The sequence below is a fragment of the Brevibacillus jepli genome, from assembly GCF_047229145.1.
In the GTDB taxonomy this organism is placed as follows: Bacteria; Bacillota; Bacilli; order Brevibacillales; family Brevibacillaceae; genus Brevibacillus.
In genome coordinates, this window is sequence record NZ_JBFEFW010000010.1 from 56,842 (window position 1) to 172,184 (window position 115,343).

The window sequence follows — 115,343 nt, forward strand, 5'->3', positions numbered from 1 at the left end:
ATGTACAAGCCTGGTTGACATCTTCCGACCAGAGCGTTGGATGAGCAGACCGCAAGTTCAGTATCAACAAACACAGCATTTCAATAGTCTTTTGGACTATGTGTGGCACGTAGAAATTGATGTGTCGGATCTTCGCGGTGATCGTGTAGCGGAGTGGGGCAATCAAGGCTACACCTCGTTTCATGTCACGATTAGAAGCCCAGAAGAAATTTCCACGATAAAATGGGAAACGCTTTTGCAACTTCATACGTCTAAACATACGATTCTCCACATGCAGGTGCAAAATGATCCTTTCATGAAAAAAGAACAGCGTGAACAAATTCGTCAGCTATGGATGGACGCTACCCGATATTGGGGGGTGCGTACTGTCATTACTGATTCTCAAGCGGCCTTTCATTTTGAAGAAAATGATCCTTTCCTGCATATCTTTCGTTTGCCTGCTGAAGAGACGGATCAAGGTCTACGTCAATTATATCGGCAATGGTTTGGAAACTGGCAAGTAGCGTCTCCCATTCAGGATGTACGCATTGATTCAAGGAAGAGTTGGTGTACGCCAGAAGAGTTGCTCAGCCTGCTAGTCAGGCTCACTTCGACAAATGTTGCAAAAGCAATTGGGTTATACCCGCGAAAAGGAAGCTTGACAACTGGCGCAGACGCTGATATCGTTTTCCTGAAAAAGGAAAACTGGTTGACAAAGATTGATCTTTCCACTATTCTCAATTTTAGTGAAATGCATCTTCCAACATCTGTTATGTCGAACGGTAAATGGATATATCGAGATTTGCGATTTATCCCTTTGATTGGTATGGGTAAGTGCTTATTCGACACGAAGCCCTACGCTTATGTCATATAACCCCAAGTTGGGGGTTTTTTCGTGAATGGTTTCCAGCAGACAGACGAGAAAAAGAATCGTAAGGTCGCGCAACTTTTTACATCCCCAGCAGTCTAATTATGCAAAAGGCCGCTGAGGGATCGGAATCGCAAGGAGGTAATCCTGATCATGACCGATTCCCAGCTTATCCGAGAGATTAAAGAAGGTAATCTGGAATGCTATGCTGAACTGATTCGTCGATATGAAAAAAAGATCCTCTCATTTGTCACTCATCTTTTGCGTCAGGCACATTTAGAGCATATAGCGGAGGATATATGTCAGGAGACGTTTTACAAGGCGTATAAGAGCATTCATTCTTTCCGTGATGTAGAAGCTACTTTCTCCACCTGGCTCTATACGATTGCACGCAACTCCGTACTCAGTGAATTGCGCAAAAGCCGCAATTCTGACGTGTATCTGGATGATACGTTGCAAGTGCCTATGGCATCTCCCAAGTCTCTGCCTGAGCAAGTATTGCTTCGGAATGAAAGGGAGAGCATGGTAAGGCTGGCGATCAACAGCTTGCCAGAGAAGCAACGATCAGCGCTGATATTACGCGAGTACGAACAAATGGATTACACAGAGATCGCCACGATTTTGGATCTAACGGTCAGCTCTGTGAAGTCACTCTTGTTTAGAGCGCGGCAAAGTATTCGTGGACAGTTGGAAACCTACATCCTGGACCCTCATTTGGATGAAGCTGAAGGGATGAATCGATGATGAGATGTGAAGAAGTTCAGGAAATACTGCCCGAATACGCCGAAAATCTGTTGTCTGAGGTGACTCAACGCCGTGTTGATCACCATATGGCAGCATGCTATGCCTGTCGTTCCGACTATGAGATTTGGTCGGACAGTGGTGAGTGGATGGAGATGGATAAAGAAGAATATCATTCTGTAACTCCATCACGTTCCATTGTAGATGCGGTAATGGCTCGTATTTTATCCGAAGAGCAATGGGCGATCCCGATTGGCAGAAAAATTTTCAGCGTAACAGCGAGAATGCGACGCATGGCTGCGAGTGTAGCTGTTTTGTTGCTCATGGTCTTCTCGTTCACTCTATATGTGAATACAAGTACCACGGAGCACGCGAATTCTCTCGTTATTAACGGAGAAGTCATGGAAATTAACACGCCAAAAGCACAAGTCATTTCTTCTTCCATGCAAACAGACGACGGTACATACGTGGTAGAAGCACAGCCATTTTCGTCACAGGGAGATTCCCTTGAGCATGCTACTGCTTCAATCGTACCACTCGATGGGAAGCCGAGTACACCTGAATTAACCAAGCCGAACTACAGTATCGTGCTTAGTATTTTTGGAATCCTCATCACTGTTCTTACAATGAGCTGGCTAACGCGAGCGTAATGGTATATGATCAAGAGTAAAAGAAAAGACCGTCTTCGGACGGTCTTTTGTGGCTATTTTATTATAATAGTTGTTCAACCTGTACGTAGAGCAACAAGGCCACGCAAAATACATATGAGGTGAAAGAAATGCCGAAAAAGTGGCTGTATGTCATAGACGAAGCGATCAAGAGAATCGAAAACGATGAAGTGGAGTTGGGATTGACCGCTTTGCAAAAGGTTCAGGAGCATGGGAAAGACTTGCCGGATGTCATGATGTATTTGGCGGAGGTCTGGTATCGGCTCGGACATTTGGAAGAGGCGAGCCAATTGCTGACTGATGTCATGGCCAAAAATCCACAAATGGAGACTTCATTGCGTAGAGAATGCCAGCTATTGTTGGCAGAGATTGCTTTGGATTCAAGTGATTTCGAGACAGCGCAGCACCTTCTATACGAATGCAAGGAATCCGGCTTTGAAAGTATCCAGCTTGACTTGTTGCTGGCTGATTTATATTCACTCCAAGACCTGGATGAGGTAGCGGTCAAGTACTTGGAGCAAGCGAGACTAAAGGAACCAGACAATCAGGATATCATGGCGGCCTTGGGTAACTTGTATTTCCGCATTGGGGAAGACGAGAAGGCCATGCAGCTCTTGGAACAGGCAGGAGACGAGAGTCTTTCCATGCTGTTGACTAAGGGGCGTTCTTACGCACAAAGCGGACAGTTCGAACAGGCATACCAAGTATTCCGTCAGGCATTGGTGATGGATCGCTCGCCAGAAGTACTATATGGATGTGCCTTGATGGCCTTCCACGTGGGACGTCTGGATGAGGCGGCTGAACTGGTAACGAGTCTACAAGCGGTCGACGAGGAGTATGTAGCTGCCTACCCATTAGCGGCAGATGTGTTTCTGTCGATGGGGAAAACAGAAGCGGCAATTGATTCATTGAAGCAATACGTTTCTCTGTCAGGGTTTGATTTGGATCAAATCCGTAGACTGATTGCACTGTTAACGCAAGCGGGACGCTATGACGAAGCGAAGGAATACCAGCAGCTTCACGATCAGTGGGATCATGAATCCGACGAGGAGCAATAAAAATATGACAAACAGGAAGTCACTTCGGTGGCTTCCTGTTTATTTTTCCGCATATTGGCAAGAATGAGAGATACAAGTAAGCCATCGTAAAGAAGGGATGCAAAGATGAACTTGGCTGAGATTTTGGTGTATACCGATATCCGGCAGCTCCATCAGATTGCCAACCATTACGGATGCGAATGCAACCCTCATTCCAAAAACGAATTGATTACGTCACTGTTGTCTAGCTTGAGACACAGATTGACAATCTCTCAAGAAGTTGAGCAGCTGAGCAGTGCGGAAACACATTTTTTGCTCCAATTATTCTTGGACAAACGCACAGTCATGTCACTTGAAGATTTGTTGGCGAAGGCCGGGGTAGCACTGGATTGCGAAAAGGAAAAGAAGCAGGAGGAAGGGCGTAAGTTCGTCGCATCAGCGATGAAAAGGGGTTGGATATTTCCTGCGAAAAGTAAAACGGTAGGGCAGTATCAAATCCCGCTGGACATCCGTGAGCCATACCTGCAAGCGTGGTTGACGAAATGGCGTGAGGCTAACACATTAGTAAATCCCGGTCCAGAGGCCTATAGGGACGAGGGGACGGCTCTTTGCGATGATATCATGCAATTTTTACAATTTCTTCAGCAAGAGCCAGTGCCGCTTACAGCAGAAGGCGGCATGTACAAGCGTCACCAGCAGCAGCTTTTTCAATTTTTGTATGTAAAAGAAGAGCCGCTATTGCCGCAAAAATGGCGATTTGGCTACGGTCTGCACTTTGATTTATACCCTGATCGATTTTCCTTACTCTACGATTTCTGCTACTACCAACGCTGGATTATAGAAGAAGAGGGGAAGGTAGCGTTAACGGAAGCGGGGAGGGAACGATTGGAGCAGCCGTATAACGATCACCTGTACCATGACGTCATACGCTTCTGGATGAGGCTGTATAAGCGGGCAATCCCGAATTTACCGATGCTCGTTCAACTCATTCCATTGATCGCCTCTGGTGGATGGGTTAGTCAACAGTCGCTGATGGACACACTACTCAGTTGGTTAAAAGAGTTTTATTACGACGCGCCTACAGATATTTTGGTGAATCGCGTTTGTAAAATGATGGTGCATCTCGGTTTGTTGCGTGTCGGTCAAGACGAACAGGGGCAGTGGTTATACACCGCTACATATGCGAGCCAGACTTGGCTTCGAAAATACAATGGTTTTACCGAAACGACTATTTTATTGAAGTGAGGGATGGGTATGGAGTGGCCGAATTTCTATTCCAACGCGTACGGAACGAACAATCAAATGGTATCCGGTTTACTATCTGAGATGGTGATCGACGAGCAGATGCGTCAATATCGCAAGCGGACATTAATCCAGGAGATTGATGAAGCGCTTGCTACGAAAAACAAAGAGCTGTTCTTACGCTTAACGGACGAACTAAAGGAAATCATGGCTTACGAGCAAGCGTAAATACATACAAGCAAGCGTTATTGCGAGTCTCCAGCCTTTCATGGTACGCTAGTTTCCGACTAATGAACACGGAAATGAGGAGACGGCTCTATGCAGTGGAACCTGAACGATTTTGAAAACTGGGAGGAGTTGCGGTCCTTTGTGGATACCGCACTGCTCCCTCTTTATTTGTACAGCGATGACAGGAAGGTAGAAGAGCATGTCGTGCGCATGAACTACTTACTGAATGTAGCGGCAGGCATTGAGCAACGTCTGAAGGGACGCGTGCTGCTGTTCCCGTTAAGCTATCAATTTACTGAAGAACAGCTGGAACAGAAAACTCCGGGCGAATTCTCCTATAAGGTGATGATTCATTTTCGCGGAGAGCGGATTCAATTGAAGGATCGAGTGGAGGAAGGGATATTGACGCTGTTGGTTGGGGATGAAGACCTGGAATCTTCTTTGCGCTTTGAAGTTACCGTCGATGTGCTATATAAAGAAGTAATTAAGTTGTGGCAATCGGCGCAATAGAGAAAGCGTTTTCCGGTAATACTACAGAAAAATGGGAGGGGCAAGGTGCTAAATTTGACAATCTGGCAACAATATCCTGTCACACATCGATTGGGTAAAGACATGTCCACTGGACATTCTTGACATCTTTATAGGCGTTAGCTATGATTGGGATTGACCTAGTGTATATGTATGAAAATGCCATCGTAGCGCTATTTTACAGGATAAGGAGGGAAAAAAGAGATGGGAGACAAACGCGAAATTTCCAGGCGTACATTTTTGAACTACGCCCTGATGGGAACTGGCGGGTTCCTTGCTGCGGGAATGATTACCCCAATGATTCGCTTTGCGGTAGACCCCCTTCTGCAAGGACATGCAGGTGGAGATAAAGTAGCTGTCGGCAGTCCGGATGAGTTTAGTGCCGTGCCAAAACGCGTTGAATTCAAGGTCCATACCAAGGACGGTTGGTATGAATCAGAATCCACACTCACTGCATGGGTAACCAAGAACGACAAGGGTGAGATTCTTGCTCTGTCCCCAATCTGTAAGCACTTAGGGTGTACGGTTGACTGGGGAACTGGCCCAGGTCAACCAAATGAGTACTTCTGTCCTTGCCACATGGGTCGTTACACGATCAATGGCGAACACATTTTGGGAACGCCGCCGACGGCATCTCTTGATGAGTATGAGACAGAAGTCAAAGAAGGTAAATTGTATTTGGGTAAAGTAAAAGCAAATCCTCGTCCGGGGGTGAACGGCTAAAATGATGCAAAAAATGTATGATTGGGTCGACGAACGCTTAAACATCACTCCGATGTGGCGTGACTTGGCTGACCACGAAGTACCTGAGCACGTGAACCCGGCACATCATTTTTCCGCTTTTGTTTACTGCTTTGGTGGACTTACGTTCTTTATTACCGTTATTCAAATCTTGTCTGGTATGTTCTTGACGATGTACTATGTACCGGACGTTATCAATGCTTACGAATCCGTTAAATACCTGCAGAACGAAGTAGCGTTCGGGGTAATCGTGCGCGGTATGCATCACTGGGGTGCCAGCTTGGTAATCGTGATGATGTTCCTACATACTCTGCGTGTATTCTTTACAGGTGCATACAAAAAGCCTCGTGAATTGAACTGGGTAGTCGGCGTACTGATTTTCTTCGTTATGCTGGGTCTTGGTTTCACAGGCTATCTCTTGCCATGGGATAACACCGCTTACTTTGCGACCAAGGTAGGTGTACAGATCGCAGACTCTGTACCATTTATTGGTCCTTACGTAAAAACGTTACTCACAGGCGGAGATATTCTAGGGGCGCAAACCCTTACCCGTTTCTTCGCGATTCACGTGTTCTTCCTGCCAGGCGCACTGCTTGGTCTATTAGGAGCTCACTTTGTTATGATTCGTTCGCAAGGTATCTCGGGTCCACTATAATCGGTCTTCGAAAAAAGGAGGAAATAGCATGGCAAAACAAGATAAAGATGCTACCTTCGTCGGAGATTCCCGAGTATCGGCGAAGCGTATCCCGAACATTTCTCCATCCTACTCGGACTTTCCAGGTAAGAACGAGCCATTTTGGCCGAACTTCCTGTTGAAAGAGTGGATGGTGGCAGCGGTTTGCTTGGTTGGCTTCCTCGTGTTGACGGTTTCTCATCCGTCACCGTTGACTGACAAGGCAAATCCGAATGATACTTCTTTCATTCCGTTGCCAGACTGGTACTTCTTGTTCCTGTATCAAATGCTGAAATATCCTTGGGCTGCAGGGGATTGGGTCGTACTCGGTACCGTTGTCGTTCCAGGTATCGCATTTGGTGCACTGATGCTGGCGCCTTGGCTGGATACCAGCAAAGAGCGTCGTCCTAGCAAGCGTCCAGTAGCTACAGGCTTGATGCTGACTGCACTCGTTGGTATTTTCTACCTGACTTGGGCAGCAGACCATGAATACAAATTGGCTCACCCAGATAAAGGTAAAGGAACTGGTGGCAAAGAGGGCTCTAGTGCAACAGCACCTGCTCCTGCTGACACCAGCTTTACAGCAGATGCACTTTGGAAAGCGCAAACAAGCTGTATGGGATGCCATGGTAAAAACATGGAGGGTGGCATGGGTCCTAACCTCCAAAAAATCGGTGCAACTTTGGATGCAGCGAAGATTACTGATGTCATCAAGAACGGTAAAGGCGGAATGCCAGGCGGTTTGATCAAAGATGATGCAGAAATCGCAAAGCTGGCTGAATACATGGCTGGCTTGAAATAAGCTAATAGGGAAAAAGCTGGCTGGTAATGCGGTCAGCTTTTTCTTTAGCGGCGTACACAGCGGGAGACGATTATACATGATCTGGATATGGGAGTGGTTTCGGCAATCTTTGGGCAAAAGGTGGTTTCTTTGGACGTTGTTCTTCGTCAACTTTTTGGGAACCATATATGGATTCATTTGGTATGGTAACCAATTGGCTGAGACTCCGGCGTATTTAATACCTTTTGTTCCGGACAGCCCGACAGGTAGCGGACTTTTTTCGCTTGTACTCCTTACCTATTTGTTGGGTCGCCACATTCCTGTACTGGAAGCTTTGGCTGGCATTACCAATTTTAAGTATGGTGTCTGGGCCGTCTGCATTATCTTGGCTGGTTGGATGATGGGCAATGAAGTGCGTTGGACTGACATAATGCTTATCATCTCTCACACAGGCATGGCTGTAGAGTCTGTCTTATATGCACGCTTTTTTAAGCTAAGTCTCCTGCCGGTGGGAATCGCTGCGCTGTGGACATTAAACAACGATTTTCTCGATTACGTCATGGACATCCATCCGTGGCTGCCGAGTGTACTAGATCCGTATGAGGGCTTCGTAGGTTTGTTTACGGTGCTGCTCAGTCTGATCTCGATCTCGGTAATCTGGTGGGTGAATATGAAGTATACGACAAACAAGGTCTAATCTTGTCCTCCTTTCCATAGGCTGTACTAGGGAAGGAGGTTTTTTGCGTTGAAGAAAAACATCCGGTTTTTACTGTTCTTTCTCATGATCGGGTTATTTCTGTCGTGGCCCATCCATAATTTGTACTCGAAGCTGAACCAACCGATAGAAGAAAAGCAGCTGGCAGCGTTGGATCAAATTGCGCATGAGTTACTGACGTATGCAAAAAAGGGAGATATCGAAGGGGCAGAGCAGCGTATCGTTCAGCTAGCGGAACGATTTCCGAACCAGCATTTACCCAATCCGATACGCATCGAGAGTCTAAATGCAGTGACACAGTCTATCCTTGCAGCCAAACAAAGCTTTGCTTCTGCAAACGCAAGTGAACAGCAATTACTATGGCATGCAACACGGGTACGAATCGCCATTGATGCACTGACGCATGATCACCAGCCGATGTGGCGCAGTTATTATCCATCTCTCGTAACACAAGTCCAAAATCTTCAGCTATCAGCTGTGGAGCGGAATTTCAGCCAGTTTCGTGAACAGTTCGATGAGAATTACCGATTGTTTTTGGCTATTAAGCCGGGGATGAGTATTCAGCTTCCAGAGGGGCAAATGTCCTCGATTACGGTTGCTTACGATATCATATCCAAAGAAATGAGAAACACCCAGGTAGATTGGCAGCTGGTACGTGAGGCGTTACGAGAACTGAACAGCTCTTTTCAAGTGGCTTTTGTAGGAGAAGAGAAGAGTGCGTTTGCTCGTTTAATGATGCGGCCGGATTCTCCTATCGTCATACTTGCATCGATCTCGATTGCCTTGATTATGGCCTTGTCATACGTGGCGTGGAAGAAATACGTGGGAGAAATCCACTCTACTTGAACGAAGTCAAAAAAACCTTGCCTGTTGGAAAGGGCAAGGTTTTTTGCTGTGCTGTGCCGTACTAATCGTGAAGCGGCTTCTTGTTTTCATCGAGGGTAAAGCCTTCTCCGAGAACCTCATGCACGTCGTTGACGATGACAAAGGCATGCGGATCAATTTCTTGCACAATGGTTTTAAAGCGCATGACTTCGTTTCGGCTGACTACAACATAGATTACTTTCTTTTCATCGCCAGAGTAAGCACCTTTTCCTGCTAAGAGGGTAACACCACGACCCAAATCAAGAATTTGCTTGGCAATGCTATCTGCTTCGTTGGAAATGATCGTCAATGCTTTTCCTGCATAGGCGCCATCCTGGAAAAAGTCGATGACACGTGCTGCGATAAAGACCACGACGAGGGTATACATCGCACTATCTAGGCTCAAATAGATAAGTGAGGCTCCGATAACGAGAACATCACCCATAAATAGGGTTCGCCCCATACTGACGCCCATGTATTTTTGCAGCAGTCGGGCGATGATATCCACGCCGCCAGTCGTTCCTCCGTATCGGAAAATGATGCCTTGTCCGAGACCAACCACTACCCCAGCGTACAAGGAAGCGAGTAAGCGATCTTCCATCGGCAACGGAAGCACTCCGTCAAATATCGATAGAAAAAAGGAAAGGGATACCGTTCCCAAGATCGTGTAGAAAAAGGAAGTTCGCCCAAGGATTTTCCACCCTAGCAGGAACAGGGGTACGTTCAGTACAAAGAAGAAGATACCCTGATCGATCGAAGGAACCAACAGCTTAACCAAAATACTGATACCCGTAATGCCGCCCTCAGCCAAATGGTTTGGAATGTTAAACGCGTTGATACTAAAACCCATAATGGCAGAACCGATGATAATGGCAAGGATACTATCCAAACGAATTTTCATATTTCCTCCTGTTCGCCGGATCAGGAATAGGCTTCCCCCGGACATGTTGTGCAGGTAATACTTGTGTTACCTGAGGGCTATCCGAAAGCCATTATAAATGAACGCTCGTTTGATTGTCCATATGCTGGAAAGACGAAGTATTGTGATTTGGCAAACGAAGCCTTTTTTAGTACGATAGGTGAAAGAGAGAAGTATGAGAAAAAGGAGTGGGCGGATGGAACGGCAAAAGACCATGCAAGAAATGCAGCAGGAAGTTGACCAATACATATCTCAATTTAAAGAAGGGTATTTTTCCCCGCTGTCGATGCTGGCTAGGATGACGGAAGAAGTAGGGGAATTAGCCAGAGAAATCAACCATTTCTATGGGGAAAAGCCAAAGAAAAAAGACGAGGGCGAAAAAACAGTAGAAGAAGAGCTGGGTGACGTTCTCTTCATCGTGATTTGTTTCGCGAACTCACTAGGAATAGATTTGCAGGAAGCGTTTGATCGTATTATGCACAAGTTTAATACACGCGATAAAGATCGCTGGACGAGAATAGAGGAGAACGAGCAGCATGACTAAACAAATTCGTGTAGCAGTTGCAGGTGCGAATGGTCGAATGGGGCAAGAAGTAGTGAAAATGCTGGCGCAGGATACCACGCTGATGTTTACAGGCAATTTGGATACGCGTGTGGGCGAAGAAGAAATCAATCAACAACTGGATGAAATGAAGCCGGATGTGCTTGTTGACTTTACGACACCGCATACGGTGTATCGCCACATGGAAATCTGTCTGGAGCGTGGTGTGAGACCTGTCGTTGGAACAACCGGGCTTACAACAGAGCAGCTGCAGGAGATGACAGATCGTTATAAGGAAGCGGGACTGGGTGCAATCATTGCCCCGAACTTTGCGATTGGAGCTATTCTATGTATGAAGTTTTCCGCAATGGCAGCAAAATATATGCCACATGTGGAGATCATCGAGCTGCATCATGACCGTAAGCTGGATGCTCCAAGCGGGACTGCTCTGAAGACAGCGGAAATGATCGCAGCTGTGCGGGAAGAGCTGAAGCAAGGACACCCGGAAGAAGTAGAAACGATTCCAGGCGCTCGCGGAGCTGACTACGAAGGCTTCCGGATTCATAGTGTTCGTCTGCCGGGTATGGTTGCTCATCAGGAAGTATTGTTTGGAGCAACCGGACAAACACTGTCGATTCGTCACGATTCTATTAACCGGGAGTCATTCATGCCAGGTGTAAATATGGCGATTAAAGCCGTGATGAATATGAACGGATTGATTTACGGTTTGGAACATTTAATTGATTAAACGTTTGATTAACACATATGATTACCAGCCATAAAGGGAGAGGTTTTCTTGAAAATTGCATTGATTGCTCATGACCGAATGAAAGAACAGATTGTGCAACTCGCGATGGCCTACGAATCCATTTTGGCAAAACACGACCTGTATGCTACAGGAACGACTGGGTTGCGAATTATGGAAGCAACATCGCTGTCCTTAACCCGCTTTCTGTCAGGTCCGTTAGGTGGCGATCAACAAATCGGTGCGATGATCGCCCGTAATGAGATGGACTTGATTATCTTTTTGCGTGATCCGCTTACCTCTCAGCCGCATGAGCCTGATATTATCGCGCTGCTTCGGCTGTGTGATGTGCACAAGATTCCGTTTGCCACAAACCTCGGCTCGGCAGAAATCATGCTGAAGGCTCTGGAGCTAGGACAACTGGATTGGCGCGAAGTGGTACATGAGGAGAATGAAGCATGAGTTCACTCGATATTTTGGCAATTGGAGCCCATCCTGACGATGTAGAGATCGGTGCAGCAGGTAGTCTGATAGTGGCAGCGAAAGCGGGCAAGCGCGTGGGGATTCTTGACTTGACCTACGCCGAGCTGTCTTCTAATGGGACGGTGGAACGAAGACAACAAGAAGCGAATGCGGCAGATCATGTAATGGGGGTCACTTCTCGTTACAATTTTGGTCTGCCTGACCGCGGTCTGGAAGCCGTCAGGGAAAGTGCGATTGAACGTGTCGTTACATTGATTCGTGAAACCCGCCCAACGATCGTGCTTGCGCCTTATTATTCGGATCGTCATCCTGATCATGAAAGCGTGAGCCGGATTGTTAGAGAGGCGGTTTTCAATGCGGGCATTCGCAAATATTTGCCGGAGCCTTCTTTGCCTGCCTATCGGCCTTCGCAATTCCTCTACTATTTTATAAATTCGACAGTCACACCTCAGGTTGTTGTGGATGTCACCGCTGTCTATTCGCAAAAAATGGAGGCGTTGCGGTGTTACCGTAGTCAGTTCGAGCTGGAAGAGGGAAGCGTTCAAACACCGTTAACCAACGGGTACTTGGAGTCTGTCGAGTATCGAGAGCGATTGTTTGGTCAACAGGCAGGTGTAGCCTACGCAGAAGGATTTGTCAGTGCAGCTCCGTATGTATTGAAGAGCTTGTGAGAAGGAGTGACACTGTGTCATGAAGATCGGGATAACTTGTTATCCGTCATTAGGCGGATCGGGGGTAGTGGCCACTGAGCTAGGCAAGCTGTTGGCCGAGCGTGGACATCAAGTCCATTTCATTACGGGTGGAATGCCATTTCGCTTAGGCGCTTTTCACCCGAACATTTTTTATCATGAAGTAGAAGTGAACCACTATGATGTTTTCAAATATCCGCCCTATGATTTGACATTGGCGAACCGTATGGCGCAAGTGGCCAAAAATGAGAAATTGGACTTATTACATGTGCATTATGCCGTGCCACATGCGCTGTGCGCGTTTTTAGCCAAGCAAATGGTAGGAGATCATTTGAAAATTGTGACCACCTTGCATGGGACGGACATTACAGTCTTGGGCTACGATTCGAATTTGAGTGATATGATTCGTTTCGGTATTGAGCGCAGTGATTTGGTGACAGCCGTGTCCAATGATTTGATCCGGCAAACGAACGAGCTATTGCACGTCGAAAAAGAAATCGTTCCTGTATACAACTTCGTAGACAAGCGTCGTTATTACCCGAAAGAGGTCTCGAAGCTGAAAAAAGTATTTGCACCGAATGGTGAAAAAATACTTATGCACATCTCTAATTTCCGTCCGGTGAAACGAGTGCCGGATGTGATTGAAATATTTTCAAGAGTACGCAAAGAAGTACCATCCAGGCTCATCCTCATTGGTGAAGGGCCAGAAATGGGGCTGGTACGCAAGATGATTGCCGAGCTCGAATTGAATGACGATGTATGCTTCCTCGGCAAGCAGGAAGACGTCGCAGAGGTGCTATCAATGGCGGATATCATGCTGCTCCCTTCCGAAAAGGAGAGCTTCGGCCTCGTCGCATTAGAAGCGATGGCATGTGGTGTACCTGTTGTCGCTACAGTGGCAGGCGGCTTGCCTGAAGTCGTACTGGATGGTGTAAACGGCTACTTGCGCCCGATTGGGGACGTAGAAGGAATGGCAAACGAGACCATTCGTCTCCTGCAAAATGAAGAGCTGTACCGTGAATTTTCGGCAAATAGCATTGAGCGTTCCTGCAAGACATTTTGTCATGAAACGATTGCTTCACAGTATGAAGCACTCTACGCCAATTTGCTTGGAATTGATTCTTTGAAAGACTAAGCTTTTGACCGAGATACCGTGCTTTTGGCAAGCTGATGCACCTTGGATATGAAAATGAACAATCCATACAAGACTCTCATAATAAAACGCCTCCTTATGTAGATCAGGCGGGCAAAACGAGAAAGGGGGGATTGGATTGGCGATTGAATTGGCAAAGCGTGTTCTCGACAGATTGGAGGAACACGGCTTCGAAGCTTACTATGTGGGTGGTTGCGTCCGCGATTGGCTTTTACATCGACCTGTTCATGATATAGATATATGTACGAATGCCCATCCCAGCGACGTCATCCGATTGTTTCCCGATCATGTCCCGACTGGTCTTAAGCACGGCACCGTGTCTGTTAAAATCGAGGGGCAGCTGTTTGAAGTAACCACGTATCGGACGGAAGGAAAATATGAAGATTACCGTCGACCTGTGGATGTACAGTTCGTTTCGGAGCTTCGGCTTGATCTGGAGCGCCGCGATTTTACGATGAACGCAATGGCAATGGATCGGAATCAAGAATTGCAAGACCCGTTCGATGGTCGATTGGATATGGAGCAACAGCTGGTACGGGCTGTAGGCATTCCTCTGGAACGATTTCAGGAAGATGCCCTTCGGCTTTTACGAGGAGTTCGATTTGCTTCCCAGTTAGGTTTTGCGATCGAAGAACAGACGATGCTTGCCATGAAAAAAACAGCGCCATTATTGGCTCATATTGCGGTCGAGCGAGTACGGGAAGAGCTGAATAAGACAATCGACAGCAAAGCTCCGGAAGTAGGCTGTCGGTTGTTAAATGAAACGAAGCTGATGGCTTATGCGCCAGCTGTAGAAATGCTGTTCCAGCTCTCAAGTGAGCATGTATGGCGGCTCAAACATTTGCAAACGGTAATCCAAAAATGGTCGCTGCTTCTGTTTGCGGCGAATTATACAACGGCCCAATCACGCGAAGTATGTCAGTTCCTCAAAATGTCCAAACGCGATTCGGAAGCCATCTGCTGCTATGTTGATCTACTGACGCGGCTACGGCCACAATGGGATGTACCAGAATCCGTCGAGTGGGGGCCATTGTTGTTAGAAGTCGGCTGGGATATGTGCAGCGAGCTTACGATATTACTACAAGCGTGTTGGTGGAAAGAGAAGCAATCTTACTTATCGCAAGCGCTTGTCGATCAATACGAGAAAATGCCCGTCAAAACGATAAAGGATTTGGCAATCACGGGTCTTGATCTGCAGGTTGCCATTCAGAAAAAGCCAGGCGAGTGGATCATGCGTGTCTTGGAATCCTTGCTAAGACAAACGGCTCTGCACGGTTTACCGAATACACCAGAAGCTCTACTCGATGTTGCAAAGAAAGAGGTTGCACAAGATGAACATTAAACAAGTCATCCTTCAAGCGTTCCGTGACCAGCCTGGCAGTTTTATCTCTGGCGAAGAATTAAGCCAAACATGTGGTTGCTCGAGAACAGCAGTTTGGAAGCATATCGAAGAGCTGCGCCGGGATGGTTACGAGGTGGAGGCGGTTCGCAAATCAGGGTATCGCCTGCTGGTTGCGCCTGATCGCTTGTCAGCAGCAGAAATCATGGCGGGGCTGGAAACGAAACGGATTGGGCAAAATGTCATCGCCTATGACGAGGTGGTATCTACACAACCGCTGGCACACGAAGCAGCAGCAAAAGGGGCTGTTGAAGGTACGATTGTGTTGGCAGAGCTGCAAACAGGCGGAAAAGGCAGACTAGGTCGACCATGGCATTCTCCCAAAGGAACGGGGATCTGGATGAGCTTGATTATCCGCCCTGCGATTCCGTTGCCGAAGACACCGCAGATGACGTTGCTTACGGCCGTTTCCGTAGCGAAAACAATCCGGGAAGAGACCGGATTGCCAGTCAAAATAAAATGGCCGAACGATATTTTTATCGGAGACAAGAAAGTTTGCGGGATTTTGACAGAACTGAATGCAGAGTCAGACCGCGTCAATTATTTGGTAATCGGAATTGGGCTGAATGCCAACAGTGTCGAGGCTGATTTTCCATCCGAGCTGTCACGTATTGCAACTTCGCTTCGAATTGAATCAGGTGAGCCACTCAAGCGTGTTTCGTTTATCCAGCGGCTATGTCGCAATTTTGAAGAAGAGTATGAGCACTACCTTCAGACTGGCTTCGAGCGTGTAAAAAAAGAATGGGAGGATCATTCTTACACGATCGGCAAATGGGTGACACTCCAGACGATTTCACAACAGCTGGAAGGTCGTGCGGTTGGCCTAGATGAAGAAGGCGTACTCAAGGTAGAGGATCAGGCAGGACAGATTCACAAAGTTTACTCAGCTGATGTCAATTATCGTGCAAATGATTAAATCATTTGCTATACTCCAAAGGTGGAGGCTGTATCACGTACGTGAACGGTACTCCCGGAGTAGTTTTGCATGTATCGTGTAATCTTAAAGGCAATATGTATATGGACAAAAATCTGCTCAGAGCCTGTGTGGACCGAGACAGAAGGAATCCGCTAAATGCAAGATGTCTCTTTGACATGGACAACCTTCTCCCGATTGACGCGAGAAGGTTTTTTTATTCCTCACGATCCACGGGCTTGATGCGAAAGAGGAGAAATGAAAATGGCAGCTAACGAAAGACCAGTAACGACTTCGAGTATCCGCAACAAAAAAGAAGCGGGAAAACCGATCACGATGGTGACCGCCTATGATTATCCGTCTGCCAAATTGGTGGATGAGGCTGGAGCCGATATGATCCTGGTTGGTGACTCTTTGGGAATGGTCGTACTCGGTTATGACTCCACTATTCCTGTTACCATGGAGGATATGCTTCACCATACAAAAGCAGTAACGAGAGGAGCCAAGCGTGCGTTTGTCGTAACGGACCTGCCATTTCTCAGCTATCACGGAACAGTTGAGGAAGCGGTGAAAAACGCGGGCAGACTAATGCAAGAAGGTCTCGCCAAGGCGGTCAAAATGGAGGGGGGCCGTGAATTAACCCCAATCATTACGCGCTGTGTACAAGCAGGTATCCCTGTCGTTGGACATATAGGGCTCACCCCGCAATCCGTCCATCAATTAGGCGGTTACAAAGTACAGGGACGGGATCTAGAGGCAGCCAAAAAACTGTTGGAGGAAGCACTAGCTATTCAAGAAGCAGGTGCATTCGCCATTGTTTTGGAATGTGTTCCAGAAGAAGTCGCGGGCATGATCGCCTCCAAGCTGGACATCGCGGTTATTGGAATCGGAGCGGGCGCGACTTGTGATGGACAAGTATTGGTATTTCATGATCTGGTCGGCTACGCGTCTGATATCACACCGAAATTCGTCAAGCGCTACGCGAACATTGGTGAAACGATCCGTGAAGCCATTGTTACGTATAACAAAGAGGTCGAAGCGAGAAGCTTCCCGGGACCTGAACATGTCTTCCATGCCTCAGAAGAAACCATTAAGGAATTGTACGGGGAAGGAGTGAAGCAGTCATGATGCAAACGATAATGCAGCAAGTCGCTACAATCGAAGAGATGCGCGTTCATATAAAGGAAGCACGTCGTCAAGGAAAAACGATCGGAATGGTACCAACCATGGGGTTTCTGCATGAAGGTCATCTTAGTCTAGTGAAAGCAGCTCGGGAAGTATGCGATTTGGTCGTCATGAGCATTTTCGTGAACCCGCTTCAATTTGGCCCGAATGAGGACTTCGAACGTTATCCGCGTGATATTGAACGGGATAGCAAAATGGCCGAAGAAGCTGGAGTGGACCTCCTGTTTACTCCAGAAGTCAGCGAAATGTATCCAAAGCCGATGCTGACGAATATTTCCGTGGCAAATGTGACGACTCCATTATGCGGAGCTTCTCGTCCAGGTCATTTTGATGGTGTATCGACAGTCGTCAATAAATTGTTTCAAATTGTTCAGCCCGATTACGCCTTTTTCGGACAAAAGGATGCCCAGCAGGTAGCGGTTGTATCCCAAATGGTTTACGACTTGTCGATGCCAGTACAAATCGTCCCATGCCCAATTGTGCGAGAAGCGGATGGACTGGCGATGAGCTCCCGGAATGTCTACCTGTCAGCTGATGAGCGAGCACAAGCATTAGTGCTATCACAGAGCCTGAAGCAAGCAGAAGAATGGTTGAAAGAAGGCAGGGCTCTCTCTGAAATCCAAGATCGTATGAAGCAAATGATTTCCGAGAAGCCGCTGGCTGATATTGATTATGTAGAAATTTTGAGCTATCCAGCGCTTACACCAGTTGAGCAGGAAACGGCAGGTCAGACGATCATCATCGCGTTAGCTGTTCGTTTTGGCAAAACACGCCTGATCGACAATACGATTACATCAATCAAGTAGAGAAAAGGGAGGAATTCTTTGTGTTCCGCATCATGATGAAAGCAAAAATCCATCGCGCAACCGTAACAGAAGCAAATCTGAACTATGTGGGCAGCATTACCATCGACAAAAACTTGTTGGATGCACTGGATATTTTGCCAAACGAAAAAGTACAAATCGTCAATAACAACAATGGCGCACGCCTGGAAACATACGTCATCGAAGGCGCGCCAGGCAGTGGCGTGATTTGCTTGAACGGAGCAGCTGCTCGTCTTGTTCAAGAGGGGGACATCGTCATCATTATTGCCTATGCGATGATGTCAGATGAAGAGGCGAGAACCTACAAGCCGCGTGTCGCCATTATGGATGAAAAAAATCAGATCAAGGAATTGATTGCAGAAGAAGTACACGCGACTATTCTGTAAGCGATCTGTCAATCCTGCATAGAGCCACCTGCCTTGTGAGACAATGAAAGTACTCATGCCTCATAGGGGGTGGCTTTTCTTGTGAAAATCGAGGACTGGTTTCATACACTACGCAATAAAGCACAGACGATCGAAGAGAAGTGGCAGGGAGCCTCTGAACAAGAGCGACTCCAGCTCGCTGACCAATTGTTTCATTTGCGTCAAGTAAGTGATACCGTTGTTGACTTGTGGCTTCAGTTCGAGGAAAAATTATCGAATGCGATTCGGCGCATCAAGGAAATGGAAGGGCAGCTTCCGGCTGAAACATCAAACGCTGAGGAGCCGAATAAAACAGAAAACGGAAAAAAGAAAGAGCTAGCCGCTGAAACGAATCCGTACGAGCCGATTTTTCGCCGTGGTGAGGGCTTTTATCATTTGCGGATGTTCCAGGACGCCAAAAGGTGCTTTGCAGAATTAGTCCAAAAATCACCAGACTGGGAAAGTGGACGCTTGTACTACGCCTACAGTCTGTTGTTATGTGGAGAGACAGAATTAGCCTTTCGTGAGTTCCGGCTTCTCGGCAGGACAGCGAGCTCACCAAAGATTGTAGCCATCAGCTTCAATGCGGTCGGCTGTATATTAGCAGAAGAGGAACAATGGCTGGAAGCGGCGCAGGCTTTTAAGACATCTCTCGAAATAAAGCCAGAACAGGAAGAAGCAAAATACAACCTTGCGCTGTGCTATTTGAAGGATGGCGATGCGCAGGAAGCATTGGACGAATTGGAACCATATCTGGAAAAAAACGAGCACGATTGGGAAGCTCAAATGCTTTGGCTGCGTGCTGCCAAATTATTGCATACGATGGACGAAACAGTGGAATGGAGCCCGCCGAAAAACTTGCAGCTGCCAACACGCGATTTAGACAGCGATACCCTTCAAGAAATGGCCTCTTTATACGAAACTGTGGGCAATTACCACCGGGCTCAGATTTGCTATCACTTTTTAACGGAACGTTCTCCAAAAGAAGGCTGGACGTGGCATGGCTTAGCCTGGAATACATGGCTGATTGCTGGGACCAAGCGTGCACTGACGCTCGTAAAAAAAGCGGTCAGTCTCGCTCCGGAAAATGACGATTTCATCTTTAGCTACGGTTGGATGCTGCTCTTTGACGGAAAAGTGGACGATGCCATCGGTGCATTTCGCAGCATACTGGAGAAAAACCGAGACAATCGCCTCGGACAGTCTGGGATGATTTCCGCCTATGAAAAGCTAGGGGATACGCAAGAGGCAAAACGTTTGGCAAAGTATTTCCTGGAGGACGCTGAGCCATATGTGCGATCATTAGGGTATTATCATTTGGGCAGAATCGCAGTTATAGAAGAAAATTGGCGCCTGGCTGAGCAATATTTTCAACGGGCATTGCCATTCGCAGATCAGTTATGGGAAATCCCCATCTATCTACAATTGTGTGCAAGCAAGCTCGGTGATTCAGAAATTCACAGTGAGCTCGTAAAGCCTTAAGTGTACAAGAGAGCAGGAATATTTCCCATCGTTGCCGAATGTGAATGGGTGCGGATTGAAGTTTCCGCCCAGGTTACGAGGTGACAACGTTTGAATCGATTACTAGTTGTAGATTTTGAGACGACGGGAAGCCATCCACGCCAGGGAGACAGCATCATTCAGATTGGTGCCGTCGCAATCGATGACGGGCAGATTACCGAGAGCTTCTCAACCCTGATTCACCCGGGGCAGGATATTCCCCCTTTTATTACCCAATTAACAGGGATTACCAATGAAATGGTGGCAGACGCTCCTTCGTTAGAAGAAGTGTTTCCAGATTTCTTGCGTTTATTGGATGGACGAGCTTTTGTTGCACATAATGCAAGCTTTGATCTCCAATTTTTACAAGAAGCCCTGCTGAGCCAGGGCTATTATGCGTTTGACGGTTACGTGTTCGATACCGTGGAGCTATCCCGGGTTCTTTTGCCGATGCAAAATAGCTACAGACTTGGAGAACTGGCATCTGAGCTGGAAATTGAGCACGATAATCCCCATCAGGCAGACAGCGATGCACTGGCCACTGCGCAGCTGTTTCTTCACTTGCTGGACATTTTGAAGAAAATGCCGCTCGTAACAGTCCAGAGGCTGCAAATGCTCGTTTCTTCGTTTCGCTCTGACATCGAGGTTCTTTTGCGCCAGATTGAAATGGAAAAGCTCATGGAGCTACCTGAACTGGATGGAAGTCCAACAACCCCTGATTCATCTGACATGTGGGATATATATCGCCAGTTGGCCCTTCGAAAGCACGAAGAAAAATTAACAGCGTCTCTTAAACGTTCGCATGTCGATGCTGCTGTGACCAAAGCTTTTGCTGATCAGCTCGAGGATGTTTTGGGTGAGGATGGACACATCCAGGCGAAAATGCCGGGGTATCAGCGTCGGGATGCGCAGGAAGCCATGATGCATGCTGTTTTTGAGGCGATGGAGGATGGCGCTCATTTACTCGTAGAGGCAGGGACAGGTACGGGAAAATCGTTGGCCTATCTCTTGCCGGGTATTATATGGGCTCATCACAACCAGCAGCAGCTAGTGGTCAGTACCAATACCATTCAATTGCAGGAGCAGCTGTTTCAGAAGGAAATCGCTACGTTGCAGGAGTCACTGCCCTTTTCCTTTACTGCTTCCACCTTAAAAGGCAGAGGGAACTACTTATGCTTGCGTAAATTCGAACAAGCCTTGGACGAGCCTGTAGAGGGCAGCAGCCAAGAAATGCGTTTGGTTAAAGGGCAGATGCTGACGTGGCTCACACAAACCGTCACAGGTGATGTGGAAGAGCTGAGTATGCCTCCAAGCGGTCAGCTGCTGTGGCAGCAGGTGAAAAGTGATACGAGCTCCTGTTTGAATCGGGCTTGTCCCTGGTTTAGTCGCTGCTACTATTTTCAGGCGAAGGAGCGGGCAAGAGATGTTGACGTACTTATTGTCAATCACGCTCTTTTCATTAGCGACTTGCAAGCGGAAAACAGAATTCTTCCTTCGTATGAAGTAGCGATCGTCGATGAGGCCCATCATTTGGAGGATGCTGCGACACAGCATTTGGGCAAACGATTTTCTACCACTCAGCTTCTTTTCTTGCTAGACAGAGCTTCTGTTGATGAAGGTGGAGCCATTGCCCGCTTCACAGAGGAATTGCAAAGCTGGATGCCTGCTGTACAAGAGGATGTTGCAGCCAAGCTTCTTGAGCTGAGAAAACAGTCCGCTACCTTGCGAGATAAAGCACAGCAATGGACGCAGCTCTTGTATGTATGGGCATCAGAGCGAGCAGAGGAAACGACGGATGCGGGACGTGAGACAGTTCGTTATCGGATCGAATCGTTTGTAGGCAAACAAGAGAGAATCCGCAAAGTGACCAAAAAGCTGATTGAGGGTATGACGGTGTACGCCGCGAGCCTAGAGCAGCTGTTGCGAACGGCTCCACAAGAAGAAAAGCCTCCTTTTTCCGTACGAAGTCTGCTGACAGATTTATTCGGGCTCGTAAAGGATTGTCAAAACGCCATGGAGCTGCTCCACTTCTTTTTGCTGGAACAAGATGCGGAGTATGTGTATTGGATGGAAGTTGAGTCCCGCACAGCGCGTAAGCAGGTTCATTTGTCAGCAGCGCTCTTGAAGGTTGCCGACTCATTGGCAGATCCACTATTCGGCCAGAAGCGGAGCTTGATATTAACGTCAGCCACATTGACGGTTAAAAACAGCTTCTCCTATATCAAGAATCTGTTCGGTCTCGATCAATTACCGGAGGAACGAGTGCGAACCTTGTCTCTCCCTTCACCGTTTCATTACGAAGAGCAGGGGCTGCTGTTGATTCCTTCTGATTTTCCAGCACCGGGCAAAGAAGGTGATCACACCTATCTGGAGGCGGTTATTCAGGGGTGCGTAGATGTTGTACTGGCCTCGAAAGGACGGACGCTCATCCTGTTTACGTCTCACTCGATGCTTAGGCTCGTTTACCAAGCAATGAAGGAGCGGCTAGCAGAGGCACCTGATCCGTATACGTTGTTCGGTCACGGAATCGATAGCAACAATCGGAGCAAGCTGGTGAGGTTGTTCCGGAGCATGGAGAGAAGTGTCCTGCTGGGGACGAGCAGCTTCTGGGAGGGTGTTGATATTCAAGGAGAATGGCTGAGTAGTTTAGTCATTGTACGCCTTCCGTTTACACCACCGAATCATCCTGTGTACCAAGGTCGAGCTGATCTCTTGAAGGCTGAAGGGAAAAACGCATTTATGTCCTTGTCTCTTCCGCAGGCAGTCCTGCAATTCAAGCAAGGTGTGGGACGATTAATTCGTCATCATTTGGATCGTGGGGTAGTGGTCGTTCTCGACACACGTGTCGTCGAATCCCGATATGGGCGATCGTTCCTTCAATCCCTACCGCCTTTTCAGATCGAAAGTGGTCCGTGGCCTACGCTGCGAGAGCGCATAGAGCCATTCCTTAGTATGCAATCCCTGTCAGATTCATAAAATGAAAGCAATAGTCTCATAGGGATTAAGGTGATAAAATAAATGTTATGGAAAAAAGCGTGGCGTTGGTGGCTCGTGGTGTTAAGCGCCGTTTTCCTTTGCGCATGCTCGATTGACAGCCATTTGCAAGAGGCAGCAGTGAAGATAGATGACCCGTTTGAAACGGAGACAGAACAGGAATTTTCGGGTCTCATTATCACCTACTTGGCACTTCCGCATGGGGAGAGCACGCTCTTGAGAATGCCAGGTGGCAGAACGATGCTGATTGATACGGGTACAGTAGAAGATTGGCCCGTTCTCTTAGCTCGTTTGGCAGAGTTCAAGATTACGCGACTCGATTATGTGGTGTTGACGAACGATCAGCCGGAGCACATGGGAGGTTACGCTTCTTTAAGCCAGCAAGTATACGTGGATACCGTTATTGTGCCCAAGCTGATCGCACCATCGATACGCCATGTCGTGTTGCTTCGTCCCAATCAAAAGCAGATGGAAGCAGAGCAAGGACAAGTACTCACTCTTGACCACGGGGTCTCGATGGAAGTTTTGCTACCGGATGAGCCGTTATTTTTGTCGCCCCAGAACAATTCCCTCGTGTTTCGTCTGATGCACGGTGAGCTACGGTTTTTATTTACGAGCGCCGTGAACGAAAAGGCAGAAGAGCGGCTGCTGGAACGCCAAAAAGACAAGCTGAAGGCTGAAGTGCTAAAGGTAGGTGGCCAGGGGAGTAATCAAGGCTCTTCACAACCCTTTCTCACTGGAGTTGATCCACAGGTCGCCATTATCCAGACAGGCAGATCGCGGGATAAAATGAAAGACGGACAGACGGAAGTCATGGAGCGCTTGGGTGAGTCATGGGCCGAGACATACGTTACCAGTCACGACGGTTCCATTACCATTTTGTCTAATGGAAAAGAATATCGGATTTTGAAGCAAAAGAATTAGGGGGGAAGACCGAACGTGGCTAAACACGAAAAGATTTCAGAAGCGGTCGTCCGTCGTTTGCCAATTTATTTGCGTTACCTCAGTTATTTGCAGCAAGTAGAGGTGACCACCGTTTCCTCCCAACAGATGGGCAAGAATCTTGATGTGAATCCTGCCCAAATCAGAAAAGATCTTGCAGCATTCGGTGATTTTGGAAAAAAAGGAATTGGCTATGATGTCGATTACCTGGTGGAAAAAATACGTCAAATCCTTAAATTAACGGATGAAATCCGTGTAGCTTTGGTCGGAGCTGGACATTTGGGCCATGCCATTAGTAACTACAACGCTTATTTGAAAGATAACATGCGGATTGCGGCCATCTTTGACAGTAATCCTGAGAAACAGGGCAAAGAGGTTGCGGGTATCCCGATCCAGCCCTTATCAGAGCTGGAAGAAACGGTCGTCAAGCAGCAAATCAAGCTGGCGATTATCACCGTACCTGCACCAGCAGCGCAATCCGTATGTGATCAGTTGACTCAAGCGGGTATCAAGGGAATCCTGAATTTTGCCCCTACGACTATTCGCGCAGGCAAAGATGTTCGCATTCATTATGCGGATGTGACGTCCAACCTGCAAAGCTTGGCCTACTACTTGACGTAAAGAACGGAGTGTATTCAATGAAAAAGACGATCCTTATTCACGCAACAGTCATTACCGTTAACGATACGAATGAAGTCATTTACGATGGTGCCGTAGCATTCGAAGGCAACAAGATTACGTACGTAGGACCAACTCCAGAGGACCTGTCGGAAGCAGGCTACGATGAAGTCATCGATCAAAAAGGGGACTACATTCTTCCAGGATTAATTAATACGCATGGCCATGCGGGGATGTCCCTCCTACGCGGATATGCAGATGATTTGCCGCTGCAGCAATGGCTCGAAGACAAAATGTGGCCATTGGAGGCACAGTTTACGGGTGACACAGTAAAATGGGGAACGCAACTGTCTCTCATTGAAATGATTCGTACGGGTACCACGACGTTTGTGGATATGTATGATCATATGGATGTCGTGGCGAAGGAAGTAGATGCAGCTGGCATGCGCGCTCGTCTTTGCCGAGGCATGATCGGACTGTGCTCCGAAGAAGAGCGCCAAACAAAGCTGAAAGACGCGACACTTTTTGCAAAAGAATGGCACAATCAGGCAGACGGCCGCATTACGGTAATGATGGCACCACATGCTCCGTACACATGCTCGCCTGAATTCATTACCCAAATTATCGAAAAAGCGGACGAGCTGTCCTTGCCACTGCATATTCATATGTCTGAAACGGCTTGGGAAGTAGGACAAAACGAAAAAGACTACGGGCTGCGTCCAGTCGCTCATTTGGAAAAGCTGGGGATGTTCAACCGCCCAACCCTTGTCGCACACGCTGTTCACCTAACGGATGAAGAAATCGACATTTTGGCAAAATACAATGTGAGAGTTTCTCATAACGTTGTGAGTAACCTGAAGCTGGCAAGCGGAGTTGCACCGGTTCCGAAAATGTTGGCAAAAGGCGTAAGCGTATCGCTGGGTACCGATAGCTCCGCAAGTAACAACAATTTGAATTTGTTTGAGGAATTAAAGCTGGCTGCCATTCTGCACAAAGGCGTGAACAACGATCCAGTAGCGGTACCAGCAGAAGAAGCGCTTCGCATGGCTACACGCTATGGTGCAGAAGGGGTTTTCCAAGAGAACAGCCTCGGAAGCATTGAAGTAGGCAAGCAGGCAGACCTGATTGTTTTGGATAGCCACCAGGCACATTTCCACCCAGCTCACCAGCCGGTTTCGCACGTGGTGTATGCAGCCAATGGACGCGATGTGAAAGACACGATTGTAGCGGGTAAATTCCTGATGCGTAATCATAAATTGTTGACCATCGATGAAGAACGCGCGATTTACGAAGCGAACCGCGTATTCCAAACGTTAAAACGGTAAAAGGCTCCTGTCAGGTGGGGGACAGGAGTAAGGCAGTGTAAGTGTAGGTAGGGGAATTGGATACTACGACGTTCCGTTGTTCATTTTTGCCACAGCTTTTGTCAGGAGATGATGGCGAAAATGAAGAGTGGGTGTGTGCGACCATTGACGCAAGGGAGACGATAATCCTGCCCAGGAGACGCGGTATTCCTGTAGCAGAAACCCAAGTATGTCAGGAGATGTGGTTTGTTGCGGAGATTTCACGCGCTCACCTCCTCGGGGTGTATATGTAGTATGACCGCCCGACCTTAAGCTATGATTAGCAACTTTTCCGTGTCGTTCTAAAACCTTCCCGTATAGCATAGGCTAAAGACAAAAATGGGACAGGGGGGACGACATGTACATCCGGCCCAAAATGCTGTGGTGGCTCATTCCTATCCTACTCGGTCTATTCCTGATCGGGATATTACTGGGGACAGTAAGTAGATCAGCCAATACAGACAGCAAAAATACTGCGTCTGCTGTAAAACAAGAAGCTGGTACGGAGCCGACATCGATTACCGTAGAGGAGCTTCTCGAGCAGATCACAAAAGACGAGGAACGCTCATTTCTTGTTTATATGCAGGACCAAACTCTTCATGGGAAATATCGGAATGAACAGTTTGCGCTCGAAGGTGAGATCGGTGGCCACCAGCTTGAGATAACAAGACAAGATGGGCAGCCAGTAACGGTACGTATTGATGGGCAGGTACAGGATCATGCTGCGCTGCCGTACGCGATGTTCACACCGCATGAACACGCTGCATTGCTTAAGGGAGTTATGCAATCTGTGGAGCCTGAGCGCCTCGAAGAGACTGCAGAAAAAGGATGGACTGGATATCGCATAGCGGTACCGCCGCAAGAAGTCACTTCGCTTTTATCAATGTGGCTGGGTCCTTCCTTCCCCATTGATGATTTGACTTCGAACGTAACGAATGGAATCGCAGTCAATTACCAACTATGGTACGAGTCAACTACGGGGCAGCTTCGCCAACTGGAGCTTGAATTGCAAATACAAACGGCAGATGGAGTGAAGAGAGACCAGCTTCGATTCCGATTGTAATGTCAGCCACGTAAAGGAGTTACTTTGCTGTGTTAGTACGAATTATCCTATCCGTCGTAGCCGTAATCTTGCTTACTGGAGCAGGATTCGCCTATCATTTGACGGCATCTGTAGCAGGAGAGCGTGAGCAATTTGAGGAGACCGTTCGTCAGTGGGTCCAAGACCGCACGACGATCACGGAGATTGAATCCATTGACGAGTACCGAGGCAAGGAAAGCTACGCTGTCGTCATTGGTAAAAACAAGGCGGGAACACCGGTTGTCGCTTGGATGACGGATCAAAAAGTAAGCTTTGACCGAATGGATCTCGCCGTCCCGAAAAAGAATGTAGAAGATGCCGTGTACAAGTCTTTCCCGCAATCAGAGATCACGCATTTGGTTCCAGGTCTCGAAAATGATAAGAAATTTTGGGAAGTAACTGTCAAAGACAAAGACGGCCGTTTTCACTATATTCATTATGATTTATTTACTGGTGCTTTGTTAACCTCTTACGTGCTCGCACCTATCTGATACGTCTGCTTGATAACAGGCCTTTTCCTTATAGGAGAAGGCCTGTTTGGTATTCCACCCAACATCTGTATAAGAAAATGATATACTCATATGATATACTGGGTTCGTTGCAAAGAGAGAGACGAGAACGATATATATGGGGGGAGTAGCCGTGCAGTTGAAAAAGAGCGCAATTGGATTATCTTTGCTGGCAACGTTGGCACTCCTGTTCGGAGGATGGTTCTTGTACCAAAAGATGGAGATAGAGGAGCCAATCCGTACAGAAATTGGACAGATGGAGTCTGCTACATTAGGAAACCTGGAGATCAGCAAAGATAAAATTCAAATAGATGTAACTGTTACCAAGCCTGAAGCTTTCCCAGCAGAGTATCGCAATCTGTTGACCGAAACACAAAAGCTCGCAGGTGAAAAAGAAGTAGTCATTGACATAGACAATCAGTCTACAGCGTTGAATGATATATGGCAGAGCGGTCAATTTGTATTTACAGAAGCTGTGGAGCTCCATGAGTATAGTCGCATCCCGGCCATGGTGGAACAGTGGAAGAAGGGCAATCAGCTCGATGAAGCGTCTACGTTGATGGATGACGAGAATATATACGTGTACTTGAAAAAAGGAACGGAGGATTTTTACACCATCATCCCCCGTGTGAACGAAAAAGAGGTGACGGCACGTGCGTAAGGAAATTCTGATCGGCGTCGTACCTGCCCTGTTGATTTTTCTTGTGTTTCTAGGTGTAAACATTACGCCATTCCTGGTGTTCGGAGCCGTACTGGGTGCGATCTACTTCCTGGTGATTCGGCAGCAAAACGGACAAGGGGGCAATGTCGCTCTTGGCGGGAAAAGAAAACAAAACAAGCATGAGCTGCCGAAATCCGACGTTCAGTTTGCCGATATTGGTGGGCAGCAACGTGCGAAAAAAGAACTGAAGGAATCCCTTGATTTTCTTGTGTACAAGGACAAAATCGAGCAATACGGGATTCGGCCAATCAAAGGTGTGCTTTTGACAGGCCCTCCTGGTACGGGTAAGACACTGATGGCAAAGGCGGCAGCGAACTATACGAATTCTGCCTTTGTGGCTGCCTCAGGCTCGCAGTTTGTGGAAATGTACGTCGGTGTCGGTGCCCAACGCGTTCGTGAATTGTTTCAAGAAGCGAAGACGTTGGCAGAGAAAAATGGTCAGGACAGCGCGATTATTTTTATCGATGAAATTGATGTTGTGGGTGGAAAAAGGGACGGTCAACAGCAGCGTGAATACGATCAAACCTTGAACCAGCTGCTGACCGAGATGGATGGAGTAGCTACTAGCGACAAACCGCGGATTTTGGTGATGGCGGCTACCAACCGAAAAGACATGCTGGATGCAGCGTTGTTACGCCCTGGACGTTTTGACCGCCATATTACCGTAGATCTACCTGACAAGCCAGCCCGTGAACAGATTTTGACCATTCATACGGCGAACAAACCGCTCGGCGAAGATGTCGTATTGGAAAAAGTGGCACAAGAAACATTCGGCTTCTCAGGCGCACAGCTAGAAAGTGTAGCAAATGAAGCGGCCATTTATGCCATGCGTGACCGTAATGAAAAGATCGGGGCGAAGCATTTTGCTTATGCAGTAGACAAGGTGATGCTAGGGGAGAAGGTCGACCGTCAAGCATCAGAGGAAGAGAAGAAGCGTGTCGCTTTGCATGAGCTGGGGCATGCCATTGTCAGTGAGATGGTCCGTCCAGGATCTGTCTCTCAAGTAACTTTGAGCCCACGGGGCAAAGCACTCGGGTACGTCCGCCAAAATCCAATGGAAGATCGCTATCTGTACACGAAGGAAGCGCTGGAAAAACAAATCATGGTTAGCCTTGGTGGAGCAGTAGCGGAAGAAATATACTACGGCGGGCGCAGTACAGGCTCGAAAAATGATTTCGAACAAGCACTGGGAATGGCCCAGGAAATTGTACAAAGTGGAATGTCTGAGCTGGGTATTGTGCATTTGCAATACATGGATAAGACCCGTATCCATGACGAAGTAGAGCGTTTGCTGGAAGGATTGTTAGCGGAAACTCGCAATCTGTTGAAACAGTATGATTCCGTATTCCAAACAGGCTTATATACCTTGATGGAGGCGGAAGTCCTGCAAGGAGAAGAGTTCAGGTCACTCCTGTCACAGACGAAGGAAGAAGTTGCCGTGTAAAAATAGAAAACCTGCTAGCCAATGAAAGAGTTGGCGAAGCAGGTTTTTTTGTTTTCTGGCGACTTGAGGAGCCGATGCTGAAACAATTTTGTAGTCGGGGTGCCAAATAAGGCGAATGTTGAATATCCTACAGAGTGATACGGGAAAGACATCAGGAGGCAAGGAGACCCTATGGCCAATGCGAACCGGCGAAAAGCAAACAAAAGTCTGAGCAAAACCTTTAGGCAGACCATGCATGAAATGCCGCTCAGCTATACATCTTCAACCGATCGGGAGTGGATAGAAGACCTAGAATTAAATCTGCTCGAAAGTGACTTTGAGAGTAGCCAGAGAACCGCTCCTCCCACCGCTCCCCCCTCTGCTGCCAATCCAAAAGAGCAAAAGACATCTCCAAAAAAACCTAAACAGGACCCTCCTACGAATCAGAACGTTTATTCGAAGGTACTCAAAGACCGAAGTGACGATCGGGCTCAATCGTTTGTGTATACAGATGACTTAACAGATCAATCCGTGACGACAGAAAAGATTGCCAACCGAGCGATTGATTCGTCGAAAATTAAGCAGGGAGCCGTTGATAATTCGATTTTAAAGGATTATGCGGTAGATAGCAGCAAGCTAGCGGACAAAAGCGTGACCTCCATCAAAATTGCTCCGCACTCGGTCCAGCGGGAGCATTTGGGGCAGGGGATCGTAAGCAGTGAACATTTGCAGGATTATTCAATTTCCACACAAAAATTAATTAACAATAGTATTACATCGGAAAAGCTGGCTGATAAGACGATCGACTCCATAAAATTCGCAGACGAATCCATCCAGAGCAAGCATATTCAGGAACAAGCGATTACGACTGAGTTGATTCAAGATCAAGCGATTACCTCTGAGAAAATTAAGATGGGGAGCATTCAAACCAGAAACCTCGCTAATTATGCAGTTAATTCTGTAAAGCTGGAGGATGGAGCGGTCACTGGCGATAAATTGCGCGATGGAGCGGTGACCTCAACCAAGATAGACGAAGACGCGATTGAGGCACAACATATTCGTGCGGGCTCCATTTATCATCATCATCTTACAGAAGAAGTAGTGGATGGCAGTAACATTAGCCCAGGCAGTATCACTGATAATCACATTGCTTTTCAGGCCATTTATAGCCAGCATTTGCATCCTGAAGCGGTGACCAGTGAGAAAGTGGGGCCATATGCCATTTTGACGGAGCATTTGGACAACAACAGTGTCACGTCCGAAAAGATCGCCAGAGAATCGATCAGTAGTGCACACCTACAAGTTGGTAGCGTACTATCAGGTCATTTGCAAGACGGTATTCTGACGTCCCGGAAAATCGGCGATCAGCAGATTACGACTGCTAAACTCGCTGACAAGGCTGTCACTACCGACAAGCTGGCAAACAGGAGTGTAGGAGAGCAACATTTGCTCGACGAGAGCGTGAATTCGCGACACCTGGTTGATGGGACCATTCGTGCGGAAAAGCTGGCAAGAAAGTCTATAGAAGAACAGCATTTGACGGACAGACTCATTGGGGGCAATCATCTGCGCGAATATATCATTCAGACGCAGCATTTGCATGATCACTTGGTGACCACCTCGAAACTGGCACCGGAATCTGTTTCCACAGACAAAATTTCAGAGCTTAGCATTACGACAAGCAAACTTGGTGATGCCATCATTACAGCTCCCAAAATATCAAAAGATGCGATAAAGACGCGCCATTTGGGTAAATCAGCTGTGACAGGGGAAAAGATCGCCGAAAAAGCAATATCGTCCATACATCTCGGGAATCAAATCGTGCATAATGAACATCTCCAGCCCAACTCCGTTTCTAAGGAAAAAATTCAAGATGGCAGTATCACCCGTGAGAAAATAGCCGACCAGAGCATAGATACGAGCAAGCTGGAAATGCAATCCATTAGTGGATGTCATGTCATTAAAGGCAGCTTGGACGGAAGCCACATTATGGAAGGGACCATCAGAGGCGATCACCTTGTCACCAAGAGTATTACAGGACAGCATTTGCAAAATCGGATCATTACGGAGGAAAAATTGGTTGATGTATCCGTGACCGGTTCTAAAATTGCGGCGAAAGCTGTCAATACTCATCACATTGCGGATCAGTCAATTACGCATGATAAGCTGACCTTCCCATCTATTGAGACACATAATCAGCTAGGAGTGACCTTGCAGCAATACGGTTTTGCCCCATTCAGACTGTCTGCAACGAGCAAGTCTATGGATGTTACGGTTCGATTGCCGATGCCATATGCGGATACTCATTTTTGTATGGTAGCGATGACGAATCAGGCGGGTCTTTATACGTCGCTCAAATATACGAAGAGGACTTCAGCGGTTATCACAGTGTTTCGCCATCAAGACGGCCAGGAAGCGAATGGAGTGATACACTGGATCGCGATTGGTGAAAAAGGAGAAGCGTTACCGTATGATGTCTTAGAATGGTCTACGGATAAGGAGAACTCCGAGGCAGAAGAAGTCGAGGAAGAACAAGAAGATACGGGTCAAAGTGATACAGAGCTAGAGAGTAGTGAAGAAGTCGATAGCGATGATGACGACAATGATGATAATAATGATGACGATGACGATGACTACGACTACGACGATTACGACAATGACAATGATGACGACAACGACGATTACGACAACGACGATGATGATAATGATAATGACGATGATGACCATGACAGTGATGAAGATAGTGACAGTGATCATGATAACGAAAACGAATTATAACCGGTAGGAAACAACAATGGGGCGAGTGGATCATTCAGAAGCAGGGAGGCCGAAGTTGAGCTAAGGTCTCCCAATGCACATTTGTTTACATAAGTATTTTATGGTTAACAATAGACGAGGATACTTTCATTGAATTTGCAGGCCCCCAATAGTATAATTGTTTAGGTATACTTAGTCTGTATTTGCGTGGCATGGTAAATGGAGGGAATCATTCAATGTTGACGACGATTGCCCAAATCGGGCAGCATGTTGGACAAGAAGTACGCATGGGGTGCTGGTTATACAACAAACGCAGCAGCGGTAAGATTCAATTTTTGCAGCTCCGTGACGGCTCCGGATTCATTCAAGGCGTAGTAGTGAAAGCAGAAGTAGCGGAAGAAGTGTGGGAGAATGCTTCACAGCTCACGCAGGAAAGCTCTCTATACATAACGGGTCTAGTTCGTGCTGATGACCGCGCACCTAGCGGATTCGAACTGACAGTAACAGGTGTGGAAATTATTCAAATCGCACAGGAGTATCCGATTTCCTTGAAGGAGCACGGTGTTGACTTCCTCATGGATCATCGTCATCTGTGGCTGCGTTCTCCACGTCAGCGTGCGGTTATGGCTGTACGCTCCGAAGTTATTCGTGCCATGTATGAGTTCTTCCAAGAGAACGGATTTGTAAAAGTAGATCCACCGATCCTGACACCGACCTCTGCGGAAGGGACAACGAATCTGTTCCATACCAAATATTTTGAGGAGGATGCGTATCTGTCGCAGTCCGGCCAGCTTTATATGGAAGCTGCCGCAATGGCGCTAGGTCGCGTGTTCTCTTTCGGTCCAACTTTCCGTGCCGAGAAATCCAAGACTCGCCGTCACTTGATCGAGTTCTGGATGATCGAGCCGGAGATGGCTTTCGTTGATCATGAAGAAAACCTGCGCATTCAGGAAGCATTTGTTTCTCACGTCGTACAATCCGTACTGAAAAACTGTGCGCGCGAACTGAAAACGCTGGAACGCGACACAACCAAGCTGCAAAATGTAACGGGTTCGTTCCCACGCATCTCTTATGATGATGCGATTAAGCTCCTGCAGGAAAAAGGTAGCGAAATCAAATGGGGAGACGACTTCGGGGCGCCGGATGAGACGATGATTGCGGATCACTTCGACAAGCCTGTATTCATCACCCACTATCCTACCGAAATTAAGGCATTCTATATGAAGCCACATCCTGAACGCCCGGAAGTGGTTCTGTGTGCGGACATGATCGCACCGGAAGGATACGGTGAAATCATCGGCGGTAGCCAACGGATTGATGATCCTGAGCTGTTGGAGAAACGTTTTGCTGAGCATGAGCTGTCTGAAGAGGCTTATCGCTGGTATTTGGATCTGCGTAAATACGGTACGGTTCCTCACTCCGGCTTTGGTTTGGGCCTGGAGCGGACAATTGCCTGGATTTGCGGACTGGACCATGTACGTGAAACGATCCCATTCCCACGCATGCTGAATCGTCTCTACCCGTAGGCGAGCGTTCATTTTTGATTGACTATCTACACCCTGTTGCGAGAGGGCAGCAGGGTGTTCCTATTGTTTGACAGCGCGTTTTACGCACTCCCTTGTTATTCCAACCCAGAGGTGAATATGCGTTATGGACTCCCATATATTGCAATTGTTGCAAGAAGGTGCAACATCTGTCTCCAACCTTCTTTTGAAAATGTATAAACGAATGTCATTGACTGATGATGAGATGATGCTTCTGATTCATCTGCTATCCTTTCAGCAGGAAGGGAATCGTTTCCCGACCTTGACGGAGCTGGAGGAACGCATGTCCATGACGAGCCGGAGATTGATTCAATCTCTGCAAAAGCTCTTAAAAGAAGACTGGATTACGATAGATGAGTTTATCGACCCACAGACGGGAATGCGGCATGAGCAATACAACTTGACCCCGTTGTACAAAAAGCTGTACCAGACTTGGCGAGAGCAGCAAGCAGACCCTAGAATCATGGAGCCGTATATAGAGGTAGCTGTTTCTTTGGATACGGAGCCTGTTGCGATATATGCCCGTTTTGAGCAGGCATTTGGTCGCCCCTTATCGCCATTTGAATTAGAGAGTATTCATATGTGGACCGAACAGGACGGCTATCAGGAAGAATTGATTTTGACCGCGTTGCGTGAAGCAGCAACCGTCGGTAAGCTGCATATACGCTACATCGACAGAATCTTGCTCGAATGGCAAAAGCAACAGATTACAACAGTAGAACAAGCACGTCTTTACAGCTTGAACTTCCGTAGACAAGCAAATGTGAGAGACCATGGGCAACCGCTTTGATTTCACCAAAATCAAGCGGTTTTTTCTATGCCACCGTACACGTACCCATTTTCCTTGTCTGTCATAACATATTACGTAGATGCATGCTTCAGGAGGCGATGATTTGTGGAAAAACGGAAAAAATGGGATCTGTCGCATTGGGTAACACCAGGTGTCTTTTCAGGAAATTATGTCGTAGATGAAGCAGTTCAACGCATTTCAATCGTAAAACCCAATGAAAAGCAGGAAGAAGAAGAAACAGAAAATGTCCAGGAGCTTGTCGTGAACACGAGTGAAGAACAGCAGAAGGAACTCGTTTTGGAGCCTACCTTCGGAATCATTATGAGAGAGCCCGACGAGGCAGTCGGGGATCAAGTTCAAAAGCTTGAACAAGAAGTAAGGGAGCTGAGAGAGGCACTTGCTGCATGGGAGGAGAGATGGAAGAAGCTAGAAGAAAACCATATGAAAGAAATACAGTACTTGTATCGTGTAGTTCTTTCCCTGAAAAAGGAGTGGGAGATCGAGCGAAATGAACATCGCGATCATTAGTCCAGGGCCATTCTCAGTGCCACCCGTCAAAGGAAGTTCGGTCGAACACGATATTGACGAGGTAACAAAGATGATCGATCCATCGCACAAAGTCACGATCTACACCCGTCAATGTGCGACCTATCCATCCTCATCCGTGGAGGACAACCGACAGTTCATACGCGTTCGTTATCAAGGTCCAAAGCCATATTTGCGACGGATTATTAAACAGATAAAAAAGAACAAGCCAGATGTCATTCTCGTAGAAAACAGACCAATTTATGTCTTATCACTGAAACGCCATTTTCCGAAGATTCCAATCTTTGTAAACATGCATTCCCACGTTTACGGTTCCCAGCCGATCATTAGCAAGGAAAATATGCGGCGTGCGGTTCGACAGGCAGCTGGATTTATTACGAATAGCGAATTTTTGCGGCAGCATTTTATAAAGACGTGCAAGATTCCTGCTGCAAAAATTCATGCGGTTCACCTGGGAGTTGATGTCACCCCTTATCAGGTAGCAAAAACCTCGATTAAAAAAATGCGCGAAGAAATCGGATTACTACCTGATGATCGCGTCCTGTTTTACGCGGGAAGACTCATGCGTGGGAAAGGGGTACATGTATTGATCAAAGCCTTTCGCCAAGTGAGCAAGCAAGACCCGAAGGCTAAACTCGTCATTGTGGGAGGGACAGGATACGGTAGCAATCGTTTGAATCCGTATGTGCGCGAGCTCAAACGACTTGCAAAACCGTTGGGCGATAAGGTTCGTTTCGTCAATTTTGTACCTTCCGCAAAGATGCCACTGTACTACCAGATTGGTGATGTAGTGGCGACACCTTCAGTTTGGAAGGAAGCCTTTTGCCGCGTCAATTTAGAGGCAATGGCATCAGGCAAACCTGTGATATCCACTCCGCGTGGTGGTATTCGTGAAGTTGTTACCCACCAAACTAATGGGTTTATCATACCACCAAAAGAGTGGAATAAAGGCTTGCCTGCTGTCTGGGAGCTATTGTGGAGCTCACCTGTGGTCCGGAATGAAATGGGCAAACAGGCCCTGCAGCGAGCAAAGTTTTTTTCCTGGTACGCGACTGCACAAGGCTATCTGAAAGTGTTTGAAAAAGCTGTTCCACAGCGCGAACAAGAGAAACAACAGCTATTAAAAACCGGTTAATTCATCAGGGATTTTGGTAGGTGGTTGCCTTTTCTTTTGCCAATGTGGACGTCTGCCCTGTCCAGCATTCCAGATACGCATACCTTATAAGTATCGCAGAGCACAACTGGGGAGTGATACTTGTGAAAGGGTTAATCTTGTGTGCTGGACGTGGTACGCGACTGCACCCCTTCTCCTATTCGCAACCAAAAACCCTCCTCCCTGTGGCCAACCATCCAGTCCTACACTATTGCATTCGCAAGCTACGGGAAGTGGGCATTCAGGACATTGGCATCGTGATACATCCTTCTCAAGTGCAGATTCCTCCCATGGTGGGCGATGGTAGTCAATTCGGGGCTACCATTACGTTTATCAAACAGGAGGTGCCGTTGGGAATTGCCCATGCAGTCCAACTAGCGCAACCGTTCTTGCAAGACGAACCATTTATTCTGCTGCTAGGTGATAATTTATTGATGGATTCACTTCACGGACTTACACGCGCATTTACCAACAAAAAGTCTGACGGTGTTGTGATGCTAAGCGAAGTAGAGAGACCACAGGATTATGGGATTGCAGAAGTAAACAAAGGAAGACTCATTTCAGTAGAGGAGAAGCCTCGTCAGCCGAAGAGCAATCTGGCGGTTATTGGCGCATACTTGTTTACCACACCAATATTTGAGTCGATTGCAACCCTACAGCCATCTCCTCGGGGCGAACTGGAAATAACGGATGCGATTCAGGCCTTTATTGATCGCGGCTTTAAAATGGCTCATTCCGTCACCAACGGAAAATATTCGGATGTGGGAACCATCGAACGCTGGCTGGAAGCCAATCAATGGATGCTCACGAGGGAGCTCGGCAATCGACATCAAACTGGCAAAGGAAGCATCGTGAAAAACTCGAAGATTACAGGTCCAGTTTTAATCGGAGAGGGCTGTCATATTGAAAATTGCCATATAGGACCGTATGTCTCGATCCAAAATGGCGTGAGCTTGAAAAATTGCGCGCATATCGAAAACAGTATCTTATTGGAAAACAGCTCGTTGCAAGACATTGCATGGAAAATAACAGACAGCGTGTTTGGGCGCTCATCGATGATGATTGGTCAATCTTCGAACAGTTCAGGCGTCTTCATTGTAAGCGACAAATCATCTATTTGTATTCCAGCTGTTAAAAGGGAGGACGTATGAATCCGACCTTTACTGTAGTCATTCCAACGTACAATCGAGCGAAATTTATTCGTAAAGCAATCAGTAGCGTCTTGAAGCAAACATCGAAAGATTGGAAGCTGTTAATCATTGATGATGCGTCTACCGATAAGACGAGGAAAAAAGTCGAAAAATATTTGTTTCATCCCAACATTGAGTATTATCGGATGGAAAAAAACGCAGGGATCGGCAAAGTGATGAATCAAGCGTTGTCGATGGTCGATACCCCTTATCTCCTACAACTAGATTCAGATGATTGGTTACCCAAGCGGACGCTGGCCACGATTAATAAGTACATCAATAAAAGCAGGAAAAGCACGGCTCTTTTCTATGGCAACATCAAAATCTGGAGAGTACGTAAAGGGAGATACTACAATCCATTTCTGGTGAAGCACAAGCATTTCCGTAACAAATATCAGTTTCTCAAGTACAATCGCTGGATGGTAGCTCCTCGTTGCTATCGTGTTGAGGCGCTACGCCAAGTGGGGGGCTGGGATACCTCCGATAAGTTCGGAGGCAGAATCATGGAAGATCGGCGGATCATTTTGCGATTGATCGAAAAATTTCCGGTTCGATTCATCAATCAAAAACTCTACCACAGGACGAAGCACAGAGGGCAACTCACCGATAACAAAATGAAGCGTAGGCGTAATCTCTTGAGGAAAAAAACATTTAAATACTACCTGAAACGATGGGGCAAAAAGTACAGAGCAGTCTACGGCTATCGTGATGGGTATCTCATTATAAGAAGGCTGAAGAAAGTGAGGCGGCGGAGACGATGACAAAAGCGCTGGTCACCGGTTGTGCCGGTTTTATTGGATCTCATTTGACTCAGCGATTATTAAATGACGGCGTGACAGTCGTCGGAATAGACGGGTTTATTGATAATTACGATGTAGCTGCAAAATTGCGCAATCTGGCCGAAATTGGAAATCACCCTACTTTTACCTTCCATTCTACTTCCTTGCATGCCCAGCGTTGGGACGATTGGCTCGATGGAGTAGATGTAGTCTACCATCTGGCGGCCTTGCCAGGGGTGAGGAATAGTTGGGGGAAAGCTTTTATCGATTATGTGAATCATAATGTTTTAGCAACCCAATTTTTGCTGGAGGCTTGCCTGGAAAGAGCGAAGCCGCCTGTCATCGTTGCCTCCTCCTCGTCTTCGGTATATGGAACGATGCAAGGAACGTTAACGAATGAAACCGCACCGCTCCGACCAGTTTCGCCTTATGGTGTCACCAAGGAAGCGATGGAACAAATCTGTTCGGTATACGCCAAAGCATATGGACTCCCGGTTTCGATGCTGCGTTACTTTACGGTATACGGTCCCAGACAACGACCTGATATGGCTTTCCACCGTTTTTTCCGTCAAATGATGAAAGGTGATCCGGTGGTCGTCTATAGTGACGGACAAAAATCAAGAGACTTTACGTTTGTGACGGATGCTGTAGAGGCGAACCTCTTGGCAGCACAACATGCTTCTCCTGGCGAGATTTTCAATGTTGGAGGCGATCGGGAAATCAAGCTGATCGACGTGCTGTCCATCATGAGCGGACTTATGAATGTCACACCGCAAATCTCCTTTCAAAAGGGCCCAGTGGGAGACTCGCTCCGCACATGTGCAGATATCCAATTGGCGAGACAACGCTTGGGATACAATCCACAGGTTACTTTAGAAGAAGGGCTTCGCCGTCAATTAGAGGATATGCGTTTGCAGGCGAAGGGATAATTCACGAATACAGGAGGCCAGTTGCATGCATCGGGTCCTCGTTTATCGCAGAAAGTTTCTTCCCAAGAGTGAAACGTTTATATATGAGCAATTGCTAGGTCATCGAGTGGTCAAACCAGTTGTGTTGACAAGACAGCGAGCCTTTAATCGAAAGCAATTCCCATATTCGCCGGTCTATGTGCGCAAGCGTATGGCCGGCCTCTCCACTTGGATAAGGCGCAAAAAAATTAAATGCTTGCATGCCCGGTTTGGTCCTGCTGGATTAGAATTGCTTCCCTATGCAAAGATAACCAAGCTGCCTCTGATCACTTCCTTCCACGGTTTTGATGCGACCAAGCGCGTCAAAGAAAATCCAAGCTACAGACGGTCCCTCAAGCGTCTATTTCGACAGGGCAAGGCGTTTACTGTCGTGAGTAATCACATGAAAAAGCGATTGATTCGCCTGGGCTGTTCTCCTTCCAAAATTACACTCATCCGTTCAGGAATTGATCTGCGCAAGTTTCCCATGCTGCCATCACAGCCGGTGGAAAATGGGGAGTACCGATTGTTAAGCGTAGGGCGACTGACAGAGAAAAAGGGCATGGATACGCTTATCAAAGCGTTTACCCATGTGCATCAAAAGTATCCGAAGGCCAAGTTAATCATTATTGGCGATGGAGAGGAAAAGAAGAAGCTCAAAAGGCTTATCAAGAAAAACAGGTTAGGCACACAAGTCGTGCTCAAAGGCGCTTTACCACATCGTGAAGTCCAGCGTGAACTGGCCAAGTGTCATTTGTTCGTTATTGCATGCAAGACGGCGAGAAATGGCAATCAGGAGGGAATTCCCAATGTCATCATGGAAGCGATGGCAAGCGGACGTCCTGTCATCTCCACCTATCACGCGGGGATTCCTGAGCTGGTTGAAAACAAGGTGACCGGATATCTTGTCCCAGAAAAGTCACCAACTGAGCTCGGGAAAATGATAAACCGTGTACTAAAGGACAGTCATGAGTGGGCACAGATCACGACAGAGGCTCGCATAAAAGTAGAGAAAAACCACGATATCCATAAGCAACGGATGAAGCTGGAAGAGCTATATTTACGTGTGTCAAAAAAATGATGAGGTGAAGGAATGAAAGTTGCCGTTATCGGGACCGGCTACGTAGGATTGACGACTGCTGTGTCCCTTGCCATGAACGGTCATCAAGTAATTGGAATCGATCTCATTGAATCCAAGGTAGAAAAATTGCGCCAAGGAATCTCGCCGATTTACGAGCCAGGCTTAGAAGAGGCACTGAAAAAAGTATTGGACGAAGGCACCCTTGCATTTTTCACTGATTTGGTAGCGGCGAAAGATTCAGAGATTTTGTTCATCTGTGTGGGGACACCTGAAGCAGCAGATGGTACAGCGGATTTAACGTATTTGCTGGGAGCTGTTTCTGACATCGAAAAGGTCCATTCTCTCGCACCTCAAGAACGCATCATTGTGATTAAGAGTACGGTCCCAGTTGGCACAGGTGAAAAAGTCTCGGCGATGCTGGCAGGCTGCAAAGGGGTGTCTGTTGCATCCAACCCGGAATTTTTACGGGAGGGAAGTGCCCTGTTAGACGCTTTGGAGCCATCACGAATCGTTATCGGCGTAGATAATTCACAGGCAGCTGCTCGCATGGAGGAGCTGTATAAAGGTGTGGAGGCACCACGAGTAATTACAACCAGAGCAAACGCAGAGCTGATCAAATACGCCTCGAATGCGTTTTTGGCAACGCGGATCTCCTTCATGAACGAGCTCGCCCGATTGAGTACGGCACTCGGGACGGATATCGTCACGATTGCAAGAGGGATGGGACTCGATAGTCGAATCGGTCCACAATTTCTACGGGCTGGTGTAGGCTATGGCGGCTCCTGCTTTCCGAAGGATACCATTGCGCTTCTGCAACTCGCAGCAGAGCACCAGATTCGTTTAAGCATTCTCGATAAGGTGCGAGAGGTGAATGCTACACAGCCCCTATGGTTTTTGGACCAGTTGTGTGTGCAACTCCCAGATGTGAAAGGCAAACAGATAGCTGTTCTGGGGTTGACGTTTAAACCAGATACAGATGACATCCGCGAAGCGCCTTCTCTCAAACTAATAGAAGCACTCTTGCAAAAAGGCGCCTTCGTTAAAGCATACGATCCGATTGGAGCCCCTTTTGTGAGCAAGCACTATCCGCAGATCACGTACACACAATCCGCGGAGGAGGCTTTTAATGGAGCGCATGCCGCATTATTGGTCACAGAATGGGAAGAGTGTCTTCAAGTGGATTGGAAACAAATATACCAAAGCATGGCGCAGCCACTCTTGGTAGACGGACGTAATGCATGGCCGATCCAAGATGTAAAGGACGCAGGCTTTCACTATATCGGTGTAGGGAGAAGCTGACTTTTCCATCTTGGGAAAGCTCGGCTTTTTTTCTTTGGGAACGTAGAAGTTCTTGAATGATTTGAACCCGCAGGCATAATACGATAGGATAAACATATGGATGATTTGACCATTTCATCTTACATGGATAACGAGGGAGTGATCACGGTGAATAAAAGCAAAACACTGCCGAAACGCAGTGATGTCCCAGCTGAATTCAAATGGCGCCTAGAGGACATTTATCCAACTGATAATGATTGGGAAGCGGACGTACAAAAAGCGAAGGAACTCACAGGCAAAATCGCAGAAATGAAAGGCACACTGGCTACTTCCGGTAAACAGTTGCTGGCCGTGTTGACTCTGCAAGATGAATTATTGAAGACGCTTGACCAAGTGTACGTCTATGCACGCATGCGCCGTGACGAGGATAATGCGAATAGCAAGTACCAAGGATTGACTGACAAAGCGACCAGCCTAAGCACGCAGGTATACGGTTCGATTTCGTACATACAGCCAGAGATTTTGGCGATCCCGACAGAAGACTTGCAAACGTGGCTAAAAGAAGTAGAAGGCCTCGAGCACTACCGCATTCTTTTGGAAGAGATTACCCGCTTCAAGCCACATACGCTATCCGCTGAGGAAGAAGCATTGCTGGCCAACATGAGCGAGATTGCGTCCTCTCCTTCCAAAATATTTGGCATGCTCAACAACGCTGACATGAAATTCCCGATGATTACGGATGAAAACGGGGAAGAAGTAGAGCTAACCAAGGGACGCTATACGCAGTTCATGGAAAGCAAAGACAGACGGGTGCGCAAGGAAGCATTCGAGGCGTTGTATGGCACGTATGGCAAGTTCCGTAACACGATTGCGGCTTCGTTGACATCCGCCATCAAAGGGGATGTTTTCTACGCACGTACGCGAAAATACCCGTCTGCTCTGTATGCAGCCTTGTTTGCTGATAATGTAGAGCTCCCGGTATACGATAACCTGATTGCAACGATTCACGAGCATCTCCCGCTTATGCACCGCTACATTGCTTTGCGCAAAAAATTGTTGGGTGTAGATGAGCTGCACATGTACGATTTGTACGTGCCAATCGTTCCAGAGACGGACATGAAAATCCCGTATGATCAGGCCGTAACGACCATTAAAGAGGCGCTCCATCCACTGGGTGAGGAATATGGGCGTATTCTGGAAGAGGGCTTCTCGAATGGTTGGATCGACGTGCATGAAAACGAAGGGAAAACGAGCGGAGCGTATTCCTGGGGTGCCTACACGACACACCCGTTTGTGCTCATGAACTATCAGGACAATGTGAACAACATGTTTACGCTTGCGCATGAGATGGGGCATGCTTTGCACAGCTACTATTCCAATCACGCGCAGCCGTATACGTATGCCGATTACAAGATTTTCGTAGCAGAAGTGGCATCCACACTGAACGAAGCACTCCTGATGAATCATTTGCTCGAAACGACGACGGACAAGAAGCAGCGCATGTACCTGATTAACCACTATCTCGAGCAGTTCCGTGGCACGGTATTCCGTCAAACGATGTTTGCTGAATTCGAGAAGCTTATCCACGCAAAAGAAGAGCAAGGGGAACCGCTGACTGCAGATTCACTCAGTGAGATGTACCGTGAGCTTAATGTGGCCTACCACGGCCCAGACATGGTGGTAGACAGCGAGGTAGATTTAGAATGGGCACGCATCCCTCATTTCTATCGCGGCTTCTATGTGTATAAGTACGCTACGGGCTTCTCGGCGGCGACGTCTCTCTCCAAGCAGATTTTGGAGGAAGGCCAGCCAGCCGTGGATCGCTATTTGCAGTTCCTCAAGGGTGGCAGCTCCGATTACCCACTCAATCTGCTTAAGGGCGCAGGCGTAGATATGACTTCTCCAACACCGATCGCGGAAGCCTTGAGTGTCTTCAAGGAATTGCTCGAAGAACTGGAACAGCTAGTCGAACAGAAATAAGAAATGGTATCCGAAAGGCAGTTCAAGTCCAAGACTTGGCTGCCTTTTTTCAGTTTCTATGGAAAACGCCTCCTAAAATGTACATTTTGTAAAATTTTTCTTATAACTCGTCCAAAATAAGGTAACTTTCCCATTTTCCTTGCGTATCTATTTATGCGCTAGGAGGTGCTGGTCTCCGTCTAGAGGCGGATATGAATTTCCACCCGCTGACTGTTTTGCAGTAAAGGTAAAAACTGGCACAATTACGCCATGAGGAATGATTGTGAAAATTTGGAGGAATTCTTGTGAAAAAACGGGCATCGATTATTTTGGCTTCACTCATGCTGATCACAGCAGGTTGTTCTGGTGGTGCTGCACCGGAAGCTGCACCGCCAGTTGAGGCGAAAGCAAAGGCAGTAGAGGTAGTTAAGGTTCAAAAGGCAACAAAGCCAGTGATGCTCTCAGTCACAGGGATGGTAGAAGCCAAACGGGACGCGGTGCTGTCGTTTGGTACAGGCGGAACGATCTCAGCGATCTCCGCCACCAAAGGAGCAAAAATCGCCCAAGGTCAGTTATTGGCCACATTGGATACGCGATACCAGCAAAAAGAAATTGCAGCGGCACAGGGGCAGGTGGAGGAAGCAGCAGCACGTAAAATCAAGACGTTAAAGGGAGCGACACAAGAAGCACTCGAACAGAAGCGCCTGCAGGTAAAAAGTGCGCAAGACAGCTTGGATAAAGCAAAGCAGGATCTCGCAACAAGCGAAAAGCTGTTTGCTGGCGGAGCCATTTCGCAAAACGAAATAAATGCGAATAAACGGGCCGTTACGCAAGCAGAGATTACACTGCGTGATGCTCAGCTGTCTCTGAATGAACTGCAAAAAGGAGCGGAGCCAGAAGATGTCATGGTCGCCAACGCTTCGATTAAAGCTGCAGCAGGCGGTGTAGACCGTGCAAGGAAGACCTTGGATGATGCGAAAATTCAAGCGCCATTCGCAGGAACAGTCGTCGATGTGAACTTGCAAATTGGTGAGCAGGTTTCACCCGGTCAGGAAATCATTCGACTCGTTGACCTGTCCGAAGTGAAGGTAGCCTTGGATGTTTCCAATGATTTGATCAGCCAGTTCCGTGAGAAAACGAAGGTGCATGCTTTGTCGGACGACGGAAAGAAAAGTGAAGGAACCATTGCCTTTATTTCACCAGTTGTAAACAAGAATACAGGTAAGTACCGCGTCGAGATCGCCATTCCGAATGCAGATGGTTACTGGCGTGGGGGAATGGCAGCGACAATTGAGTTGCCACGTCAAGTGAATGGCTTCCTGGTGCCGCTGGAAAGTGTCGGTGTGAGTCAAACCGATCATTACGTGATGGCAGTAGAGAATGGACTGATCGTTAAAAAAGCAGTGAAGACCGGTCAAATGGTCGGAGACTCCATCGAAATCGTATCTGGAGTAAAAGAAGGCGACCAGCTCCTGCGTAGTGGAATTACATTCTACGTCGAAGGGCAAAAAGTAGAGGCGAAGGGAGAATAAGCATGAACAAGATCATTCTCTTTTTGCTCAAAAGACAGCTCATCGTCTACTTATTTACATTCTTGCTCGTCATTGCAGGCTTGGGGTCCTTATTCAGCTTTAATATCGAACTCGTTCCAAAGACGAACTTCCCTAACATTAACGTAAGAATTTCCGGTGGTGCACTGCCTCCAGAAGAGATGGAAGAAAAAGTAACGAAGAAAGTAGAACAAGAGCTAAAATCGATTAGTGATATTAATAAATACTCTTCTTCAACAAGTGCTGGCTTTGTCAGAATCAATATTACTGCAAATGAAGGCAAAGGTGAGCAGGTTAAGCAAGATGTACAAAATGCTATCAACCGTCTCCGAAACGGTTTTCCGAAAGCCGTTGACTCTGTAGACATCTACCAGGACAATCTGGGTAGCGATCAAATGATTGATTTTGCCATCGTGGGAGCAGATCCGAAGACCATGCTGAGTTTGGCAAAAACCTCGATCAAGGACCGCATTGAAGAAGTCGAGGGAGTCAAGGAAGTATTCATAGAAGAGAAAAGCTTCGAGAACAAAATTGCGATAACCCTTTTACCGGATCGATTGAATGCGTATCAAACGACCCCAGCGAATGTTATCTCACAGCTTCAGGACACGAATTGGAAGCAAGGGATTGGTACATTGGAGAACGTAGGGTTTGATACGGTTGTCATGATTGACAATACTTATCAGACTCCGCAGGAAATACAGGCACTGCCAATCGACACGCCAAAAGGAACCATCTCACTGGATCAACTGGCACAGATTGAAGACATGCGTGGAAAAGTAAAAGACTACGTCGCCCTGACAAACAGTGCCGTGTTTATTCAAATCAGCGTGTCGCGGGCTGAGGGCTATGACTTGATCACGACCCAAAAGCAAGTAGAAGATGTCGTTCGCGAGATAAACGCAGAAGCAAGCGGCAAATACAACATCAAGGTCATGTTCGAAGGAGCTTCCTTTGTCGAGCATGCCGTGAGCAACCTCAGCCGGGATGTCATGATTGGTGGAGCGCTTGCGATCATTATCTTGTTCGTCTTCCTTCGCAACTGGAGGGTCACACTCGTCATCGCTACGACATTGCCACTCTCTGCGTTCATGACGTTCATCGCGATGAAGCTCGCAGGCTACAACATAGATATGATCAGCTTGCTGTCGCTGAGCTTGTCAGTCGGCTTGATCGTCGATGCCGCAATCGTCGTATTGGAAAGTATTTATCACTACCGGGAAAAGGGCGAAGAGCTGAAGCAGGCAATCATTAAAGGAACGAAAGAAGTTTTGACGCCTGTGTTCACCTCGCAGCTCACGATCATTATCGTCTTTTTGCCACTTGTTTTTGCGGATTTTGAAGACTGGCTGAAACCGATTTTGGCCACCATCGCCTTTACGGTATCCGCTGCCATTATTGCATCAACAATTGCTGCTTTCTTCTTCGTCCCTGTGTTTTCCAATCGCTTCTTGCAGAATGATAAGCATGTGTCGCTAGAAGGAGAAGGCAAGGAACACTTTATTATTCGCGTATTCAGCGGCATTTTGAATGTAGCGATCAACCACAGGATTAAAACGATCTTACTCGCAGTAACTTTGCTGGTTGGTTCCGTGTTCCTCACTCCGTTTATGAAAATGGGTCAAGGGCTCAATCCAAACGAAAATATCATCTTTGCCAGTATGAAGATGCCAACTGGTGCAACACTCGAAACAGCTCAAAAAGCAGCCATCACCGCGGAAGCATCGCTGCGCGAGCTCCCGGAAATCAAGGATGTATTCTTCTTTGCTTCCAAGGAAGACGCAACACTATTCCTCTCCCTGATTCCGAAGTCGGAAAGAACGCGGGATAAGGACGCTCTGAGCGAAGATATTAACAATCGACTGAATGCTGCCCCAGGAATCGAATCTGTCTCCATGTCTTTTGGACAACAAGGCGGAAGTGGCCCGATCCAACTGGAAGTTTTCGGGGAAGATATGGAAGTCATGCAGAAGGTCGCAACCGATCTGGAAGCGATGCTCGGCACGATTAACGGGGTAACCAACATTAGCAACGATTTTAAAGAAGGAAAAGAAAAAGTTACGCTCGTCCCAAAACAAGAAGCACTTACCAGACTGAATGTAGATCACCGTTCGCTTTTGCAACAACTGAGTGTGTTAATCGGCAGCCAACAAATTACGTCCATCACACAAGATGGAATTGAAGTAGACGTCGTTGCCAAGATGCCGGACAACTGGCTGAAGCATCCGGATCAGCTCAAAACGATTATGGTGACTGCAAAAGACGGAGCAGCAGTGCCTTTGTCAGACCTGGTAGAGGTAGAGTACAGCAAGTCTCCGATCACGATCGTGCGACAAGAAGGCGAACGCATCGTGACAGTTTCTGCCGAGATGGTGGGAACTGAATTAGGGGAAGTAGGCCGTGCGCTTGATGAAAAATTGCCAACCGTACCTGTACCAGCAGGATATAGTGTGGAAATCGCCGGTCAACTGAAAGCGCAAAGCACGAACATGAACCAAGGGATCTTCGTATTCTTAGGTGTTCTGGCTCTGATTTACGTCATCATGGTTGCCCAGTTCGGGCGGATGTCCCAACCATTTATCATCATGCTGACGATTCCGATGGCCTTGGTCGGCGTTGTGCTTGGATTCGTCCTTACGCAGCGGACATTCGGTGAAATGGCGATGATCGGAATCATCATGCTTGTCGGTATCGTCGTATCCAATGCGATTCTTTTGATCGACAGGATCAACCTGCTGCGCAAGCGTGGAATGGAAACCGCAGAGGCGATTATCCAAGGGACCAAGGAACGTATTCGTCCCGTCATCATGACGAAGCTGACCGCAATTTTGGGAATGCTGCCGATGGGTCTAGCAATGGCGGAAGGCTCCGATTTGGAAGCGCCGCTTGCCACAGCCGTTATTTCCGGCTTGATCTTCCATACCATCGTCACACTGGTGCTCGTTCCTGTCCTGTACTCCCTGTTTGAAGGGGCAAAGGCAAGAAGACTGGCACGCAAGGCAGCTCGTCAGGCGAAACGCGAAGCAAAACGAGAGGCGAAACAAAACAAAGATAAGGACGTACCTCCGACAGAGGTATAGTGATCGGAAGAGAAGGGGAGCATGTGCTGGCCCCCTTCTCTTTTGCTTTTCCTTCGTCTGAAAGTTCTGTAGAATAGAGAGATCAAGATACATACATGAGTGAACCATGAAAGGAGCATGCATATGGATCTATTTTTGCAAGGAAAAACCGCTCTGGTACTCGCGTCATCAAAAGGATTGGGAAAGGCAACAGCGCAATGCCTTGCCGAAGAGGGAGCGAATGTCACGATATGCGGTAGAGATGAAGCTGCTCTGGAAATCGTTCGTGCCGAGATCGAACAGGCTACTGGCAAATCTCCTCTTGCAGTAGCAGTGGATGTGACGAAAGAAGAAGATATCAAGCGAGTTGTCGAAGCAACGGTCCAGCATTTTGGCAGCGTCGATATATTAATTAACAATTCAGGTGGTCCTGCGACAGGCAGATTCGAACAGCTGACGGATGAACAGTGGATGCAAGCCTTCCAGTTAAATTTGCTTAGCTATGTTCGAGCTATTCGTGCTGTTTTGCCTCATATGCGAGCGAACCAATTTGGAAGAATCATCAACTTCGCTTCCTCGTCCTTTAAACAGCCGATTGAGAATTTGCTTTTGTCCAATACGTTTCGTACAGGGGTATTGGGCCTTTCCAAGACGCTTTCTTCAGAACTCGGGCCAGACGGAATTCTCATTAACACCATCGGACCTGGCAGAATCGCGACGGATCGAGTGGCACAGCTAGATGGGATGACAGCAGAAGCAAAAAGTATGAGTACTGATGAAGTAAGACAAAATTGGGAAAAACAAATCCCATTGGGCAGATACGGTCAGCCTGACGAGTTCGCACGGATGGTGACATTCTTGGCTTCCCCGGCAAACAGCTACGTGACAGGTCAATCGTTCCTCGTCGATGGTGGCTTGATTCGTGCGATCTAATAAAAGAGAGGAGAATTCCTTTGAGTAAAGAGAGTTCATTTGATATCGTGTCCAAGGTTGAATTGTCCGAAGTAAACAACGCGATTCAGACCGCATTAAAGGAAATAGAAAATCGCTTTGACTTCAAAGGGAGCAAGAGCAGCATCTCCTTGGAAAAGGAAGAGCTCGTCCTTGTCTCCGATGACGATTTCAAGCTCAGTCAGGTAAAAGACATTTTGCTTGGCAAGCTCGTCAAACGGGACGTACCCATCAAGAACCTTGACTACGGCAAAATTGAACCGGCAGCGGGCGGCACTGTCCGTCAACGAGTGAAGCTGGTGCAGGGAATCGACAAAGACAATGCGAAAAAGATCAATAGCATTATCAAAGATACAGGGGTCAAAGTGAAAACACAGATTCAAGATGACCAAATTCGCGTGACGGGCAAAAGTAAAGACGAATTGCAGCAAATCATCAGTGCGATTCGCAAGGCTGATCTGCCATTGGAAGTACAATTTATTAACTACCGCTAACTACTAGAGGTTGCTCAAAAAAGTGTCTTTTACCTACTAGAAAAAGTTTTTGCTTCTAACTCTCTTCACTCTCGCATATGCATGTACAAATAAGTGACAAGCACTTGCGAAAGGGAGAGTAGAGACATGAAAGTCTTTATTATCAGTATGCGCAATCTCATTTTGGGCGGAATCGTTTTTCTTGTAGTGCTGGTGGCGGGAATCGTGCTTTTGGTCAAAGACCCGCTAAACGTCTCTGACTCTTATCGTCCGTCAGAACCGACCGCGCCTGTTACAGCGACTGCACCCTTGAATCAGCCAGCAGGCACTGAAAAGCCGGCGCTGAATATGGAGGTTCAGGTGGATGGTACGACGGCAGAAGTATCCTTGCTCACAGAGAACTTCACGTTTGTTCAGGAAAATGGCGAATTGGCCGACACTCCAGTCTTTGGAGAAGGGCACGCTCATTTATACCTGAATGGGGAACCCAAAGGGATGATTTATCAGCCTGAGTTTTTACTGAAAAAGCTGCCAAAGGGAGAGCATGAGATTCGGGTAGAGCTCAACTACAGCAACCACCTGCCATACAAGGTAGAAGCTACGAAAAAAATCGTCGTGCAGTAATATAGATGGCGTTCCACAACAGGGACGCTTTCTTTTTTCGTCTAAAGAAAGGGGCGATCATGATATGTCAAAATCGTCATCGTCGAGGGAAGAATTATTAGCGGGCGGAAACGTAACGAACGTTTACCGTTCTGGCAATACAGTTAGAAGGGAAGTAAAGCCAGGAAGCAAGAACATCCATGAATTATTGAAGCACTTGGAAAGAAAAGGCTATCCGTATGCGCCAAAATTTTTAGGTATGGATGAAAAGGGGAGAGAAATCCTGTCCTTTATTGAAGGAGAGGCTGGTCATTATCCCTGGAAGGAATATATGAAGGCAGACGAAGCGTTACAAGAAATAGCGAAAATGCTTCGGCTATATCATGATTGTGTGAGTGATTTTCCATTCGATGATCAGTGGCAGTCGTTGGATCACACTCCTGGCCCGCGTGAAGTTATCTGTCATAACGACTTTGCTATGTACAATATCATTTTCCATCAACAATTCCCGATTGGCATTATTGATTTTGATTTAGCGGCTCCGGGTCCAAGACATTGGGATGTCGCCTATACGCTCTATACCTGCGTGCCTTTAAGTAGATTTTCTTTTACTGAATCTGGAGAAAAAATCCATTACCAACCACTGCTGCATGCCAATCAGCGAAAACAGCGAGTGGCCTTGTTTTTTGAATCGTACGGGATGGAAATGAAGGAAGGTACGCTAGAAATGGTCTTGCTTCGTTTAGAAGGACTATGCAAAACCATTGCCAGAAAAGCCAGTGAAGGCGATGCTGCTTTTCAAAAGATGGTCGAAGAAGGACATATTCTACACTATCAAGAAGACATCGCATTTATCAAGGAACACAAGAACGAATGGTTATAGGACGATAACGGAAAAAGAAGGGATTGCGGCGTAAAAGAAGAATCCTATGCACGATAGGCAGAAAAGTCTGAATGTTTTGGGGGTGCTTGTATGATACATATGACCACAATCGGCAACATGTTAGACGACACAGCCAGTAAGTATGATGAGAAGGAAGCGCTCGTTTATCACGAGAGAGCGCTTCGCTATACGTTTGGGCAATTTCAAGCAATATGCAATCAGGCTGCACGGGGATTTATGTCACTTGGCATTCAAAAAGGGGAAAATATCGCGATCTGGGCAACGAATGTGCCAGAGTGGGTGATCTCCCAATTTGCCACAGCGAAAATGGGCGGAGTGCTGGTGACCGTCAATACGAGCTACCGTGTACATGAGCTGGAATATTTACTGCGCCAATCAGAATCGACGACGCTTTTATTAATGAATTCCTATCGCGATGCGGATTATCTTGCCATGATTCAAGAGATTTGCCCGGAGCTTTCGACATGTGAGCCTGGAGCCCTTCAGTCCAAAAGACTCCCGCATCTAAAAAACGTGATCTATTTGGGAAATGAACGGCAGGCCGGAATGTTCCTGTGGAGTGACTTGCTCGAACGTGCGGCATTGGTCTCGGAAGAAGAACGTATGGCGCGTCAGGCGTCGCTTACTCCTGATGATGTCATCAACATGCAGTACACATCCGGGACAACCGGTTTTCCAAAGGGAGTCATGCTGTCGCATGTCAATATCGTCAACAATGCCATCAAGGTAGCAGAATGTCAGCGGCTCGGTTTAGAGGATAAGGTGTGTATTCCTGTACCGTTTTTTCACTGCTTCGGTTGTGTAATGGGGACCTTGGCATGTGTGGCGACAGGAGCGACGATGGTTCCTGTCATTGCATTTGATCCCGGAGTGGTCCTTGAGGTTGTGGAAGCTGAACGCTGCACCGCGCTTTATGGCGTACCCACCATGTTTATTGCCGAGCTGAATCATTCGACTTTTGCAGAGCGTGATGTGAGCTCGCTGCGTACAGGCATTATGGCTGGCTCTTTATGCCCGATTGAGGTCATGAAGAAGGTCGTCGATCAAATGGGAATCCGTGACATTACGATTGCGTACGGACAAACCGAGGCATCTCCAGTCATCACTCAGACGATACCAGAGGATTCTCTCGAGCGAAAAGTAGCAACAGTCGGTCGTCTGCATGCAGGGGTAGAAGCAAAGATCATCGATCCGGCAACAGGTGAGATTTTGCCGCCCGGCGTACAAGGTGAGCTGTGCACCCGTGGTTATTTGGTCATGAAAGGCTATTACAACATGCCTGAGGAGACAGCAAAAGCGATCGATCGCGAAGGCTGGCTGCATACCGGAGATTTGGCAACCGTCGATGAAGAAGGCTACTACCGAATTACTGGCAGACTTAAAGACATGATCATTCGTGGTGGCGAAAATATTTATCCACGTGAGGTGGAGGAATTCCTCTATACGCATCCAAAAGTACTAGACGTTCAAATTGTGGGTGTCCCTGATGCCAAATACGGAGAGCAGGTATTGGCGTGCATTCGAGTAAAACCACACGAGACAATGACGGAGGACGAGGTGCGGGCATATTGTGAAGGGAAAATCGCTCATTACAAGATTCCTCGCTACATCCAGTTTGTTGACGAGTATCCGATGACGGCTTCCGGCAAAATTCAAAAGTTCAAGCTGCGGGAACAAGCGTTGGAGCTGTTTGGTCAGAATCATCCTAATCAAACAGGAACAGCATAGGAGATGAAAAACGTCAGGGAGAGGTTCCTGGCGTTTTTTTAGATAGTTCTTTACTTTCTAGCAACTCTTCACTAAGATAAGTGAAAATAAAAAGGGGAGAGGTGCAGCTTAACATGGAAGTTCGATTTTTGGGACCAGACGATGCAGAAGAGTTGGTAAAGATTAGACTAGAAGGGCTGCAAACAGACCCGGATGCATTTGGCTCTACCTATGAAGAGGCAATATCCGTGCCGATGGAAGAATGGGTAAGAAGACTCTCTCAAGGAGAATCAGGGAATAGCGGTTACTTTGGAGCTTTTGTGGAAGGAAAGCTGGCTGGCATTATCGGTTTTTTCCGTCACAGTGGGCAAAAAGCATGTCATAAGGCCTCTATTATCTCCATGTACGTACGTGAAGGACATCGCGGAACAGGGATCGCACAAGCACTCATGGAGGCCGAGCTGGCATACTTGAAGAAGCGGGGAGATATCGACACGGTCCAGCTCGCTGTCGTAACGAGTAATCCTGCAGCGATTCGACTCTATGAAAAAATGGGCTTTATCCCATATGGTTTGGAAAAACGGGCGCTGAAAGTCGGAGATCAATACTTTGATGAGAGCCACATGTACATTCTAGTATAGGGAAAACAGGAAAAAGCGAAGGCACATGATAGCTGTTGCCTTCGCTTCTATTTGTAGCACGAGGAAAAGTAGATTAACGAGTTGCTTCGTACGCAGCGATCTTATCTTCATACTGCAAGGTGATTCCGATATCATCGAGGCCATTCAGCAGGCAGTAACGACGATAGGAGTCTACCTCGAACGGGTAGGAGAGACCTTCACTGTCTCGGACGACTTGTTCCTGCAGATCAACGGTCAGCTCGTAATTCGGCTTGCTTTGGGCACGATTGAATAGCTCATCTACCTGTTCTTCGCTCAGCTTGATCGGCAGGATGCCGTTTTTAAAGCAGTTGTTGTAAAAAATGTCCGCAAAGGATGGCGCAATGACACAACGGAAGCCGTAGTCAAGGAGAGCCCAAGGCGCATGCTCACGGGAGGAGCCGCAGCCAAAATTGTTGCGGGCAAGAAGGACAGTAGACTCCTTGTATTCAGGCGTGTTCAGAATAAACGAATCGATTGGCGAACCATCGACGGTAAAGCGCCATTCATAGAACAGGAATTGGCCAAACCCACTGCGCTCAATACGCTTCAAGAATTGCTTCGGGATAATTGCGTCTGTATCTACGTTTACACGATCGAGTGGAGCTACCACTCCGGTGTGGATGACAAATGGATTCATTGGAATACCTCCTTGCTAGCGTTCTCGCTTTTCCATTCACGCACGTCTACGAAGTGACCTGCAATAGCAGCAGCAGCAGCCATTTCCGGGCTAACCAGATGCGTGCGACCGCCGCGTCCTTGACGTCCTTCGAAGTTCCGGTTGGAGGTAGAAGCACAACGCTCACCCTCAGAGAGGATATCCGGGTTCATCGCCAGACACATAGAGCAACCCGATTCGCGCCAGTCGAAGCCAGCTTCCTGGAAGACGAGGTGCAAGCCTTCTTGTTCAGCGAGCTGTTTGACGGCTTGAGAGCCTGGAACCACCATTGCGTGTACGGAAGGGGAGACTTTGCGGCCTTTTGCCACTTCCGCCGCTTTGCGCAAGTCTTCGATCCGACCGTTCGTACAGGAGCCGATAAACACACGATCGATTTTAATTTCATTCATTGGGGTACCTGGTGCCAGGTCCATATACGCCAGCGCATCTTGTGCCGCTTTGCGTTGTGCTGTTGTCTCGAAAGATTCAGGGTCTGGAACGGTACTCGTAATGTTTGTCCCCATGCCAGGGCTCGTTCCCCACGTGACTTGTGGAGCGATTTGGGTCGCGTCGATTTCTACACAGGTATCATACGCAGCGCCTTCGTCCGTGCACAGCTCTTTCCATGCCTCGACAGCTGCAAGGAAATCTTCGCCTTGTGGGACGTAGCGCTTACCTTTTAAGTAGTCAAAAGTGGTCTGGTCAGGAGCGATCAAGCCAGCACGAGCGCCGCCCTCAATCGTCATATTGCACACAGTCATGCGCTCTTCCATGGTCAGATTACGTATAGCAGCGCCTGTGTACTCTACTACATAGCCAGTTGCAAAGTCAGTTCCGTATTTTGCGATAATCGCCAAAATTAAATCTTTTGCACTGACACCGAAGGGCAGGTCACCGTTCACGCGTACTTCCATCGTTTTTGGCTTCTGTTGTTGCAAGCATTGGGTTGCCAGTACATGTTCCACTTCACTGGTACCAATACCGAATGCCAGGGCACCGAATGCACCGTGAGTGGACGTATGGCTGTCACCACAAACGATTGTTTTTCCAGGATGCGTGAGACCGAGCTCTGGACCGATTACGTGAACAATCCCTTGATCAGGGCTGTTCAGGTCAGCGAGTGTAATCCCGAATTCTTGACAGTTTTCAGTCAAGGTCTCCATCTGCTGGCGAGAAATCGGGTCTTTCACGTTAAAGCGGTCAGCAGTCGGTACGTTGTGATCCATAGTAGCGAAGGTCAGCTCTGGACGGCGTACTTTGCGACCAGCCAAGCGGAGTCCTTCGAACGCTTGCGGTGAAGTCACCTCGTGAACCAGGTGAAGGTCGATATACAAAAGGCTCGGCTTGCCAGCCTCTTCGTGAATCGCGTGATTGTCCCAAATCTTTTCAAACATCGTACGGGCTTTCATCATGATTTCCTCCTTCGTACAAAAAAAACTCTTAACAAGGTTGTAACATGGCAAAGAGAATAGTTCAAAGATATAATAATTATAAGAAGGATAGTTTTTGCCTATCGGGAGGTTATTATGGAGTTACGACAAATTCGTTATGTGCTCGCTGTTGCAGAGGAACGCAGTTTCTCCCGGGCAGCCAATCGATTACATTTGGCCCAACCGTCATTAAGCCAACAAATTGCGAAGCTGGAGAAAATACTGGGTGTGAGCTTGTTTCATCGCTTGCCGCAGCACGTAGAGCTGACAGATGCGGGCCAGCGCTTCGTACAGGTGGCGCAAACGCTCGTCGATATGTCAGAAGGACTAGAGAGGGAAATGCGCGCGTACGCCGTAGGAGAAAGCGGCAAATTGCTAGTAGGTAGCCTACCGATTACAGGAGCGTATGTGCTGCCACGGGTGTTGCCTACGTTTACGCAACAATTTCCCGGCGTCGAGCTGCAATTGATGGAGGAAACGTCGAGTCATTTGGAGCAGCTGCTCGTTCGAGGAAAAATTGATGTGAGCCTGTTAACCATGCCCATCAGCGAACCGACACTTACCATTATTCCCGCGATCAATGAAGAAATCTTTTTGGCTGTACCATCCAATCATCCGCTCGCCAAACGAAAGGAAGTAGATCTCGCAGAGGTAGCCGATCAGCCTTTTATTCTATTAAAAGAAGGGCAAGGCTTCCGTACAATATCGCTTCGGCTCTGTGAGCAGGCAGGGTTCCGGCCCCGAATCGTTTTCGAGAGCACCAACATCCAGACAGTTCAGTCTCTTGTTGCTGCAGGGATGGGGCTGTCATTTGCTCCGAAAATGATTACACTTGCACCTGGAACGATTGAGCCGCCAACTTATGTGCGGATCAAAACAAAACCGTCTCGAACACTCGTCGTGGCGTATCGAAAGGACAAACCACTGTCACGCCCGGCAGAGGCGTTTGTTCAATGTTTGATCGAGCAGGGTGGAAAAATATAGAGTGATTTCCCACGCCTGTGGTACACTATTTCCAAATCATTCTGGGAGGAAGATAACATGAGAGAAATTAAGACAGAAGCAGAATTCGAGCAAGTGATTGCAGCAACCAAGCCAGTCATCGTTAAATTCTTTACCGATTGGTGCCCAGATTGCCACCGCATCGATCCTTTCATGCCTGCAGTGGAGGAAAAGTACAAAGATCAGCTCGATATGGTAGCTGTCAATCGTGATACACTCCCGGATCTGTCCCAAAAGTATGATGTCTTCGGGATTCCGAGCTTTATTGCGTTCCATAATGGAAAAGAACTGATTCGCTTTGTCAGCAAGCTGGGAAAAAGTCGTGAGGAGATCGAGCATTTCCTAGACCGTGCCATTCAAGTGAGTAAAGGACTCGAGCAAGCGTAATTGCGCGAACATATAACAGGGAGATAGACAGAAATGTTATTCATGAAAAAAGAAGGCGAATGGCTCGTCGCTCTCTTGCGAGACAAAGACGATGCCATTCCGATTGGGAACCTGCTGCGAGAAGAGTGGAAGCTGCCTCGCAAGCAGGTCCATCTTTTATTTCAATACAAGGAAGTACTGCTTGATGGTGCACCTGTCGCGCAGCACACTCTCGGAAAAGCAGGACAGGAAATTCGCCTGCGGATGTGCAAGCCTGAACCATTGGGACTCGATCCAGTGAGTGAAGCCCCGGATATTTTATATGAGGATGATCATTTGCTCATCGTGAATAAGCCGGTGGGTCTTCTGCTGCATCCGACTGAACGATATCATCATGTGACATTGGATCATCTTGTTTCGGGACATTTTTTCCGAACGGGCTTGGAAGCAAAAGTTCGCCATGTACATCGACTGGATCAGGATACCTCAGGAGTCGTGTTGTACGCGAAGCATGCCTGGGCTTCTGCCCTTTTAGATGAAATGCTGCGCGAGCGTACAATTAAACGTACATATGTCGCGTTTGTTTCGGGACAAATGTCCAAGGATCGTGGGAAAATCAATGAGCCCATTGGTAAAGATCGGAATCATGGGACGCGCAGAAGGGTCTCACCAAACGGAGATCCAGCGATTACCCATTACCAGGTCAAAGAGCGCTATCCGACAGCTACGAAAGTAGAATGCCAATTGGAGACGGGGAGAACGCATCAAATTCGCGTTCACTTTAGTCATATAGGGCACCCGCTCTTGGGGGACGAGCTGTATGGCGGCAAGCGCGAACTCATCAAGAGACAAGCGCTCCACGCTGAAGTACTGAAGTTCGAGCATCCATTCGGGGGAGAAGTCATTGAGGTGACGGCCCCGTTGCCACTCGATTTGTTTCACTTGGAAAAAAAGCTGCGGTAAGCGCCATTTGACTACGGGCTGAATAAACTGCCAAGGAGGAAACGAGAGAGGGTGGTCCTAGTGAAACGACCCATCATCGGCATCTTGACTTGGCGGGAAGGCAAAAGATTTGCCGAGCCGACCTATTTTCGGCGATTACTCAAGGCTGGACAAGAACTGGGCTGTACCGTTTTCCTATTTTCACCAAGCGATGTGCTGGGATCAGGCAAGCAGGTAAGAGGGTATGTACGGGGGAGCAATGGAGGGTGGCAAGCACGGATTTTTGACCGTCCAGACGCTGTATTTGACCGATACCGTTATACACCTACGCAGGCGTTTAAGAATTACGTGGCATTCCGGCGTACGAGCAATTTTTTGTACGCCAACAACCGACTGGCTAATAAATGGCGCGTGCATGAGGTGCTGCATCGCGACCCCAGAATGCATCGCTGGCTACCAGAGACCCATCTGTATAATCGGCAAAGCCTGGTCAAAATGCTGGGCAAACATCCATTACTGTACGTGAAGCCACTAAATGGGACGGGCGGACGAAACATCTTGTCCATTGAAAAACGTGGTGAAGAGCTTCGGCTGCTCGGCCGTGACAAGCAAAGGGCGAAGGTCCAGGCGGTATTGAAGGAAATATCCTCGGCGCAGCGTTGGGTAGATCGTTGGACGAGACGGGAGAAGTACATCGTACAGCAAGGTCTGCGTCTTCAGCTGGTTCCCTCGCGTGCAGTAGACATGCGTCTTTTGATTCAGAAGAACGGGGAAGGCGAGTGGAGCATTACGGGTCATGGTATCCGCGTAGGTCCAGAGCGTAGTGCAACCTCCAATCTGCATGGCGGCGGTAAGGCTATCCCTGTTGCTGTGTTTCTTCGACCGAGATTTGGGGAAGATCGAACTGCGCAGATCGTGCGCGACTGTGAACAGCTTGCTTATCAAACAGCGGAAACGCTAGAGGATCATTTTGGGCGCATGGTTGAATTTGGGCTGGATATTGGAATCGATGTAGAAGGGCGTGCTTGGCTGATTGAAGTGAATCCCAAACCGGCAAGGGAAATATTCCGGGAAATGGGAGCAACCGAGCAGTACAAGAACGCCGTAACTCGCCCGCTTGAATACGCCATCTACCTTGCCAAAACACAAGGACGCGAAGGACGGGAGCCACTGTTGAAAAGGAAGGTCGCTAGAGGATAATGCAGAAGGTGAACAGCGGCAGTCAGGGACATCGTCTGAGTCCTCGACTGCCGCTGTTTTTGCTAAGACTGAATGGAAAGCGGTAATTGCAATTGGCTCGGAATGTCAGGGGAGAAGTCGGGGGTGTGGACGACAGAAAAAGAGTATCCCTCCCGGACAAACGTAAGCTCATGGTCATCCGAATGAAATAAGACATTGCTCTTTTCAAAGCGCCTCCGCATTTTTTGCAGAAATGTTTTATCCGATGTTCCAAATGTGACATGCATTTTCGGTGGCAACGCTTTCATTGCGATGGGAATCCAGGGTCTATTTTTCCAGGTGGCTACGATATGTGCCGTTCCACCCATGACGAAGTTAAAAATGTCACCATCCTCGATTGTTTTCAAGCCGATATTCGATTTGAGCCATTGCGTAAAAACAGGTACACTTTCAACTGGGCAGCCAACTTCTCGTAAATACATAATGTGAAGAGGAGTGGACGGCTCCATGACATTTTCTAACACATAATCATGGGCAATGATCTCAAGCAGATTCCCGTCTCCATCTCGGAAATATAAGTTCAACCGCTGTTTCTCCTGATCTATGTCATGACCATCTTCCCATTGAACGATTAGAAGACCAGATTCCTTGATCTTTTTTGCCGATTCATAAAATAAAGTATACGGCACCTGAAATGCAATATGAGCGGGGGAGATGGGCTCATAGGCTTCTTCAAAGGCTAATTGAAAATGCGGTGTGACCTGGAAGGTGATTTGTTTGTTGGATTGAAACGAAATGGGAAAGCCAAGCCGATCAGCATAAACCTGCTGTACTCCTTGGATGGAAACAGTTTGTAAGGTCAATTTGGAAAAATGTGTAATCATCTGGCATCACCTTTCCTCAAAAATGGTGAACCTTAAAAAGGTAACATAATATAAATTATGTATACTCAAATGGATAGCACTGTTTCTAGACCATATTCTCAAATATCTTGAGAGAGTCGAACCATATCTATGACCTGAATGCCGTTTTCGTAAATCTCTTCCTCGTAGTGCCGCAAGAAAAAATCACGATCAATCCAAGTCATGCGAAAGCCACACTTTTGATAAAGGGCGAGCTGACCCACACTAGAGTTCCCCGTGCCGACCTCGATCGTTTTGTAACCGAGAGATTTGGCTATCTCAATAGCGTGCAGCACGAGCTTTTTGCCGAAGCCCTTCCCTTGGTGTGCTTCATCAACTGCGACATTGACCAGTTCAATCGTATCTGGTCGAGTAGGGATCAAGACATAGACGCCTACGATGCTCTCCTCCAAAACAGCAACAAAGCAGCGACCTCTTTGTAAATACTCTTCCACTAATCTTACGGAAGGGTCTGCTGCTAACAATAATTCCATAGGTGGCTGTTCTTGTTCTGCGAGCTTGCGAATTTCCATTGCTGTTTCTCCTCCGATACATGAGTGTTTATTAGCGAGTGGTTACCGGTTTTGGCAGGGGTTCTGTGTCATAGCGGACAATCCGGTTATTTTCGTAGGTGAATAAATGCTGACAAGGCTCTTCTTTTTCCAGCATGTATGGCAAAAACATCGGAAGATTTTCTGGTACGCCAGCATTTTCCGGGTCCAAGATCCATGCTAGCTCTTTCCAGTCGAGTATGCCTTCTTCCACTACCTGAGGAGTGAGTGAACGTTCCCAGTCATCTGGAAGATAAGTAAGAAATGCATATATACCGCCAGTGTGATTACCATCGACTACCCAAGAGACAATTCCTTTGTAGCAAGCGGTTTCCAGGCGAATCCCGGTTTCTTCCCGAATCTCGCGAAGGACGCTGGCCAGAGGCGTCTCATTTGGCTCTAGCTTTCCACCTACGCCATTCCATAGCCCCATCAACGGTGATTTATTGCGATTCAGCATGAGCATTCCATTTCTATGTTTGAGAAAGCATATGGTATAGCGAAACATGTTATCACATTCCTTTTTTGGTACGGTGGTCTTTTTCAACATGATCATTGTATCAAATGCGTTCCTGCTACAGTTATTTTTGTTTGTTTTTAAATCGAAGTTTCGTAATATTTCGTTATAATGATAGGGATGAGTGGAACTAAGAAGAGGGGGTCTCGTTCAAGATGGTACACAATGAAAAAGTGGAAGGGTTACGAATCGAGGAATGGAAAACAAGATATCCACTCCTGCACAAAATGATGGAGATGGATGAAGTGTTCTGGACGAACCCCAGCTATGACGAGATCGCAAAAGTTACCTTTTCAGTTACGCCGGAGGAGGTCAAGGATGCAGAAGAACGCTTGCGGCGTTTTGGCTCCTTTATTCAAGAGGCTTTTCCCGAGACGAGAGAAGCGGGTGGCTTGATCGAGTCACCAATTGTTCTGATCAATAAGATGAAAAACTACATGGGGTCTCGCTATGAGCTGGATATTCCGGGCGATCTATGGCTAAAGTGCGACAGCCACTTGCCTATCGCTGGTTCCATCAAAGCAAGGGGTGGTATCTACGAGGTGCTGGCGCATGCAGAAGAATTGGCCCGAAAGCATCACATGCTGCAGCCGGACAGTGATTATTCGCTCTTTGCTTCAGACGAGTTTCGGGAGCTGTTTTCCCGTTATTCCATTGCGGTAGGCTCAACAGGCAATCTCGGCTTGAGCATCGGGATTATTAGCGCGAAGCTCGGTTTTCAAGTCACTGTCCACATGTCAGCGGACGCCAAAGCGTGGAAAAAGGACTTGTTACGGGAAAAAGGGGTCCAAGTTGTTGAATACTTATCGGATTACGGAAAAGCAGTGGAAGAGGGCAGGAAGCAGGCAGAAGCAGATCCGAACTGCTATTTCATCGATGATGAGAACTCCAAGCGTTTATTCCTCGGCTATGCTGTAGCAGCCAAGCGATTGAAAAAACAGCTAGAAGAACAGCAAATTACCGTTGATGAAGACCACCCTCTGTTTGTCTATCTTCCATGCGGCGTTGGTGGAGGACCTGGCGGAGTTGCGTATGGCTTGAAGCTCGTCTACGGTGACAATGTCCATTGCTTTTTTGCGGAACCAACGCATTCTCCGTGCATGCTGCTCGGCTTAATGACTGGGCTGCATGATCGGGTATCCGTTCAAGATTTCGGCATCGACAACAAGACAGAGGCGGATGGTCTGGCAGTTGGTCGTCCTTCCCGTTTTGTAGGAAAACGGATGGAGGACCTGCTGAGTGGCGTGTTTACAGTGGCTGACGAGGAGCTATACGCCTTGTTGCGTGCGCTGCGTGATCACGAATCCATTCGATTGGAGCCATCTGCATTGGCTGGCATGCCAGGACCTGTTCGATTGTTTCAGCAAGAGGCAGGACGTTACTATTTGGAAAAGCAAGGTCTAACGGAAAAAATGCAAAAGGCAACCCACATTGTATGGGCGACTGGTGGAAGTATGGTGCCGGAGAACATCCAGGAAGTGTACTATGCGAAAGGTCTGGAAACCCAAGGAAAATAAAGAGGTGCAACCTCTCTCAATACGACTGAGTCAGATTTTATGATGTGGATGGAAAACTTGAAAGCATCAGTCATTTGCAAACAAGAGACGCTTCAGCTTTTGTTTGCATACCCAACGCTGACCAAAAAGTTTGCTCTCTTGTATTTGGTTCCCGTTTTCAGGATACATAATAAAAGTTATGTAAACAAATAAAGGTTTAGTTGTCCTACTTAGCAACCGGAGCGGGGAGGAGAACGATGGGCAAGGGAAGCATCTATAAAAGCGAAGAAGGAAAAAGAAAGATCGCACAGCACTATGAGGCTTACATCGATTTATTAAACTTCGAAGTGGAACGAAACTATGTCGAGACAAGCTTTGGAAAAACCCACGTACTTGTCGCGGGGCCAGTAGTGGGCAAGCCATTGATTATATTTCAAGGTGGAAATTGCATCAATCCGATGACACTATCGTGGTTCTCATCATTGTTGGAAAAGTATCGCGTGTATGCACCGGATACGCTCGGGCATCCTGGATTCAGTGATGAGACCAGGATGTCAGGGCAGGATGATAGTTTCGCTCGCTGGACCCTGGAACTGATGGATCATTTCGGTATTCAACGATGTGCGTTTGTCGGTCCATCCTTTGGTGGAGGTATCATTCTAAGGCTCGCTTCGTATATGCCGCAAAAGATTGACTGTTCGATATTGGTATCCCCAGCGGGAATGCGGCTTGGTTCGAAGGTAAAGATGATCAAGGAAATATTGCTTCCTCTATTGTTGTTCAATGCCACTTCGAAAGAAAAACATGTAGATTACATTACGGGCATCATGTCTGATCATCACATGAAAAAAGTAGACCAACAGATTATAGCCGATATCTTTAGGCATGTTAAACTTGAACACGATATGCCAAAATTGACCGAGAAGAAGGAATTGATGCAATACCATGCGCCAACCCTCGTTATCGCTGGAAAAAAGGATGTTTTTTTCCCTGAAAGCCGCTTGAGGGAAGCTGTGAAAGAACTACTCTCTAACCAAACTTTCACAGCCTTTGATATGGGACATTTTCCCGATGAGGAACATCTACGACTCATAAACGTTGAGATGAAACAATTTCTAGAAGCTCATTACGATTAAGCTCAAGTATTCATCGCAACTACGAAAAGCCCGATTTATTCACCGGGCTTTTCGTAGCTGGAATCCATGTTCTTCTTTAAATAATAGTGGGTAAATCCACCGGCGTTTTGAATCTCACCGCAACTCTAACCAGTTCCAGCAAATTTCTCCTACGATTCCACCAAAGATTTGCCCTTCAGCGTTCTTCAAATACAGATTTACTTCTTGGTACCTGCCTTTTAAGTGATCAGGAAAATGCATGTAATTAAACGCAATCATCTTCTCTTTTACATAGGCTTTATCAGCCAGGTTTGCTTGGGCACATATGGACAGATTCATGGTTAGTTCCCTTCCTTTAAGAAAGAGTCTTCTGTGTCTTGAAAATAATAAACGTCGGCCTTCTTACTTCAGAAATTTGATGGGGCTGCAAAAGTAATCCTTCTGGTGTGCAGGTTGGCTCGATGATCTCTTGTAAGGTAAGCCCTGCTTGAATTAACGTGTTGACGGCAGTAGACATGGAACGATGATAAAAAAGTGCCTTTCTCCCGTTGACCATGTTCATTTCTCGTTCTCCATCCTCCAAGTAATTATCCAAAGGCCAAAAATGCTTATTGCCTGCCTTATCACGCACCCAGCCTTCAACCTCTTTGCGGGCGGTGATATGCGGATGCAGCGTGGAGTATACGAAATGCCCTCCGTTGCGCAGGGCACGACTTATCTTTTTGACCACATGCTCATAGTCACGTACATAGTCCATGACGAGGGAGCTGGTAATGAGGTCGTATTCGTTGTCCGCAAGCTCAATGTCCTCCAATGAACCTTGGAGGTATTGAATGTTCTCATGGCTGTTATTGGTCTGCGCATACGCAAGCATGTTGTGGGAGAGGTCGACTCCCGTCACTTCACACGCTCCTTGTTCTACACAGTACCTGGCAAATTGTCCGCCGCCACATCCCAGGTCGAGAACACGCAAGCCTTTTAGAGAGGGGAGGCACGCACGAAAAGCAGGCTGTTCGATAATGTCATTCTCGGATTCACCGGACAGACGGATTTTTTGATAGTCCTTGTAAAAATCCGTTTGATCATATAGATTTTGTTTCATCGAGTACCACCCGTTTCCATTATTTTGTCGGATTCCTATTATGGATAAAAAATGAATATTATGTCAAGATTCGTTTAAAAGGATTGAAAATGAGAGCAGGAGTTTGCCTTTTGAACGAGAATAAGTGAGAGACCACCCATTTCCGCGATTCCGTCCGCTTTGCTGTGACGGTTTTTTGCTGTAAGAAGATTAGGTTTCGGTATTTTTTGGCGAGACTGAAATCGAAGGAGGGATAAACGTGGACCAAATACTTCAACTGATCAAAGACTACTGGCCGATTGCGCTAGGTATCATAGTCGTTATCATTGCAGCCCAATGGATGGTACGAAGCATCATTCGGATCATCTCGCTTGTTGCTATTATCGGTGTTGTGCTCGTGTTGTTTTTCCAATTCAGCCCTGAAGAAGTGATCCAGATGGGACGTCAAGCAGCCGTGGCTACTCAGGAAGTAATCGACAAGACGATTACGCCGGTACTAGACAAAGAGCTAAAGGATGCCGATATTTCGTTTCAGCCGGATGGCACCTATGAAGTGAAGACGACTAGCATTCGTATCGTGGGCAAAAAGGGAGAGACCAAAGCAACGGTCTATTACAAGGATAATGAATGGGAAGTCGATATCGGTCAAATGAGCAAGCTGTTCCAGGACCGACTCGGCAAAGCGGAGCAAGAAACCAATACAATGTAAGCAGAGAAAAACGCATGGGCCAAAATGGTCTCATGCGTTTTTTGCTGGGTAGGCGAGGACTTCTCTTACCCATGTATCAAGCAGATGCTGATATTCTTCTCTCGTTTTAATTCCCGGAGCAGAGGCAACCTGTTTTTCGAGGGGGAGGGTGAGTAGCTTATCAGCGAATCTCCCGTCTATTTCTTCTTCATATTCGAATGTCAGGTATACGACATCTTCTAAAGAGCGGTAGGACGTAACGCGATACTCGATACCATCAAGCGTCGTTTCCAAGTGACCGTGACGATAGTGACATAGGATGAACGTGAAGTTTAACCTGCTTATGATCTCTAAAAATCTGTTCAAATACGCGGGTTCTACCATGACACCTGTCATCTGCATCGAGTAAGGGAGTGGATCATAAAACCGACGGATGTGGTATTCTGGGACAATTTCTACAAACTGCTGCTGTCTTTCTGGACTGGCTCTTTCATAGTAATTGTTGAATTTGCGAACGATTTTGTTTAGGTGTTTGTAGGGGATAGCTGTTCCAAGAAGCAGAAAGTAGTATCGATCCATCATTTGGTTCCTTTCTTCCTACGCTATCGGCATATTCGGTGGAACACGCAGACGACTGGCTTGCTCATATGCATAGGCCAAGCGAATGAGAGTCGGTTCCTGGAAAGCGAGTCCGGTTAGCATGATGCCAAATGGCTTGCCAGTTGATGTATAGCCAGCAGGGACGGTTATCGATGGGTACCCAGCTTTTGCTGGAATCGAGTAGCCAGTGCTGCCGGGGAACAACAGGGCATCAAGCTCGTGTTCCTTCATGACAGCATCAAGGCCTTGTTTCTGTGACATTTCCAAATCGAACAGGCGATTAGCCAGATACTCCGGCTCTGTCAGCGTACCACTTGTTTGCTCGGATTCTTCCAGCAACTCTTGCCCATAGAGAAGGGCTTGTTCCTCATTTGCCCGATTAAAAGCAATGACATCCTGTAAGGAGCGGATCGGGTAGGAGGCTGGTAAGGTTTTTAAGTACGCATTTACACCAACCTTGAATTCATGCACCAGAACATGTCTGTCCCACTCGGCATTTTCTGTGGGAATGGTGACGGAATCTATCACAGTTGCGCCAGCCTCTTTGAGCTTTTCAATAGCTGCTTCATACAAGGAGATTTCTTCGCCTACACACTCAGCCAAAAAACTGGAGCGTACAACGCCGATGCGCGCATCCCTCAATCCATTTACATCGAGGAAGGGGAGGTAATCAGTATGTGCCAGACCCTCGCTTTTCCCGGTGACGGGATCATTCGTATCTACACCAGTAAGGGCTCCAAGTAAAATAGCGGCATCTGTCACGGTACGCGTCATCGGTCCAGCTGTGTCTTGGCTGTGAGAAATCGGGATGATGCCCGAGCGGCTGATTAAGCCTACAGTAGGCTTGATCCCGACGAGCGAGTTCTGTTCCGCTGGATGGAGAATGGACCCGGAAGTCTCTGTACCGACAGCGACGACGGCAAATCCCGCGGCAATCGCTGCAGCTGATCCAGAACTAGAACCGCCTACATCGAATACACCAGGACCGTATGGGTTCAATACTTGTCCACCGCGCGAGCTGTAGCCATCGGGCATGTCATTGGAGACGAAGTTTGCCCATTCGGTTAGATTCGTTTTCCCTAAAATGACAGCACCAGCTTCTCGAAGTCTTGTCGCGATGAATGAATCCGCAGAGGCAAACGAATCCGCTAAGGCAAGAGCACCGGCAGACGTGTGCATTTTGTCTGATGTGGCAATGTTATCCTTGATCAGTACGGGAATACCGTGGAGAGGCCCGCGACTGCCTGACACAGCTCGCTCCCGATCCAGCGACTCTGCAATCGCTATCGCATCTGGATTCAGCTCACAAATGGCATTGATTCGAATTCCTTGTTTATCGTAGGTGGCAATCCGCTGTAAAAAGGCGAGAGTCAGTTCACGTGAGGTCGTAGTTCCATTCGTCATTGCAGCTTGCCATTCGAGAATGCTCGTTTCATGAATCAAAGACATAAGTAATCTCCTTTTTTGAATGATTTGATTTTTATTATATTACCAAATTCAGGGAGAGGAGAGAAGGAGGGTATGCTCTTGACTAATAAAAACAAGCTGACTCTACGAGAGAATCAGCTTGTTAGTCCTGTATAAGGTTATGCGTTCGATCCAGCAGCCTGCAGCTTCGCTTTTTCTTCCGCTTCTACGTAACGGTTGCGAGGATGCTCGCGGCATTCATCGGAGCAAGAACGCTTGAATTTTGTTTCGCATTCTGGGCAGCAGAAGTGCTGCTTGTTGCAGAATGGGTTTGCGCAGTTGAGATAGCGGTCCTCAACAGTACCGCAGTAATGGCAGCGTCCAATCACGACATCTTCTTCTGTATGGTTGATCGGCACGGAGATGCGCTCGTCAAACACGTAGCATTTTCCATCCCACAGGCGACCTTTGACTTCCGGATCTTTTCCATAGGTCACAATTCCGCCCTCAAGATGGTAAACATTTTCAAAGCCTTGTTGCAGCAGTATACCTGTCAGCTTTTCGCAACGAATACCGCCCGTGCAGTAGGTGAGGACTTTTTTATCCTTGAACTGGCTCATGTTTTCACGAATCCACTCTGGGAACTCACGGGATGAATCCACTTCAGGGCGAATCGCACCACGGAAATGTCCCAAATCGTATTCGTAGTAGTTGCGACCGTCGAGGATCACGACGTCTTCTTCCTGCATCATTTCGTACCATTCTTTTGGTTTCAGATAGGTACCGACTAGTTCGTTCGGATTCACATCTTCTTCCAAACGCCAGGTTACGAGCTCCTGTTTCGGGCGCACAAACATTTTTTTGAACGCATGCTCTTCCGACTCATCTATTTTAAACCACATATCACTAAAACGTGGATCTTTTCGCATATATTCCATGTAGGCGTCGGTTTGTTCAATCGTACCGGATACGGTTCCATTAATGCCTTCCGGAGCTACGATAATTCGCCCTTTCAGCCCGTTATCCTTGCAAAATTGCAAGTGCTCGGCTGCGTACTCCTCATAATTTTCAATAGGAGTATACTTGTAATACAACAAAATGCGATATGGTTTTTGTACTTGCAAGGTACAATTCCACCTTTCTTTTCAATTGTGATTTTAGATGCAACGGTGATTATATCACATTCCAATGTTAAAAGCGCTGAAAAAGAAAGGGATTTGTGAGGTTTCTATGAAAAATGGTGCTTCTTGCTGGATGTAGTCGCATCCTGTACACTATGATAGGAATTCAGTTGACAGGCTATAGAGGAGAGACATCTACATGAACATGACAAATGAACGCCTGGTTACACAGGTGAAAATTAAAAAGCTCCACCAAGACGCAGTGATCCCAGCGTACGCGAGAGCAATGGACGCGGGCTTCGACCTGGTAGCGGTAGAGGATACTTTGATTGCACCTGGACAATCTGCAAAAGTTCCAACGGGCTTGGCTTTCGCGCTTCCAGAGGGATTCGAATTGCAAGTACGCCCACGCTCTGGGATTAGTGCAAAAACGAAGCTGCGTTTGTCCAATGCACCCGGAACAGTTGATGCAGGTTACCGCGGAGAAGTATGTGTACTGATCGACAACATTCGTACGGCTTCCGGAAAAAGCGGCAAGGTTTGTCTGGGCGCAAGCGAAAACGAGGTTGCTGTTGAACAAGAGGTTGATGCACACAGCTACCTGATCAAAAAAGGGGACCGAATTGCACAAGGCGTGATTGCAATCGTTCCTGTCGCACAATTTGAGGTTGTAGATGAGCTCGATGAAACAGAAAGAGGAGCAGGCGGCTTCGGAAGCAGCGGTATTAAGAGCTAATTTTTCGTGATCGAATAGGCAAGACCCCTGACAAGTCAGGGGTCATTGTTTTGTGTACTTCCTTATCCTTTCGTGGATAAAAACTGGTCAATGCGGGAAAGGTCTTCATCCGTAAGCGATCGTCCATCAGCTTTGACAAATACGCAAGGTCCATAGACCCAGTCTAAATAACCGTCTGATGTTATGGGAAAATTGTTAGCTTGTACCCCGCGAGCATCTTCATTTACCACAAGGGAGATACCCTCCAGGTGGTCATCTTCCACTACTTCATAATCACCACCCACCAGCTCATGTAATTCATCCGTCTCGGCAATTTCTCGAACAACTGCATGTTCATGCGGCAGCTTTACGTATACAGTAGTCAAGCGCAATCACTCCTTCTGTCACCCATCATAACGTATAACCGATGAATTGTGCGATAGGGGAACGGATGCTTGCAGGAGTGTTGGTTATCCTATGGTTGAGAATGTAAGTTAGGGCCCACTTTTTGATACTTTCAGCCTGAGGGGACATGCTGATGAATTTCGTGAACGGAAAACTGTATTGGCCAGAAACATTGCCAGCCCCACCTCGATACCCCTCTCTAACGGAGGACGTAAAGTGCGATGTCGTGATCATTGGCGGCGGTGAGGCGGGTGCACTCGTATCCTATTATCTGAAGCAGCATGATGTGGATGTTATCCTTGTAGAAAAAGGCCGGGTGAGTGGCGGCAGCAGCAGCGCCAACACTGGTTTGCTGCAAATATTCAACGATAAAACGTTGACCGGTTGTATTCATTCATTTGGTGAGCAAAAAGGGGTTCGCTTTTACGAGTTGACTAGGCAAGCTGTTGACGAATTGGAAAAAATCTCTGGTGCATTAGAGCTATCCCCGGATTACATAAGGCGTGACTGCTTGTATTACGCCAGTGAACCTACAGATGCTGAGACCTTGCGGACGGAGTATCAGTTATTGAAGAAACACGGATTTCCAGTCACGTATTTCGAGCGAGCAGATGTGGAGAAGCAATTCTCGTTTTCCAAGGCAGGGGCTATTTATTCCAAGGGAGATGCGGAGATCAATCCGTACAAGTTTGCTAATGGTGTTATTGCTCATTCCGTGAGAAAAGGCATGCGAGTATTTGAAAACACGGAGGTCGTTCATCAAAAAGTGCAGGACGATGGACTCTTGGTCTATACCAAAGGTGGTCACACAATAAAATGCAGGCACGCAGTGTTTGCCACTGGATACGAAGCACAGTCCATGAAGCGCAATGCCAATGCCGTGATTTCGAGCTCCTTTTCAATCGTGACCAATCGAGTCGATGCACTAATCGGCTGGCCAAAAGCATGCTTAATTTGGGAAACAGCCCGTCCCTATTTGTATATCCGCACGTGTCCGGAAGGAAGAATCATAGTCGGTGGATTGGATGAGCCATTAAATGACCTGAAAAAAAGTGACGCTTCCAGTCTGATGAAGCGGGATCAATTGCTGGCAAAGATTCAAGAGTTATTTCCGCAAATTCCAATGCGGGCTGAGTATTATTGGGGTGCGACTTTTGTTGGGACGCATGACGGATTACCTCTTTTTGGCGAACAGGAGGGCTATCCTCACTGCTTGTTCACGCTTGGATACGGAGGAAACGGAACCGTCTATTCCACGATCGGTGGACAGATTATCAGTGATCTGATCATCAAAGGAAACCATCCAGACGCTAATCTTTTTGCATTTGACAGAATGAAGTATGCCAGTACCACCATCTAATCAAATAAACAGGAGAAACGGACCAGAATAATAGCTGGTCCGTTTCTTTCATGAGTACTGATCGCCTCCATCCCAAAATAAGTTATGTGGAGAGGAGGTGAATGAAAATGGCGGTTCGTTTCTTAAAAATTGCCGCGTTTTATTTCCTGGTGGCTGTCGTCTTGGGACTCATCATGGGCATTACGAAAAATTTCGCATACACATCTGTACACGTCCATCTTAACTTGCTCGGATGGGTTTCGATGGCCATTATGGGACTGATTTATTACCTTTATCCACACGCAGCGAATACGAAGCTGGCATCCTGTCATTTCTGGTTGCATAACATCTTCTTGCCGGTCATGCAAGGCTCTTTGTTCTTCATGATTTTGTTGGGCCAAGAGTCCTTGGTGATCGGGGTGATAGTCGGTTCGATCGGACTCGTTGTAGGCATCCTGTTGTATGTGATTAATTTATGGAAACAAATTCAATAGTACTGGATTACATGAGGGCTTTCCCAACAATGGGAAGGCTTATTTTTTTTGAAAAAGGGAGAACAAGCGAGCCCAAATTTGCTGGGTGGGCAAGTAACATTTGAACGTGGCCTACCTGCCCAGCATAGGGTAGATGGAAATATCGTTGACAGGAATAAAAAGGCAGGTATAATCTTCAATAACAGAGTATTCCGAGTAAAATACTATAGATTAAAAGAGGAGTGAGGGTGAGCTGTATGAAAACCACGAAAGGCAAGGTCCACACAATCCTGCAACGCGTAGGAATCTTTGCTTTGGCAGCTGCTATGGCAGGCTGCTCGGCTGCTGCACCAACAGAAACAGGTAATGGAGCAGCGGGCAGCAGCTCAACGGTAGAGCTACTCAATGTTTCCTACGATCCGACGCGTGAGTTTTACCAAGATATCAACAAGGAATTTGCCTTAGAGTGGCAACAAAAGACTGGTCAAACGGTGAATATTAAGCAATCACATGGCGGTTCAGGCAAGCAATCCCGCTCCGTCATCGATGGTTTGGAAGCAGATGTAGTCACCCTTGCCCTCGCTTATGATATTGATGCCATTGCCGAACGTGGCCTAATACCTGCCGATTGGCAAAAGAAGCTCGCAGATAACAGCTCGCCGTACACCTCCACCATTGTGTTTCTCGTGCGGAAAGGCAATCCGAAGCAAATCAAAGATTGGGATGATTTGATCAAGCCTGGTATTTCCGTCATTACACCGAATCCGAAAACGTCAGGAGGGGCCAGATGGAATTACTTGGCTGCCTGGGGCTATGCACTTAAGACAAATGGGGGAGATGAAGCGAAGGCACAGGAATTCGTATCGCAATTGTTTAAAAACGTACCCGTCCTCGATTCTGGAGCGCGTGGCTCGACCACTACTTTTGTCGAGCGTGGCATCGGGGATGTGCTGATTGCGTGGGAAAATGAAGCGTATCTCGCTGTAAATGAATTAGGAAAAGACAAGTTTGAGATCGTGAATCCATCCATAAGCATGTTGGCTGAACCTCCTGTTACCATCGTCAACAAATACACAGAGAAGCACAAGACGAAAGAAGTCGCAGAAGCTTACCTTCAGTTCCTGTATACCAAAAAAGGTCAAGAGCTCGCAGCCAAGCATTACTACCGCCCTCGTTCGCAGGAAGTGCTCCAAGCACATACACCCGCATTTCCTGAAATCAAAATGTTTACCATCGATGAGTTGTTTGGCGGTTGGACCAAAGCACAAAAGACCCATTTTGCTGATCAAGGCGTCTTCGATCAACTTTATAAACCATAGACCTACATTTTCCTCAGAGGAGTTACCTTCATGAGAAAATCACTGAGCAACAGAGGGTTTTTGCCAGGCTTTGGCATGACCATGGGCTATACAATCGTCTACCTGAGTCTTCTGGTGCTGATCCCTCTGTCTGTCTTGTTTTTAAAGGCTTCGACCATGAGCTTGGATCATTTCATTGGGACGATCATGGATACGCGGGTCCTTGCTTCCATTCGTGTGAGTATTATGACTTCTTTTTTTGCGGCTTGTGTCAATGCGGTGTTCGGTGTCTTGGTAGCATGGGTCTTGGTTCGCTATCAGTTTGTAGGGAAGCGGATCATTGACGGCATTGTTGATCTGCCATTTGCTTTGCCTACCGCTGTAGGCGGGATTGCCCTGACTTCTATCTACGCGGAAAATGGCTGGATCGGGCAGTACCTGGCGGAGTGGGGGATCAAGGTAGCGTACACCCCCATTGGTATATGGGTTGCACTAACGTTCATCGGTCTTCCGTTTGTCGTCAGAACCGTCCAGCCTGTCCTGCAAGATTGGGATATGCAAATGGAAGAAGCGGCTGCTACGTTGGGAGCTACTCGATGGAATACATTTTGGCGTGTGGTTCTGCCTCATCTGCTACCGGCAATCATTACGGGCTTTGCGCTCGCGTTTGCCAGAGCACTTGGAGAGTATGGCTCCGTCGTTTTCATCTCTGGAAACATGCCGTTGAAGACGGAAATTGTACCGCTCTTGATTATGACCAAGCTGGAGCAGTTTGACTATGCGGGTGCTACGGCAATTGCAACGGTCATGCTAGTGGCCTCCTTTGTCATGCTTCTGGTTATCAACTACTTGCAATGGAAAATTAATAAATTCGATGCGGCCCGTTAGGAGGTATCACGTATGAAGCATTTGACGGAGCCGGCCTATATCCGATGGACACTAATTATCGTGGCCTTGCTCTTCCTCGGCTTGTTTTTGATCCTGCCGCTTGTTGCTGTATTTACAGAAGCGTTTCGGCAAGGGGCAGAAGTGTTCATGGCGTCCATTACAGATGAGGAGACGTTATCCGCTGTCAAACTCACCTTGCTTGTCGCTGCCATTAGCGTGCCGCTGAATGTGACGTTCGGGATCGCGGCTGCGTGGGCCATTGCCAAGTTTTCGTTCCCGGGTAAAAATGTGCTGCTTACCTTGATAGACTTGCCATTTGCCGTGTCTCCAGTAATTGCGGGCCTCATCTTTGTTCTCTTGTTTGGGAGTCAAGGTGTGGCGGCGCCCTTGCTTGCGGTATGGGATTTGAAAATTATTTTTGCGGTTCCGGGTATTGTGCTCGCGACGACCTTTGTTACCTTTCCCTTCGTCGCTCGCGAATTGATTCCGGTCATGGAAGCGCAGGGGAGGGACGAAGAGGAAGCGGCAGTCTCGCTCGGGGCAAGCGGTTGGAAAACATTTTTACGCGTCACGTTGCCAAACGTAAAATGGGGGCTGCTGTACGGGGTCATTTTGTGTAATGCCCGCGCGATGGGTGAGTTCGGAGCGGTATCCGTCGTTTCCGGTCATATCCGTGGCATGACCAATACACTCCCGTTGCATGTGGAGATTCTCTACAACGAATATCAATTCGCTGCTGCCTTTGCGGTAGCCACCTTGCTTGCCGCCTTAGCATTGGTGACACTCATTCTGAAAAGCTTGATCGAATGGAAGACCGAGCGGCAAGAAAAGCTGGATGAGGAACAACACTACGACGTGTCAGGAGAGAGAGCCGGATGAGTATCGAGGTAGTGAACATTACGAAGTCGTACAAAAGCTTTACGGCGCTGAAAAATGTGAACCTGCAAATCCCGGAAGGCGAGCTCGTAGCTCTTCTCGGGCCTTCTGGATCGGGAAAGACGACGCTCTTGCGTCTCATCGCTGGACTCGAGCAACCGCAGGAGGGGAGCATCCTCTTTCACGGAGAGGATAATACGAACCGCGATGTACGCGAACGGCAGGTTGGTTTTGTTTTTCAGCATTACGCTCTGTTTCGGCATATGAATATTTTTGACAACATTGCGTTTGGGCTGTCAGTGCGATCCCGCAAAACGCGACCGAGTAAGGAAGAAATTCGTGAAAAGGTTCATTCGCTGTTGAAGCTCGTTCAGCTAGATGGTCTGGCACATCGCTATCCTTCTCAGCTATCGGGTGGACAGCGCCAGCGTGTTGCATTGGCGAGAGCGTTGGCTGTTGAACCAAAATTTTTGCTGTTGGATGAACCGTTTGGCGCTTTGGATACGAAAGTGAGGCAGGAGCTGCGTCGTTGGCTCCGTCATCTTCACGCGAAGCTCGGCCTGACCATCTTGTTCGTGACGCACGATCAGGAAGAAGCGATGGAGTTGGCTGATCAGGTCGTCGTGATGAATGAAGGGCGAGTCGAACAGGTTGGCTCGCCCGAAGAAATCTATCATCATCCGGCAAATCCGTTCGTCTACAGCTTTTTGGGGCGGGTGAATCTGTTTCACGGACGAATCCAAAATGGCAAAATCAAGCTGGGTGAGGCGGAGTTCGAGACAGATTGGAAGGATAAAGCGGTGGAGGCTCCTGCTGTAGGATACATGCGGCCTCATGACGTAGAGATTTCGTTACGTCCGCCGGAGGGTACATCTGCCAGATCCGTTCAAGCCCAGATCAACCATATTTCACTCTTGGGTCCGATCGTTCGCCTAGACCTGAAGCGTTTAGACACAGATGAGGTGTTCGAGGCCGAGATGAGCAGGCAGCGGTTTATGGAATTGAATGTAGAAGAGCAAAGTACCGTTTATGTGACCTTACACAATGTTTCGATCTATGTGGAGTCACAGCCTCTCCAGACACATACTCCTGCACTCATTCCGTTGCAGGTAAGTGTTTGATTATAACGATCGCAAATAAACCGGTCTGCATAGGTTGCAGGCCGGTTTTTGAGTGACGTTGACAGTTTACTCACCACGTTGCTTTGAACGTGTCTGTTCTTTGCTGATTGTGTTGGAAGTCCTTGTTTGTGACGGGTTTTCTTTCTTTCCCATCTCATTTTTGACACCATTGTGCTTGGACAATTCTTACGCCTCCTTCCCACTGGATTGCCCTGGTAGTTTTCCCTGCCAAAATCAATTTCATGAATCAGGTATTTTTTGCTGGGACACAAAACGTTTATCTTTTGCAAAATGAGGTCATCTCTGGTAAGATAAGTGTTTGAACGATTCAAAAAAGGCAGGTATTGCGACGATGATAAGCACTCAGAACGTGACGCTGCGCTACGGCAAGCGCGCACTGTTTGAAGATGTATCCATTAAGTTTACCCCGGGTAACTGTTACGGCCTCATCGGTGCGAACGGTGCAGGGAAGTCTACCTTCGTAAAGATCCTCTCCGGAGAGATCGAGCCGACGAGCGGTCACGTTTCGGTGACACCGGGCGAGCGTATCGCTGTATTAAAGCAGAACCACTTTGAATTCGACGAGTACGAAGTGTTGAAAACAGTTATTATGGGTCATGAGCGCCTGTTCCAAATCATGGAAGAGAAAACCGCTCTTTACATGAAAGAAGATTTCTCTGAAGAGGACGGCAATCGCGCGTCCCAATTAGAGGGAGAATTCGAAGAGCTGAACGGCTGGATGGCGGAAGCAGATGCGGCTAGCTTGCTGATCGGTTTGGGTATCTCGACTGACCTTCACGACAAGCTGATGAAGGACCTCTCTGGTTCAGAGAAGGTGCGTGTTCTGTTGGCTCAAGCGCTGTTCGGTAATCCACACATCCTGCTGTTGGATGAGCCGACGAACCACTTGGACATCGAGTCGATTCGCTGGTTGGAGAATTTCCTGGCAGACTATGAAAACACCGTTATCGTCGTATCCCATGACCGTCACTTCCTGAACAAGGTTTGCACGCACATCGCGGATATCGACTTCGGTAAGATTCAAATGTACGTAGGTAACTACGATTTCTGGTACGAATCCAGCCAATTGGCACTGAAAATGGTTCGTGATCAGAATAAGAAGAAAGAAGAAAAAATGAAGGAACTGCAAGAGTTTATCGCGCGTTTCTCCGCCAATGCTTCCAAGTCCAAGCAGGCGACTTCGCGTAAAAAGCTGTTGGAGAAAATTACGTTGGATGACATTCGTCCATCCAGCCGTAAGTATCCGTTCATCAACTTCAAGCCAGAGCGTGAAGCGGGTAAAAACCTCGTAGCAATCGAAGGCTTGAGCAAAACGGTTGAAGGCGAAAAGCTGTTTGAAAACCTCCACCTCACCATTAACAAAGGGGACAAAGTTGCTTTTGTTGGACCGAATGAGCTGGCAAAAACGACCTTCTTCCAAATTTTGATGGGTGAAGTTCAACCTGACAGCGGTTCTTTCGAATGGGGCGTTACGACTTCCCAAGCGTACTTCCCGAAAGACAACGCGGAATACTTCAGTTCGGACTTAAGCCTCGTTGACTGGCTGCGCCAATACTCCAAAGATCAAGACGAGACATTCATTCGTGGATTCCTTGGTCGCATGCTGTTCTCTGGAGATGAAGCGCTGAAAAAAGCGAACGTATTGTCCGGGGGAGAAAAGGTTCGCTGCATGCTGTCCAAGATGATGCTGGCTAGTGCCAACGTATTGATCATGGACGAACCGACGAACCACTTGGATCTAGAATCTATTACTGCTCTGAACAACGGCTTGATTGACTTCGACGGTACACTTCTGTTCGTATCTCATGACCACCAGTTCGTACAAACGATTGCGAACCGGATCATTGAGTTCACGCCGAAGGGTGTCATTGATAAGATGATGACGTATGACGAGTACCTGGATAGCGATGAAATCAAGCGCCTGCAGGCAGAGCATTACGCGTAAGCTTGATACACATAAAAAAGCCCTTGGCTTCGCACAAACCGTGCTGAAGTTCAAGGGCTTTTTCTCATGATGGCGAAGAAGTGGTGTCTTCTACGAACTCTACCTTACTGAGGAATGCTTCCTTACTCGAAAAAATGACGCGCTCTTTTCGCGGCAAAGTAAAGAACACGACGATATACTGATCATCTATGTATTCTACCGTGCCTCGTTTCTTCGGTCTTTGTATCGTTTTCACGGGTTTGTTCAACCACTCGTTCATCTGCTGTTCCTCCTACCTGGCTTTCCCTTTTATTATACCAAGATTAGGGGCGATGCCCAATGACATGTGCAGTCATCGCTATGCGAAGAAGCATTTGATCGTGTCCGTTTTCCGCATTTAATCCTGTCCATTCCCGGATGAGCTGTATGCGGTATTTGATTGTATTTTTATGGACAAACAAACGACGTGCTGCTTCCGTGTAATTGCCATCTGCTTGTAAAAAGACTTGCAGGGTTTGCAGGAGCTGTCCATTTTTTTCGCGATCATAGCTTTGAATTTTTCCCAGACATTCATCCGAGAAAGCTTGGGCTTCCGTGGCAGGGTCGTCTGCATACATAATTCGTTCGAGCCCTAGGGTGTGAAAGCTTTTCAAGCAAAACATAGGTTCAACCGTTGAATTAACAGATTGTAGAGCTGTTCGAAAGCTGATCAGTGCTTCGCGATAACTACGGACGATGCCTTCCCGATGCGGATGAAATCGCCCTATTCCTGCAAAAACTGGCTGGTGCAGCTTAGTGGAGATGAGCTTCAAGCACTGCTCATGCAGCCATTGCAGGATCGTTTCCGTACAGACTGGATCTGGCATAGGCACGAGCAATAGAACGCGATTTTCTTGATCCAATCCATACAGAATCGCCTCGTTTGAAGAAACCAAGCTCCGCAATGCGTCCAGCAGATAGTGGTTCTCTTGCCAAATTTCCATCCCTGTTTTGTCGTGGGGTGAGATGCTTACGATCATCGCGATATAGTGATCAGAAATTTCCCAGCCTACTTCATTTGTCTTTCGAATCAGCACATCATAGGAAGGAATCTGCCCAGTGACGAGCTGTTGCAAGAAATCGTTGCGGAAACGTTGAAGAGTCTCATGAATGGCCCGTTGCCGCTGCATCTCCAGTGACAAGAGGGCGGCACTTTGCTCGATGGCGACCTTTTCCCACGTGTACAGATCTCGCTCAATCTGCCCAATGACGATGGCTCCTTGCACGATTTGGTCTTGGAGCAGCCAGCGGATATGCGGACCTTCATTCAGTCTGCTAAGAGGTTCATGTGTCAGTCTAACCGGAGCGCGCTGACCATAGAGCTTGTCCCATGAAAGGTCTTCAGGTAACTGGGTGGGGGAGGAATCCCATTTCCATTTGAGATGAGGAACCTGGATAGAGACGGGAGCGTGAAGGATATCAAACAGTAAATCCGCCAAGGTAGAGATCGGTTCTCCTCCCGTCAAGTAGTGATGAAACCTTTCATATATGGCATGGGTACGGTCCAGTTCGATGCGTTGCTTGTCATTGATGTATTGAACAACCGGGACGATGACATCTGACCATGCTTTATCCATCGGAAAGGATAAAATCGGAAATGCGTGTTTGGTTGCGTGGGTAATCACGTCTTCTGGAATAGCCTCGATGTATCGCCCTAGTTTGACGGCAAGGCCGGGAGTGCCGATTTCGACCAGTTCATCGATGAGCGTAATCAGCCGCTTCGCACAAGTTTTTTGATGAGAAAGAAACGGAAAGCCTGTCGTAAGGACGAATTCACCAGGACGAAGCCACCTGTGGCCATCGGGAGAGTCGAACGAAGTGACGCCAAGCAGCTCCTTGTCCAGAAATGCTTCACCTGCAAGTACGGCCGAATCATCAAAGCCCCCGACTTGTATAAGCTCACGGACAGTAATCAATACGCTCACCACGCCTTTACTAGCTTTTAGCTATCTGTACAAAACCTTGCTCTGTTTTCTAGCCAAGTGAACAAAGGAAATGATCGAATTTTTAGATAATACTAATGTACATGTCCATGCTGTGTACAGGCAATGGGACAAAACGAGCAAACTGGGGGGAGTCGCATGAAAGCGAGGGATTGGCTTGGGGTACTGCCGTTCATTGGGATGCTGGGAGGAATTCCGTTTGTGAATCGAGTCGAGCCATACGTGTTGGGTATGCCGTTTGTCCTGTTTTGGATCGTCCTTTGGGTCGTCTTAACCTCCGTCATCATGGCGTTCTTAAACAAAATCGACCCTGCCACGAAGGAGGATCGCTCATGAATATCGCCCTGATCATCATTTTTGCGTTTTTACTGCTATCCTTCTACTCCGGCATTCGTGCACAACGAGGAAAAGACATGAACATGGAACAGTGGACAGTTGGGGGGAGAGGATTCGGTTCGATCTTTATTTTCTTACTGGTAGCAGGCGAAATCTATACGACATTCACCTTTTTGGGAGGAAGTGGCTGGGCGTACTCCAAAGGGGCGCCATCCTATTACGTTCTCTCGTACATCTCCCTCGCATATGTTATTTCCTACTGGCTGCTGCCACCGATCTGGCGGTATGCCAAAGAACACAAGCTCGTCTCCCAATCCGATTTCTTTGTGAGCAAGTACAAGAGTCCGTTACTCGGCATTTTGGTGGCAGCGGTAGGGGTCATTGCGATTATTCCTTACCTCGTCCTGCAATTCAAAGGCTTGGGGATCATCGTATCAGAAGCTTCCTACGGTTCCATCTCGCCCGCTGCGGCGATCTGGCTCGGGGTCATTGCTGTGACGATTTACGTTATGATCTCAGGGATTCACGGTTCGGCATGGACGGCTGCGATCAAAGACATCATGATCTTCGTTGTCGTAGTCTTCCTTGGTCTCTACCTTCCCTTTCATTACTACGGGGGCATTCAGCCAATGTTTGAAGCGGTACAAGCCTCCAATCCAGGTTTCTTGACGTTCCCGGAAGAGGGCTTGAGCATCTCCTGGTACATCTCCACGGTGCTGGTCACGGTATTCGGATTTTACATGTGGCCGCATACGTTCGGCTCTGTTTTTTCGGCGAAAAATGAAAATGTATTTCGCAAAAATACGGTCATGCTGCCGCTCTATACCTTAATGCTGCTGTTTGTGTTCTTTGTCGGTTTTACTGCAATTCTACAAGTGCCTGGATTAAAAGGGGCAGATGGCGATCTTTCCTTGCTTCGACTTTCCCTGCAAACCTTCGATCCGTGGGTAGTCGGGATCATTGGAGCAGCAGGCTTGCTGACGGCACTCGTACCAGGCTCGATGCTTCTGATGACAGGAGCGACGCTATTGGCGAAAAATGTGTATAAAGTTCTGGCACCAAACACAATGGATGTACAAATCGCCCGGATTGCCAAATGTCTAGTGCCTGTCATCTCGTTGATCTCGCTCTACTTTACGTTGAGTGGGGGAGATACGCTCGTTACGTTGCTATTGATGGGCTATAGCTTGGTCACTCAGCTATTTCCGGCATTGCTTTTCAGTCTCTCCCCACAGCCGTGGGTGAATAAATACGGAGCATTCGCCGGGATCTTATGTGGGGTGTCGACCGTTGCGTATGTGACGATCTTCCAGGTGACGATTGCGACGATGTTCCCGAATTGGCCATCTGTGATCAAAGACTTGAATATTGGCGTTGTGGCTTTGCTAGTCAATCTTGTTGTGATGTTTGCTGTGACATTTGTGACGAGGAACCTTCCCATACTGAATCGTCATGCGACCAACACAGAAGGGACACCCACACTATAATAAACGTTTCCTAGAGGAGGAAGTAAAATGGCAGATACCGTTTTTCTGAATGGACAAGTGATCACGGTAGATCAACAAAATCGGGTGGCAGAGGCAGTCGCAGTCAGAGGGAATCGCATCCTTGCTGTCGGGTCCAGTGAGGATGTGAAACAGTTGATTCAATCGCATACCAAAGTCATTGATTTGCAAGGGAAGAGTCTCTTGCCTGGCTTTATTGATGCCCATCTGCATATTACGATTTACGGTACCAACAAGCTGGGGGTTGATTGCAAGGCGAGGAAAATCCGTTCGATCGAAGAGCTGCTCGCCGCACTAAAAGAGCAAGCTGACAAAACTCCCGCTGGAGAATGGGTGAGGGCGTGCGGCTTTGATGAAAATCTGATGATCGAACAACGCTATCCGACCCTTGCCGAGCTGGATGAAGTGACGACTGCGCATCCTGTTTTTGTCATGAGGACGTGTGCTCATCACTCTGTCGTGAATAGCAGAGCGCTTGCCATAGCGGGATACGACCGAGACACAGCTGATCCCCAAGGCGGACGTATTGATCGTGATAACAATGGTGAGCTAACCGGATTTCTCATCGAAACAGCACATATGAAAATGTTTGAAAAAGCTGCCTTCACGGAAGACGAGTACAAGCATGGATTGCGGTTGGCTTCGGAAGACTTTGTTGCTGCGGGCATTACGAGTGTCCATGATGCAGGAGGATACGGAGCGCATAACTATCGGGCCATGCAAAAAGCAGTACAAGCAGGAGATGTAAAAGTTCGCATCTACGCTATGGTTTGCGCGCTGAACCAATCCGATGATTTCGTCCGAAAAATGATCGATGCAGGGATGGTGACAGGTACGGGTGATGCTCGCTTCCGTATTGGGCCAGCCAAAGTGTTTACCGATGGAGCAAGCATTGCGCCTACAATGGCAATGCGTGAGCCGTTCACCAGCAGACCAGATGATTACGGAATTCTCTACTATGAGCAGGACGAGTTGAATACCATTTTGGGAGAGGCACATGCAGCTGGCTTTCAAATTACCGCTCATGCCCAGGGAGATCGAGCGATTGACATGCTGCTGAATTGCTTTGAAGCTGCACTAGAAGCACATCCGCGCGAGAACCACCGACACCGGATTGAACACGCTGGTGTTTCAACACCTGATCTCTTGGCGAGAATGGCCCGCCTAGGTGTCGTTCCGATTCCGAATCCTGCTTTTATCTACGATCACGGCGATTCCTACGTGAAAAATATCGGTGAGCGAGCCGGGCATATGTTTCCGGCGAGGGACCAGTTTGATGCGGGGATCATTGCTGCCGGAGCGTCGGATAGTCCTGTGACGGATTTCAACCCGTTGCTCGGCATTCATGCAGCCGTGAATCGCATGAGCAAAACAGGTCAGGATGTGGGCACCAATCAGCGGGTCAGCATCATGGAAGCGATTCGCATGTTCACCTGGAATGGAGCGTACGCCAGTTTTGAGGAGGGGATTAAAGGAAGTATTGAGGCTGGAAAGCTGGCTGATCTCGTAGTGCTGGACGGCGATATTTTGGCAACACCATCAGATCGTATCAAGGAACTGCGCGTGGACAAAACGATTGTGGATGGGGAGCTTGTCTATCAACGGCAAGATGAGGAGGTCTTACAGTCATGAACGTAAAAGCAAGAAGGCTCACAATCAACGAAGAGCGGCTGCAAAAACGAATCGAGCAATTGGCGCAAATCGGGAAAATCGGTGAAACGGGCGTATGTCGGCTCGCTTTGTCCGCAGAAGATCGGGCTGGTGTGGAGCTGGTGCGCAGCTGGATGGAAGAGGCAGGCCTTCAGACCAGGATTGATGACTTTGGCAATCTAATTGGTCGGATGGCTGGGAGGGATGACCAGGCTCCGATTCTGATGATTGGCTCACATATCGACTCACAGCCGTACGGAGGGCAGTATGATGGTGTGATCGGTGTATTGGGGGGACTGGAGGTCGTTCAGACGTTAGGTGAGCAAGGGATCGTGCCCTCTCAACCGATTGAAGTCGTTGCCTTCTGTGACGAAGAGGGATGCCGGTTTCAAAAAGGGTTGTTTGGCTCCAAGGGTATTCTCGGGATGCTGGACCCGACGGACTTGGAGAGGACTGATAAAAATGGCATCACACGCAGGCAAGCACTGATTGATTTTGGCTGTGACCCAGACTGTTTGGAGGCCTCAATTTATCCGAAAGGCAGCATTGGCGCCTATCTGGAGCTGCATATTGAGCAGGGACCGATTCTCGATGATGCCAAGGAGGCGATCGGAATCGTGTCGGCGATATCCGGGCCATTGTGGTGGACGGTGGAGCTGACTGGCTTTGCCGGGCATGCAGGATCAGTACCGATGCCAATGCGCAAGGACGCGCTAGTCGGCGCGGCGAAAGTGATCCTGGCTGTGAACGAGCTGGCAAAGCTCGATCCAAAAGCTCCAACAGTCGGTACAGTGGGTCATTTGGAGGTTTTCCCGGATTCGCGCAACATCATTCCGGAGCGGGTACGTTTCTCGATTGACTTGCGGGATATCGATTTGAACCGTCGGGATGAGCGTGAACAAGCATTGCGTGAGGCGATCGAGCTAGCTGCCGTAGAAGGTGGATTGCAATATACCATAACCGAAGATACAAATAGTGACCCGCGTTACTGCGCAGACTGGATCAAGGCGATCATGCATGAGGAGGGCAGCAAGCTCGGTGCATCCGTACGCGAACTGATGAGTGGTCCTTTCCATGATGCTCTAGCACTCTCGTACGTATGTGATTACGGAATGATTTTTGTCCGCTGCAAGGACGGTATCAGCCATAATCCGCAGGAATATTCCGCCTATGAAGATATTGCACTCGGAACAGAGCTGCTCTACAAAACGGTTTGGCGCATGAGCAACGACCAGTAATCGGAAAAGTCGCCTGTCTAAGCGGATAGGCGACTTTTTTCATACACCAGAAGGCGAGACTTTACAGACTGTTTTTGATATATTTTAGTCTTAGAGGTTCAATTCAGAAATGAGAAAGGGAGAATGGCATGAAAATGCGTGTTTCCGCTGTGCAGTACCACCTGCATACCATACATAGCTTTGAAGACTTCGCGAACCAAGTTGAACACTACGTGAAAAACGCGCAAGAGTACGATACAGAATTTCTTCTGTTCCCAGAACTGTTTACGACGCAGCTCATGTCAATTGGAGACGAACAAGGGAATGCGCTCCCGATCACAGCATTGCCGTCATTTACTGACCGTTATGTCGAGCTGTTTCGCTCGCTTGCAGCCAAATATGACATGCATCTGATTGGTGGAACCCACATCATTGAAGAAAACGGCAAGCTTTACAATACAGCTTTTCTGTTCTACCCGGATGGACGAGTAGGCCAGCAGAAAAAAATCCATATCACGCCATGGGAAGTAAAAGGCTGGAACATGGGCGCGGGAGACTCGTTGCAAATTTTTGAGACGGACAAAGGAAAAGTAGCGATGATCATCTGCTACGACATTGAGTTCCCTGAGTGGGTGCGAATCGCAAAAGCGCGTGGAGCAGACGTTATTTTCTGCCCATCCTGCACAGATGATCGCCACGCTTTCCACCGCGTACGCTATACCAGCCACGCCCGGACGATCGAGAACCAGGTGTATGTCGTGCTGACAGGTACAGTAGGCTCTCTGCCAACGGTTGATTTCATGCGTGCGAACTTCGGACAAGCAGCGATTTTGACGCCAAACGATGTTCCGTTCCCTCCTCGAGGCGTTCTTGCAGAAGGGGAGATCAACCACGACATGCTGGTAACGGCTGATCTGGATATCCAGCTGCTTTACGACGTGCGCGAAAAAGGCTCCGTAACGACGTGGCGCGACCGACGCACGGATTTGTATACAGATTGGAAATAAGTGTTTCATCTTGATTTGGACAGCAGGAGGATGAATATGTACAGAAAAGAGCTGTATGTATTTGAAGGGGACAAGCCACGCAAAGCCGTTCTTCGCAACTACAATCGCTCAGACTTTTTCGAATTGATTCAAATTCAGGCGGAGAGCTTCCCGCCGCCGTTTCCGTCTGAGCTATGGTGGAATCAGGAGCAGCTGACGAACCACATTACGCTGTTCCCGGAAGGCGCCATTTGTGTCGAAGTGGACGGTGTTTTGGCAGGTTCGATGACGGGATTGCTCGTGAAGTTTGATCCCGCCCATCCGGAACACAAGTGGGAGGATATCACGGACAGCGGTTATATCCGAAATCACGATCCGCAGGGGGATACATTGTATATTGTGGATATTTGCATACGCCCCAACTTCCGTAAGCTGGGATTGGGTCAGCAAATGATGCAAGCGATGTATGAGCTGGTCGTACAAAAAGGACTGAAAAGATTGCTCGGCGGAGGTCGCATGCCAGGATATGGGCGCTATGCAGACCAATGGACACCCGAGCAGTATTTGGAGCGTGTATTGACAGGGGAAGTAAGAGACCCGGTGATTACGTTCCTTATGCGCTGCGGCCGCACACCTGTTCAGGTCGTGGTTGACTATTTGGAAGACGAGGAGTCGCGCAACTACGCGACGCTCATGGAATGGAAAAATCCATTTCAGCAGCAGCTCTAGTATGTTTTTCTGACATATTTGATCGAGAGGGGATTTGACTCATGGAATTCGTACGTATTCAACATATTGACAACCCGTTGTTCGCGAAAATGCATCGTTTGATGCAAGAGGTATTCCCACCAGAGGAAGTACTGGATTACGACCTGTGGAGAGAACCACTGGAAGACCCGGGTATTCGCGTATTTGTAGCCGTACACGAAGGAGAAGTCGTGGGCGCTACCGAATACCGTTACTACACAGATATGAACGTAGCGATGACCGACTTCACCATCATTGGTCGTGAAGGACTAGGCGTTGGACGTTTTCTGGCAAGAGAGCGCCAAAAGGATCTTCTCGCATTGGCTGCTGCAAACGGTAAAGAGCTGTACGGTATGTTTGCAGAAATCTATGATCCATATCGCGTAGAAGAGCACGGCTTTGGCGGAATCAAGCCAATGGACCCATTCGTGCGCCGCGAAGTACTCTCTCATCTGGGCTACAAACGTACGAATTTTACATATGTTCACCCATCCTGGCAAAATGACGGCGAAGCGGTATCCGGACTCGATTTGGGCTTCATGCCGACAAACGAAGAGCAAACGACGCTCGAAGCTGAGCTGATCGTCACTTTCTTGAAGCGTTATTATGCAGTCCTCCCGCAAAAGCCGCAGGCGTGGCTCGACATGGTAAAGGATTTGGAGAGCAAAGAAACGGTAGAGCTGCTCCCTATCTAATCGAAAGACAACAAGAACCAACTCTCCTGTGGAGCTATGTTCACGGCTCCACGGGAGTTTTTCGTCGTATCAGAGTCAGATTATTGCGAAAAAATCAAGGGGGCAAAAATGAAGGTAATGAGATATCGGATCAGCAAGCGGAGCTACTCGCTGACATTCACTTTCGAAAAATGGATATGTCCGACGAGATTTTTGTTATCGACGTAGATGGCTATATTGGCAGCAGCACGAAAAAAGAAATTGAGTATGCAAAAGAACATGGGATAACAGTCCGCTATTACTCAAAAAGCGAGATAACAGATCAGATGATCGTCGAATTATTTACCTAACGAGCAAATAAAAGCAGAGGTGAGCCAGGTGAAAGCTCAAAATCTAGCGTCGATCCTTCTCTACATAGCAGTTATTTTTCACTTGCTGGGCATGAGTGGCTGGACTTCTGCGAAGCTGGCACAACCATTCGAACTCGTCATACTTGCGCTGATGCTCACGTCCATTTTTGTTTTGCGGAAAAAGAAACGAAAGAAGCGCCGTGCCAGAAGACCGGCACCGGAAGTTGCAGTCATGCTTGAGCATGCCGAAGAAGGAGAGCCAGGCAAATGATTAATGACACCCACATCCAGGCGATTCTGGATGCTTCCCACGACGGGATCATCGCTGTCGATCGGAATTCCACAATTATTTGGGTCAACAAAAATGCGATGGAAATACTCGGTCTGCCAGGCAATATCATCGGAGAAAAAATTACCCGTTACATTCCCCATTCGGATATGCTGAGAATTTTGGCGACAGGAAAAAAAGAGATCGGGGACATCGCTACGATCCTGAATCGCCAAATCATCATCAACCGTTTGCCTATTGTTGTGGATGGAGAGATCGTTGGAGCTGTATCCACCTTTAAGGAAATCACCGACATACAAAAAATGGAGATGCGCATTCGCAAGCAAAGCATGGAGAGCGGTCTGGAAGCCAAATTTCGTTTGGAGGATATCATTGGACAATCTTCTGTGATCCGGGAGGCGAAGGACTGGGCGGAAACCTTCGCGCGGACAGATGCGACTGTTCTCATCCAGGGAGAGACCGGAACCGGCAAAGAACTGTTCGCCCAAGGGATTCATTTGAGCAGCCAACGAGCAACCGGACCATTTATCCCTGTCAATTGTGCAGCTCTCCCCGGCAATTTATTGGAAAGTGAGCTGTTTGGCTACGAGGAGGGTGCTTTTACCGGTGCGCGAAAAGGTGGCAAGCCAGGCCTGTTCGAATTAGCCCACGGAGGTACCCTGTTTCTCGATGAAATCGGCGAGATGTCGATCCCGATCCAGGCGTTGCTACTCCGCATTTTACAGGAGAAAAAAGTACGCCGAATAAGCGGAGAGCGTATCGTCCCGGTCGATGTGAGAATCATTGCGGCAACCAATCGGGATTTGGAGCGGCTGGTAGAAGAAAAGCTGTTTCGCTCGGACCTTTACTTCCGATTGAATGTGTTGACGCTGGAGCTGCCTCCTTTGCGAGAACGGATAGAAGATATTCCACTACTGGTAGCGTCGATCATGGGAGAAATCACGGAACGAGGAGATAAAAAGCATCTGAGGGTAGATGAAGCTGTTTTCCATGTTCTCAAGCAATATGATTGGCCCGGAAACGTACGTGAACTACGCAATGTGGTTGAAAGAATGGTCTTGCTTTGTAAAAATGACAAACTTGGCAAGGACGATACCGCTTTTTTCGCCAAAAAGTTGATTCAGCGACAAGCATTCCAAGACCAAGACGAGAGAGAAGCAGAAGTCATCCGAAAGGCTTTGCTGGAAACAAAGGGAAATAAGGGCGAAGCGGCGAAGATTTTGGGAATGGATCGCTCTACGCTGTGGAGAAAAATGAAGCGCTACGAAAGACTGTAGAATTGATGCGGTTGCAACATAGGTGATGCATTTTTGCAACATCGTTACTTATTTAATTGTTGAATTTACAGAAAATTAAAAACATAATCATGTGGCATGGTAGTTGCTTATTTTTGGATGACACATACGACTTTTACGAAGAAGCGAGGGGAGAGCATGACAACTCAACCGATCATTCGTGTAGAAAATGTCTCGTTTGCCTATCAGGTGAACCAAGATCAACAAATTCCTGTCCTGCAAAATGTCTCCCTCGAAGTGTTTCCTGGAGAGTACGTGGCCATCATTGGACATAATGGGTCCGGTAAGTCAACCCTGTCCAAGCATCTCAATGGCATTTTGACTCCTAAAGAAGGCGATGTGATCGTTAACGGAATCAACACGCGAGAAAAACAGCGGATTCATGAAGTGAGAAGTCGGGTGGGGATGGTTTTTCAGCACCCTGACAATCAGATTGTCGCGACCATTGTAGAGGACGATGTTGCCTTCGGATTAGAAAACATCGGTACATCTGCTGAAGAAATGAAAGAACGGGTTGATTTTGCCCTGGAGGCAGTGGGTATGAGTGCTTTTCGCCATCGACCGCCACATCATTTGTCAGGGGGACAAAAACAGCGGATTGCGATAGCGGGGATACTCGCTATGAAGCCGCAGTGCCTCGTCATGGATGAAGCGACGAGTATGCTGGACAGCTACGGCAGACAGGACATACTGGCAGTCGTTCGCAAGCTGCACCGCGAAGGGATGACGATCGTCACGGTGACGCATCACATGTCAGAGGTAGCAGAAGCAGATCGCGTCATCGTGATGGAGGGGGGGAAGATTGTACTTGCGGGCACTCCGCGTGAAGTGTTCTCTCATCAGGAGAGACTTCGCGAGCTGCATCTGGATGTGCCAGACGCGAGTCGGATTGCTCATCTCGTTCACTCCGAATATAGCGCATTTTCACCAGATCTCATCCACAATGAGGAAGTGGTGGCGGAGGTTAATCGTCTATACGTCAGACAAGCGGAGGCGAGTGGTTCATGACGCAACCGATCGTAAATGTGCAGAATCTTTCTCATGTCTACATGCAGGGAACGCCACTCGAACATCGTGCATTGGATCAGGTGAGCATTCAGGTGGAAGAGGGCGAATGCTTGGCGATCATCGGTCATACAGGCTCGGGAAAGTCGACCTTGATCCAGCATTTTAATGGCCTCATACGCCCACAGACTGGCACGGTCATCGTAAATGGAATGGATGTATCTTCACCCAAGATTGATATTCGTACGCTGCGCCGACAAGTAGGGCTAGTCTTTCAAAACCCGGAGGACCAACTGTTTGAAAAGCTGGTCGGCGATGATGTGGCCTACGGACCGTTTCGGATGGGGCTGCCGCTAGAGGAAGTAAGGCGACGTGTTCAATGGGCGATGGATCTGGTCGGACTCTCGTTTCAGGAGATGAAGGATCGTCCTACATTCGCCTTGAGTGGTGGACAGAAGCGCAAGGTGGCACTGGCCGGAGTTCTTTCCTTGCAGCCTAAGGTTCTTGTCCTTGATGAGCCGACGGCAGGGCTGGACCCACGCTCTCGCCTTGAACTATTGGATCGTATCCGTAGTCTCAATCGCGAAGAAAAACTAACGGTGATTTTTGTCTCGCACAATATGGAAGAGGTCGCGAAGCTCGCTGATCGCGTCTACGTCATGGCAAATGGCACATCCGTCTGTGAAGGTACACCGCGACAAATTTTTGGCAATCAGGAATTGCTGCGCCAGCATCACATCGGGACACCTGAATCGGTTGATATTTTATACAGACTGCGCGAACACGGCTACAGCATCGACCCAAGTGCTTATTTACCCGAAGAGACGGCGACTGAAATTTTGAAACTGATGAACCGCTAAGGAGGGGGTCCACATGTCAGCAGAATTTGAATTGACACGCAATATTACCATCGGTCAATATTTGCCCACTGCTTCTGTCGTTCATCGTCTCGATCCTCGCTTCAAGCTAGGTGCTTTCGTCATTCTCATCCTGGCAATTGCCATCTGCGATACATACGTAGGTAACCTGTTTGCTTTAGCGATTTGCATCTGGATGTTTCAAATCTCGAAGATTCCCCTGCATTACGGCATATCCGGGATCAAGCCTGCTGTTCCTTTTATCATTATTTTGGCAATCATGCAGCTGCTTTTTTACGGTGAGGTATTCAATGGCGGCACCGTCTATTTGAAGTACGGCTTCGTCACGATTACAAGTGAGAGTGTTCGGCTGGTCATCGTATCCGCCATGCGCTTTGTGGAAGTGATCTTCTTATCGAGTGTACTTACGCTGAGCACTTCGACGACTGAGCTCACGCATGGCATGGAGCGGCTGCTGGGACCCTTGGAAAAAGTGAAATTTCCGGTGCATGCATTTGCATTGATCATCACGATTGCGGTTCGCTTTGTGCCTACATTCGCGATGGAGATGGAAAAAATGATGAAAGCACAAGCATCCCGAGGCGCTGATTTCGGTACGGGCGAATGGTGGCGGATCGTACAGAGAACAAAAGACATGTTTCCCATCATCATTCCGCTGTTTAACGTGGCGCTTTCCAGAGCAGAGGATCTGATTTTGGCGATGGAAGCCAGATGCTACGTACCAGGAGCAGCACGGACCAAGTACACCCAGTACAAGGCTGTAGGCAAAGACTACGCAGCGCTGATTGTAAGCATTGTCATCTCTGCTGTCATGCTCGCCATACCATGGTAATGGGGAATAGCGGGAACTCGCCCACTTAGGGGATTCCACATAAATCTCGTCAAAGGAGGAGTATGCATGGAAAAAGGCTTGACCGTTCGCAAGATTGTCATTGCAGGCGTTCTGGGAGCGATAGCGATTTTGCTCGGGGTGACACGTCTCGGCTACATTCCAGTTCCGACCGCAGCGGGCAATGCCACCATTATGCACATCCCGGCAGTCATCGGGGGCATTATGGAGGGCTGGGGCGTTGGTATGATCATTGGTCTTATTTTTGGAGTCTCTTCTTTCTTAAATGCCACCGTCCCGTTGTTTAAAGATCCGCTTGTAGCCATCCTTCCAAGGCTATTCATTGGAGTGACGGCCTATTTGACCTATGTCGGGCTGAAAAACATCAACCAGTACTTGGCGATTGGCGCTGCTGGCTTTATCGGGGCGATGACGAACACGATTTTAGTATTGGGCATGGCAGTCATCCGTGGCTACATGACGCTCGGTGTTGCGACAACAGTTGCGATCACGAGTGGCTTACCAGAAGCAATTGTTTCTGTCATTGTTACATTGGCTGTCGTTGCAGCTTGGAAGAAATTGGGCTCAGCAGGCAGACAAAAATCGAAAATTTCAGGAGACTTATAATGACTGGAACGATTGTCGATGTACCCGGCGTTCTCGTCGGGCATGCACAAAACGAAGAAACGTTAACAGGCTGCAGCGTGATTATGCTTGAAAAGCCGTCTGTTTGCGGTGTGGATGTCCGGGGTTCTGCCCCGGGCACCCGCGAGACGGACCTATTGGACCCGGTCAATCTGGTCAGTGTCGTCCATGCGATTTGCCTTTCTGGCGGCAGCGCATACGGACTGGATGCGGCTACGGGTGTCATGCAGTATTTAGAGGAGAAAGGAATCGGGCTGGATGTCGGCTATGGAGTCGTTCCCATCGTGCCTGCGGCAGTCTTATTCGACTTGGCAGTAGGTGACTACCGTGTTCGTCCGGATCGGCAAATGGGCTATGAGGCAGCGCAGGCGGCGAGCCGTGAGACGGTTGCACAAGGAAATGTCGGTGCTGGTACAGGTGCGTCAGTAGGCAAGCTGAATGGATTTGGGAATGCCATGAAAAGTGGGTTGGGCACTGCTTCCATCACGCTGCCAAATGGGCTGATCATAGGCGCAATCGTCGCTGTTAATGCTGTCGGTCATGTCGTAGATCCACATTCAGGCACGATCCTCGCAGGGCCGAGAGATGAGCAGGGGAACATTCGAGATAGCATCGATATCATGCGCCAGCATGCTTTTTCACCAATCCCGCCGGGTACGAACACGACGATTGCGGTGGTCGCGAGCAATGCCCGTTTGTCCAAAGTGGAAGCAAAGAAGGTGGCACAAATGGCTCACGACGGGCTTGCCCGTACGATCCGGCCGATCCATACCATGTACGATGGAGATACGATCTTTGCAGTGGCGACAGGCGAGGTAGAGACAAGCGTGGATTTGGTCGGCGCGTTATCAGCAGATGTACTGGCAGAAGCAGTCATTCAGGCAGTGAAGCACGCAGAGGAAGCAGGGGGTCTGCCGTCACATCGCAGTTATAGCCAGAAATAGGTGTTACATAAATGGATGCAGAGGAGAGGATTGTCGGATGAATCAGGTGATATCCTTTGTTGACGAGCAGGAAGTTGTGCGCCTTACGCAGGAGCTAGTCAGAATCCCGAGTGTGTTTCGGCCCGAACAGGCCGGTGCGAATGAAGAGCGAGTGGCACTATTTGTCGCAGATTATTTACGCGATATGGGGTTGCAGGTCTTTTATGAGGAAGTCGTACCCGGTAGACCGAATGTCATCGCTTTTTACGATTCCGGCAGACCGGGCAAAACACTTTTGTTCGAAGCGCACACGGATGTTGTTACAGAAGGGGATCGTGAGGCATGGAGCTACGATCCTTTTGGGGGGACGATATCCGGTGGTCGCATCTACGGGCGTGGCTCCTGTGATACGAAAGGCAATCTGGCTGCCGCGATATGTGCTGTCAAAGCCATCCAACGATCCAAACAGACCTTTACAGGCAAGATCCTCCTGTGCATCCCTTGCGATGAGGAGAGCATGATGATTGGGATCAAAGATTTCATTCGTCGTGGCTGGGCGAACAACGTCGATGCTGCGATTATTTGCGAACCGGAAGAAAACCAGCTCTGCATCACGCAAAAAGGAGCCATGCGGGCGATTCTCCGTACGTTTGGCAAAATGGCGCATGGTGCTATGCCATTGACTGGAATCAATCCGAATACACGAATGGCACGGGCCATTGTGGCACTAGAGGAGCTGGAACGCAAGGAAATGGCTCGATTGGGGCAGCACCCGATGCTTGGTTGGCCGAGCATCACGCCGACGATAATGCAGGCACCTGTCAAAGGAGATGCCCAAATCAACGTCGTTCCCGATCAATGCATGACAACGCTCGATATTCGCACCGTACCGGGGCAAGACCATCAAGAGCTGTACAAAGAAATGAGTGCGATATTAGAAGTGTTAGGCAGAGAGGATGACAAGTTCAAGGCCACTCTGGAAGTGATCGAAGAGCGTCCTTGGACACTGACTGGCATGAATGAAGATGTAGTGACCTCTGTTGCGAGCGCCTATCGGGAAATTACGAAAAAAGAGCCCGTCTATAATGGCGTTCCAGGAGCGACAGATGGTACCTTCCTTCATAAGGCTGGCATTCCGATTCTGACGACAGGTGCTGGTGATCGCCATATCCCGCATCATGCAGATGAGTACGTGGATATTGACCAATTGGTGGAATCCACCCAGCTTTTTGCCTTGTCTGCATTGACGTTTTTGACGCAGCCAGTGCGAGCTTGATCACTTGTAAAAGAACTCTGCTTTTAGTTTGTGGCAGAGTCTTTTTCCTTTCGCAAAAAAGTTTTCTAGGTAAAAACTTGCAGTATCCATCTAAATTTTTTTACAATAGGTTTGTTACATAAGTAAAAAGGAGGCACGTGCCCATGGATATGCGCTGGAAATTGGACGTCTTGTATTCCTCGTTTGATGCGCCGGAATGGAAACAAGATTGGGAAAAGTTAGTACGTGAAATGGAAGAGATCAAAAGCTGGGCCGCGCAAAACTTGCAATCTCCTGAGGATGCAGTAGCCAAAATGGAGTCATACATAACCATGATGACCTCTGTCCTGCAAACACAATTCCGTTTGTATGCATACGGAGAACTGACTGCTAGTGTAGATGCCAAGAATGAAACAGCACTGCTCGCCATTGAAAAAGTACAAAATCAAGCGGTAGAACTGGTTGAACCAGGCGTACAATTCCAAAAGTGGTTAGGGACCCTCACCAATCTGGACGAATTGATTAGCCAATCTGAGCTGTTAGAGACACATCGTTTTATGTTGACAGAAATGTCAGATAAGAGCAAATACATGCTCAGTGAAAAAGAAGAAATTATTCTGGCAAAAATGAAAAATACAGGATCTAACGCATGGACAAAGCTTCATGAAATGCTTACCTCCACATTGCTTGTGGACATCACGATTGATGGAGAGAAAAAACAACTGCCATTGCCTGTCGTACGTAATATGGCGAACGAAAAAGACGCACAGCTTCGCAAAACAGCATACGAGGCAGAACTCGCCGCGTACACAAAAATCGAGGAGGCTGCAGCAGCCAGCTTGAACGGAATTAAAGGCGAGGTTATTACGGTAGCGAAGCTCAGAGGCTATGAATCACCGCTGGATAAGACGGTAAAAGACTCCCGCATGGACCGCGAGACACTCGAAGCCATGCTTCAAGCCATGCGTGAGAGCCTGCCAAACTTCCATAAATACTTCCGCACGAAGGCGAAGCTGCTCGGACATGAGAGCGCTCAGCTGCCATTCTACGATTTGTTCGCACCAGTTGGAGAGGCAGACATGCGGTTTACGTATGAGGAATCTCGTGATTTTATCGTGAAGCACTTTGGTAGCTTTAGCGAAAAGCTCGCGAACTATGCAGCGCGTGCTTACGACAATCAGTGGATCGATGCTGAAATTCGTGAGGGTAAGCGTGGGGGGGCATTCTGCTACAACCTGCACATCGTAGGGGAGAGCAGAATCATGTCCAACTACACAGGCAGCTATAGTGATGTGAGTACCATGGCGCATGAATTGGGACATGGGTATCATGGAGACTGTCTCGTTAACGAAGCGTTCTTGAATAGCGATTACCCAATGCCGATCGCTGAAACTGCGTCCATCTTGTGCGAAACCATCATTGCCAATGCAGCACTGGAACAAGCGACACCGGAAGAAGCATTTGCGATTCTGGAAAATGATATTAGTGGTGCCAGCCAGGTAATTGTCGATATTTATAGCCGTTACTTGTTCGAGACCGCAGTATTTGAGCGCAGAACAGAAGGTGGCCTTTCTGTTTCTACGCTGAAGGAACTGATGCTGCAAGCGCAAAAAGACGCTTACGGCGATGGCTTGGACCCATCGGTTCTGCACCCGTACATGTGGGTATGCAAACCACACTATTACAGCGCTGATTACAATTTCTACAACTTCCCTTATGCGTTTGGGCTCCTGTTCGCAAAGGGCTTGTATGCAGAATATCTCAAGCGCGGGGAAGCTTTTGTTGAGCAGTACGACAAGCTCTTATCCGTGACAGGCAAAATGAACGTCGCGGATGTAGCTGCCATCATGGATGTTGATGTGCGCTCAGTTGAATTCTGGCGTAATTCTCTTGCCTTGGTCGCGAAAGATATCGACAAATTCGTTGAGCTCTCGTCTGCTCGTTTGAACTAAACCGATATGGAAAACGTCCGCTTATATTGGCGGGCGTTTTTTTATTCATGAGCCGAACAACAAATAGGACCTTTTTTGTACGCATAGGGAACAAGGGGGAAGGAGAAAGTAAGAAAAAACAGATGAGGTGATAACGTGGTAAACGGATTGCAGTTACTCGACTTATTACGGGAGACGGAAAACAAGATGCTGCATTTACATAGAGCCATCGACAGAGTGAGCAGCGAACCTGATTTTAAGGAGTCTGTCAGTGTTCTTACCGTAGTCGTTCGTGACTACCAGCTTCAGCTCGACAAGATGAAACAGGCTCTAGGCAAGATCGAAATCGGTGGAAATCAACAAGGACAGCAGCAGGCTCATAATACGGAAATGCATTAAATAGCGAATGACAAACAGCCCTCAATCTGCTTCCCATTGCAGAAAGGGCTGTTCGCTTTGTTTGTTTAATGAATAGGCAGCCTTATTGGAAATTAGCGTAACGCTTGACTCCGTAAAACGGGTACAGCTTATGCATGTATTCCACCTTGCCATAGCGTACATCTTCACCATTCGCATGCACGATTGTTCCATTGCCCAAGTAAATTGCTACGTGGGACACTCGTCCTTTTCCAAGCGAATCGTAGAACAAAAGGTCACCAGGCTGTGCTTGATCCAGTGATATTTCTTCACCGCCACGGAATTGATCTTCAGAAGTGCGTGGAAGTGTAACCCCAAGCTGGTCAAAAACGTATGAAGTAAAGCCACTACAATCAAAGGCATTTGGTGAAGTGCCGCCTAAAACGTAAGGGGTACCCAGCAATGGCTCAAAAATTTCCGTCATTCGACCTAGATTCGCTGCATGTACCTCGCCAGGTAGCGAAACGGTAGAAGAGAGCTTTGGACTTAGAAACTCTGTTGCAACATATGCTTCACGATCTTCAAATTCAATTTTCGTCCATTCACTGCCAGTTTCTACGACTTCTACAAGTGAACCGAACTTGAGCTTGCCTAACACTTTCGAGTCAGTAGAAGGCTTTTTCCGGACATTCACCACGTCTCCTGTGACACGAGCTTTTTCGCCAGCCGTTATTTCTTCTGGGTCAGTGGTAGCGTTGTCATTCTGGTCGACAGCTACATCTGAAGAAACGTCAGTCGCAATAGAACCAGAAATGCTTGCACCATGAATAGACAAGGTTTGTCCAATCGACAATCTGTCGTCATTCAGTTGGTTCCATTGAATGATTTGATCCACCGATACCTGGTGCTCGCGAGCGATTTTGCTCAGCGTATCACCTGCTGAAACCACATACGCCGATGAGGAAGCATGGGCAGCAGTAGGCAGCAGAGTGAAGAGGGCGAGGAAGGTGAGTAGCCTCGAAGTCTTTTTCATATCATCGTCCACCAATCTACTAAATTCTGCATATCTAGCTAAAATTCTATCGGATTTACACTGGTAAATCTATGAAAAAATAATCTTTTACTATTTTTTTTCAAAACTATTGCATCTGGAGATAGAATCATGCTATATTACAGAAGTCGCCGCAAGATGGGGACAAAAAACATATGGAGCTGTGGTGAAGTTGGAGTTCACGCCGGTCTGTCACACCGGAGGTCGCGGGTTCGAGTCCCGTCAGCTCCGCCATTCTATTCCTAGAATGTGCGAATTACATAGTTTTTCGTAATGTGCCGGTATAGCTCAATTGGTAGAGCACCTGACTTGTAATCAGGGGGTTGTGGGTTCAAGTCCTATTGCCGGCACCATTTTTATGCGGTCGTGGCGGAATTGGCAGACGCGCTAGATTCAGGTTCTAGTGGTGGCAACACCGTGGAGGTTCAAGTCCTCTCGACCGCACCATAAAATTATTAGGGTTCGTAAAGTTGCTCTTGAAGCAGTTTGCGGACCTTTTTATATTTTTGTAAAGTAAAGTTTTTGATCAGAATGATGATGTTGGGGAAGTAAGGAGCTAAGCAAAGGAGAATTGTATGAAAGTATTTGGAATTGATCTATCAGTCCTGTTAATTGCTTTGATAACAGCATACATGGGCTACCAATTTAATTTCAGAGTTAAAAAGCGAGAAATATTTCTAAAAGAATTAAATACTAGCTACAGTGAAGTATATTTCCCTATGTTTGAATTACTTTCAGAAATAAACGATACAAAGGATAAGACTCGTAAATTACAATTAATAGACGCATTTTTTCTAGAATACTCAGGCATCAATTCTAAGATACGTTTTATCGGTTCTTCATTTATTTTGGACTATTTTTATAGCCTAAGAGTAACTTACATGAAATATAAAAACGAAAATAGTAGAACCAATGAGCGTGAGTTATTTGAAAAGCTAAGCGGTCTTTATATTATGATTGAAGAGGAATATTGGAATGCTCACGATATTATTTATGAAGATTACAAACAGTTCATAAGTGATTCTTTCAATAATCCTTTTTTTGTAATTTTATTTAATATACTTAGATTATTGTATCATTTGTCGGTATTCTTACTATGGTCAAGTTTACTATTACTTTACTTTACAATATACTACATCATCTTTCCCAATGAATGGGTTCCACAATGGTGGAGTATAAGCCATGCTTTACTTTTGTTAGCTTCATCTGCAGCGGTATTTGCTTTAATGCTGATGGTTAAGGAAATGGCAGTAAAGAAGAACAGAAGACCAAGTAGAGTGATAAAAAGTCTTAAAGAAAAAATAGTTGGAGTATTTCGCAGATAGAGTAGTTTAGTTGTTACTTGCTGAATATTTGTAACTGTTTTAACGGAGTGCTTTCGTTCACAGTTAGGTCAAAAATGGATGGAAAAACGGCACTGCCTATGCTACGCCGTTTTTTTAATTGAAAGGTGCATTATTACATGTAAACAAAAAGATATTCTCATTGAATCACCCTCCATTTTCCATTACAATCAAAATAATGATAATGAATCTCATTTTCACCGATTTTTTGATGATGCATAAACAATAATTGCATATGGTGGAGGGGTAGTAGTGGGAGCACAATTAGAATTATTTGATGTAACAATTATTGGCGGCGGTCCAGCAGGAATGTACGCTGCTTTTTATAGTGGAATGCGCGATATGAAAACGAAATTGATTGAAGCAAAAGCTGAGCTCGGCGGACGAATGCTGATTTATCCAGAAAAAATGATTTGGGATGTAGGCGGTGTACCGCCACAACTATGCGAAAAGCTGATTGCGAACCTGGTGGAGCAAGCAAAGACATTCGATCCCACAATTGTGCTGGGCGAGGCGATCGTCGGACTGGAGCCTCAAGAAGATGGAACCTACATACTCGTTGCCAAATCAGGAAGACGACATTGGACTCGTACGATCATCCTGGCATTGGGTCGAGGTATTTTGAAAATGGCGAAGCTCGAGATCGAAGGAGCGGAGCGTTATGAAGTGACAAACCTTCATTATACTGTGCAGGAATTGGAGCCGTTCCGTGGTAAGCACGTTCTCATCTCCGGCGGTGGGGACTCTGCTGTCGATTGGGCGAATGAGCTGGTGCCAATTGCTGCGTCCGTAACCGTTGTCCATCGTCGTGATGCATTCGGTGGACATGAGCGGAATGTGAAGCGGATGAAAGAGTCGTCTGCGGTAATCCGTACTCCGTCTGCTGTTACCCAATTGCAAAGCTCTGACAAAGAAACGATCGATAAAGTAACGATTCGGCATCTGGAGACGGACGAGACCGAGCAAATCGATGTCGATGCCATCATTGTGAATCATGGATTGAAGGCGGATTTCACTGGGATTAAAGAGTGGGGCTTGGACATGGATGAGTGGAACGTGTTTGTCAGTCCGCGCCTGGCAACGAATTTGCCGGGGATATTTGCTGCCGGAGATTTTGCGAGCTTTGACAGTAAAATTACGCTGATCGCAGGAGCATTCACAGATGCTGCTGTGGCCGTAAACAGTGCCAAATTACACATAGACCCTGTAGCAGATCGGATGGCCTACGTTTCTTCCCATAATCAGCGCTTTAAAGAAAAGAACAAAGCCCTCGGGGTTATGGAAGAGGATGACGAGTAGAATCGATGTAGCACAAAGCCCAACATTTGCAGGTTGATTGTCGCTCTTCCCATACGTTACAGTGTTAGTGGCAAGGTGTAAAAACATTGATAGGCTGTAGAAAAATGGGATTGCACTTCGATAAACAGATCAACAAATGTGGGAGTGGAAATAGAAATGCAGAAGGTTCGGTATTGGCCGATCAGGATCGCTTCAGTGGCTCTTGTGCTCTCACTCGGTGCGAACTATGTACCTGAGCGGGCATTTGCGTTGGAACTGAATGAGTTCACGACACCCGTGAAGCTGCAGGAAAAGTTTGTGGAGAAGATGGATCTTCAAGAGGAGGACGTCCTTGGCTTTTATTATTCGTCGATGAAAGACAGCACAGATGCACGCAAGCATAACATTAAGAAAGCATTGAGCAAGATTCATAACGAAAAAATCAAGCCGCAACAGGTCTTCTCCTTCAATGAGGTAGTGGGCAATTCGAATGTAGCAGAGGATGGTTGGCAAAAGGCTGGAGTCATCCAGAACGGTCAGCTGATTGACGATTATGGAGGCGGAATTTGTCAGGTTTCCAGCACGCTCTATAATGCTGCTGCTGGCGCAGGCATGACCATGGTGGAACGTCATAACCACAGTAAATCAGTAGGTTACGTGCCAGTTGGTCAAGATGCTACGGTTGCTTATGGCTATATGGATTTTAAATTTACCAATCTGTATGATTTTCCCGTGAAAATCAAAGCAAAATCATACGATGATGAACATGTTGTGATTACAATCATACGTGCGTAGCTTTACTGGATAATAAGGGGGGCATCCTATGGATGAACCCTGTTTTTTTCGGTATCTTGACAGGTAAAAAATGGATGTTGAAGATGGAAATGGTTTTGAGTCATGCATTCCTGACCATACTGTTTTAGAGGGAGGTGCCGTGATGTTCGTTCAGGTGACAGGTGATTCACACAATCAAGAGGTTCTCGTCATGGGAGAACGGTTAGAGCGTCAGCAGGATGGTTACTATCTTTTGCCTGGGAGACTCGTTCACGCATTGAAGCCTAATGATTTGCCGTTAGGAATTCCATTCAAGCTCTCGGGCGCGCTTCCCTCGGGTTACGGGTTTTATCGGGAGGACTCCGTTATTTTTCGCCGAACGAATGATACGTCCTCACTGTGGATTGATGTAACTTCTACATATAAGGTTGCTGAATGGGATGGCTTGTTTTCGGTTGAAGCTACGGTTGAAGCAAGAAAGCATGTGGTCGAACAACAGCAGCAGTTTGCCTTTGTCCTCTGTGAAACGACAGAGCATCAAGTGATATTCCACTACGAGTTCTCATGGAGCTCTGAACAAGAAATGGATCTGGAGTGTGCTCTGGAATCCATTTGTGATACCGTGTTCGAAGTAGAAGCACGTGGAAACGCGCGTCTTTGGCCTGGCTATGGAAATTGCATGGAGGATTACTGACAAGACAAGCTTTTAGTCGCAGATCAGCCATGATATAGTGGAAAAAAGAGACAGCCACCAAAGGAGAGGACAAAATGGAGTCGGTCAAAAACATTTATTGTGTGGGACGCAATTATCGATTGCATGCAGCGGAATTGGGGAACGATGTACCTACTACACCAATGATTTTTGATAAACCATCGCATGCGCTTGCTCTAGCAACGGGCGATGCCATTGATCTGCCGGGTTCTCGCGGAGAGCTTCATTATGAAGCTGAGCTCGTCATTCACATCGCGAGACCGTATGAGGCTGGAGTTACGCTAGACGAGATGATTGACAAGATTGCGCTCGGGATCGACTTTACTTTGCGGGATGTTCAGAGTGAGCTGAAGAAAGCGGGGCATCCATGGTTGTTGGCAAAAGGGTTTAAAAATTCAGCTATTTTAACGTCATTCCATCCTTTTCCGGGAACCGGGGAGCTGTACCAAACGGATTTCTCCTTACTGAAAAATGGGGAGCAAGTACAGCGCGGCAATTTGCGTGATGTTATTTTTGATTTGCCGACTCTTATTGCATTTATTTCCGAGCATGTAGGATTGGATAAAGGGGATATCATCTACACGGGAACGCCAGCAGGTGTTGGACCCGTATCAGATGGTGATGTCCTGACTCTCAAGTGGGGAGAAGAGACTTGGGGGCAATTTACAGCCAGAATGAAATAAGAACGAAAACGAACCATCTTCTGACAGGATCGAGCAGAAGATGGTTTTTTCTTTCTGAGTGATTTCATTCCGTTCCGTTGGTGATCAGTTTGTGATGGTGAATGCTCATGCAAACAGCTTGATGGGGAGTAAAGTGAAAGAGGTTTCGATTTCTGAAAAATGGAAGGATAGACTCGGACAGGAGAATCTACGATCCTGCTCCTGCCGATCTCTGACGACGAAGCCACTATAATAGGGAGCATAACCTTCACTAGAGAAGAATAACGAACCATTTCTTAGGCTATTTCAGCTCGAAATAGCCTATTTTTGCGTAAAAAACCATAATTGATACCGTTTTGTAACCTTTGTGGTTCCATGGAACTAAGAAGTAGCAACCGCCTACTTTACACCTTGTTTTCTGACTAGTCCCATGCTACCAATTCCACTATTGGAAAATTTTACGGTCTTATCCTCCGGTTTCCTTCTGCGATATTCTTTGCATGTACCCAAGACGGGTGCCACAACATGACAAGGAGGAAAAGAAAGTGACGAAACGAGATTGGGTAATGAAGTCAACAGTAGCAGTCATGCTGAGTACGTCCCTGTTAATGGGTGGCCAAGTTGAAGCAGCGGCCGCTAAGACACAAGATTCAAAACAGTCAGAGGTTGCAAATATTGCTACTTCACTTATTGGAAAGGACTATGAGTATAAAGCAAAGGGACCGAAGCAATTCGGATCTGCGGAGCTGGCTACGTATACTTACAAACAAGTAGGGATTTCCATAGGAAGTACGATCTCAAGCCTGTACAAGACCGGAAAGAAAGTATCTGAGAACAGCGTGGAGCCAGGAGATTTGGTGTTCTTCTCATCCAAGGGGAGCGGCAGCCCAACTTTTATGGGCATATACATAGGCAGTGATCAATTCGTCTACTCTTCGCAGGGGGAAGACGAGGTCGTTTTAAAAACATATTCGGAGTTTAGTGACAAATTCGTGGGTGCTCGTCGCATTATTGAGGAGACCGATTCCTCTGAGAATAAGCCTAGCAAACCAGAACCGCCGGCAAGCGACATTGCCAGCCAAGTGATCAAGAATGGGGAAAAGTATTTGGGCACGAAGTACAAATACGGCTCCAGCAGCAGCACGACCAAAACGTTCGACTGCTCTTCCTTTACACAGCGTGTATTTAAAGAAGCGGGCATTACTTTGCCGCGCGATTCCCGCCAGCAGTCTACAGTAGGGAAAACCGTTTCCAAGAATAGTCTGCAAAAAGGTGATCTGATTTTCATGAAGGCATCTGTCAACACTTCTTCAGATCGGATTACACACGTAGCTATTTATGCGGGTGATGGAAAAATTTTGCATACGTATGGCAGCCCTGGCGTGACGTACTCCAAGTACTATGGAACAAACTGGGAGAAGCGTGTCGTAAAAGTCAAGCGTGTTATTTAATCAGACAAGCTCTAAATGGTTTACTCAGCTCTCGTGCATTCGCATGGGAGCTTTTTTTGTATGATGTTTGTGTATGTTTAGACGTTTGTTCTCTCGGATCGTTACGCGTCAATTATTGCCAATGGTTCTTTCGATGAAAAATAGAAAAGAGAATTATGTTGTAATATTTTGAATTATACATATAATAAAAACTGAGAGGTGATTCAGGTGTCAGAAAACACTCCTCCTACCCCTGTTTTGACAAAAAAAGGGCAGGAAACCCGCAAGAAAATACTGGATGCCGCAGAGCATGTGTTTGGCGAGCTGGGCTATTATGATGCGTCCATTGTCTTGATTACCCAGCATGCACAAGTGTCCCAAGGTACGTTTTACAATTATTTTGAGTCGAAGAAGGCCATTTATGACGAATTGATCAGGCAGCTTAGCAGAGAGCTTCGCTCGACGATCAAAGAGGCGATTATCGGAGCACCTACGCAAGAAGAGAATTTGCGCCTGGGATTTCTGGCCTTTTTTCGCTGGATCAAGCATCATCGCAACATGTACAGCATCATTCAACAGGCTGCACTCGTCGATCAGGAGCTGTATCGCTGGTATTACGCCAAACTGGCAGCGGGGTACGTCCGAAGCCTGAAGACCGCCATGAACGAAGGTGCATTTCGAGAGATGGACCATGAGACACTGGCCTACTGTCTCATGTCGATCGGGCAATTCATCGGGATGCGCTGGGTGTACTGGGAAAACGAAGACGTACCGGAAGAGGTGCTAGATACGGCCATGTCGATGATTATGAAGGGGATTGCAGCTAAGTCGTAACCGATCCATTTAATATAGGCAAAGGAGTAGAGGACATGCACGGAATTGCTTATTGGATTGAAAAGCGAGCCCGAATCACTCCAACGCGTATCGCAGTAATCGCCCAGGATCAAACGCTCACTTATCAGCAAATGAATGAGCAGATCCAATATCTTGCCAGTTATTTACGACATGAGCTACAGGTCAAAAAAGGGGATCGAATCGGCATTTTGTCCCAAAACACCTTGGAGTATGTGCTTCTGCTGTTTGCCATCGCCAAGCTTGGGGCAATTGCCGTCCCCTTCAATATCCGATTAACTCCTGCAGAATTAGACTATCAGTTTCAGGACAGCGGTATCCGGGTGTTATGTGCCCAGCCTGAATTCAGAGCCACCATAGAGGCGATCCATGCGATCCAGGGGAAGACAAGTATTGAGCATATGATCTGGCTTGAGTCGGGAGAACTTTCTTGGAGCCATACTGGATCACGCGAATCATCCCATTACAGTGAGATTGCTGCTGATGAAGGTAGTGGAGATGATCCTTACATTATTTGCTATACGTCAGGAACCACAGGAAAGCCTAAGGGAGCGGTTCTCACGCAGGAAAATATGTTTTGGAACTCTGTACATAATGTAGCCGCGCTCGACCTCACCTCAGAAGACTGCTCCATCGTCTTATTACCACTCTTTCATATCGGGGGAATTGGCCTGTTCGCCTTCCCAACGTGGCTTGCTGGCGGTCGTGTCGTTATCGCCGGGAAGTTTGACCCTGACAAAGCATTACAACTCATCGAAGCACACCAAGTCACCATCGTCATGGGTGTGCCCGCCATCCATGAAGCCATTCGTCAAAGTCCCTTGTTTGCTACCACATCATTCGATTCTGTCCGTTGGTTTTACAACGGCGGCGCTCCATGCCCCATGGAACTCATCCAGCATTTTCAGGAGCGAGGCCTCCCTTTTGGACAAGGATACGGCCTAACAGAAACATCCCCCACCGTGTTTATGATTACGAAGGAAGATGCAGTAAGAAAAGCCGGCTCGATCGGCAAGCCTGTCATGTTTTGTGATGTCCGTCTGATTTCAGATGACGGAAAAGACGTGGATCAGGGCGATATCGGAGAGCTGCTCGTAAAAGGCCCGAATGTCATGAAGGAATACTGGAGACTACCAGAGGAAACAGCCAGAACCATCCGGGATGGGTGGTTGTACACAGGTGACTTGGCACGCTTTGATGAGGAAGGCTTCGCCTATATCGTAGGCAGGCGCAAAGACATGATCATTTCTGGCGGGGAGAACATTTATCCGTTGGAGCTAGAACAGGTTATCAGCGAGCTAGATGATGTACAGGAAGCCGCAGTCGTCGGTGTACCTGATGAAAAGTGGGGAGAAGTCGCGAAGGCATTTATCGTGCCCAAATCAGGTGCGGTCATCACGGTAGGACAAATAATGGCGCATTGTGAGCAAAGACTGGCGAAGTACAAAATCCCGAAGTCATTCGTGTTTCTGACTGAGCTGCCACGGAATGCAACCGGAAAAATCGTCAAGCAAGCACTGACCAATTCCATTACGCAATGAGGTGAATCGCATGGGGAGATTTGCAATAGGTGAGCAAGCATCTTTTAGTAGAACGATTACAGAAACGGATATCGTGATGTTTGCAGGAATGAGTGGGGATTACAATCCGGTTCACATCGATCAACAGTACGCGAAAGACACGAGGTTTGGCCAGCGCATTTCACACGGACTGTTGACAGCGAGCATGCTGTCCAGATTGCTCGGGATGCAGCTGCCTGGCATCGGTTCTATTTACAAGGACCAGTCCATTCAGTTTACCGCTCCGGTATTGATTGGAGACACGATCACCGCGACCGCCACAGTGCTGGAGTATCAGGAAGAGCGGGGGATCATCCGTTTGCTGACGGAATGTACGAACCAGCATGGAAAAGTAGTTCTGACCGGAACAGCCACGATGCTCGTACCGAAGGAAGGAGCAAAAGTATGAATCATCTCGAAGCAGATATGATCCATGATCAAAATATCGGAGTGGAGGCAACGTCCGTTTTTTTTCCCGAGGGAGTAGAAACAGCAGAGCTGCTGGCAGAAAAAACAGGCATACCCACGCATGTTATTATCGAAAAATTCGGTTTATATAAAAAGCATGTTGCGGATGACACTCTTCATGCATCAGACCTCGCTGTGCTCGCTGCACAACAGCTGACGGACTCGATTATCGATCCATCCGAGATCGACGTCATTATTTACTTCGGAAGTCCGCACAAAGATTACTATGTATGGTCCAGCGCACCGAAGATTACATACGAGTTGAAAGCGACAAACGCATACGGGTTCGAAATGATGAATGTCAGCTCGTGCTTTCCGATCGCCCTGAAGGTCGCCAAAGATATGCTGACGGCTGATACATCCATTGAAAACATCTTGCTGGTTGCAGGCTGCAAAGAATCACAAATCGTCGATTACGACAATCCACGCTCACGGTTCATGTTTAACTTTGCAGATGGTGGAACAGCGGCTCTCGTAAAACGAGGTGCGAAGAAGAGCAGAATTCTCCATAGCTGCGTCATTACCGACGGCTCTTTTCACGATGATGTAAGAGTCCCTGCTGGCGGGTCAAAGCTGCGTCCCAGTCTTGAAACGGTGGAAAGCAGACTCCACTACATTGATGTGCCGAATCCGAGCGATATGAAAGAGCGACTTGATCCCATCTCTATCCCGAACTTTGTCCATGTGGTAGAGCAGGCATTGGCAAAAAGCAATCGTTCCTTGCGTGATCTGAAGCTGCTGCTTCCGCTGCATACAAAACGTTCGATGTTCTTGGAGTTATTGGAGCGTCTACAGCTAAGCGAAGAGCAGGCCGTATATCTCGATCAGTACGGTCATTTGTCCGCACTCGATCCTTGTATCGGTCTGCATGTTGCGCAACAAGAAGGGCGTCTTGCGCCAGGTGATATTGTGGTAGCTGTCAGTGCTGGAACCGGATATACGTGGGCTGCGACTGTACTGGAATGGTTAGCTGAATCGCAATGAACATTTTGATTTTCGAGGAGGAACTGGCGTGAAAAGAAGAGGATGGAAAATGTTGCTGCCACTCGCGATGTCTGTGGTGCTTGCTGTTGGTTGCAGCCAAAATGAAAGCGCTTCATCCGGAGGTGGTAATACGATCAAGGTAGGCGTACTCGCTTCGCTAACCGGACCTTTGGAGAGCTACGGTAAGCAAACCGTAAGAGGCTTTGAGCTAGGACTCGATTACGCGACAGAGGGCAAGCGAGAGATCGCTGGCAAAAAAATCGAGTTTGTCGTAGAAGATACGGAGACGAAGCCGGATGTCGCCGTCCAAAAAGCGACGAAGCTTCTGGAAACAGACAAGGTAGATTTTCTCGTAGGCTCCTCTAGCTCAGGTGATACGCTGGCCGTCCTTCCGCTTGCAGAAGAGTACAAAAAAATCATGGTCGTAGAACCGGCTGTAGCAGATAGTATCACAGGGAAAAACTGGAACAAATATATTTTCCGAACAGGTCGTAATTCTTCGCAGGACGCAGTAGCTGGGGCCGCGGCGATCGCTTCCAAAGGAACGAAGATCGCGACGATGGCCCAAGACAGCGCCTACGGCCGAGAAGGAATCGAAGCCTTTAAGACCGCGGCAGAAAAATTAGGGGCTGTCATTATCGAAGAGCAATACGTGGACACGAACACGACTGATTTCACTGCCAACATCCAAAAAATCATCAGCGCCAAACCCGAATATGTGTTCATCACGTGGGCAGGCGCGAATTCCCCGTGGAAACAGCTTCAAGATATGCAGGTACAGCAAAAGGGCATCAAGGTGTCTACGGGAGCGCCTGATATCGCCGCTTTGAAAACGATGGAGGCGATGATCGGGATGGAAGGCTTCTCGGTGTACTACCATTCCCTCCCCAAAACAAAAATGAACGACTGGCTCATCGATGAGCACAAAAAGCGTTTTAACGGGGAGATTCCGGACTTATTTACGGCTGGCGGGATGACAGCAGCAGTAGCGATCGTGGAAGCACTGAAAAAGACGAACGCCGATACGGATTCGGATAAGCTGATTGCTACGATGGAAGGCATGACCTTTGATACGCCGAAGGGCACGATGCAATTCCGGGCGGAGGATCATCAAGCCTTGCAGACGCTGTACGCGATCAAGCTGGAGAAAAAAGACGGAGTCGATCATCCCGTTCCTGTCCTCGTCCGGGAGATGACGATAGAAGAAACAGCACCGCCGGTCAGAAACCAGAAGTAGAGGAGGTGCATCATGAGTTACTTGCTGGAAACGGTTGATCTCAGTGTTGCATTCGGAGAGCAAACAGTCATAAACAAGGTGTCTCTTTGTATACCGAAGCAGCGATTTACTTCCATTATTGGACCGAATGGAGCCGGAAAGACGACCTTGTTTAACTTGTTAAGCGGCCAGCTCACACCTTCCCAAGGAACGATCAAGTACAAGGGGCAAGATATTACACACTTGCCCCCAGCAGCACGAACGAGATTGGGTATTGGCCGATCGTTTCAATTGACGAACTTATTTCCCAAGCTGACAGTGCGGGAAAATATTCGATTAGCGGTGCAAGCGGCACAGGGCGTTCGGTTTCGTCTATGGATTTCCCAGGCAGATCAGATGCGACAGGCAGAGGAAGTCGAGCGATTGCTGCACCTGGTATTGCTAGCGAAAAAGGCAGATGTTCTGGCGAGCCATTTGGCGCACGGGGAGAAGCGAAAGCTGGAGCTGGCCATGCTCATTGGACTTAGGCCAGATGTCCTTTTGCTAGATGAACCAACGGCGGGGATTTCATTGGAAGAAGTGCCTGCTGTACTGAAGGTGATCGAATCGATTAAAGAAACCAATACGTGCACGATCATTTTAATCGAACACAAGATGGACATGGTCAAATTCTTATCGGATCATATGGTCGTCTTGTTTCATGGAGAGCTACTGGCTGAGGGGACGCCTGCGGACATGATGCGAAATGAACAGGTGCAGTCTGCCTACTTGGGAGGGTTGTATAAACATGATGCTGCAACTTGATCATATTGAAACGTACCTCGACCAGTTTCACATTTTGCAGGGCGTCTCGCTTTCCGTGCAGCAAGGTAGTATCACCGTGCTGTTTGGACGAAACGGGGCTGGCAAAACGACGACGCTTCGTTCCATCATGGGGCTTGCTCCGATCAGTCATGGTCAGATTCGCTACCAAGGAGAAGAAATTGGTCATCTGCCAACGTACTCCATCGCGCGCAAAGGCATTGGTTATGTACCAGAAAATCAAGGGATTTTTCATGATTTTACGGTCGAAGAGACGTTTCGCCTTGCTATGCAAAAAAATGACGACGCTCAAAAAGAAAAGCTCACCTGGATGCTGGAGCTATTCCCTGATCTGCGCCATTACTGGAAAAAGAAAAGTGGACACTTAAGTGGCGGTCAAAAGCAAATGCTTGCCATTGCAAGAGCGTACGTGAACAGCAACGGACTTTTATTAATTGATGAGCCAAGCAAGGGATTGGCCCCCATCATGGTAGAAAAGCTCATGTTCCACATCGAATCGATGAAGGAGAAGACGACAGTGCTTTTAGTTGAGCAAAACTTCATGATGGCGAGCATGATTGGCGAGCAGTATTACTTAATGGATGAAGGGAAAATCGTCCGCGGTGGCGCGATGCAGGAGTTGAAGGATGATGCAGATACGCGACAAAAATACTTGGGCATTGCCTGAGTGTATAAAAGGGAGGGGGCAGCTGAAGTGGATGTCGCGATTAATTTACTCGTAAATGGGCTGGCGACAGGCATGCTCATTTTTTTGCTCGCTTCCGGGCTTACCTTGATCTTTGGGTTAATGAGCGTGTTGAACTTTGCCCATGGTGGATTGTTCGCCTGGGGAGCTTTCGCTGGCGTATGGCTATTCGGATTGACGGATAGCTTTCTTCTGGCCATCGTAGGTGCCGTCGTCATCGGGATGCTGCTTGGTTTCGTGTTAGAACGCGTGTTGATCCGTCCCGTGTATGGCGATCATATTCAGCAGCTGTTAGTCACATTGGGCGGGATGCTTGTGATTAGTGAACTGCTCAAGGTGTTCTGGAGCCCCAATCCCATACGGGCCATCTTGCCTGATTATTTGCAAGGAAGCATCGAGTTCGGGGACATTATCTTAATCACGTATCGCTTGTTTGTCATTGCGGTGGGTGTACTCGTGTATATCGGCTTGCATCTGTTGCTGACCAGAACAAGACTTGGCTTGATCGTCCGAGCGGGTGTCATCGATAAGGAAATGGTGCAGGCACTCGGCGTTAATATTAAACAAGTGTTTACTTTCGTCTTTTTGCTGGGTGCTGGCATGGCTGCGCTCGGAGGGAGCTTGCTAGCACCGTATTCCGGCGTTATTTTTGCGGAAATGGGCATGCAGTATGCGATTCTGGCATTTATCGTCGTCATTGTCGGAGGGATGGGGAGCGTCCAAGGATCGATTGTCGCTGCGCTTTTAGTCGGGGTACTTGGCTCGTTTATGGCTTACTTCGTTCCAGAGCTTTCACTGGCAGTGAACATGCTGCTGATGCTGGCAGTACTGCTTATCAAACCATCCGGCCTGTTTGGAGCGAAGGGGTGATCATGAGTTGACTACGACTGGATTGTTGAACCATCGTTTTATCCTGTTTGTCTTTTTGTCCTTGGCTGTTTTGCCGTTTCTCTCAGATTCCCGGAGTATGTACATCCTGTTTACTCAAATCTTTATTTTTGCGATTTTTGCCATGAGCTTTGATTTGTTGCTCGGCTACACGGGGATCGTCTCGTTCGGACACTGTATGTTTTTCGGGATTGGTGCCTACTCTGTTTCCTTATTCCTGAAAAACTTTGATGCGACTATTAGCTATTTCTTGCTGGGCGTACTCGTTGCCATCGTGCTCTCGGGCATTCTCAGTTACGTGATCGGAATGCTGTCCTTACGATTGAAAAGCCATTTTTATGCGATGCTGACCTTGGCCATCTCCCAGCTGCTATTCGTATTGGCTGAAAAATGGCGTACGTTGACGATGGGGGGAGACGGCTTTACTTTCCCAGTGCCGGAGCTGTTTCGTGATCGTTTGTCCTTTTATTATGTATGCCTGATTCTTATGGTCATGCTGTTCGTAATTTTGCGTGCGTTTACGCTGTCTCCACTTGGTAAAGTATTGAAAGCGATCGGTCAGAATGAACAACGCGCGGAAGCGTTAGGCTATCAAATTCTCCATTATAAGGTGATTGTCAGCATTGTAGCGGGAGTAGTTGCAGCGATTAGTGGAGGCTTGTACGCGGTCATGCTGCGATTCGTGAACACACAAGTGTTTTCGATTGAAACGACGCTGGATGCGCTGTTAATGAGCATGATTGGTGGGTTGGGTACACTTTTCGGATCGATTTTGGGCTCGGGAATCGTGGAGCTGGCACATCACGGACTGACTGAGTTGGCGAAGCTTCACCCCATATTCGAAAGATGGGTCATTTTCCTTGGTTTGCTCTATATCTTGGTTGTGCTCTGCTTTCCGAGCGGAATTGTCGGCAGCTATCAAGAGTGGAGAGAAAAGAGAAGGCAGCGCACTGTGCAGGCTAGTACTATTACGGAGCAAGTAGAGTGATAGTATGGAAGAAGGGAGGTCAACCAGCTCAAAAGGTTGGCCTTTTTTCGTCCCATAATGATCGAAAGAAAAAGGTGAAAATTATAGTGATGTCGAATAATTATTCATCAATCTTTGAAAAGGTAGGGATGTACGATGGAAGTAAACATTCCAATGAATTATAACTTCGCTGCCCAGGTGGACGAATGGGCGAGAAAACATCCGGAGAGACGAGCTGTTTGGGAGTTAGATGAACAAGATCAGGAACATATCCTTACGTATGAAGATTTGCGTCAATATTCGAACAAAATAGCGAATGGTTTGGGGTCCATCGGAATCGAGCATGGCGATCGGGTACTCGTCCTGGTTTCCCGAGGGACATTGGCATATGGTCTCTATTTGGCATTGATGAAGCTGGGGGCAGTGATTTTGCCAGGATCAGAGATGCTTCGTTCCAAAGATATTGAGTACCGGATCAATCATGCAAAAGTCAAGGCTGTGATCAGCTTCACAGGTGCCATGCATGAGGTAGAGCTGGCAAGAGAAAACTGTTCTACACTACAGCATTACATCACGACGGGTGAAGAGAAAGAAGGGTGGATATCACTTGAGGGGTTGCTCCAAGGGCAGATCACAGAATTTGAGGTCGTGAACACGAAGTCAGATGAGCTGGCTTTCCTGTCCTACACTTCCGGGACGACAGGTGGACCAAAAGGTGTTATGCACGTTCATGGCTGGCCTTTTGCGCATTTGGCAGTGGCAGCTACACAGTGGCTGGACGTTCGCGAAGGTGATGTGGTTTGGGCGACGGCGGGGCCTGGTTGGGCTAAGTGGATTTGGAGTCCGTTTGTCTCGACATTAGGGCTGGGAGCTACCGCGTTTGTTTATAAAGGAAAGTTTTCTGCCGAGAATTATTTGACGATTCTGCAAAATTATCCAGTTTCCGTCTTGTGTGCCACTCCGACCGAATACAGAATCATGGCAAAAGTAACGGATCTGGAACAATACAAGCTGGCTGCCTTGCGCTCCGCTTGTTCGGCCGGAGAGCCGCTTAATCGGGAAGTGATTGATACGTTCCGCCGTGTATTCCAGTTGACCGTACGCGATGGTTACGGACAGACGGAGAACACGTTGCTCGTTGGGACCTTTGTTGGTATGGAGCCAAGACCAGGTTCCATGGGCAAGCCCTCGCCAGTTGTGCGGATCGCCATTATTGACGAAGAGGGCGTGGAGCTGCCTGTTGGCAAAGTGGGCGACATTGCCATTGATCGCCATATGGTTGCGTTGTTCAAGGGCTATCTGGATGATCCAGGGCGAACTGCCCGAGCGTTTCGTGGCGATTGGTACGTGACGGGGGATCAGGGCCGTATGGACGAAGATGGCTACATCTGGTTCGAAGGGCGATCTGACGACATTATCATCTCAGGTGGATACACGATTGGTCCATTTGAGGTCGAGGATGCGCTGGTGAAGCACGCGGCAGTAGCGGAATGTGCGGCGGTTGCGAGTCCTGATCCGGAGCGTGGTCATGTGGTAAAAGCCTTTGTCATCCTGAAAAAAGGAAACGAGCCATCCGATGAGCTGATCGTGGAATTACAGAATCATGTCAAGCAATTAACCGCTCCGTATAAATACCCGCGCAAAATCGAATTTGTACAAGAACTGCCGAAGACAACCTCCGGTAAAATCAGACGGATCGAGCTGCGGCAGCAGGAGGCACAGCAAAATCAGCATTCATAATGGTTTGTCTTACGAAATTGTAAGATTGCTGTAAGTGGATTCGATGGGAGGAAATGCGCGCATCCCCTACAATGTGAGTAGAAGCAAGGCAAGGGGGAATGCAGCATGAACCACCTTCCAATCCCATTAGGAAGAAACGCCGACTTGTATGAAGCGGCGAGCATGCCCAAGAGCATCAAGAAATTCGAGATTCATTGGAAAAAACGACTGCGTATCAGTTTTCTCATGATCATGATGGTAGCTATCCTGGCGCCGATGGTGTTGGTATGGACCGGGAATATTTGGATAGATGAAAAGAAGCTGGCCGCTGTACAGCAATCCAGTAGCTATGTAAAGCTGGACGAAATGCCTGACCATGTATGGAAGGCGTTCGTCGCGATCGAGGATCATCGGTTTATGCAGCATCCAGGAGTGGACCCGATTGGATTGAGTCGAGCGATCTGGGTGGATATCAGAGAAGGTGCCTACGTGCAGGGCGGAAGTACAATCACCATGCAGCTGGCGCGCAACCTGTTTCTGACGAACGACAAAACGATGACCAGAAAAGTGAAGGAAATCGCGATCGCTTTGCAATTGGAACAGCGATACAGCAAAAAAGAACTGCTGGAAATGTACCTCAATGTCATTTATTTCGGGCACGGAAAGTACGGGATTGGGCAAGCTGTTCCCTTTTACTTCGGAAAAAAAGCAACAGAAACAGGTGATCGAGCGGTAACACTGGGAGAAGCGGCAATGCTGGCTTCTTTACCGAAAGCACCAGAGCGTTACTCACCGGTAAAGAACTGGGACCGAGCCAAACAACGGCAAGCGGTTGTACTGAACCGGATGAATGAGTTGGATGTGATCGATCAAAGCGAAGTTACATCGGCAAAGAACGAGCAAATATCCGTTGTTCCTCCTGCCAAACGCGCAGCAAAATAATGAAAGCAATGGAATCCCCTGTCTGGATGGCAGGGGATATTTTCTATGGAATCAGCAACTTCCTGTGCACTCACCCATCCATACAATCGGGCATAAAATGCGGTGAGGAACTACAGGAAGGAGACCAAAATCGTCATGAGTTCGTATCTTTTTCAGGAACAGGCCCAACAAGCCTCGAGTACTCCCTCTATGCACACCATGATTGACCCCTATTTGTATCAGACCCTGCAAAGTGTCATCCAGCGTGAAGTTGCCATTCAAACAACCCAGGGAAATATCCGCGGAAACGTAGTCGATGTGCTACCTGATCATGTGGTCTTGGAAACGGGTGGTTCTACGTTTTTTGTACGCATACAGCAGATCGTCTGGGTCATGCCGTTTTAAACTGGTATGAAACAACCCTTCGCCCACATAAAACAGTACAGGTAGATGCAAAACGGGGGAGGGAAGCGCGTTGTTTACTCGTATCAACAGGCTGGCAATTGAGCTGCCAGAGCCGGCTTACGGAGATGCCAACGCAGCAGCGGCCGTCCAGGAGCTATTGGGCGGTCGTTTTGGTGAGATGTCAACGTTGAACAATTATTTGTTCCAATCCTTCAATTTTCGCGGGAAGAGCAAGCTGAAGCCTTTTTATGACTTGG

118 protein-coding genes and 3 tRNA genes (2 of these 121 only partly in view) are annotated in these 115,343 nt (G+C 47.7%); 105 read left to right on the forward strand and 16 right to left on the reverse strand.

Annotated elements, in window-relative coordinates; all coding sequences use genetic code 11:
* The 12 genes from AB1L17_RS12770 to AB1L17_RS12825 form a co-directional block, all read left to right on the forward strand.
* Positions 1–853, forward strand: the 3' portion of a protein-coding gene (locus AB1L17_RS12770) for an amidohydrolase family protein (protein WP_412845216.1). 269 nt of this gene lie to the left of the window's left edge; 853 of the gene's 1,122 nt are visible here — the last part of the coding sequence; its start codon lies off the left edge, out of view; its stop codon occupies positions 851–853.
* Positions 854–1,000: 147 nt separating this feature from the next.
* The gene (locus AB1L17_RS12775) at positions 1,001–1,591 is read left to right on the forward strand and encodes an RNA polymerase sigma factor (RefSeq protein ID WP_390296441.1); all 591 of its coding nucleotides are present in this window, start codon (positions 1,001–1,003) and stop codon (positions 1,589–1,591) included.
* Positions 1,588–2,238 carry a zf-HC2 domain-containing protein gene (locus tag AB1L17_RS12780; protein WP_412845217.1) on the forward strand — a complete coding sequence of 217 codons (651 nt, stop codon included), beginning with the start codon at positions 1,588–1,590 and terminating at the stop codon, positions 2,236–2,238. The genes AB1L17_RS12775 and AB1L17_RS12780 overlap by 4 nt, the downstream gene beginning before the upstream one ends.
* 128 nt (positions 2,239–2,366) lie before the next feature.
* Positions 2,367–3,314, forward strand: a complete 948-nt coding sequence (locus tag AB1L17_RS12785) for a tetratricopeptide repeat protein (RefSeq protein ID WP_412845218.1) — start codon at positions 2,367–2,369, stop codon at positions 3,312–3,314.
* A 105-nt stretch (positions 3,315–3,419) separates the two neighbouring features.
* Positions 3,420–4,538, forward strand: a complete 1,119-nt coding sequence (locus AB1L17_RS12790; RefSeq protein WP_412845219.1) for a hypothetical protein — start codon at positions 3,420–3,422, stop codon at positions 4,536–4,538.
* 9 nt (positions 4,539–4,547) lie between these two features.
* Positions 4,548–4,763: an IDEAL domain-containing protein gene (locus tag AB1L17_RS12795; RefSeq protein WP_106837506.1), complete on the forward strand. Its 216-nt coding sequence runs from the start codon at positions 4,548–4,550 to the stop codon at positions 4,761–4,763.
* Positions 4,764–4,853: 90 nt separating this feature from the next.
* Positions 4,854–5,273 carry a DUF2487 family protein gene (locus AB1L17_RS12800; RefSeq protein WP_412845220.1) on the forward strand — a complete coding sequence of 140 codons (420 nt, stop codon included), beginning with the start codon at positions 4,854–4,856 and terminating at the stop codon, positions 5,271–5,273.
* Between the two features lie 222 nt (positions 5,274–5,495).
* Complete coding sequence (locus AB1L17_RS12805; RefSeq protein ID WP_412845221.1) at positions 5,496–6,014, forward strand: Rieske (2Fe-2S) protein; 519 nt, start codon at positions 5,496–5,498, stop codon at positions 6,012–6,014.
* A gap of 1 nt (position 6,015) precedes the next feature.
* Positions 6,016–6,687, forward strand: coding sequence for a menaquinol-cytochrome c reductase cytochrome b subunit (gene qcrB / locus AB1L17_RS12810; protein ID WP_012686173.1), 672 nt, complete (start codon positions 6,016–6,018; stop codon positions 6,685–6,687).
* Positions 6,688–6,715: 28 nt separating this feature from the next.
* A complete protein-coding gene (locus AB1L17_RS12815) occupies positions 6,716–7,507 on the forward strand; it encodes a menaquinol-cytochrome c reductase cytochrome b/c subunit (RefSeq protein WP_412845222.1) in 792 nt (263 codons plus the stop codon).
* 76 nt (positions 7,508–7,583) lie between these two features.
* Complete coding sequence (locus AB1L17_RS12820; RefSeq protein WP_412845223.1) at positions 7,584–8,183, forward strand: DUF1405 domain-containing protein; 600 nt, start codon at positions 7,584–7,586, stop codon at positions 8,181–8,183.
* A 48-nt stretch (positions 8,184–8,231) separates the two neighbouring features.
* Positions 8,232–9,047 (forward strand): sporulation protein YpjB, encoded by an 816-nt coding sequence (locus AB1L17_RS12825; protein WP_412845224.1) that lies wholly within the window; start codon positions 8,232–8,234, stop codon positions 9,045–9,047.
* A 61-nt stretch (positions 9,048–9,108) separates the two neighbouring features.
* On the opposite strand, the gene AB1L17_RS12830 is transcribed toward AB1L17_RS12825, so the two are convergent.
* Positions 9,109–9,966 carry a YitT family protein gene (locus tag AB1L17_RS12830; protein WP_412845225.1) on the reverse strand — a complete coding sequence of 286 codons (858 nt, stop codon included), beginning with the start codon at positions 9,964–9,966 and terminating at the stop codon, positions 9,109–9,111.
* A gap of 214 nt (positions 9,967–10,180) precedes the next feature.
* On the opposite strand from AB1L17_RS12830, the gene AB1L17_RS12835 reads away from it, so the two are divergent.
* The 15 genes from AB1L17_RS12835 (at position 10,181) to AB1L17_RS12905 (ending at position 25,699) form a co-directional block, all read left to right on the forward strand.
* Positions 10,181–10,528: a nucleotide pyrophosphohydrolase gene (locus tag AB1L17_RS12835; protein WP_016740047.1), complete on the forward strand. Its 348-nt coding sequence runs from the start codon at positions 10,181–10,183 to the stop codon at positions 10,526–10,528.
* Positions 10,521–11,273, forward strand: coding sequence for a 4-hydroxy-tetrahydrodipicolinate reductase (dapB, locus tag AB1L17_RS12840; RefSeq protein ID WP_412845226.1), 753 nt, complete (start codon positions 10,521–10,523; stop codon positions 11,271–11,273). The genes AB1L17_RS12835 and dapB overlap by 8 nt, the downstream gene beginning before the upstream one ends.
* Before the next feature lie 48 nt (positions 11,274–11,321).
* A complete protein-coding gene (locus tag AB1L17_RS12845) occupies positions 11,322–11,732 on the forward strand; it encodes a methylglyoxal synthase (RefSeq protein ID WP_412845227.1) in 411 nt (136 codons plus the stop codon).
* Positions 11,729–12,424, forward strand: coding sequence for a bacillithiol biosynthesis deacetylase BshB1 (gene bshB1 / locus AB1L17_RS12850; protein WP_412845228.1), 696 nt, complete (start codon positions 11,729–11,731; stop codon positions 12,422–12,424). The genes AB1L17_RS12845 and bshB1 overlap by 4 nt, the downstream gene beginning before the upstream one ends.
* 19 nt (positions 12,425–12,443) lie before the next feature.
* Positions 12,444–13,577 carry an N-acetyl-alpha-D-glucosaminyl L-malate synthase BshA gene (gene bshA / locus AB1L17_RS12855; protein ID WP_412845229.1) on the forward strand — a complete coding sequence of 378 codons (1,134 nt, stop codon included), beginning with the start codon at positions 12,444–12,446 and terminating at the stop codon, positions 13,575–13,577.
* A 136-nt stretch (positions 13,578–13,713) separates the two neighbouring features.
* On the forward strand, positions 13,714–14,937 hold the full coding sequence (locus tag AB1L17_RS12860) for a CCA tRNA nucleotidyltransferase (protein ID WP_412845230.1): 1,224 nt from the start codon (positions 13,714–13,716) through the stop codon (positions 14,935–14,937).
* Entirely contained in the window at positions 14,927–15,910 is a 984-nt protein-coding gene (locus AB1L17_RS12865) for a biotin--[acetyl-CoA-carboxylase] ligase (RefSeq protein ID WP_412845231.1), read from the forward strand. Before AB1L17_RS12860 ends, AB1L17_RS12865 begins: the two co-directional genes overlap by 11 nt.
* 261 nt (positions 15,911–16,171) lie before the next feature.
* Positions 16,172–17,035 carry a 3-methyl-2-oxobutanoate hydroxymethyltransferase gene (gene panB / locus AB1L17_RS12870; RefSeq protein ID WP_412845232.1) on the forward strand — a complete coding sequence of 288 codons (864 nt, stop codon included), beginning with the start codon at positions 16,172–16,174 and terminating at the stop codon, positions 17,033–17,035.
* The gene (panC, locus tag AB1L17_RS12875; RefSeq protein ID WP_412845233.1) at positions 17,032–17,898 is read left to right on the forward strand and encodes a pantoate--beta-alanine ligase; all 867 of its coding nucleotides are present in this window, start codon (positions 17,032–17,034) and stop codon (positions 17,896–17,898) included. Before panB ends, panC begins: the two co-directional genes overlap by 4 nt.
* A 20-nt stretch (positions 17,899–17,918) precedes the next feature.
* Complete coding sequence (panD, locus tag AB1L17_RS12880; RefSeq protein WP_412845234.1) at positions 17,919–18,302, forward strand: aspartate 1-decarboxylase; 384 nt, start codon at positions 17,919–17,921, stop codon at positions 18,300–18,302.
* Between the two features lie 81 nt (positions 18,303–18,383).
* Positions 18,384–19,802 (forward strand): tetratricopeptide repeat protein, encoded by a 1,419-nt coding sequence (locus tag AB1L17_RS12885; RefSeq protein ID WP_412845235.1) that lies wholly within the window; start codon positions 18,384–18,386, stop codon positions 19,800–19,802.
* A gap of 90 nt (positions 19,803–19,892) precedes the next feature.
* Positions 19,893–22,796, forward strand: a complete 2,904-nt coding sequence (gene dinG / locus AB1L17_RS12890; protein WP_412845236.1) for an ATP-dependent DNA helicase DinG, 3'-5' exoribonuclease type — start codon at positions 19,893–19,895, stop codon at positions 22,794–22,796.
* 42 nt (positions 22,797–22,838) lie between these two features.
* The gene (locus AB1L17_RS12895; protein ID WP_412845237.1) at positions 22,839–23,738 is read left to right on the forward strand and encodes a ComEC/Rec2 family competence protein; all 900 of its coding nucleotides are present in this window, start codon (positions 22,839–22,841) and stop codon (positions 23,736–23,738) included.
* A gap of 15 nt (positions 23,739–23,753) precedes the next feature.
* Positions 23,754–24,377, forward strand: coding sequence for a redox-sensing transcriptional repressor Rex (locus AB1L17_RS12900; protein ID WP_412845238.1), 624 nt, complete (start codon positions 23,754–23,756; stop codon positions 24,375–24,377).
* A 17-nt stretch (positions 24,378–24,394) separates the two neighbouring features.
* On the forward strand, positions 24,395–25,699 hold the full coding sequence (locus AB1L17_RS12905; RefSeq protein ID WP_412845239.1) for an amidohydrolase: 1,305 nt from the start codon (positions 24,395–24,397) through the stop codon (positions 25,697–25,699).
* A 63-nt stretch (positions 25,700–25,762) separates the two neighbouring features.
* Here the strand turns inward: AB1L17_RS12905 and AB1L17_RS12910 are convergent, their stop codons facing one another.
* The gene (locus AB1L17_RS12910) at positions 25,763–25,942 is read right to left on the reverse strand and encodes a hypothetical protein (protein ID WP_412845240.1); all 180 of its coding nucleotides are present in this window, start codon (positions 25,940–25,942) and stop codon (positions 25,763–25,765) included.
* 133 nt (positions 25,943–26,075) lie between these two features.
* Here AB1L17_RS12910 and AB1L17_RS12915 point away from each other — a divergent pair, with 133 nt between their 5' ends.
* The 23 genes from AB1L17_RS12915 (at position 26,076) to AB1L17_RS13025 (ending at position 53,363) form a co-directional block, all read left to right on the forward strand.
* Positions 26,076–26,780 (forward strand): BTB/POZ domain-containing protein, encoded by a 705-nt coding sequence (locus tag AB1L17_RS12915; protein WP_412845241.1) that lies wholly within the window; start codon positions 26,076–26,078, stop codon positions 26,778–26,780.
* 29 nt (positions 26,781–26,809) lie between these two features.
* Complete coding sequence (locus AB1L17_RS12920) at positions 26,810–27,289, forward strand: cell wall elongation regulator TseB-like domain-containing protein (RefSeq protein ID WP_412845242.1); 480 nt, start codon at positions 26,810–26,812, stop codon at positions 27,287–27,289.
* A gap of 151 nt (positions 27,290–27,440) precedes the next feature.
* Positions 27,441–27,968 carry a hypothetical protein gene (locus AB1L17_RS12925; protein ID WP_412845243.1) on the forward strand — a complete coding sequence of 176 codons (528 nt, stop codon included), beginning with the start codon at positions 27,441–27,443 and terminating at the stop codon, positions 27,966–27,968.
* On the forward strand, positions 27,961–29,472 hold the full coding sequence (locus AB1L17_RS12930) for an AAA family ATPase (protein WP_412845244.1): 1,512 nt from the start codon (positions 27,961–27,963) through the stop codon (positions 29,470–29,472). The genes AB1L17_RS12925 and AB1L17_RS12930 overlap by 8 nt, the downstream gene beginning before the upstream one ends.
* 171 nt (positions 29,473–29,643) lie before the next feature.
* A complete protein-coding gene (locus AB1L17_RS12935; RefSeq protein WP_412845245.1) occupies positions 29,644–32,229 on the forward strand; it encodes a WIAG-tail domain in 2,586 nt (861 codons plus the stop codon).
* A gap of 215 nt (positions 32,230–32,444) precedes the next feature.
* Positions 32,445–33,734: an asparagine--tRNA ligase gene (gene asnS, locus AB1L17_RS12940; protein ID WP_412845246.1), complete on the forward strand. Its 1,290-nt coding sequence runs from the start codon at positions 32,445–32,447 to the stop codon at positions 33,732–33,734.
* Positions 33,735–33,858: 124 nt separating this feature from the next.
* On the forward strand, positions 33,859–34,542 hold the full coding sequence (locus tag AB1L17_RS12945) for a DnaD domain-containing protein (protein WP_412845247.1): 684 nt from the start codon (positions 33,859–33,861) through the stop codon (positions 34,540–34,542).
* Positions 34,543–34,647: 105 nt separating this feature from the next.
* A complete protein-coding gene (locus tag AB1L17_RS12950) occupies positions 34,648–35,070 on the forward strand; it encodes a hypothetical protein (protein ID WP_412845248.1) in 423 nt (140 codons plus the stop codon).
* Entirely contained in the window at positions 35,051–36,223 is a 1,173-nt protein-coding gene (locus AB1L17_RS12955) for a glycosyltransferase family 4 protein (protein ID WP_412845249.1), read from the forward strand. The genes AB1L17_RS12950 and AB1L17_RS12955 overlap by 20 nt, the downstream gene beginning before the upstream one ends.
* A 122-nt stretch (positions 36,224–36,345) precedes the next feature.
* Positions 36,346–37,392 (forward strand): glucose-1-phosphate thymidylyltransferase, encoded by a 1,047-nt coding sequence (locus AB1L17_RS12960; protein ID WP_412845250.1) that lies wholly within the window; start codon positions 36,346–36,348, stop codon positions 37,390–37,392.
* Positions 37,389–38,192, forward strand: a complete 804-nt coding sequence (locus AB1L17_RS12965) for a glycosyltransferase family 2 protein (protein ID WP_412845251.1) — start codon at positions 37,389–37,391, stop codon at positions 38,190–38,192. The genes AB1L17_RS12960 and AB1L17_RS12965 overlap by 4 nt, the downstream gene beginning before the upstream one ends.
* A complete protein-coding gene (locus AB1L17_RS12970) occupies positions 38,189–39,139 on the forward strand; it encodes an NAD-dependent epimerase/dehydratase family protein (protein ID WP_412845252.1) in 951 nt (316 codons plus the stop codon). The genes AB1L17_RS12965 and AB1L17_RS12970 overlap by 4 nt, the downstream gene beginning before the upstream one ends.
* Before the next feature lie 25 nt (positions 39,140–39,164).
* Complete coding sequence (locus AB1L17_RS12975; protein ID WP_412845253.1) at positions 39,165–40,238, forward strand: glycosyltransferase; 1,074 nt, start codon at positions 39,165–39,167, stop codon at positions 40,236–40,238.
* 12 nt (positions 40,239–40,250) lie between these two features.
* Positions 40,251–41,537 (forward strand): UDP-glucose dehydrogenase family protein, encoded by a 1,287-nt coding sequence (locus tag AB1L17_RS12980; protein ID WP_412845254.1) that lies wholly within the window; start codon positions 40,251–40,253, stop codon positions 41,535–41,537.
* Between the two features lie 96 nt (positions 41,538–41,633).
* On the forward strand, positions 41,634–43,496 hold the full coding sequence (gene pepF / locus AB1L17_RS12985; protein WP_412845255.1) for an oligoendopeptidase F: 1,863 nt from the start codon (positions 41,634–41,636) through the stop codon (positions 43,494–43,496).
* 284 nt (positions 43,497–43,780) lie between these two features.
* The gene (locus tag AB1L17_RS12990) at positions 43,781–45,007 is read left to right on the forward strand and encodes an efflux RND transporter periplasmic adaptor subunit (RefSeq protein WP_412845256.1); all 1,227 of its coding nucleotides are present in this window, start codon (positions 43,781–43,783) and stop codon (positions 45,005–45,007) included.
* 2 nt (positions 45,008–45,009) lie between these two features.
* On the forward strand, positions 45,010–48,105 hold the full coding sequence (locus AB1L17_RS12995) for an efflux RND transporter permease subunit (RefSeq protein WP_412845257.1): 3,096 nt from the start codon (positions 45,010–45,012) through the stop codon (positions 48,103–48,105).
* 123 nt (positions 48,106–48,228) lie between these two features.
* Positions 48,229–49,017, forward strand: coding sequence for an SDR family oxidoreductase (locus AB1L17_RS13000; RefSeq protein WP_412845258.1), 789 nt, complete (start codon positions 48,229–48,231; stop codon positions 49,015–49,017).
* A gap of 20 nt (positions 49,018–49,037) precedes the next feature.
* Positions 49,038–49,529, forward strand: a complete 492-nt coding sequence (locus tag AB1L17_RS13005; protein ID WP_412845259.1) for a YajQ family cyclic di-GMP-binding protein — start codon at positions 49,038–49,040, stop codon at positions 49,527–49,529.
* 126 nt (positions 49,530–49,655) lie between these two features.
* On the forward strand, positions 49,656–50,132 hold the full coding sequence (locus AB1L17_RS13010; protein ID WP_412845260.1) for a hypothetical protein: 477 nt from the start codon (positions 49,656–49,658) through the stop codon (positions 50,130–50,132).
* Between the two features lie 64 nt (positions 50,133–50,196).
* Positions 50,197–50,994, forward strand: coding sequence for an aminoglycoside phosphotransferase family protein (locus AB1L17_RS13015; RefSeq protein ID WP_412845261.1), 798 nt, complete (start codon positions 50,197–50,199; stop codon positions 50,992–50,994).
* A gap of 90 nt (positions 50,995–51,084) precedes the next feature.
* Entirely contained in the window at positions 51,085–52,743 is a 1,659-nt protein-coding gene (locus AB1L17_RS13020) for an AMP-binding protein (protein ID WP_412845262.1), read from the forward strand.
* Between the two features lie 113 nt (positions 52,744–52,856).
* On the forward strand, positions 52,857–53,363 hold the full coding sequence (locus AB1L17_RS13025) for a GNAT family N-acetyltransferase (protein ID WP_412845263.1): 507 nt from the start codon (positions 52,857–52,859) through the stop codon (positions 53,361–53,363).
* Between the two features lie 73 nt (positions 53,364–53,436).
* On the opposite strand, the gene leuD is transcribed toward AB1L17_RS13025, so the two are convergent.
* Together leuD and leuC are read right to left on the reverse strand one after the other, a co-directional pair.
* Positions 53,437–54,021 (reverse strand): 3-isopropylmalate dehydratase small subunit, encoded by a 585-nt coding sequence (gene leuD / locus AB1L17_RS13030; RefSeq protein WP_412845264.1) that lies wholly within the window; start codon positions 54,019–54,021, stop codon positions 53,437–53,439.
* Positions 54,018–55,448 carry a 3-isopropylmalate dehydratase large subunit gene (gene leuC, locus AB1L17_RS13035; RefSeq protein WP_412845367.1) on the reverse strand — a complete coding sequence of 477 codons (1,431 nt, stop codon included), beginning with the start codon at positions 55,446–55,448 and terminating at the stop codon, positions 54,018–54,020. Before leuC ends, leuD begins: the two co-directional genes overlap by 4 nt.
* A 117-nt stretch (positions 55,449–55,565) precedes the next feature.
* On the opposite strand from leuC, the gene AB1L17_RS13040 reads away from it, so the two are divergent.
* From AB1L17_RS13040 to AB1L17_RS13055, 4 genes are read left to right on the forward strand one after another with little or no spacing between them, the layout of a single operon-like run.
* Positions 55,566–56,453: a LysR family transcriptional regulator gene (locus AB1L17_RS13040; RefSeq protein WP_412845265.1), complete on the forward strand. Its 888-nt coding sequence runs from the start codon at positions 55,566–55,568 to the stop codon at positions 56,451–56,453.
* A 57-nt stretch (positions 56,454–56,510) separates the two neighbouring features.
* Positions 56,511–56,858, forward strand: a complete 348-nt coding sequence (locus AB1L17_RS13045; RefSeq protein ID WP_412845266.1) for a thioredoxin family protein — start codon at positions 56,511–56,513, stop codon at positions 56,856–56,858.
* A 33-nt stretch (positions 56,859–56,891) separates the two neighbouring features.
* Positions 56,892–57,800, forward strand: a complete 909-nt coding sequence (locus AB1L17_RS13050; RefSeq protein WP_412845267.1) for an RluA family pseudouridine synthase — start codon at positions 56,892–56,894, stop codon at positions 57,798–57,800.
* Positions 57,801–57,860: 60 nt separating this feature from the next.
* Positions 57,861–58,979 (forward strand): YheC/YheD family endospore coat-associated protein, encoded by a 1,119-nt coding sequence (locus tag AB1L17_RS13055; RefSeq protein ID WP_412845268.1) that lies wholly within the window; start codon positions 57,861–57,863, stop codon positions 58,977–58,979.
* A gap of 62 nt (positions 58,980–59,041) precedes the next feature.
* Here AB1L17_RS13055 and AB1L17_RS13060 read toward each other — a convergent pair whose 3' ends face one another.
* From AB1L17_RS13060 to AB1L17_RS13070, 3 genes are all read right to left on the reverse strand, one after another.
* Positions 59,042–59,842, reverse strand: a complete 801-nt coding sequence (locus tag AB1L17_RS13060; RefSeq protein ID WP_412845269.1) for a VOC family protein — start codon at positions 59,840–59,842, stop codon at positions 59,042–59,044.
* A gap of 98 nt (positions 59,843–59,940) precedes the next feature.
* Positions 59,941–60,393 carry a GNAT family N-acetyltransferase gene (locus tag AB1L17_RS13065; RefSeq protein ID WP_412845270.1) on the reverse strand — a complete coding sequence of 151 codons (453 nt, stop codon included), beginning with the start codon at positions 60,391–60,393 and terminating at the stop codon, positions 59,941–59,943.
* Between the two features lie 31 nt (positions 60,394–60,424).
* Positions 60,425–60,919, reverse strand: coding sequence for an NUDIX hydrolase (locus tag AB1L17_RS13070; protein WP_412845271.1), 495 nt, complete (start codon positions 60,917–60,919; stop codon positions 60,425–60,427).
* 164 nt (positions 60,920–61,083) lie between these two features.
* Between AB1L17_RS13070 and dsdA the strand changes: the two genes are divergently transcribed.
* Positions 61,084–62,445: a D-serine ammonia-lyase gene (gene dsdA / locus AB1L17_RS13075; protein WP_412845272.1), complete on the forward strand. Its 1,362-nt coding sequence runs from the start codon at positions 61,084–61,086 to the stop codon at positions 62,443–62,445.
* Between the two features lie 236 nt (positions 62,446–62,681).
* Positions 62,682–63,560, forward strand: coding sequence for an alpha/beta fold hydrolase (locus AB1L17_RS13080; RefSeq protein WP_412845273.1), 879 nt, complete (start codon positions 62,682–62,684; stop codon positions 63,558–63,560).
* Between the two features lie 114 nt (positions 63,561–63,674).
* Here AB1L17_RS13080 and AB1L17_RS13085 read toward each other — a convergent pair whose 3' ends face one another.
* Together AB1L17_RS13085 and AB1L17_RS13090 are read right to left on the reverse strand one after the other, a co-directional pair.
* Positions 63,675–63,878: a hypothetical protein gene (locus AB1L17_RS13085; protein WP_412845274.1), complete on the reverse strand. Its 204-nt coding sequence runs from the start codon at positions 63,876–63,878 to the stop codon at positions 63,675–63,677.
* A 16-nt stretch (positions 63,879–63,894) separates the two neighbouring features.
* Positions 63,895–64,641 (reverse strand): class I SAM-dependent methyltransferase, encoded by a 747-nt coding sequence (locus tag AB1L17_RS13090; protein WP_412845275.1) that lies wholly within the window; start codon positions 64,639–64,641, stop codon positions 63,895–63,897.
* A gap of 238 nt (positions 64,642–64,879) precedes the next feature.
* Here AB1L17_RS13090 and AB1L17_RS13095 point away from each other — a divergent pair, with 238 nt between their 5' ends.
* A complete protein-coding gene (locus AB1L17_RS13095; protein WP_412845276.1) occupies positions 64,880–65,329 on the forward strand; it encodes a hypothetical protein in 450 nt (149 codons plus the stop codon).
* Between the two features lie 30 nt (positions 65,330–65,359).
* Here AB1L17_RS13095 and AB1L17_RS13100 read toward each other — a convergent pair whose 3' ends face one another.
* The 3 genes from AB1L17_RS13100 to trhO all read right to left on the reverse strand — a co-directional run bounded on the left by AB1L17_RS13100 (position 65,360) and on the right by trhO (position 68,439).
* Positions 65,360–65,890 (reverse strand): hypothetical protein, encoded by a 531-nt coding sequence (locus AB1L17_RS13100; RefSeq protein WP_412845277.1) that lies wholly within the window; start codon positions 65,888–65,890, stop codon positions 65,360–65,362.
* Between the two features lie 15 nt (positions 65,891–65,905).
* Entirely contained in the window at positions 65,906–67,357 is a 1,452-nt protein-coding gene (locus AB1L17_RS13105; RefSeq protein WP_412845278.1) for an amidase family protein, read from the reverse strand.
* Between the two features lie 137 nt (positions 67,358–67,494).
* Complete coding sequence (trhO, locus tag AB1L17_RS13110) at positions 67,495–68,439, reverse strand: oxygen-dependent tRNA uridine(34) hydroxylase TrhO (protein ID WP_412845279.1); 945 nt, start codon at positions 68,437–68,439, stop codon at positions 67,495–67,497.
* 196 nt (positions 68,440–68,635) lie between these two features.
* Between trhO and dut the strand changes: the two genes are divergently transcribed.
* Entirely contained in the window at positions 68,636–69,172 is a 537-nt protein-coding gene (dut, locus tag AB1L17_RS13115) for a dUTP diphosphatase (RefSeq protein WP_412845280.1), read from the forward strand.
* A gap of 62 nt (positions 69,173–69,234) precedes the next feature.
* Here the strand turns inward: dut and AB1L17_RS13120 are convergent, their stop codons facing one another.
* Complete coding sequence (locus AB1L17_RS13120; protein WP_412845281.1) at positions 69,235–69,537, reverse strand: DUF3846 domain-containing protein; 303 nt, start codon at positions 69,535–69,537, stop codon at positions 69,235–69,237.
* 152 nt (positions 69,538–69,689) lie between these two features.
* Between AB1L17_RS13120 and AB1L17_RS13125 the strand changes: the two genes are divergently transcribed.
* The 7 genes from AB1L17_RS13125 (at position 69,690) to AB1L17_RS13155 (ending at position 77,517) form a co-directional block, all read left to right on the forward strand.
* Positions 69,690–70,916 (forward strand): NAD(P)/FAD-dependent oxidoreductase, encoded by a 1,227-nt coding sequence (locus AB1L17_RS13125; protein ID WP_412845282.1) that lies wholly within the window; start codon positions 69,690–69,692, stop codon positions 70,914–70,916.
* Positions 70,917–71,023: 107 nt separating this feature from the next.
* A complete protein-coding gene (locus tag AB1L17_RS13130; protein ID WP_412845283.1) occupies positions 71,024–71,389 on the forward strand; it encodes a cytochrome-c oxidase in 366 nt (121 codons plus the stop codon).
* A 236-nt stretch (positions 71,390–71,625) separates the two neighbouring features.
* Entirely contained in the window at positions 71,626–72,687 is a 1,062-nt protein-coding gene (locus tag AB1L17_RS13135) for a sulfate ABC transporter substrate-binding protein (protein WP_412845284.1), read from the forward strand.
* Between the two features lie 30 nt (positions 72,688–72,717).
* Positions 72,718–73,554, forward strand: a complete 837-nt coding sequence (cysT, locus tag AB1L17_RS13140) for a sulfate ABC transporter permease subunit CysT (RefSeq protein WP_412845285.1) — start codon at positions 72,718–72,720, stop codon at positions 73,552–73,554.
* A gap of 12 nt (positions 73,555–73,566) precedes the next feature.
* A complete protein-coding gene (cysW, locus tag AB1L17_RS13145) occupies positions 73,567–74,433 on the forward strand; it encodes a sulfate ABC transporter permease subunit CysW (protein WP_412845286.1) in 867 nt (288 codons plus the stop codon).
* Entirely contained in the window at positions 74,430–75,551 is a 1,122-nt protein-coding gene (locus AB1L17_RS13150) for a sulfate/molybdate ABC transporter ATP-binding protein (protein ID WP_412845287.1), read from the forward strand. Before cysW ends, AB1L17_RS13150 begins: the two co-directional genes overlap by 4 nt.
* 352 nt (positions 75,552–75,903) lie before the next feature.
* Positions 75,904–77,517, forward strand: coding sequence for an ABC-F family ATP-binding cassette domain-containing protein (locus tag AB1L17_RS13155; RefSeq protein ID WP_412845288.1), 1,614 nt, complete (start codon positions 75,904–75,906; stop codon positions 77,515–77,517).
* Between the two features lie 64 nt (positions 77,518–77,581).
* On the opposite strand, the gene AB1L17_RS13160 is transcribed toward AB1L17_RS13155, so the two are convergent.
* Both AB1L17_RS13160 and AB1L17_RS13165 read right to left on the reverse strand, forming a co-directional pair.
* Positions 77,582–77,776 carry a hypothetical protein gene (locus AB1L17_RS13160; protein ID WP_412845289.1) on the reverse strand — a complete coding sequence of 65 codons (195 nt, stop codon included), beginning with the start codon at positions 77,774–77,776 and terminating at the stop codon, positions 77,582–77,584.
* Positions 77,777–77,819: 43 nt separating this feature from the next.
* Positions 77,820–79,460 carry a PucR family transcriptional regulator gene (locus AB1L17_RS13165; RefSeq protein ID WP_412845290.1) on the reverse strand — a complete coding sequence of 547 codons (1,641 nt, stop codon included), beginning with the start codon at positions 79,458–79,460 and terminating at the stop codon, positions 77,820–77,822.
* Positions 79,461–79,616: 156 nt separating this feature from the next.
* Here AB1L17_RS13165 and AB1L17_RS13170 point away from each other — a divergent pair, with 156 nt between their 5' ends.
* The 18 genes from AB1L17_RS13170 (at position 79,617) to AB1L17_RS13255 (ending at position 96,392) form a co-directional block, all read left to right on the forward strand.
* A complete protein-coding gene (locus AB1L17_RS13170; protein WP_412845291.1) occupies positions 79,617–79,814 on the forward strand; it encodes a DUF3311 domain-containing protein in 198 nt (65 codons plus the stop codon).
* Entirely contained in the window at positions 79,811–81,301 is a 1,491-nt protein-coding gene (locus AB1L17_RS13175) for a sodium:solute symporter family protein (RefSeq protein WP_412845292.1), read from the forward strand. Before AB1L17_RS13170 ends, AB1L17_RS13175 begins: the two co-directional genes overlap by 4 nt.
* A 27-nt stretch (positions 81,302–81,328) precedes the next feature.
* Positions 81,329–82,951, forward strand: a complete 1,623-nt coding sequence (locus AB1L17_RS13180) for an amidohydrolase (RefSeq protein WP_412845293.1) — start codon at positions 81,329–81,331, stop codon at positions 82,949–82,951.
* Entirely contained in the window at positions 82,948–84,207 is a 1,260-nt protein-coding gene (locus tag AB1L17_RS13185; RefSeq protein WP_412845294.1) for a M20 family metallo-hydrolase, read from the forward strand. Before AB1L17_RS13180 ends, AB1L17_RS13185 begins: the two co-directional genes overlap by 4 nt.
* 128 nt (positions 84,208–84,335) lie before the next feature.
* A complete protein-coding gene (locus tag AB1L17_RS13190; RefSeq protein WP_412845295.1) occupies positions 84,336–85,193 on the forward strand; it encodes a carbon-nitrogen hydrolase family protein in 858 nt (285 codons plus the stop codon).
* A 36-nt stretch (positions 85,194–85,229) separates the two neighbouring features.
* A complete protein-coding gene (locus tag AB1L17_RS13195) occupies positions 85,230–85,901 on the forward strand; it encodes a GNAT family N-acetyltransferase (RefSeq protein ID WP_412845296.1) in 672 nt (223 codons plus the stop codon).
* Positions 85,902–85,942: 41 nt separating this feature from the next.
* A complete protein-coding gene (locus AB1L17_RS13200; protein WP_412845297.1) occupies positions 85,943–86,614 on the forward strand; it encodes a GNAT family N-acetyltransferase in 672 nt (223 codons plus the stop codon).
* An 83-nt stretch (positions 86,615–86,697) separates the two neighbouring features.
* Positions 86,698–86,943: a hypothetical protein gene (locus AB1L17_RS13205; RefSeq protein ID WP_412845298.1), complete on the forward strand. Its 246-nt coding sequence runs from the start codon at positions 86,698–86,700 to the stop codon at positions 86,941–86,943.
* A gap of 28 nt (positions 86,944–86,971) precedes the next feature.
* The gene (locus AB1L17_RS13210) at positions 86,972–87,214 is read left to right on the forward strand and encodes a hypothetical protein (RefSeq protein WP_412845299.1); all 243 of its coding nucleotides are present in this window, start codon (positions 86,972–86,974) and stop codon (positions 87,212–87,214) included.
* Positions 87,211–88,509 (forward strand): sigma-54 interaction domain-containing protein, encoded by a 1,299-nt coding sequence (locus AB1L17_RS13215; RefSeq protein ID WP_412845300.1) that lies wholly within the window; start codon positions 87,211–87,213, stop codon positions 88,507–88,509. Before AB1L17_RS13210 ends, AB1L17_RS13215 begins: the two co-directional genes overlap by 4 nt.
* 156 nt (positions 88,510–88,665) lie before the next feature.
* Positions 88,666–89,535 carry an energy-coupling factor transporter ATPase gene (locus tag AB1L17_RS13220; RefSeq protein WP_412845301.1) on the forward strand — a complete coding sequence of 290 codons (870 nt, stop codon included), beginning with the start codon at positions 88,666–88,668 and terminating at the stop codon, positions 89,533–89,535.
* Entirely contained in the window at positions 89,532–90,392 is an 861-nt protein-coding gene (locus tag AB1L17_RS13225) for an energy-coupling factor transporter ATPase (RefSeq protein WP_412845302.1), read from the forward strand. The genes AB1L17_RS13220 and AB1L17_RS13225 overlap by 4 nt, the downstream gene beginning before the upstream one ends.
* 13 nt (positions 90,393–90,405) lie before the next feature.
* Positions 90,406–91,242: an energy-coupling factor transporter transmembrane component T family protein gene (locus AB1L17_RS13230; RefSeq protein ID WP_412845303.1), complete on the forward strand. Its 837-nt coding sequence runs from the start codon at positions 90,406–90,408 to the stop codon at positions 91,240–91,242.
* 66 nt (positions 91,243–91,308) lie between these two features.
* On the forward strand, positions 91,309–91,866 hold the full coding sequence (locus AB1L17_RS13235; RefSeq protein WP_047069080.1) for an ECF transporter S component: 558 nt from the start codon (positions 91,309–91,311) through the stop codon (positions 91,864–91,866).
* A complete protein-coding gene (locus AB1L17_RS13240; RefSeq protein WP_412845304.1) occupies positions 91,866–92,828 on the forward strand; it encodes a P1 family peptidase in 963 nt (320 codons plus the stop codon). Before AB1L17_RS13235 ends, AB1L17_RS13240 begins: the two co-directional genes overlap by 1 nt.
* Positions 92,829–92,865: 37 nt before the next feature.
* On the forward strand, positions 92,866–94,083 hold the full coding sequence (locus AB1L17_RS13245) for a M20 family metallopeptidase (RefSeq protein ID WP_412845305.1): 1,218 nt from the start codon (positions 92,866–92,868) through the stop codon (positions 94,081–94,083).
* A 143-nt stretch (positions 94,084–94,226) separates the two neighbouring features.
* A complete protein-coding gene (locus tag AB1L17_RS13250; protein WP_412845306.1) occupies positions 94,227–96,014 on the forward strand; it encodes a M3 family oligoendopeptidase in 1,788 nt (595 codons plus the stop codon).
* Between the two features lie 135 nt (positions 96,015–96,149).
* Positions 96,150–96,392 (forward strand): hypothetical protein, encoded by a 243-nt coding sequence (locus tag AB1L17_RS13255; protein ID WP_412845307.1) that lies wholly within the window; start codon positions 96,150–96,152, stop codon positions 96,390–96,392.
* 82 nt (positions 96,393–96,474) lie between these two features.
* On the opposite strand, the gene AB1L17_RS13260 is transcribed toward AB1L17_RS13255, so the two are convergent.
* Complete coding sequence (locus AB1L17_RS13260; protein ID WP_412845308.1) at positions 96,475–97,383, reverse strand: C40 family peptidase; 909 nt, start codon at positions 97,381–97,383, stop codon at positions 96,475–96,477.
* 175 nt (positions 97,384–97,558) lie between these two features.
* Here AB1L17_RS13260 and AB1L17_RS13265 point away from each other — a divergent pair.
* The 22 genes from AB1L17_RS13265 to AB1L17_RS13370 form a co-directional block, all read left to right on the forward strand.
* Positions 97,559–97,635: transfer RNA gene (locus tag AB1L17_RS13265), tRNA-Asp, on the forward strand.
* Positions 97,636–97,678: 43 nt separating this feature from the next.
* A tRNA-Thr gene (locus AB1L17_RS13270) sits at positions 97,679–97,754 on the forward strand.
* A gap of 7 nt (positions 97,755–97,761) precedes the next feature.
* A tRNA-Leu gene (locus AB1L17_RS13275) sits at positions 97,762–97,848 on the forward strand.
* 128 nt (positions 97,849–97,976) lie between these two features.
* Complete coding sequence (locus tag AB1L17_RS13280; protein ID WP_412845309.1) at positions 97,977–98,726, forward strand: hypothetical protein; 750 nt, start codon at positions 97,977–97,979, stop codon at positions 98,724–98,726.
* Positions 98,727–98,996: 270 nt separating this feature from the next.
* Complete coding sequence (locus AB1L17_RS13285) at positions 98,997–100,043, forward strand: NAD(P)/FAD-dependent oxidoreductase (protein ID WP_412845310.1); 1,047 nt, start codon at positions 98,997–98,999, stop codon at positions 100,041–100,043.
* A gap of 156 nt (positions 100,044–100,199) precedes the next feature.
* Positions 100,200–100,817, forward strand: a complete 618-nt coding sequence (locus AB1L17_RS13290; protein WP_412845311.1) for a VanW family protein — start codon at positions 100,200–100,202, stop codon at positions 100,815–100,817.
* A gap of 142 nt (positions 100,818–100,959) precedes the next feature.
* Positions 100,960–101,490: a hypothetical protein gene (locus tag AB1L17_RS13295; protein ID WP_412845312.1), complete on the forward strand. Its 531-nt coding sequence runs from the start codon at positions 100,960–100,962 to the stop codon at positions 101,488–101,490.
* Between the two features lie 74 nt (positions 101,491–101,564).
* Positions 101,565–102,191: a fumarylacetoacetate hydrolase family protein gene (locus AB1L17_RS13300; protein WP_412845313.1), complete on the forward strand. Its 627-nt coding sequence runs from the start codon at positions 101,565–101,567 to the stop codon at positions 102,189–102,191.
* Between the two features lie 524 nt (positions 102,192–102,715).
* Positions 102,716–103,621, forward strand: a complete 906-nt coding sequence (locus AB1L17_RS13305) for a C40 family peptidase (protein ID WP_412845314.1) — start codon at positions 102,716–102,718, stop codon at positions 103,619–103,621.
* 207 nt (positions 103,622–103,828) lie between these two features.
* On the forward strand, positions 103,829–104,434 hold the full coding sequence (locus AB1L17_RS13310; protein WP_412845315.1) for a TetR/AcrR family transcriptional regulator: 606 nt from the start codon (positions 103,829–103,831) through the stop codon (positions 104,432–104,434).
* Positions 104,435–104,469: 35 nt separating this feature from the next.
* A complete protein-coding gene (locus AB1L17_RS13315; RefSeq protein WP_412845317.1) occupies positions 104,470–105,993 on the forward strand; it encodes an o-succinylbenzoate--CoA ligase in 1,524 nt (507 codons plus the stop codon).
* Between the two features lie 10 nt (positions 105,994–106,003).
* Positions 106,004–106,420, forward strand: coding sequence for a MaoC family dehydratase (locus tag AB1L17_RS13320; protein WP_412845318.1), 417 nt, complete (start codon positions 106,004–106,006; stop codon positions 106,418–106,420).
* Entirely contained in the window at positions 106,417–107,463 is a 1,047-nt protein-coding gene (locus AB1L17_RS13325; RefSeq protein ID WP_412845319.1) for a 3-oxoacyl-ACP synthase, read from the forward strand. The genes AB1L17_RS13320 and AB1L17_RS13325 overlap by 4 nt, the downstream gene beginning before the upstream one ends.
* Before the next feature lie 67 nt (positions 107,464–107,530).
* On the forward strand, positions 107,531–108,700 hold the full coding sequence (locus tag AB1L17_RS13330; protein ID WP_412845368.1) for a substrate-binding domain-containing protein: 1,170 nt from the start codon (positions 107,531–107,533) through the stop codon (positions 108,698–108,700).
* Positions 108,701–108,712: 12 nt separating this feature from the next.
* Positions 108,713–109,483 (forward strand): ABC transporter ATP-binding protein, encoded by a 771-nt coding sequence (locus tag AB1L17_RS13335; protein WP_412845320.1) that lies wholly within the window; start codon positions 108,713–108,715, stop codon positions 109,481–109,483.
* Entirely contained in the window at positions 109,467–110,168 is a 702-nt protein-coding gene (locus AB1L17_RS13340; protein ID WP_412845321.1) for an ABC transporter ATP-binding protein, read from the forward strand. The genes AB1L17_RS13335 and AB1L17_RS13340 overlap by 17 nt, the downstream gene beginning before the upstream one ends.
* A gap of 27 nt (positions 110,169–110,195) precedes the next feature.
* The gene (locus tag AB1L17_RS13345; RefSeq protein ID WP_412845322.1) at positions 110,196–111,056 is read left to right on the forward strand and encodes a branched-chain amino acid ABC transporter permease; all 861 of its coding nucleotides are present in this window, start codon (positions 110,196–110,198) and stop codon (positions 111,054–111,056) included.
* 97 nt (positions 111,057–111,153) lie between these two features.
* On the forward strand, positions 111,154–112,062 hold the full coding sequence (locus AB1L17_RS13350; protein ID WP_412845369.1) for a branched-chain amino acid ABC transporter permease: 909 nt from the start codon (positions 111,154–111,156) through the stop codon (positions 112,060–112,062).
* A 135-nt stretch (positions 112,063–112,197) separates the two neighbouring features.
* Entirely contained in the window at positions 112,198–113,781 is a 1,584-nt protein-coding gene (locus tag AB1L17_RS13355; protein ID WP_412845323.1) for an acyl--CoA ligase, read from the forward strand.
* A gap of 105 nt (positions 113,782–113,886) precedes the next feature.
* Positions 113,887–114,702 (forward strand): transglycosylase domain-containing protein, encoded by an 816-nt coding sequence (locus tag AB1L17_RS13360; protein WP_412845324.1) that lies wholly within the window; start codon positions 113,887–113,889, stop codon positions 114,700–114,702.
* A 135-nt stretch (positions 114,703–114,837) separates the two neighbouring features.
* Entirely contained in the window at positions 114,838–115,086 is a 249-nt protein-coding gene (locus tag AB1L17_RS13365; protein ID WP_412845325.1) for a YuzF family protein, read from the forward strand.
* Between the two features lie 70 nt (positions 115,087–115,156).
* Positions 115,157–115,343, forward strand: the 5' end (the start) of a protein-coding gene (locus AB1L17_RS13370) for a manganese catalase family protein (protein WP_412845326.1). It continues 707 nt past the right edge of the window; 187 of the gene's 894 nt are visible here — the first part of the coding sequence; its start codon is at positions 115,157–115,159; its stop codon lies beyond the right edge, outside the window.

What these genes read in the sequence shown, in the direction of transcription:
- leuC (WP_412845367.1), bottom strand. Translation starts at nt 55,448, where the DNA reads ATGAAAGCCCGTACGATGTTTGAAAAGATTTGGGACAATCACGCGATT.
- AB1L17_RS12945 (WP_412845247.1), top strand. Translation starts at nt 33,859, where the DNA reads ATGGACTCCCATATATTGCAATTGTTGCAAGAAGGTGCAACATCTGTC.
- AB1L17_RS13325 (WP_412845319.1), top strand. Translation starts at nt 106,417, where the DNA reads ATGAATCATCTCGAAGCAGATATGATCCATGATCAAAATATCGGAGTG.
- AB1L17_RS13175 (WP_412845292.1), top strand. Translation starts at nt 79,811, where the DNA reads ATGAATATCGCCCTGATCATCATTTTTGCGTTTTTACTGCTATCCTTC.
- AB1L17_RS13295 (WP_412845312.1), top strand. Translation starts at nt 100,960, where the DNA reads ATGTTCGTTCAGGTGACAGGTGATTCACACAATCAAGAGGTTCTCGTC.
- panB (WP_412845232.1), top strand. Translation starts at nt 16,172, where the DNA reads ATGGCAGCTAACGAAAGACCAGTAACGACTTCGAGTATCCGCAACAAA.
- AB1L17_RS12915 (WP_412845241.1), top strand. Translation starts at nt 26,076, where the DNA reads ATGTACATCCGGCCCAAAATGCTGTGGTGGCTCATTCCTATCCTACTC.
- AB1L17_RS12905 (WP_412845239.1), top strand. Translation starts at nt 24,395, where the DNA reads ATGAAAAAGACGATCCTTATTCACGCAACAGTCATTACCGTTAACGAT.
- AB1L17_RS13045 (WP_412845266.1), top strand. Translation starts at nt 56,511, where the DNA reads ATGAGAGAAATTAAGACAGAAGCAGAATTCGAGCAAGTGATTGCAGCA.
- cysW (WP_412845286.1), top strand. Translation starts at nt 73,567, where the DNA reads ATGAAGCATTTGACGGAGCCGGCCTATATCCGATGGACACTAATTATC.
- AB1L17_RS13315 (WP_412845317.1), top strand. Translation starts at nt 104,470, where the DNA reads ATGCACGGAATTGCTTATTGGATTGAAAAGCGAGCCCGAATCACTCCA.
- AB1L17_RS12790 (WP_412845219.1), top strand. Translation starts at nt 3,420, where the DNA reads ATGAACTTGGCTGAGATTTTGGTGTATACCGATATCCGGCAGCTCCAT.
- AB1L17_RS13350 (WP_412845369.1), top strand. Translation starts at nt 111,154, where the DNA reads ATGTACATCCTGTTTACTCAAATCTTTATTTTTGCGATTTTTGCCATG.
- AB1L17_RS13105 (WP_412845278.1), bottom strand. Translation starts at nt 67,357, where the DNA reads ATGTCTTTGATTCATGAAACGAGCATTCTCGAATGGCAAGCTGCAATG.
- AB1L17_RS13195 (WP_412845296.1), top strand. Translation starts at nt 85,230, where the DNA reads ATGTACAGAAAAGAGCTGTATGTATTTGAAGGGGACAAGCCACGCAAA.
- AB1L17_RS13065 (WP_412845270.1), bottom strand. Translation starts at nt 60,393, where the DNA reads ATGGAAATTCGCAAGCTCGCAGAACAAGAACAGCCACCTATGGAATTA.
- AB1L17_RS13150 (WP_412845287.1), top strand. Translation starts at nt 74,430, where the DNA reads ATGAGTATCGAGGTAGTGAACATTACGAAGTCGTACAAAAGCTTTACG.
- AB1L17_RS13125 (WP_412845282.1), top strand. Translation starts at nt 69,690, where the DNA reads ATGAATTTCGTGAACGGAAAACTGTATTGGCCAGAAACATTGCCAGCC.
- AB1L17_RS12955 (WP_412845249.1), top strand. Translation starts at nt 35,051, where the DNA reads ATGAACATCGCGATCATTAGTCCAGGGCCATTCTCAGTGCCACCCGTC.
- AB1L17_RS12830 (WP_412845225.1), bottom strand. Translation starts at nt 9,966, where the DNA reads ATGAAAATTCGTTTGGATAGTATCCTTGCCATTATCATCGGTTCTGCC.
- AB1L17_RS13085 (WP_412845274.1), bottom strand. Translation starts at nt 63,878, where the DNA reads ATGAATCTGTCCATATGTGCCCAAGCAAACCTGGCTGATAAAGCCTAT.
- AB1L17_RS12795 (WP_106837506.1), top strand. Translation starts at nt 4,548, where the DNA reads ATGGAGTGGCCGAATTTCTATTCCAACGCGTACGGAACGAACAATCAA.
- AB1L17_RS12935 (WP_412845245.1), top strand. Translation starts at nt 29,644, where the DNA reads ATGGCCAATGCGAACCGGCGAAAAGCAAACAAAAGTCTGAGCAAAACC.
- AB1L17_RS13000 (WP_412845258.1), top strand. Translation starts at nt 48,229, where the DNA reads ATGGATCTATTTTTGCAAGGAAAAACCGCTCTGGTACTCGCGTCATCA.
- AB1L17_RS13220 (WP_412845301.1), top strand. Translation starts at nt 88,666, where the DNA reads ATGACAACTCAACCGATCATTCGTGTAGAAAATGTCTCGTTTGCCTAT.
- AB1L17_RS13200 (WP_412845297.1), top strand. Translation starts at nt 85,943, where the DNA reads ATGGAATTCGTACGTATTCAACATATTGACAACCCGTTGTTCGCGAAA.
- AB1L17_RS13250 (WP_412845306.1), top strand. Translation starts at nt 94,227, where the DNA reads ATGGATATGCGCTGGAAATTGGACGTCTTGTATTCCTCGTTTGATGCG.
- dapB (WP_412845226.1), top strand. Translation starts at nt 10,521, where the DNA reads ATGACTAAACAAATTCGTGTAGCAGTTGCAGGTGCGAATGGTCGAATG.
- dsdA (WP_412845272.1), top strand. Translation starts at nt 61,084, where the DNA reads ATGGTACACAATGAAAAAGTGGAAGGGTTACGAATCGAGGAATGGAAA.
- AB1L17_RS13360 (WP_412845324.1), top strand. Translation starts at nt 113,887, where the DNA reads ATGAACCACCTTCCAATCCCATTAGGAAGAAACGCCGACTTGTATGAA.
- AB1L17_RS12975 (WP_412845253.1), top strand. Translation starts at nt 39,165, where the DNA reads ATGCATCGGGTCCTCGTTTATCGCAGAAAGTTTCTTCCCAAGAGTGAA.
- AB1L17_RS12785 (WP_412845218.1), top strand. Translation starts at nt 2,367, where the DNA reads ATGCCGAAAAAGTGGCTGTATGTCATAGACGAAGCGATCAAGAGAATC.
- AB1L17_RS13340 (WP_412845321.1), top strand. Translation starts at nt 109,467, where the DNA reads ATGATGCTGCAACTTGATCATATTGAAACGTACCTCGACCAGTTTCAC.
- AB1L17_RS12995 (WP_412845257.1), top strand. Translation starts at nt 45,010, where the DNA reads ATGAACAAGATCATTCTCTTTTTGCTCAAAAGACAGCTCATCGTCTAC.
- AB1L17_RS13135 (WP_412845284.1), top strand. Translation starts at nt 71,626, where the DNA reads ATGAAAACCACGAAAGGCAAGGTCCACACAATCCTGCAACGCGTAGGA.
- AB1L17_RS13240 (WP_412845304.1), top strand. Translation starts at nt 91,866, where the DNA reads ATGACTGGAACGATTGTCGATGTACCCGGCGTTCTCGTCGGGCATGCA.
- AB1L17_RS13300 (WP_412845313.1), top strand. Translation starts at nt 101,565, where the DNA reads ATGGAGTCGGTCAAAAACATTTATTGTGTGGGACGCAATTATCGATTG.
- AB1L17_RS13320 (WP_412845318.1), top strand. Translation starts at nt 106,004, where the DNA reads ATGGGGAGATTTGCAATAGGTGAGCAAGCATCTTTTAGTAGAACGATT.
- AB1L17_RS13225 (WP_412845302.1), top strand. Translation starts at nt 89,532, where the DNA reads ATGACGCAACCGATCGTAAATGTGCAGAATCTTTCTCATGTCTACATG.
- leuD (WP_412845264.1), bottom strand. Translation starts at nt 54,021, where the DNA reads ATGAATCCATTTGTCATCCACACCGGAGTGGTAGCTCCACTCGATCGT.
- qcrB (WP_012686173.1), top strand. Translation starts at nt 6,016, where the DNA reads ATGATGCAAAAAATGTATGATTGGGTCGACGAACGCTTAAACATCACT.
- AB1L17_RS13090 (WP_412845275.1), bottom strand. Translation starts at nt 64,641, where the DNA reads ATGAAACAAAATCTATATGATCAAACGGATTTTTACAAGGACTATCAA.
- AB1L17_RS13180 (WP_412845293.1), top strand. Translation starts at nt 81,329, where the DNA reads ATGGCAGATACCGTTTTTCTGAATGGACAAGTGATCACGGTAGATCAA.
- AB1L17_RS13160 (WP_412845289.1), bottom strand. Translation starts at nt 77,776, where the DNA reads ATGAACGAGTGGTTGAACAAACCCGTGAAAACGATACAAAGACCGAAG.
- AB1L17_RS12895 (WP_412845237.1), top strand. Translation starts at nt 22,839, where the DNA reads ATGTTATGGAAAAAAGCGTGGCGTTGGTGGCTCGTGGTGTTAAGCGCC.
- AB1L17_RS13280 (WP_412845309.1), top strand. Translation starts at nt 97,977, where the DNA reads ATGAAAGTATTTGGAATTGATCTATCAGTCCTGTTAATTGCTTTGATA.
- asnS (WP_412845246.1), top strand. Translation starts at nt 32,445, where the DNA reads ATGTTGACGACGATTGCCCAAATCGGGCAGCATGTTGGACAAGAAGTA.
- AB1L17_RS12780 (WP_412845217.1), top strand. Translation starts at nt 1,588, where the DNA reads ATGATGAGATGTGAAGAAGTTCAGGAAATACTGCCCGAATACGCCGAA.
- AB1L17_RS13100 (WP_412845277.1), bottom strand. Translation starts at nt 65,890, where the DNA reads ATGATGGATCGATACTACTTTCTGCTTCTTGGAACAGCTATCCCCTAC.
- AB1L17_RS13190 (WP_412845295.1), top strand. Translation starts at nt 84,336, where the DNA reads ATGAAAATGCGTGTTTCCGCTGTGCAGTACCACCTGCATACCATACAT.
- bshB1 (WP_412845228.1), top strand. Translation starts at nt 11,729, where the DNA reads ATGAGTTCACTCGATATTTTGGCAATTGGAGCCCATCCTGACGATGTA.
- AB1L17_RS13260 (WP_412845308.1), bottom strand. Translation starts at nt 97,383, where the DNA reads ATGAAAAAGACTTCGAGGCTACTCACCTTCCTCGCCCTCTTCACTCTG.
- AB1L17_RS13020 (WP_412845262.1), top strand. Translation starts at nt 51,085, where the DNA reads ATGATACATATGACCACAATCGGCAACATGTTAGACGACACAGCCAGT.
- AB1L17_RS12805 (WP_412845221.1), top strand. Translation starts at nt 5,496, where the DNA reads ATGGGAGACAAACGCGAAATTTCCAGGCGTACATTTTTGAACTACGCC.
- AB1L17_RS13330 (WP_412845368.1), top strand. Translation starts at nt 107,531, where the DNA reads ATGTCTGTGGTGCTTGCTGTTGGTTGCAGCCAAAATGAAAGCGCTTCA.
- AB1L17_RS13355 (WP_412845323.1), top strand. Translation starts at nt 112,198, where the DNA reads ATGGAAGTAAACATTCCAATGAATTATAACTTCGCTGCCCAGGTGGAC.
- AB1L17_RS12970 (WP_412845252.1), top strand. Translation starts at nt 38,189, where the DNA reads ATGACAAAAGCGCTGGTCACCGGTTGTGCCGGTTTTATTGGATCTCAT.
- pepF (WP_412845255.1), top strand. Translation starts at nt 41,634, where the DNA reads ATGGATGATTTGACCATTTCATCTTACATGGATAACGAGGGAGTGATC.
- AB1L17_RS12800 (WP_412845220.1), top strand. Translation starts at nt 4,854, where the DNA reads ATGCAGTGGAACCTGAACGATTTTGAAAACTGGGAGGAGTTGCGGTCC.
- AB1L17_RS13070 (WP_412845271.1), bottom strand. Translation starts at nt 60,919, where the DNA reads ATGTTTCGCTATACCATATGCTTTCTCAAACATAGAAATGGAATGCTC.
- AB1L17_RS12865 (WP_412845231.1), top strand. Translation starts at nt 14,927, where the DNA reads ATGAACATTAAACAAGTCATCCTTCAAGCGTTCCGTGACCAGCCTGGC.
- AB1L17_RS13235 (WP_047069080.1), top strand. Translation starts at nt 91,309, where the DNA reads ATGGAAAAAGGCTTGACCGTTCGCAAGATTGTCATTGCAGGCGTTCTG.
- AB1L17_RS13230 (WP_412845303.1), top strand. Translation starts at nt 90,406, where the DNA reads ATGTCAGCAGAATTTGAATTGACACGCAATATTACCATCGGTCAATAT.
- AB1L17_RS12980 (WP_412845254.1), top strand. Translation starts at nt 40,251, where the DNA reads ATGAAAGTTGCCGTTATCGGGACCGGCTACGTAGGATTGACGACTGCT.
- dut (WP_412845280.1), top strand. Translation starts at nt 68,636, where the DNA reads ATGAACATGACAAATGAACGCCTGGTTACACAGGTGAAAATTAAAAAG.
- AB1L17_RS13365 (WP_412845325.1), top strand. Translation starts at nt 114,838, where the DNA reads ATGAGTTCGTATCTTTTTCAGGAACAGGCCCAACAAGCCTCGAGTACT.
- AB1L17_RS13290 (WP_412845311.1), top strand. Translation starts at nt 100,200, where the DNA reads ATGCAGAAGGTTCGGTATTGGCCGATCAGGATCGCTTCAGTGGCTCTT.
- AB1L17_RS13245 (WP_412845305.1), top strand. Translation starts at nt 92,866, where the DNA reads ATGAATCAGGTGATATCCTTTGTTGACGAGCAGGAAGTTGTGCGCCTT.
- AB1L17_RS12965 (WP_412845251.1), top strand. Translation starts at nt 37,389, where the DNA reads ATGAATCCGACCTTTACTGTAGTCATTCCAACGTACAATCGAGCGAAA.
- AB1L17_RS13040 (WP_412845265.1), top strand. Translation starts at nt 55,566, where the DNA reads ATGGAGTTACGACAAATTCGTTATGTGCTCGCTGTTGCAGAGGAACGC.
- AB1L17_RS12835 (WP_016740047.1), top strand. Translation starts at nt 10,181, where the DNA reads ATGGAACGGCAAAAGACCATGCAAGAAATGCAGCAGGAAGTTGACCAA.
- AB1L17_RS13215 (WP_412845300.1), top strand. Translation starts at nt 87,211, where the DNA reads ATGATTAATGACACCCACATCCAGGCGATTCTGGATGCTTCCCACGAC.
- AB1L17_RS13015 (WP_412845261.1), top strand. Translation starts at nt 50,197, where the DNA reads ATGTCAAAATCGTCATCGTCGAGGGAAGAATTATTAGCGGGCGGAAAC.
- AB1L17_RS12820 (WP_412845223.1), top strand. Translation starts at nt 7,584, where the DNA reads ATGATCTGGATATGGGAGTGGTTTCGGCAATCTTTGGGCAAAAGGTGG.
- AB1L17_RS13130 (WP_412845283.1), top strand. Translation starts at nt 71,024, where the DNA reads ATGGCGGTTCGTTTCTTAAAAATTGCCGCGTTTTATTTCCTGGTGGCT.
- AB1L17_RS13155 (WP_412845288.1), top strand. Translation starts at nt 75,904, where the DNA reads ATGATAAGCACTCAGAACGTGACGCTGCGCTACGGCAAGCGCGCACTG.
- AB1L17_RS12775 (WP_390296441.1), top strand. Translation starts at nt 1,001, where the DNA reads ATGACCGATTCCCAGCTTATCCGAGAGATTAAAGAAGGTAATCTGGAA.
- cysT (WP_412845285.1), top strand. Translation starts at nt 72,718, where the DNA reads ATGAGAAAATCACTGAGCAACAGAGGGTTTTTGCCAGGCTTTGGCATG.
- bshA (WP_412845229.1), top strand. Translation starts at nt 12,444, where the DNA reads ATGAAGATCGGGATAACTTGTTATCCGTCATTAGGCGGATCGGGGGTA.
- AB1L17_RS13060 (WP_412845269.1), bottom strand. Translation starts at nt 59,842, where the DNA reads ATGATTACACATTTTTCCAAATTGACCTTACAAACTGTTTCCATCCAA.
- AB1L17_RS13335 (WP_412845320.1), top strand. Translation starts at nt 108,713, where the DNA reads ATGAGTTACTTGCTGGAAACGGTTGATCTCAGTGTTGCATTCGGAGAG.
- AB1L17_RS13080 (WP_412845273.1), top strand. Translation starts at nt 62,682, where the DNA reads ATGGGCAAGGGAAGCATCTATAAAAGCGAAGAAGGAAAAAGAAAGATC.
- panC (WP_412845233.1), top strand. Translation starts at nt 17,032, where the DNA reads ATGATGCAAACGATAATGCAGCAAGTCGCTACAATCGAAGAGATGCGC.
- AB1L17_RS12815 (WP_412845222.1), top strand. Translation starts at nt 6,716, where the DNA reads ATGGCAAAACAAGATAAAGATGCTACCTTCGTCGGAGATTCCCGAGTA.
- AB1L17_RS13010 (WP_412845260.1), top strand. Translation starts at nt 49,656, where the DNA reads ATGAAAGTCTTTATTATCAGTATGCGCAATCTCATTTTGGGCGGAATC.
- AB1L17_RS13185 (WP_412845294.1), top strand. Translation starts at nt 82,948, where the DNA reads ATGAACGTAAAAGCAAGAAGGCTCACAATCAACGAAGAGCGGCTGCAA.
- AB1L17_RS13025 (WP_412845263.1), top strand. Translation starts at nt 52,857, where the DNA reads ATGGAAGTTCGATTTTTGGGACCAGACGATGCAGAAGAGTTGGTAAAG.
- AB1L17_RS13170 (WP_412845291.1), top strand. Translation starts at nt 79,617, where the DNA reads ATGAAAGCGAGGGATTGGCTTGGGGTACTGCCGTTCATTGGGATGCTG.
- AB1L17_RS13050 (WP_412845267.1), top strand. Translation starts at nt 56,892, where the DNA reads ATGTTATTCATGAAAAAAGAAGGCGAATGGCTCGTCGCTCTCTTGCGA.